Below are 115,343 nucleotides of genomic sequence, written 5' to 3'. Positions count from 1 at the left end.
GTTTTTCATGACCATCTTATATCATTTTCCACATACCGTAGACAATGCTTTTAGAGCTAAATATGATCGCATTGAGTGGCGTAATAATGAGGCTGAATTTGAAAAATGGAAAAAAGGTGAAACAGGCTATCTTCTAGTAGATGCCGGCATGCGACAATTAAATGCAACGGGATACATGCATAATCGTGTACGTATGTTAGTTGCAAGTTTTCTTTGTAAACACCTTTTAATTGATTGGCGATGGGGAGAAACTTATTTTGCCGAAAAATTATTGGATTATGAAATGAGTTCTAATGTTGGAAATTGGCAATGGGCAGCCGGAAGCGGCGTTGATGCAGCCCCATATTTTAGAATTTTCAATCCAATGACTCAAGTTGATAAATTTGATAAGGATAAAAAATATATAAAAACTTGGATTTCAGAATACGGCACTGACGACTATCCAGAAAAAATGGTAGACCATAAAATGGCTAGAGAACGATGTTTAGAAACCTATAAAGATGCGGTAAGTTAATTTTACTTAGATAATTGACGCTCTAGTTCTTTTTGGTTTACTACTCTCCTCTTAAGCATATTTACATATTGTAAAGCCTCTTTGGTTTCGTAATCTGTATATGCTCTAGATGCAAATTCTATAGCCTTAGTTAGATTCCCGTTAATTTCATTGCTAATAGCCATGTTATAATTTGCTCTACCAGCTATTTTAGCTTTGCTATTATTTAATTCTGAATTCCATAAATCTGCTGCGCCATCCCAGTCACCTGCTTGTGCTCTTCTTTTTGCAATTTCAAAATTATCACTGCCCTTAACAAAATAGTCCCTAGCGATACGTATTTTTTCCGGTCTAGTAAAAAGGGCATAGTTAGCCCCTAACTTAGAGCTAGTGCTTAAAACAGCTTCTTTTCTACCAACGACCGCTTCTAATGCCTTAACAGGGTTTATACCTTCACCCATAGAAAATAACCTATCGTTAGAAACATACTCATCAACAATAGTTCTGTTTAAAGGATCATATATTCTCCATCCATTTTTAATCGTCGTGTTCAATTTTATTCTATGCCCAGGCACGTTAGCCTTAATTCCTAAATTATTAGGAATATTAACCATTGTCAGTTCATAATCAGCAGCAGTATCCGTATCATAAAATTCAAGGGAAAAAATAACATCTACGCCATTTTCCTTGCACAAACGATCAACAATTTCCCATGAAAGTTCTGCTGGAAAAACACTTAATCCTTTAGCAACTTCTTTTTGGTTATCAATGATTTTTACCACGTCAAATTGGTTACCTCGTTCAAGTTCATACTTAAGACCGGAAATAGCATTCTGCGCTCCCTCTTTATCCAAATTAAGTCCTTCTAAAGATAAAATCTTATCGATATCATCTAACACCTTATTCTTTTCTGAAGCACTACTTCGGTTGATAACACCCACATTTACAACATCATTGGGAATAGATATTTGAGCTGGTTGTGTAATACCCATAGTCATTCTATTAGTTGAACTACAGGCTACCATTGAAAAAAATATAGCTGTCACGGATAGTTTAAACACTAAATTTTTCATAATTCTAAATTTTTAAAACGAGGTAATTTGATAATTAACGAAAAATGCGTCATTAAATTATATAATATGTATGTGAATGCTGCTTAAATAAGCATATCTAAAATATAGAAGTATAATATTATTAAACTCTTATATCATGAAATATGGTAATGAAATAGCAAATTAAAACCATGAATTTAAATTGGTATATTTACTTAGAACTTGTAATAACCAATACCAAACTAAAATGAAAAAAACGTTTTTAATGGCGCTATGCTTATGCATGAGTGCATCTGTTTTTTCTCAGAAAATGAGTAAGGACAAAAACCAACTTATTTCTTCTATAGAAAAACACAAAGAAGAACTTATTAAAATAAGTGATTCTATTTGGGCACTTGCCGAAACTGCATTTGACGAAACCGAATCTTCTAGAATTTTGGCTGATTACGCAGAAAAGAACGGTTTAACCGTAACTAGAGGCGTTGCAGATATACCAACTGCATTTACCGCTACTTATGGCTCTGGAAGTCCTGTAATAAGTATTCTAGGTGAATTTGATGCACTACCTGGTATATCGCAAAAAACATCTCCTGTGAAAGAGCCATTTAAAGAAGGTGCTGCAGGTCATGGTTGTGGACATAACATGTTTGGTACAGCAAGTCTTGGATCTGCCATTGCCATAAAAGAATTAATGGATGCCGGCAAAATTAAAGGAACAGTAAAGTTCTTAGGTACACCTGCTGAAGAAAAATATTTTGCTAAAGTATGGATGGTAAAAGCTGGACTTTGGGATGATGTTGATGTAAATGTTAGCTGGCACCCGTCTGCAGGTATAGAAGCAGATGTTCAAAGTGGTTTATCATTAATTGATTTCGTGGTAGAATTTTATGGTCAAGCGGCACATGCATCTATGGATCCATGGAACGGTCGTAGTGCATCAGATGCTTTAGAGTTATACACTACAGGCATCAACTACTACAGAGAACACATCTTACCAACTTCAAGAATACACTACCATATACAAGATGGTGGGCAAGTTGTTAATGTTGTACCAGATTATGCAAAACTTTGGGTTCGTGTTAGAGATCCTAAAAGATCAAAGATGTTACCAACATACGAGCGAGTAAAAGCAATGGCAGAAGGTGCCGCTATTATGGCAAATGTCGATTACAAAATCTCATTGGTTTCTGGTATATATGAAACTTTGGTAAACCGTTCTGGTGGAGAAATTATGCAGAACAATCTTGAGTTATTGGGACCAATCACCTATACTGAAGAGGAAACAGTTTTTGGTAAGGCTATTCAAAAAGCTACCGGTAAGCCTGAAGTTGGTTTAGATGGAACTGTTCACCCTTTAAAGGAAACAGAAGAAAATCCAGGTGGCGGTTCTACTGATGTAGGAGATGTAAGCTGGAATGTTCCTAACATAAACTTAGGTGTTTCAGTTGCACCTACAGGTACACCTTGGCATTCTTGGGCAGTTGTTGCTTGTGGCGGTATGTCTATAGGGCATAAAGGTATGATACACGCATCAAAAGCAATGGGTATGACGATGTTAGATTTATTTCAAAATCCGAAATTGGTTACCAAAGTTAAAGAAGAATTTAAAACACGTAAGGGTGATGAAGTCTATGAGCCAATGATCGAAGGTCCACCACCATTAGATGGTGAATAACTTACAATTAAAAAGAAGCTATCTTAACAGATAGCTTCTTTCATTTTTAAGTAACTTGAACACTTAAACTTATACCATTTCAATGAAAAAAATTATCGTTTTACTTCTTTTTATTTCAGGACCGTTTTTGTCTGCGCAATCTTTCGATTTTCAATACGACCATTATTCGGTCATCGTTAAAGACTTAGACAAGGTTGGTGCTTTTTACAAAGACATTTTAAATTTAAAAGAAATTCCGCATCCCTCTGCACCTTCTGGTTTTAAGTGGTTTGTTATTCAAGGAAATTCACAATTACATTTAATAGGAAAAGATAGTGTAGCCATGAAACATAGTAAAAGCGTACACTTATGTTTAGCTACACAAAAATTAGATGAACTAATTGCTTCGTTAGAAGAAAAAAAGATAACCTATTGGGACTGGCCAGGCAAAGAGAATTCAGTAACTCTGAGAGCTGACGGAGTCCGTCAGATTTACTTAAAAGACCCGGAAAACAATTGGGTTGAAATTAACAATGCAGTCCATTAAACCATCACCTAATTCAATAATCATATGAAAAGTATCATAAAAAATGTTTTTCAGTTAGGTTTCCCCTGGCAAACTCAAGATCCATTTTTATTCTGTGTATATCATTTAGATAAATATCCTAAAGGAAATGGAGAATTAGGTCCTGATGATTCTTTAGAAGGAAGAAATTTGGGAAATGATTTTACTATTAAAGATGGTTATAGAATGTACCATGGTACAACTATACCAGGATTTCCTGCACACCCACATCGTGGATTCGAAACTATCACTGTAGTAAACAAAGGATTCTGTGATCATTCAGATTCATTAGGTGCAGCAGGTCGTTTTGGAGAAGGAGATGTACAATGGATGACCGCTGGTAGCGGTGTTCAACATTCCGAAATGTTTCCGCTAGTACATACCGAAAAAGAAAATACGCTAGAACTTTTTCAAATATGGCTTAATCTACCTAGAAAAAGTAAATTCGTGGACCCACATTTTAAAATGTTATGGCATGAAGATATTCCAATAATTAAGTATGGAAATGGAACTATTAAAGTTATTGCAGGTAGTTTCAATTCAACACAGGCACCAAGTCCAGCACCCGATTCATGGGCAGCTGATGATGAAAACGATGTTGCTATTTGGAACATAAAAATTAACGCAACCGGCACTATTAATTTACCAAAAGCTCAAAAAAACACTATACGAACAATTTATTTTTATGAGGGAGAAACCATAGAAATTGCTGGTGAGTCAATACAGCCAAATCATGGAATTGAAGTTGATTCAACAAATGAGATCACTCTAAAAGCCATAGGCTCTAATGCTCATCTTATAGTTCTACAAGGAAAACCAATAAATGAACCTGTAGCTAAATATGGACCTTTCGTTATGAATACGGATGAGGAATTACAAAAGGCCATGGAAGAATTTAGATTGACACAATTTGGTGGATGGCCGTGGCGATACCCAGACCAAACACATGAAAACGAACGAGGTAGATTTGCTAAATATCCCGACGGAACAATAGTAGAAAAATAGTTTCAAAATAGAACTTAAATAAAAACTCCATAACTAGATTGGTATCTAATTATGGAGTTTTTTATATCGTGTAAATAAATACTTAAATTCTTGTAATTTTAGCACCTATGGCACGTAGTCTTTCGTCTATATTCTCGTACCCACGATCTATCTGTTCAATATTATGAATAGTGGAAGTCCCTTTCGCCGATAAAGCAGCAATTAATAATGAAACACCTGCTCTAATATCTGGTGATGTCATTGTAGTAGCTTTTAGAGTAGACTGAAAATCATGACCAATTACCGTAGCTCTGTGCGGGTCGCACAAAATTACTTTTGCTCCCATGTCCAACAACTTATCTACAAAGAACAAGCGGCTTTCAAACATCTTTTGATGAATAAGAACTTCTCCCCTAGATTGTGTTGCCACTACTAAAATAATACTCAATAAATCAGGAGTTAATCCTGGCCAAGGAGCATCTGCAATGGTCAAAATAGAACCATCTATATAATTTTGTATTTCGTATCCGTCTTTGTGAGCAGGAATATAAATATCATCACCTTTTCTTTCTAATGTGATACCTAACTTGCCGAACACTGTTGGTATTTGACCCAAGTCATCCCAACTAACGTCTTTAATCGTCAATTCACTTTTGGTCATTGCAGCTAAACCTATCCAGCTACCAATTTCAATCATATCAGGTAACATACGGTGATCCGTACCACCTAATTTATCTACACCATCAATAACTAAAAGATTAGAACCAACCCCAGAAATTTTGGCGCCCATTCTATTCAACATTTTACATAACTGTTGTAAATAAGGCTCGCATGCAGCATTGTATATTGTTGTCTGACCTTCCGCTAATACAGCCGCCATAACTATGTTGGCAGTCCCTGTTACAGAAGCCTCATCTAACAACATATAAGTACCTTTTAGCTTATCTGCCTCTACACCATAGAAATACTCTTCTCTGTTGTAACGAAATTTAGCACCAAGTTTTATAAAGCCTTCAAAATGAGTATCTAAACGTCTACGACCAATTTTATCTCCACCTGGCTTAGGTATATATCCTTTGCCAAAACGTGCCAATAAAGGTCCTACAAGCATAATTGAGCCCCGCAGACCTCTACCATCTTGTTTAAATTGATCAGACTGTAGATAATCTAAATTTATATCGTCTGCCTTAAATGTATATGAACCCTTACCTTTTTTCTGGATTTTTACGCCTAAATCCTCTAAAAGAGCTATAAGCTTATTTACATCAACAATATCAGGAATATTATTGATGGTTACCTTTTCGTCTGTAAGTAGTACTGCGCAAAGTATTTGAAGTGCTTCGTTCTTTGCTCCTTGAGGGGTTATTTCACCAGATAACTGATGCCCTCCTTCAATTTTGAATGTCCCCATCTAGAGAAGTGGAAATTTAATAGCGTTTTTTACCGCGGTTATTATTATTTCTTTGATTTTTCTTGTTCGAGTTCGAGTTTGACCTCGGAGTTTTAGCAACTCTATTTTTAAGGAACTGACCACTATCCGTCAAACTTTCTCCTTCTGCGGCTAAATCTATACGGCCATCACTCAATTCAAACAAATGCTTGAAAATTGCTGTATCATCTACAACATCTTTATTCCAATTTAAATAGCATTTCTTCATGTGGTTAGCAATAGCATACTCTAGCCCAGAGCGCTTATCACCTTTCTCCCACTCTACAGCCACATCTATCATACGTTTTATGTTATTACCATAAAATCTGTATTTTGGAAAATTCTGTGGGTATTCTAAAGCTTCTGGTCTTTGTCTTAATACCTCTTTTGAGGTAATTGGAAAAGGAGAATCTACATCCAACTTAAAATCGGACATAATAAACAACTGATCCCAAAGTTTATGTTGAAAATCTGGCACATCACGTAAATGAGGCTGTAAGTTCCCCATAACGCTAATAATGGCCTGCGCTACTTTATTTCTTTCTTCACGGTCTTCAATTGATACTGCATGGTTAACCATTTTTTGAAAATGACGACCATATTCAGGAATAATCAAATGCTCACGCTCCGTATTATATTCTAGGTTTTCTACTAATTGCAAATTGAAAATTTTAGCTTAATGTGTTTGAGAAGTATTCTTATAACGATGCCAAATTAATAAAATTATAGATGAAAAGCTATTTTACAAGGAGATAACGCCCTCTATAGCCCCTACTTCTTTATATTTTGCAATCACCTCGTCCGGACTGGCTAAATCTACTCTAATAGAAACACTGGTATATTTACCGTTCTTAGATTTCTTCAAGTCAATAACCGCACCCATATTATCAAATATGGTATTTATACGATCTATTTTATCTGTTTCTGTCTCTACAATAAATTTATATAAGTAGTTAGAAGGCCATTTTGACGTTTCTGTTAATTGCTCCTTTAATTTTTTATAAAATTCAACTGGGTTATTTTCGTCCATAACTAGTGTTTTATGCAAAGATAAGTGTAATGTACCAGTTTTTTAATACTCTTGGTTTATGTACTTTTGTATTCATAAATTTTGAGTTTGAAAAGTAAAAGAGTTGTTGTCACAGGAGGTCCAGGAACCGGTAAAACAGTATTAATATCATCACTTGAAGAAAATGGATACTATTGTTTTCATGAAGTGATACGAACAATGACATTAGATGCATTAGGCGATGTTGCATTAGATGATCAATTAGTAAACCCTATTGACTTTGTCAAGGATGCAAAAAGTTTCAATGATGAATTAATCAATGCTCGTTTACAACATTTCATTAATGGTCTAAACATAGATAAAGATCATTTATTCTATGACCGTGGGTTACCAGATGTAATAGCCTATATGGATTATTTTGGCCAGCCTAAGGAGCAGCGGTACACTGAATTATGTGTTGAACATAGATATGATGAAGTGTTGATCTTACCACCTTGGAAAAAGATTTATGTACAGGATAATGAACGAATGGAAAATTTTGAACAAGCTTGCGGAATACATGATGCCCTTGAAAAAACATACATAGATCTTGGATATTCCCCTATAGAAGTTCCATTTGGCACTATAGAAAACCGCATGCAATTTGTAGTAGATTTTATAAACAAAACGGGTGAATAACACACCAAACGAAATTTTATTTAAATATTGGGGCTTTGACAGTTTTAGAGGCTCTCAAGAAGAAATCATCAATGCCATATCCAATGGTCAAGATGTACTAGGTTTATTGCCCACTGGCGGCGGTAAATCTATATGTTTTCAAGTACCCGCTTTACTAAAAGATGGTATTTGTATTGTTATATCTCCCCTAGTAGCGCTAATTGAAAACCAAGTAGACAACCTTCAAAAACTTGGCATTAAAGCCATAGGTCTAAAAGGCGGACTTAAATTTAATGAAGTAGACAAGTTATTGGACAATTGCATTTATGGCAATTATAAATTTCTCTATTTATCTCCAGAACGTCTGCAACAAGAATTAGTTCAAGAACGCATAAAGGCTATGAACGTTTCTATGTTCGTTATAGACGAAGCACATTGTATTTCTCAATGGGGTCACGATTTTAGACCTGCATACTTAAGTTGTTCCATATTAAGAGAACTACACCCTACTCCGCCAGTTGTGGCATTGACCGCTACAGCAACCAAAAGAGTTAGTGAAGACATTATTACATCATTAGACCTTAATTATCCTTTAATAATTAAGGATTCATTTTTTAGAAAAAATATTGGTTTTGCAGTATTACTTACAGAAGATAAAAATGGTCATTTAAAGAAGTATTGTCAGCAAATAAAACATAGCGCTATTGTCTATGTTAGAAGCAGAAGAAAAGCTGAAGAATTATCAGGATTTTTAGTTAAGAATAATGTGAAGGCAACATTCTACCATGGAGGCGTTGATCAAAAAATGAAAACGGAACGCCTAAATCTATGGCTAGAGGATAAAGTAAAAGTAATGGTTGCCACCAATGCTTTTGGTATGGGTATAGACAAACCAGATGTTGAACTGGTAGTTCATTATCAAATACCCGATAGTTTAGAAAATTATTTTCAAGAGGCAGGCAGAGCTGGTAGAAACGGTGCATTGGCAAAAGCCATATTATTAACCAATACCACAGACAAGGTTTTGGTCAAGAAACAATTCATAGAAATTTTACCGGATGTTGCCTATGTAAAAATGATTTACAGAAAACTAAATACATTTTTTCAGATTGGATATGGAGAATACACAGAAGCAAAATTTCATCTTAATTTCAATGAATTCTGCAGTATTTACAAGTTGAATACTTTTTTGACCTATAATGCATTACAACTCTTAGATAGAAACTCGGTCATTTCTCTTTCAGAAAATTTTTCAAAAAAAATAACTATAAAATTTATTTCCGATAAAGATTCTCTCTACAGGTATATTGACCAAAATTCTAAATTAGCAGACTTTATAAAAGTGATATTGCGCACCTATGGTGGCCTCTTTGAATTTGATACTCCAATTAACACTTACTTATTAGCTAAAAAAACATCACTATCAGAATCAATAATTCATCATAATTTTGAACAACTTGCAAAAGATGAAATTATAGAATACAATAGTGTTTCAAGTGATTTAGAACTTTTATTCTTAGTACCAAGAGATGACGATAGAACAATAAATATGTTCGCAAGAAATATTGATGAACAAAATCAACTTAAAGTCGAGAAAGTTTCTACAATGTTGAGTTACATAGAAAACAATACTACATGCAGAAGTATTCAGCTATTACATTACTTTGGAGAAGTACAAGAAAAAGAATGTGGTATTTGTGATGTATGTATCAACCAAAAGCTTGGTAATACTGACATTGTTCACAGCAAAATAAAAATCCTTCAAATCTTAAAAGAAAAAAAAGCAAGTTCAAGAGAACTTCAAGCGCTCCTAAACACCAGTCAAAAAATAGTAATTACTGCACTGCAAGAACTCTTAGAAGAAAATTACATAACATTAAACGCTATAAACGAATACCAACTATTATAATATGGAAGCATTGAGAATTGTATTTATGGGAACTCCGGATTTTGCAGTAGGCATTTTAGATATGCTTGTAAAAAAGGAATATAATATAGTTGGTGTAATTACCGCACCAGATAGACCTGCAGGTAGAGGTAGAAAACTTAATGAGTCTGCTGTAAAAAAGTATGCTGTAGAAAATAATCTTACAGTTTTACAACCTACCAACTTAAAAGATGAGGATTTTCTAGAGACTTTAAAATCTTTAAACGCCAATTTACAAATAGTGGTAGCATTTAGAATGTTACCAAAAGTAGTTTGGAACATGCCTCAATACGGCACATTTAATTTACACGCTTCATTATTACCGCAGTATCGTGGTGCAGCTCCTATTAATTGGGCAATCATTAATGGTGAGACAAAAACTGGAGTTACAACATTCTTTATAGACGAAAAAATAGATACGGGTGCCATAATTATGCAAGATGAAGCACCTATTAATCTTACTGATAATGTAGAAGATTTACATGATAGGTTAATGCTCTTAGGTGCAGAAACTGTGGTTAAAACAGTAGAACGTATTAAAGAGGGTAATTTTGAAACTACAAAACAATCAGATTCTGACAATTTAAAGGATGCGCACAAAATATTTAAAGAAACATGTGAAATAGATTGGTGTATGCCAATAGACAAAATCTATAATTTTATTAGAGGTTTAAGTCCATACCCAGCCGCTTGGACAACGTTGAACAATGCAGATCAAACTGTAATTACAAAAATCTACAAAGCAAGCATGCAAAAAGAAGAACATAACTTACCAGCGGGTGAACTTGTTTTTAATAAAAAAGAAATGAAAGTTGCAGTGCATAAAGGCTATATAAACCTAGAGGAAATTCAACTTCAAGGAAAAAAAAGAATGCAGGTTAGAGACGTTCTTAATGGTCTAAATTTGGAAAAAAACGCTAAAATGGGGTGAGACCCCGTGGTTGTTGGGCTGCGAGAAACGTAAAAAAAAACCTACTTTATCAACAAACACGCTGAGTTATCAACAAAATAAGGGATTTCCCCCCATTTTACTTGTGTTGCTCAGAAATCCATATAAATTTGTTAGTAGGTATAAATTATTTAATCACAATTAATTATCACATTATGAACAAAACAGAATTGATCGATGCAATGGCAGCAGACGCTGGCATCACAAAAGCTGCGGCTAAAAAGTCATTGGAATCTTTCTTGGGAAATGTTGAAAATTCTCTTAAAAAAGGAGATAGAATTTCTTTAGTAGGTTTCGGTTCTTGGTCCGTGTCTAAAAGAAATGCAAGAGAAGGTAGAAATCCATCAACTGGAAAAACTATCCAAATCGCTGCTAAAAATGTAGTAAAGTTTAAAGCAGGTGCTGATTTAGGTAAAGCTGTAAACTAATTTTACACTGATAAATTTATTAAAAGCGCCTTTATTGGCGCTTTTTTTATTTCTATGTTTTTGCAATTAAGAGGATTTGTCTTACATTAGGTATATATACTTAAACTAGTTATGATTGCTTTAAAGCCAACTAAAGGAAAATTACTCATTGCCGAACCTTCGTTAACAGGAGATGTTTCTTTTAATAGATCTGTTGTATTGTTGGCTGAACATAGCAATGAAGGCTCTGTAGGTTTTATTTTAAATAAGCCATTAGAATATCAAATAAACGAGTTGGTAACTGAAATTGAAATTCCTTTTCAAGTATATAATGGCGGTCCTGTAGAGCAAGACAACTTATATTTTATACATAAAGTACCACACTTAATTGATAATAGCGTCGAAATTTCTGATGGTATCTATTGGGGCGGTAATTTTGAAACTACCGTAGAGCTTATTAATAAGGAAATTATTTCTGAAGATGACATACGTTTTTTCTTAGGTTACTCTGGCTGGTCATCGTTTCAATTAGATGAAGAGCTTACATCAAAATCATGGATTGTTGTAGAAAATGAGCACGAAAGTAGGATCATCCAAAAAGCGGCACAAGCTATTTGGAAAGAAAATATGATTCAATTAGGAGGAAACTATTTACTATGGTCCAATGCGCCTGAAAACCCTAGCTTAAACTAAACGCTTTTACTTACGGACATTCTAGCCGCTGCATTCAACTTACCAATTAAACTTTTAGCAGTTGTATTCACAAAATCCTTTTTTCTATATTTCGTAATAGAAACTAAGCCGTTGACATTATTGGCTATAAATAATTCATCTGCTTTTTGAAGTTCAAATGGAGATAAACTTTCTTCAAGAAATTCAACTTCATTAAATTTTGAAACAATATCTATTATTTTTTTCCTGATGACACTATTTACACAACCATCAGTTATTGGCGGAGTTTTTACCTGATTACCTTTTACAATAAAAACATTGCCATTTAGAGCCTCTATAACTTGTTTTCTTTCATTAAGCAACAAACAGTCTTGATAATCATTTTCTTGGGCGTAGATTGATCCTACTACGTTCAGGATTTTATTATTTGTATCTAAATTAGAAAGCATGCTAGAGTTTTTATAGAAATCTTTAAATAACTCTACTTCGTACGCTTTATCATCTAAAACAAAAAAAGGATTAATTAACGTAGTACTGGTTATGAAATAGGAAATACTATTATCGGATTTCGAGAAATTATTATCGCTAGTATTTCTATATACAGTGAATTTTATTTGCTTGGTTTCTCTTAATCCATCTTCAGAGATTAATTTCAAAATTTCTTCTTCCATAAATTCCATTGTGAAATTCATAGGAATCTCCATTCTTAGAATTCTCATAGAAGACATTAATCGTAGATAGTGATCTTCTAAAAATATAACATCACCGTTAATAACACGTAATTCTTCAAAAACAGCATCACCTAACTGTACTCCCCTATTATTTTCATTTAAAAAATCAGTATTCTTATGAAGAAGTTCACCATTAAAATTGAACATAAAAAAAGCCTTAAAAAATTAAGGCTCAAAGATACTGTAAATAAGGGTATTTCTAGGACGAACCCAAAACCTGTTTTAAATCTGACACTTGGTTGGTCCAAAGCATTTTAGACTCATCTATTTCATCATCTTCAGCAAAGTCCGTTATAAATAATGAAACATCTTTAGTTATTTCATCAACAATTATCTTCATCTCAAAGAAGCTATCATCATCAGCTTCTTCCCAAGCAAAACGTACAAATTCATCCGTTTTCCTTTTTAATAATTTAGCTTCTTCTTCAGCTCCGTCCCAAATAAATGTAAACATTTCACCTCTAGAATTAACATTATCAGCAAACCATTCTGACAGTCCAGATGGGGTTGCCAAATATTGATACAACATTTGTGGTGAAGACTGAATTACAAACTCTATTTCAAATTTTATTTTATCGCTCATGTACATGCTACTTAATTACGGGCAATATATATATTTCTAAATGATAAAAAAATAAATGATCAGTATTATTTTTTTCATCAAGTTTTGTTGAAGAACAAATAAATTACCACTATATTTGCAGCCGTTTAAAAATAATATGGCGAGGTAGCTCAGTTGGTTAGAGCGTCGGATTCATAACCCGGAGGTCGGGGGATCGTGCCCCCCTCTCGCTACAATAGGTAAAGACCAATAAAATCAACGGTTTGTGTGCGCACAAGCCGTTTTTTTATGTCCTTAAATTTCATACTTTTATCTACCGTATACGATAACGTATACGGTTTGAACATGAAACTGAACTATTCCGAACCTAAATTCTACACTGGTGGTGTCCCCATAAAAGGTTGGTCCAAGCTATCTAGCAAGCAAAAAAAAGATGCTCTTACTAAAGATTGGTATGTATATTTCTCCTATCGAAATCCCGAAACCAAAAAATTAGTTAGACAAACTCCTATTAAAGCTGGAGTAAATCGTTTTAAAACAAAACGTGAGCGTTTACTATTCATGAACGTTATTAAAAGAGCTTTAATCAAACGTTTAGAGGGTGGTTATGTACCTAATGCAGATAATTCAAACCTAATATCTAAATTAAGCTCGTCTAACGTCCTTGATAAAAAAGATACTGAAACTATCCCTAAAAAAGTTGAACCACCCACTAAGGTCATAAAAAAGGCTACTCCCGCCCCACTTACTTCTCCAATAATAGAAGAACCATACACTTCTATTCAAGAAGCCTTCGATTTTGCCCTAAAGATCAAAAAACAATCTTTAAGTCCAAACTCTTATTCAGGCTATCATGGTCCACTTAAACAATTTCAAAAATGGCTGGAGGAGAATGAAATCAATGATATAAAAGCAATTACAAAGAAAACTGTAGTTCAATATCTTAATTCGGTATTAGCAAGAACATCACCTAGAACACGGAATAATGCAAGAACAAGCTTAAGTGCTATTTTCACAACATTGGAGGATAATGAAATTATTGATGATAATTTTATACCTAAAATAAAACCGCTATCAACTAAGCCAACAAGAAATAAAACTTTTACTCCAAAACAAGAGTCCGATTTACAGACTTATATGGAGGAACATGACAAACTATTACTATCCTTTGTTCAATTCATTTCACTGTGTTTCTTGAGACCTATTGAAGTATGCAGGTTAAAAGTCAAGGATATCGATATCTCAGATAAAAAGATTTATGTAAAAGCAAAAAATAAAAAAGTAAAGATTAAAATCATACCAGAGATTTTATTGAATTTGTTACCTGACCTTTCTAGTGCCAATCCTGAACATTCTTTATTTACACCATATGAAATTGGTGGAGAATGGGATGTTCCTGAACGTGATAAAAGAAACTATTATTCAAAAAGATTTAAAAAAGTGAAGGATAATTTCAATTTAGGCGTTGAATATGGACTTTATAGCTACAGACATACCTATATAACAAAATTATATAGAGAAATGAGAAAGGAACTTAATCCTAGCGAAACCAAAAGTACCTTATTAGGTATTACTGGACATTCTACATTAACCTCACTCGAAAAATATCTACGTGATATTGATGCCGAACTACCAGAAGATTATTCTGAATTTCTACAACCATCAACAATAAATAAAGTATAAAATGGCTAAAAGGAATATGAATTATTTTGGTTGTTTAAAAGGTGAGTTACTTAATGAGTTATCATCCGAACAGAGATTGAAATTTTTTAAAACTAAAAAACTATTCGTTACAACTAGGGTACTTAATCTGCCATCTAACACTCCTATTAACTTATTGGATGCTAATAATTTCAAAGTTAGATTAGAGCCTTCAAAAGAATTATTGGATACATATTACAAGTTTTTAATACATACCTATCAAGAATATATAAATAATGTCTTCATCAATTTTTTCCATCAATTCAATAACCAAATTATTGGCTTAAAGAAAAAAGAAGCCAAAATGGTTGGTAGAGTCCTTTACGTGAGTATTATTAATAATAAAACCTCTCCCAATTTTGATTTTGTAAACATGTTAGAAAACGCTAATGGCATACCAAAATTAGAGAATACCCCAAAGCTAGATCTGTATTATGTGAAACGTGATGCATTAAAACAAAGAGCTATAAATGAACACCCTAATGGTTTAGATGAATTTTTATTGGGTAATTCCAATCACTTTGATTTAAAAATCAAAGATGATGTAGCCATATTTAAAGAAATCATTCAATTTGAAGGTGAGCTTAAAATCATTTTGGCATTGAATGATGAGTATCAGTTTGAAAAAAACAAAACTTTTCAATCTCCAACCATCGATAATACCAATATTGAAAATCCCAATCTATCTGTAAATAGCAAGGCTTTTAAAAACAAAATACCCACCGAGGAAGAAATGGATGCGTATTTAATGAAGCACGTTTTTAGTGAAAAGAAAACTTAAATTTATTCCGTAAATGAACTTGCCTCATATGTATGTACAGGTACATACTTATTTAATATATACTCTGTAATTGCCTTCAAGGTTTACCATTAACGGGATGTAAACTAGGAGCAGAAAAATATTAAATCCCATTTTTAGACTTATAGTACCAAATTAGTGGTTATTTAGTGATTTCATCAAAAAAATATTGTATTTAAATTTCTTGGTAATTCTCTGAAACTAATCGCCTATTAAAAATTATATAATCTCTTCATTAGATTTATATAAATACAACCTTTACTATTGCTTTATAATTAAAATATTTTACGTGATTACGGGAATCCTCAACAATAATTGAAATAAAAAAATGACTTTAGTATTCCCTTAATAGCTGTAACCCTAAATCATCTAAGTAATAATGAAAATTATAGTTCTTATTAAAATATCCTTAGCACTACTCTTCTTCCTATGCCTTCTAAATATGCCCTACGGCTATTTTCAATTAGTACGCTTTCTGGCCTTCGCAAGTTTTGGATTTTTAGCATATAGGGCTAATGAAAAAGATAAAAGTGAACAGGTATATATTTTTTTAGCACTTGCCCTACTCTTTCAGCCATTTTACAAAATAGCATTGGGTAGAGAAATATGGAATATGGTAGATGTGGTGGTTGGTGTAGCGTTACTTATTAGCATTTTTATTCCCAAGAAAAGATTAGCGGATTAAATTCTTTTTCATGGTTTACGGATTCCCATAAAGAAATATCAAAATAATTGTGCTTCTTTGATAAAAATCCTGGAAGATTTCTCTTATACAATAGGTATCTTTAAGGTTCATTTTTTATTAACTTAATTTTTAAAATATTATTCTTTGTTCCCCATTCTAAGAAAAGAATAAAATTGAGTTCAAAAGTGTTGTATTTGTGTTTTGACCAAACCAATATCATAATTAGATATGAAAACCAATTTTAGTTTTTTAAAAGACAACTATTTAGGGCTTTATCAGTTGGCAATATTAGGGGAACGTAATTGCTATTCCGACCCTAGTACTACGTTATCTAAATTGAGAATACTATCTGAAAAATTGACCAGTATCTTAATTGATTTTGAACAATTAGAAGAACCAAATGACAAAAGGCAAATTAGTAGACTTACCGTATTGCAAAATAATTCAGAAACTCCGTCTGAAATTATATCTATACTCCATACAATTAGAAAATCAGGAAACAAGGCATCTCATTCAGGTGAAGGTTCTCAACCAGAAGCCCGTTATATGCTTAGGCAAGCGTATTACTTAACGAAATGGTTCATTGAAGTTTATGAAGATGAAGAGGTATTTGGAGATTATACACCCCCTGAAGAATCATGGTTTACTAGTGACAACACAAAAACTACCGAGCTTGAGAAAGAATTAGAATTGCTGAAGGTTGAAGTAGCAAACTATAAAGAAAAAATAAAAGAACACACTCAAATTTCTCCTGAAGCAAAAGAAGAACGAAAGGAACGTGCGTTTGAAAAAGCTAGAAAAACCGAAGAAAAAGAAGCGGAAACTAGAGACAGAATAGATAAACAATTACGAGATGCTGGTTGGGTGTGCGACACTCAGACATTGAATTATAAATCTAACAAAACCCTACCTAAAAAAGGTAAACAAATGGCTATTGCAGAATGGAAATGCGGTACTAAATGGGCAGATTATGCTTTGTTCAATGGTTTAGAGTTAATTGGTATCGTAGAAGCTAAAAAGCACATTAAAAATGTGATGAGCGATTTGGGTCAAGCCAAAACGTATAGTGAACTGGTTACCGAAGAGAATAATATATCATTTCCACAACATCAGAACAGTTCAAATTTCAAAGTGCCATTTATGTTTTCCACCAATGGAAAACCGTATTTAGAGCAATTTAAAACGGCTTCTGGAATTTGGTTCTGGGATGGTAGAGATCAGAAAAATATAGCAAGACCATTACCTAGTTGGTTTTCTCCTAGAGATTTAGTGGAAAAACTGAACTATGATGAAAATGAGGGTGTAGAAAAACTTCAAAAAACAGGTTACGATTTACTATCTGACCCTAGTGGTTTAAGTCTACGAGAATATCAGGTGGACGCCATAAAAGCTGTAGAACATAAGATACTTACGAATACCGAAGATAGACGTGCATTATTAGCCATGGCTACCGGGACAGGTAAAACACGAACCATGATAGGTATGTGTTATCGTTTAATTGCTTCCGGTAGATTTAGACGCATTTTGTTCTTAGTGGATAGACGAATGTTGGGCGAACAAGCTTCAGATGCTTTTAAGGAAGTTCACGTAGAGGGATTGCAGACCTTTGCCCAAATTTATGACTTACGGGATTTAGAGGATAAAGCTTCTGAATTAGATACCAAAATTCATTTTGCAACAGTACAGGGTATGGTGCAACGCATCGCCTATTCTGATGATTCGCCAAGTGTTGGTGATTATGATTGTATTGTGGTTGATGAAGCGCACAGGGGCTATACTTTAGATCGCGAAATGGACCAGGAGGAAATCATACTTCGTGACCAACTCGATTTTCAAAGTAAATACCGCATGGTGCTAGATTATTTTGATGCGTATCGTATTGGCTTAACTGCTACCCCTGCCCTACATACCAAGGATATCTTTGGTGAACCTGTATTTCTTTATTCGTATCGGCAAGCAGTGATTGACGGATATCTTATAGATTTTGAACCACCTTATGTATTTCAAACTACCCTATCGAAAGACGGAATTGTTTGGGAGAAAGGCGACGAGGTAAAAATTTATGACCCTGAAGAAAATGAGATAAAAGATTTAGGTGTTACTGAAGATGAAATAAAGATTGAAATAACAGGGTTTAACCGAAAAGTTATCACTGAAAATTTTAACCGTGTTGTCTTAAATGAACTTATATCTACTTATGGTATACTGCCAGAAAAAAGAGCAAAAACATTAATTTTCGCTGCTACCAATGACCATGCTGACACTATAGTTAAGTTATTGTATGAGGAGTATGAAGAGCTAGGTGAAGATGTTGATGCTGGTGCCATTGTAAAAATCACAGGTGAAGTTTATAATAGAAAAGATTTGCTCCGTAAATATAAAAATGACCAGTACCCAAGTATAGTAGTAACGGTAGATTTATTGACCACCGGTATAGATGTACCTAGCATTTCTAATTTAGTCTTTTTACGTCGGGTAAACTCCAGAATTCTTTATGACCAAATGATAGGTCGTGCCACTAGGCGTTGCGATGAAATTGGTAAAGAGGTATTTAAAATTTATGACTGCGTTGGTGTTACCGAGATAATGTCAAAAGAACAAGTTATGAAACCTGTTGCTCCTTTGGTTTCTAAAACCTTCAATAACTTAATTGAAGAAATTGCCATCATTGAAGATGAATATTCAAAAGAGGCTAAGTTAGACCGAATAATAGCTAAAATACAGCGAAAGCTCTCTGGTTTTAATGAAAAACAGAAAGAACAATTTCAAATATTATCTAGTGAACCTACAGCTAGGGATTTCGCCAAAAAACTAAAATCCATAGATTTAGAAAACCTAAATGAAACTTTTAAAGATTACGAACATTTATGGGAATTTTTAGACCGTGAAAAAGGTAAGGCGTTAAATTATGGCACACTATATAGTGATCACGCAGACAAACTAGAAGATGTTTCTCGTGCCTATGAGAAAAACTTAAAGCCTAAAGATTATTTAGAATCTTTTACCGAGTATATAAAGAATAATAGAAATGAGATCACGGCTTTAAACATTGTTTGTACAAAACCTAGTAGCTTAACTCGTAACGACTTAAAAGAATTACGCTTAATATTAGATACGCAAGGGTTCAATAAAAACAACTTAAACACAGCCTACAAAGAAGTAACCAATACAGAAATAGTGGCTGATATCATTGCTCACATACGTACATCTGCATTAGGGGAAACATTAGTAGACCATCAAGAACGAATTACTAACTCAGTTGCTAAACTGAAAGCTTCTCATGATTGGAATCAAATTCAATTAAAGTGGCTTGATAAAATGGAAGCCCAGCTTCAAAAAGAATCAATTATCACCCTAGAAGATTTAAACAAACCCCCTTTCAGTGTAGATGGAGGATTGAAAAAATTAGATAAAGTGTTTAAAAATGACACTGCTGAAATCATTAAAGAACTTAACGAATACCTGTACGCTTAACAAATGATAGATTTAGAACCTAGAATAATTTCTATTGCAGAAGCTTTTGAAAATAAAAATTTAAATATACCAGATTATCAAAGACCTTATAAATGGACCGAGAAAAATGTAAAACAATTATTAGATGATATAAGGCTCAACAAAGAAAGCTCAGACTATCGTTTAGGTACTATTGTGGTTCATCAGGAAGATGAAATTTCTGATTTGGATATTGTTGATGGGCAACAAAGAATGTTGACCTTAAGCTTAATTTACCTAGCTATTACTGAAACATTTGTAGATGATAAATTCTATAAAAAATACGAAACCATAGAGTCATCATTATTGAATCTTGAATTTGATAATTTAATATCTCAAAAAAACCTCAAAGCTAATTATCATGTAATCTTAAGAGAAATCAGAAATTTCGATGAATCTACAATTCAGTTCTTCTACCATCATTGTAAAGTTGTTTGGGTGGTAATCTCTAATATTTCAGAAGCATTTCAATTTTTTGATTCTCAAAATTCTAGAGGAAAAGATTTATATCCTCAAGATTTGCTAAAAGCTTTTCATCTAAGAGAGATGGCAAATAATTCGGAAGAAGAGAAAAAATTATGTGTAGAATATTGGGAAAATCTAGACCAGAAAAAGTTAGATAAACTATTTAAAAACTATTTATATAGAATTAGAAATTGGAGTAAAGGTAGATCAGCAGAAGAATTCACGAAAAATGAAGTAGATGTATTTAAAGGAATTTCTTTAGATGATTCTCAAGAATTCAACTTCACCAAGACCCATAGAATTAATCATTTTTATACAGAAATGTATAATCGAGATCTGAATAGAAATATCGATGGTCATAAATTGGATTATCCTTTTCAACTAGATCAAATAATGGTGAATGGCCAGCGATTTTTTGAGTTTGTTTCTCACTATGGTAAAGAAGTTGAAAAAGTAAAAAATTTCAATGATAACCTTAATGAAATCAAATTAAAGATAAAAGACACCAAAACAAAAGCACTTGAAATCTTAAACCAATTAGATACTTATGATGCCCGTAATAGAACTGGTGATTTATATGTTAGAAATGTGTTCAACTGTTGCCTGTTATATTATTTAGATAAATTCGGTTATTACAAGATTGACGAAGTAATAGTACGCTTTTTCATATGGGTGTATACTCCTAGAATTGAACAACATTCTGTAAGGCTTAGAACTATTGATAATTTAGGGGCTGATAATAATGGATTTTTTAAAATAATGAGAGAATCTATTAACACCAAAGAGATTTTTTATAAAGAATTACATAGCGTTAAACCTTACGGAGGAAATAGTGATAACCAAAAAACAAAACCTCTTATTAAAATTTTTAATGAGTTAAAATACATAGCTAGCTAAATATGGAACCAAAGTATTTAACCATTAAACAAATCTTCAGCCAAGAAGACCGATATAATATTCCAATATACCAAAGAAACTATGCTTGGGAAGAGTCTCAAATAAGTCAATTGATTCAAGATATATATGATGTATATCCAGATGGTAATAATTACTATTTGGGTAGTTTAATAGTCTATAAAAGAGAAAATATTTATGAAACTATAGATGGTCAGCAGCGCTTGACTACATTAAACATTTTAGCCTGTATATTAAAACATGAAGCTAAGGGCAACAATTACTTTAATGATGTTGATGTTAACCTCCAGTTTGATAGCAGAGTAAAGTCTAATAGAACTTTAAGCTATTTTAATGAAAATGGTTATGCGTCAACTACTCTAGACCTGCATCCACAAATGGCACAGGCTTATGAAATTATCAACCGAAAACTTGAAGAACTATTCGATAGGGATTTTTCAGAATCAGATAAGTTCAAAGCCTTTTTAGAGTATTTTTTAACCAAGGTGAAAATTTTACGCATTCAAGTTCCAGAAGAGACTGACCTTAATCATTACTTTGAAGTAATGAACAATAGAGGTGAACAATTGGAAAAACATGAGGTACTAAAAGCTCAATTTTTAGATGTATTATCTAAATCCGAAGAAAGTGAAAAATATAGAAAAACTTTCAACCTAATATGGGAAGCTTGTTCTTATATGGACCGTTACGTACAATACGTATTTAAAATTCAACATAGAAAAGCCTTGTTTGGTGAATTTTGGAACGAGCTTGAATTTGAAGATTTTGAAGACATATGTAACAAAACCTACCATACTGAATCTACACTAATTGTAACTAATGAAAAGAACACTTTTCGCAATATCGTTTTAGGTAAGGTTGATTTAGAAAAAGATAGAGAATCTGAAATTAATGAAGAAGGTTTAGAACGTTTTACGCCTGTTACCTCTTTTCCCCATTTTTTATTACAAGTGCTAAGAATTACCGTTGATTCTAACGTTCAACTAGATGACAAAAAGTTAATTACTCAATTTAAAGAACATATTTTCGAAAAGGATAACGCCCTCGATTTAACTAAAAAATTTGCAGATAACCTTCTGTACCTTAAGTTTTTATTCGATAATTATATTCTAAAAAGAGACTATAATAATGATTCTGAGTCTTGGGCTATTCTTGAAATGAAAAAGCAACAAGGTAGAGATATAGGTTATTATGTAAATACCTTTAAAAATATTGGACAACAAAACAAGCTGGTTCACCTTCAAAGTATGTTTCATGTTTCTTTCCCCCAAACCAATTATAAGCATTGGTTGTCCGCATGTTTATTATGGTTATATGAACAAGAAGAAATAGATATTGATAAGTTTATAAACTATTTAGAATCTTTATCCGATGCCTTCTATTTCAATAGATTAAATGACACGTTAGATTATCATGAAATTATTTTTAATGACGATGAGGCTGATACAGAAATAGAACCTTCAGAGCAACAATTAATTACGCATTTAAACATTGGAACTAGTGTAAACAACTTCGTTTTTAATAGATTAGATTACCTCTTATTATATGATATTGAAAATCAGAAAGAATTAATTTCTCTAGAAAACATAGATGAAGATTATCTGAATTTTAAGCTTAATAGTTTCGAATTTTCTTTTAGAAGTTCTGTTGAACATTACTCTCCGCAACAACCTAAAAATAATGACGAACCAATTACCAATATTGACAACTTTGGCAATCTTTGTTTGATAAGTGCTTCTAGAAATTCAGAACTTAGCAATTATTCGCCTACAGCTAAGAAAGAACATTATAAAAGGGCTAATGGTATCGAAAGTCTAAAACAACGATTAATGATGTGTTATAACACCTGGAATGAAAACACGGTTAACGAACATCAAGAACACATGGTAACATTATTAAATACCAAAACAACAACAAAATAAATGGCATTATCCACACAAGAAATAGTAAATAAACTTTGGAACCTTTGTAACGTATTACGTGACGATGGTATTACCTATCACCAATACTTAAACGAACTTACCTTTATTCTGTTCCTTAAAATGGCAGAAGAAACCGACTATAACGATAAGCTACCAGAAGGCTACCGTTGGGAAGACTTAAAACAAAAAGAAGGAATAGAACTCGCTACTTTTTACCGTAAATTATTACTGCATTTAGGTACAGAGAGCACGGGGAACATCCAAAAAATATACAACAACGCACAAACCAGTATACAGGAACCTGCCAACTTGCGTAAGATTATAAAACACATCGACGAGCTCGATTGGTTTGAAGCCAAAGATGAAGGCTTAGGCGAAATGTATGAAGGCTTACTAGAAAAAAACGCAAGTGAGAAAAAATCTGGAGCGGGACAATACTTTACACCACGACCACTAATTAACGTAATGGTACGTTTAATGGACCCAAAAGTTGGTGAACGCCTTAACGATCCTGCTTGCGGAACATATGGCTTTATGATTGCAGCTCACCATTATATTCTAAAGCACAACGATATATACAACCTTACTGAAGCTGAAAATAAACATCTGCAAACGGACCAATACAGTGGTTGCGAGTTGGTTGGCGATACCCACCGTTTAGCCATGATGAATGCCTTTCTACATGGCATGGGCGGAAACATAGCTTTAGCAGACTCGTTGAGCAGTTATGGTGAAAGTGTGAAGAATATGGACTTAGTTTTGGCAAACCCACCATTTGGAACAAAAAAAGGAGGCGACAGACCAACTAGAACCGATTTAGTCTATCCAACCTCTAACAAGCAACTCAACTTTTTACAAGGTATTTACCGCAGTTTACATATACGTGGCGGTGCACGTGCAGCAGTAGTATTACCAGATAATGTATTGTTTGAAGATGGCGACGGACAAAGAGTACGCCAAGACCTTATGGATAAATGCAACCTTCATACTATTTTGCGTTTGCCAACAGGTATTTTTTATGCCGCAGGTGTAAAAACAAATGTGCTGTTTTTTGAGCGTGGTAAAACAGATAAAGGGAATACCAAAGAAGTCTGGTTTTACGATATGCGTACCAACATGCCAAAATTTGGAAAGCGTACCCCATTTACCGAAAGCTATTTTGAAAACTTTGAAAAAGCTTATACCACTAAAGACCGAAACAAAATTAAAGATGAACGCTTTAGTTGTATTACCCGGGAAACCATAGCTAAAAAGAACGATTCTTTAGATTTAGGTCTAATTGCAGACGATAGCATTACCAAAGCCGAAGATATTGGCGAACCTATAGACATTGCCAAGGAGGCTTTAACCGAATTAGCTAGCATTACCAAAGAGTTGAATGCCATAATTAAAGCATTACACTAGATGAAAAATATGCTGCCAAAAAATTGGGTCGAAACGACTATCGGTGATTTATTCACTTTAAGACAAGGTATTCAAGTATCTAAACCAGACCAAAGTTTGGAATTTAAAAAAGGTATGGTTCAATTTTTGCGAATTGTTGATTTTACTAAAACGAATGAACTACCAAGATATGTGACTGATCCTGGAGAAACATACCATATGCAAAAGGATGATATTGCATTAGTGCGATATGGAACAGTTGGATTTGTTTGTTATGGAAAAACAGGAGTCATTGCTAATAACTTATTCAGAGTTATTCCTAATATTGATATAAATAAAAAGTATGTAACCTATTACCTTAAATCAAGCGGTTTTCAACACAGTTTAGTTTCAAAAGGCGCGACAATGCAGGCGCTAAGTTTTAAAACAGTCAATCCAATATTATTCCCACTTCCACCACTAGCAGAACAACAACGCATTGTTGCCAAACTAGACGTATTGTTTAACCATTTAGACACTTTAAAAACCCGTTTAGACCACATACCACAACTGCTTAAAAACTTTAGGCAAGCGGTTTTAACACAAGCGGTAACTGGTAAGCTTACGGAAAAATGGAGAGTAACGAATCATACTTCAGTAAGTATCAAATTGATAGAAGAGCAAATAAAATTAAACAAAAAATTATATTCCAATTATACTTCTATCAATCGTTGGGAAACACCCAATAACCCATGGAAGGAACATCCGATAATTCCGAAAAATTGGGGATGGTTTACTGTTGATGAGATAAGATGTTCAAAAGCTGAGATAGTCTACGGGATTGTTCAACCTGGTCCTAAATTAACTTCAGGCGTTCCATACATTAGAGGTCTGGACATAGTAAATGGCAAAATACTTCAAGATCAGCTAATGAATACATCTGAAGAAATTGCAAAAAAATTTAACAGATCAAAACTTATTGAAGGTGACGCCATTTTAGGAATTATACGACATTCAAAAGTTGCGACGATTCCAGAGGAATTAGATGGAGTTAATATGGGAAGAGCCACAGCACGAATTCGTCCATCAATATTTATTACTCCAAAATATTTGAATTTCTGTTTGTCATCACCCTTGATGCAATTGTGGATTAAAGCTAATTCGAGAGGTATTGATATGCCTGTAATTAATTTGAAGGAGGTTCGAAAACTTCCTGTTCCTATTCCTAGTGTAGAAGAACAAACTGAAATCGTAAACCGAGTAGAACATTTATTTACCAAAGCAAATGCTATAGAAGCGCAATACCTAAGCCTAAAAGAAAAAATAGATAGTCTACCACAAGCTATTTTAGCCAAAGCCTTTAAAGGTGAGTTGGTGAGGCAGTTAGATACAGATGGTGATGCTAAGGAGCTGTTGGAAGAGATTAAGAAATTGCGTGAGATTGGGAGTAAGAAGTCTGTTAATAGGATGAGAAAAAAGTAATATTATAGTAAATATGAAGCAGTTTGTAAAAAATAATTTAGCATTTGTTATTACCTATATAATTACGATTGGTTTGTCATTAATTTTCATTGAAACTATTACTAATTTGATGCTGAAAATTGGTGGTTTAGTAAATTACCATTCAAGTGCTTTTGCGACAGGTTTCTTTGCTTTATTAATACTATCTATTATTATGTATTCAGTACTAATTTGGAAAGCATTTATTCATAATAATAGAATAACTTTCTTAGTATATTATATAGTTACTATACACTTTTTTTTAAGATATGTATTTACAGATTATATAACGTTTTTAAAGTTAGATAATTGGTTTGTTTATGCAGATTCGATATTTATAGTCGCTTCTTTACATTTTATAAATTTGGTTAGAGTTTGGGCTAAAGATGATAAGCTAAAAGTTAAAGAAAGGGAAAAAGAAATAGCATTTGAAGAATCAGGAATTTCCTCTAATTTTTTCATAGAAGATAAAGTTTTTAATAATGGAGAAATTGATAACGAAGCTATTCTGCAAAAATTAATAGAAGTTGTAACTAATTTTAAACCAGAAGAAGCTTTTAGTATTGGTATGAATGCTGTTTGGGGCTATGGTAAAAGTAGCTTTTTACATAGGTTTAAAAACGAGTATGAAAAAGTACAGCCAAAAGAAATTGTTTTTTGGTACAGAATATGGAAAAACAAAGGCTCTAATGCTATAATAGAGAATTTTTTTGAGGAATTAAAGCATCAATTAAAACCTTACTCTGCTAAAATTTCAAGTGATATTAACAACTATGTTAATTCTATTCTAAGCCTTTCTGACAGTGATTTAAATAAACTTATTTCTACTGGAAAAGAATTACTTTCTGAAAATGAAACAATTGAAAATTACTACAATAGCATAAATACTAATATTAAATCAATTGACAAGCAAATAATCATTTTGCTAGATGATTTAGACCGTTTGGAAAGTGTTGAGATTATTAATACATTAAAATTAATTAGAACATTATCTGATTTTTCTAATGTAATATTCATAGCTGGTTACGACAGAAAATATGTAGTGGATAGTATTAACAAACCAAAGGATAATTACTTGGATAAGATTTTTAATGTTGAGATTAATCTTTTACCATTTGATTCAGATTTAATATTAACCGAACTCTTTAAACATATTGATAATAGTTTCATCAATGAGAATGAAGGAAAAGATTTTAAAGGATTCAATGAAGCTTTTAAAAACTTATTTAGAGATTTAGAATTATTTAGTGAAGATATTGTAATAGAAAATTTGATGGATGCTGAAGATAATTCATGTGCAACAAATCATAAGTTAAAGTATCAAGATTTTTTAAAAACTTATAGAGATGTAAAAAGATTTGTCAATGAATTTAAATTTAATTATTCTTTTTTAATTAGTGAATATGATGTTGTTCCACAAGAATATATTTTACTAAAGCTATTAACTTATAAGTATAGAGAATTAGACAGGGTGCTATTCTCAGATAATAATTCATTTCTAAATAGAGGTATTGTAGATGAAGTAAATAATAACATACAGGTATTTGGAGGGGATAGTTTAAATAATGTATTTATTTATGAAAAAGAAAGTAAGGAAAGACTTCTGAATATAATATCCGATTATTCTGTAACAGACATTGAAATCATTGATGCTGTTATTTGTAGACTTTTTGGTAAAAAATCTACTAAGTTTTATCAAAAAAATCAAAACTCTATTTCTAAAATTTATTATTCAGATATTTATTTGAGAAATAATATTGTTGGTGGCAAACTATCAATCACTGAACTATTAAATGCATATTCTAAAAATATGCTTTTTCCTCTTGCAAAGAAACATTCACAAAACAGCAATATATCCCATTTTCATATTGTAAATGAAATTAAACAATTCATTTTTAATAATTCAGCAAGCTCAAAAGAGCAGTATTTAGATATTTTAAGAACATTACATTTTATTTTGCCAAATAGTAATACTTATGATGACCAAAATAGTATTAATATTTTAAGAAATGCTTTTCATTCATTTTACAAAAAAAATAAAGAAGAGTTTTTAGGAGATATATTAAAGATAATTAAACAGGAATCTTTAAGTTTTTTAGATTTTCTATTTAGAGATATTAATTTGGATTTGAAACGTTTAAAAAGTCAATTAGATTATAGTACTGATTACCTAAGATTTAGCAATAATGAGTTTTCTGAAGAGGATTTGAAAATGTTACTTTTAAATAAATTAAAATACCTAATTGAAAATAAATTTAGTCCAGAAATTATTAGGTCTGTATATTACTTGCATGTAGAAGCTATTGTTTATAATAAGAATATAATAAGTTCTCATGATTCAAATTACTTATTAAAAAATGATATTAGAGAAAGATTTGCAGAGTATTTTAACTCTCCTTTATTTGAATCAGTTAGAGAAAAAGTAAATGATAGTGAGTTTGATTTTAGTAATTATTCCCCAAATTTTTCTTTAGCTCAAATTTTTTCCAATCCCGAAACTTTAATTGCTTTAATTCAAGACCCTATTAATAAAGATTTATATAATAAATTCTATCAAGAAGGCTGGGATAATTTCAATGATTATTTAAAGTCAATAAAATTGACAGAGGTTGACTTAAAAATAATTGATAAGGATAAGTTTGAAGACATGAAATTATTAGTTCAAGCTTTTATCGAAAATGAATATGAATCTTTAACAAAAGATGAATATTTTAAAGCTATCAATAAGCTTCCTTTTTAAAAAATAATGCCCGAAATGAGTACTTCAACCTAGATAATTATGCTATTCAACCAAGTCACCAAAGAACATATCCTATTAGGCATCAAAGATTATCAAAATAAAGGCTTACCAAATGGCTTTGGTCCTTCCTCTACCTATGATTTAGTTTACCAAGGCAAAAGGTATCCACCTAAAGCTGTTATGGTTTACGCTAACTACCACGCAATTGGCAGAAAAATTGAACGCTATTTTAAAGGTGGTATTGGTACCGATTGTTTTCTGGCTTTTGAGCAAAATGGTTTTGATGTAATCCCTAAAAATCAAGAAATAGAAAGTGAAATTGTAAAAAAAGAATTTGCGAAATGGTTGCTCAAAAATGCCACTATTAATTATCAGCCATACTATGGTAAAACCGTTGACTCCGTAATAGAGAAATTGAATGAAATCAACGACTTTTTCGATAAGGACTTATTTTCAGTTAACAAGGACAACTTTAAGGAAATGATTTCTTATATAAGTTTTATAAATAGTAAAAAGGAGCGTATAAAACGTAAGGAATTCTATGATTATGACAAAAAACACAGTAGAGGTATTCCTATTGCCGTTCTAGGTAAAGAGAACTATTCGAAATTTTTAAATACATACTTTTCAGAAAACACTAATATGAGCCTAGAAAAAGCATTACAACCTTATTTAGTAAAGTATAAAACGTTAGTAAAAAGTTCAGAAGATTACGATGAAATTTATAAATGGGAAGCTATACAGAATTTTCAAAATCATTGGAATTTAGATGCAGATGATATAGTTTCTATGTTAGATGCTTCTTTTCCTGGAAGTCAAAATTTATGGGCGGGCAGTCATTTTCTACCTATAAATATGCTCAAAGAATTTACACGAATCAATAAAACAAAAGTTGTTGAGGCTCTAAAAAATCTATTTAATGAGAATGTAGAATTAGAGGCACGTATACCAGAATATATTTCTATAATGGATAGCCTGCTTATAGACTACAACAAATCTTCTGGTAGAGACGATAAATCTCATTACCAAGATGCAAGGGCAATTAGTTTATTACTTGGCTTTAAATACCCGGCAATACATTCTCTTTTTAAACATGGCGTACTAAAAACATTCTGCCAACAATTCGACCTTACAGCTCCAAAAACTGGTCAAGTTGCTATTCAAATACTGACCAACAACAGTATTAACCAACAAGTAAAGTCAATTTTAATAAAACATCAAGAGCTAATTGAACTGCATAAAAATAGACTAACACCAGAATCGTATAGGGAGGATGATAACAATATACTTACACAAGATTTTATCTATTCCATATTTGCATACGATACTAAAGAGCCTAAGTATTGGCTATATTCCCCAGGAAAAAATGCTTATGAATGGGACCACTTCTACTCAAAAGGTATGATGGCGTTAGGATGGGGCGAATTAGGAGATTTAACTAATTACCAGTCAAAAGAAGATGTTGTAAAAGCGCTCCAAGATTTATATGATACGGATAGCTCTAAAAAAAATGACGCTACCGCTACTTTTAATTTCATGTCTGAAATGAATATTGGTGATGTAGTATTTGTTAAAAAGGGAAATTCAAAGCTTTTGGGTTATGGCATTATTGCATCTGACTATGAGTTTGATTTTAACGCACAAGAGTTTAAGCATGTTCGTAAGGTTAACTGGAAAAAGAAGGGCATTTGGAATGCTGGTCATAATCTAGCCATAAAAACGTTAACCGACATTTCTAATTATCCTTCGCCAGATTCAAATCACAGTACTTATCATGAACGCCTTATGGCTATAATTAATGACAATCAGATTTCTACTTCAAAAACACAAACCATGAGCTATCCAATAAATTCAATTTTATATGGTCCACCGGGTACAGGTAAAACATTCAACACCGTTAACAGAGCGTTAGAAATATGTGGCGAATCAATTGATGGTTTAGACAGAAAGGAAATAAAAGAACTATATGATTTAAAAGTAGCTGAAGGTCAAATCATATTTACCACTTTTCATCAAAGCATGTCTTATGAAGATTTTATAGAAGGCATAAAACCTATAGAACCTGAAAAAGAAGGTGATCCTGTTATTTATAAAGTAATAGAAGGCATCTTTAAAAAAGCCTGTATTGAAGCTTCATTCAACTTTGCCCTAGATAATAATGATACAGATACTGATAAGGTTTTAGATTTCTCTTTAGCTTACGATAATTTCATTCAGAAATTAGAAGAGAGATTAGCTTCTGAAACTGAGGTTGAGCTTGAAATTAAAAATGGCGGTAAAGTATATGTAGACAGTATTTCTCAACAAGGCAATATTCAGATTAAACATTTAGAGGGATTAAGAACATATACCGTATCTAAAACCAGGCTTTCGAAATTGCAAAAGGCAATTACCAATTTAGATGAAATCTCTAATATAAATGATTCATTTAGAGCTATTATTGGTGGAAGTAACTCAACAGCTTACTGGTCAGTTTTAAATGCTATTCAAAAAGAAAATCATTTTGATAATATTCTGAATAACACTGAACGAAAGTACTCGCCAGAAGAAAAAAGAGAGGCAGTTAAAGAATTAGATAAAAACATTTATAAAGGTAATACCGGCAAACCTATTGTATTGATTATTGATGAAATAAACAGAGGTAATGTATCGGCAATTTTTGGTGAATTAATCACATTAATTGAAAAGGATAAAAGACTAGGCGCAGATGAAGCTCTTATGGCTCAACTACCCTACAGCAAAGAAACTTTTGGCGTACCACCCAATCTTTATATAATCGGGACTATGAATACTGCTGACAGAAGTGTAGAGGCTTTGGATTCTGCATTAAGAAGGAGGTTTAGCTTTACTGAAATGCCACCTAAGCCAAAATTCATAAAAGAAGTTGGCAGTGCTAATAATGGTATTGTAGAGGATATTAACCTAGTGAAAGTTCTGAAAACCATAAATAACCGAATTGAAAAATTATTAGATAGAGACCATGCCATAGGGCATAGTTACTTTTTGAAAGTAAAAAATCTTAAACAGTTAAAAGCTGTTTTTGCCAATAAGGTCATACCCCTTTTACAAGAATACTTTTTTGGGGACTACGGTAAGATAGGTTTAGTATTAGGCTCAGGTTTTGTAAAGTCTATTCAAGATGATAATGAAGACGGATTCTTTGCTTCTTTTGAAGATTATGATTTAGGCACATTACTAGAAAGAAAGATGTATAGAATAAAAGATGCTACAGAAATGAACAATGAAGATTTTAAAAAAGCACTTCTAAAACTTATAGGATAGAAATTTGAGCACCCAACACCACATAGTTGTATTTGAATATGAGATTCTACGAACGGATAGAGGAGCAAAAAGATTAACTATTGATCAGTTGAAATCTTTACAAGCTTTTTATGGGGAAACTGGTATACCCTACTATTCCCTTGTACATAACGGAGTTAAGTTTTGTGAATACGTAGGTGTATTACAAATTGGAAACACGTTAATAGAGGTTTTACCTAAGATTGACAAAAGTGTAACGACGTCTAAAGAAAGTTGGCGTAGAGTGCTTATAGACATGCTACATACCGTTGGTGTGCTAAAATTAAATGCGCCTACTTCTGGTAGTCTAAAATTAAAATCAAACTCTATACTTGATTTATATTTTGAAATATTCATAAATGAGGTAAAGTATCTCCTACGACAGGGCTTAGTAAAAAAATATAGAAAAACAGAAGGCAACGGAACCAGCTTAAAAGGTAATCTCAAATTCGGAAAACATATAAGTCAGAATTTAGTGCATCAAGAACGTTTTTACATTCAGCATACAACGTATGATACAGAACATAAACTTCACCTAATTCTTTATAAGGCTATAAAACTTTTAGCAAACATCAACACAAATGAGAGTTTGCAAGGTGCTATACAGTCATTACTACTTGATTTTCCAGAAATGCCCGATATTAAAATATCAGATGCAACCTTTAATACATTGGTATTAAACAGAAAGACTAATGGGTATCAAAAAGCTATAGAAATAGCTAAGCTTTTGCTCTTGAACTACCACCCTGATGTTAGTAAAGGTTCTAACAACATACTAGCTCTAATGTTTGATATGAATGCTTTGTGGGAACAGTTTGTTTATACGAGTTTAAGAAAGCATAAAAATAAAGGAATCACAATTACTGCTCAAAACACAAGAAATTTTTGGAAACCAAGTAATGGTTATAATTCTAAAATGAGACCAGATATTGTCTTAAATAAAGGAGAAATCAATTGTGTAGTTTTAGACACCAAATGGAAGAATATTAAAAACTATAATCCTTCCCCGCAAGACCTTCGCCAAATGTTTGCTTACATGAAGTATTATAATGCGAAGAAAGTTGCATTAATATACCCAGGCTCTACCATAAAGAAAACTCATGGTCACTATTATGACCATAATGAGCAAAGCCCACAAAGTATAGGTTTAGAAGAATGTAGTGTAATATCCTTACCACATAATACCAATATTAGAGATTGGCAAAAAGAAATAACCTTTGAAATTGAAAAATGGATAGGGTTATCATTTGAGTCGGAAACTAATTTTTAGAAATCCAGTGATTTTATACATTTTATCGCAGTCCATTAAGTAAATTCTATTTAATAGCGTTAATTTTTTATGCATTTATAGACTTAAAAGAACTTTAATCCGTTTTGATAGTATGTTACTAAGCTTATTAACTTTAATAAAAACATGGTTCGAAAGTATTTAAAATTTATCCCTATTTATATATTAATATTGTTTGCATTTGGAAGTTGTACTTCCTCGGATGATAATAATGCAGAAGAAGAAATGGATTATGAACTACCTGTTATTTCTACAACGCCAATTTCAAATCTAACTTCTACATCAATTAAAAGTGGAGGTGCTATTACCGACAATGGAGGTAGTCAAATTACAAGTAATGGTGTTTGCTATGGTAAAACGGAAAATCCAACTATTCAAGATAATTTTACAGAAGATGAAAGTGTCAGAAATACTTTTACCAGTTTAATTTCAAATTTGGATGAAAACACAGTTTATTATTTGCGAGCTTATGCAAAAAATGCACAAGGTATAGCCTATGGGAATGAAATTTCATTTAAAACCCTTTCCGTCGATTCAGAACAAAGCGTGTTATCCACCGATTTAAAGAAGATTACGATAAGTAATAATCCGACATATAATTCCATTATTACAGTTTATACTTTAGATTACGATTCTAACAAAAAACTAACAGGACTTGAGATAAATCAAGAAAACCAAACCTTTGGTCCTTCGTATGCATATTACCATATGGAATATAATAACGAAGGGGAATTAATAAGAGCCCTATTGGATTGTTCAGAAAGCAATTGCGGATGGAATATGGGTATTTTACCGTCTAATTATGTAGGTATAACATTTGATCGTTCTACAGAAAATGGTGTAAATATCATTTCAATAAATGAAAGCGAACTTGATGTAAACCGTGATTATGCAGGTCGAATAGCAGGGGTAGATTACCAATTATCTTCGGAAAACTTAATTTTAAAACAGAGTGAAACTGACATATTATATGAAAACAATAATATGATTGGTATCCGTAATTCTGTTTCTAACAATGATGGTCTTGAATACTTTGACTATGACGATAAATTAGGAGTTATTAATTACTCTGACGAAATAGGAGTTATACAATCTCACGACTATATCTATCGTCTAATGGTAGGACTTAAATACTCTGTCAATAATTATAAAAGGATGAAATTCGATTGGAAAAAATCAGATTATTTTATTACAATTGAATATGATGCACATAATAGACCAATAAAAAGAACTACAATAAACAAATACAATGGTGCAGATAATTTGGTTTATGAAGAAGTTCTCGAATATAGAGATCAGTAAACAATGTCTATAAGACAGTTAACAAAAACCTTAGTGTTGTATTAAGTTAAATTAACTAATGACCTTCACATTTTTAACCATTCTAGTTTTTGCTTTAGGTTTCTACTACGCCAAAAAATATGGAAACAAAGCTAAAAAAGATATTGAAAACCATTTTAAAGAAAATGTAAAGCCACCAGAGAGCGCAGCTATCCATAAAAAACCAACATCTAACAAAAGAAAAACCCTACCTAAAAATTTTAACGAGTTATTAGAAAACAGCACAATTGAAGAACTTATTTCAGTTTTAAAAAAGTGCAATATTGATGCCTACGGAGGATACTCTAAAAAAACTGCTTTAGCATTCGACAAATGCCCTCATGAATTGGCAAAGTGGCTTATTGAAAATGGAGCTGACATTAACGCTACAGATACTTATGGTAGCACTCCCCTTCATAGTAGGTCAATCGGCATATTCGGCAATATTACTAGTCTTTTAGAATTAGGCGCAGATATCAATTTAAGCGATGGTAAAATTGGAAACGCACTTCATACGGCAGCATTTTCACATAATGTTAATAATTGTAAAATATTACTTGATGCCGGAACTTCCGTAGATGCTATGAGCGAAAGTGGCTTGACTGCATTAGAACTTTCTTTAAGTATGTGCTATAACATTGACATTTTAAAGATGGTGGAAATCTCTCATATTTTCTTATCAGCCGGAGCCAAAAAAACTACAAAAATGCAGGCATCTGTAAAAAAGATTGGCAAAACGTTTGAGTTTCATAGGGAGGGGTTTAATAAAGATACTGTTGGACAATATAGCCAAGCGTTAGACAAACTATATAAATTGTTTGAAGTTACTCCAGTACAAAATAGAGTAATGCATGATGGAAAAAGCATCATTACCGTAACCAACAAATCATGGCAAAAACAACACCAAGAATTATGGGAATTATTAGTACCCTCAAGCGGACCATCTGAAACCATACAAGGTGAAGTTATTAGAATCTCAGGAAAAATATCTGATGAAATCGAAAGAAATGGCGGCGGAAATTGGAGTAGTAATCATAATAATATGAACAATGCTTTCTTAGAATTTGTTAGTACTGGCAAAAGTCTTTCGTCTTCTGAATTAGAAGAGCTAAAACTACTTATTAAAGACATAAAGCAGTACAATGAAGAAGTTGATAGCATGTGCGAATTTGCTGTGAAATGGGTTTTAAATAATCCAGTTCCTCAAAATCTTGGTTCTGTGGATTATGATATATAATAATATAGTTATTTGACTTTAACTTCAAAATATTAAATATTCAAAGTAAACCCAAAGCTTACATTAGAGGCGCGGTTGTCTTCTAAATCAGAATTAAAATTAATTACGGAGTAATTATACAACGCTGAAAAACTTATTCTTTTAGTCAATGGCATTTCAGCTTTAAATTGACTTAAAATTCTATGATTACCTATGTTGTCATACAACGGTTGAAAATAGAGTGTACCAGTAATATCAAGTCTATACTTTTTAAAGGATTGGTTTAATGATATATAACTACTATTTCTATGGTTATAGAATTTTTGGTCACTATCATCTAAAGACTCAATTTCATAAATATAAGAGTTACCAAAATAAGCAAGCGTTCCATTTTTATCTAAAATCTTTAATCGTAATCCTACACCTAATAAATTACGCTCTGAAATTGTTAATTTCTGGTTATTCTGGTTTTGTAAAAAAGCCTCTAAACGAACTAACTTTGATAATTTCTGATTAAACCGAGCATGTAGAAAATAAGAGTTTTGAAAATCTTCATCTTTAGAACGAATCAGATTTACATTCCCCAATAAAAAATAAATACTCTTTAGATTCTTCGACTTAAACTGGGTAGTTAGGTTAGAACCTATTTGAAGAATATATTCTCCATTGTTATCTGTATAATTAAAAAGCAAATCACTATTTAGAACAAACCTGATAGAATCCGTGTGCATTCTTTTAGACTCAATATTTACCAATTGCGCTTGTGCAGCGTAGCCAAAGAATGATACTAAAATGTAAATTATAGGTTTAAAATTATTCAAGGTAAGTTTCATGACAGATGATAAGAACTATTTCAGCAAAACTATTGCTTAATTTAATCTCTGAAAAGTTTTAATACGGTTTACTAAATAAAGGGTAGGCACCTACCCCTTAGCTACCCTAAATAATTAACACATAAAACACTGAATATCAATTAAAAACATTGTATCACATTAATCTAACCACCTTACTACCCTAAAATCATTTGGTTGTTACCCTAGCTCCTACCCTAGTAATAACCCTTAAGAACCATCACTAACCCTAGCACTTACCCTACAGTTACCATCGCCTACCCGAGTGCCTACCCTAGATAACCACAGCTTACCATTTGTATATCAAAAAAAATATCAGCCGTTGCCTACCCTTACCAATTACAAACACATTAATCACTGATTAAAATTCCTTCTAAATCCCACAAAAGAGGTAATAAGAAATAAATTATTAAACTGATAATTACAATTGAAATTAGGTTCATCAAAAAACCTGAACGAATCATATCAGGTATTCGTAAATAACCAGATCCAAATACAATTGCATTAGGTGGTGTAGCAACTGGTAACATAAAAGCACAAGATGCAGCTGTAGTACAAGCTATTAAAAGTAAAAAAGGATTAACATTCAATGATAATGCTAATGGAGCCATTACCGGAAGCATCATTGCCGTAGTCGCTAGATTGGAAGTTATCTCGGTAAGAAAATTGACACATGTAATAATCAACAGTAAAAGAATTAATAGAGGTAAACCCTCAAAAAACATCATTTTAGAACCTAGAAAAGTTGCTAAACCTGTTTCTTCAAATCCTTTTGCGATTGCCATTCCCCCACCAAATAACAAAATTATTCCCCAAGGTATACGAACTGCCTCATTCCATACTAATAAAGCTCTATTTTTTGAAACTGCCGGTAAAATAAATAATAATACGGCAGACCCAATTGCTATAATAGTATCATCCATATTAGGTATGAAACGTTGTAGTAGAAAAGAACGGGTTATCCAACAGAATGCGGTAAGCACAAAAACTGCCAGCACCCTTTTTTCTTCCGACTTCATAGGTCCGAGTTCTTTAATTAACCTATTAATTTCTGCTTTTCCCCCTGGAAACGATTTTTCTTTTTGCGGGTAAGCAAATCTAGTTAGGTAATACCAAGACAACATTAATAACACAGTAGCAAGAGGCAACCCGAATTGCATCCATTGCCAAAAGCTAATGTCTATACCATATGTTTTTTGAACGAACCCAGCAAAAACCAAATTAGGTGGAGTACCAATTAAAGTAGCTATCCCCCCAATTGAAGCTGCATATGCAATTGAAAGCATTAATAACTTACTAAATGAATCTTTGCTCTTGTTTTCTTTAGATTGATTTTTGCGAAATTGTGTAATAATAGAAACTGCCATAGGCAATATCATTACCGTAGTAGCTGTATTCGATATCCACATAGACAAAAAAGCCGTTGCTACCATAAAACCCAAAACAATCGTATAAATATTGGTGCCAATAATTTTTATAATATGCAGGGCTATTCTTTTGTGCAATCCCCATTTTTCAATTGCTACGGCTAGCATAAAACCACCCATAAATAAGAAGACATATTTATGACCATAACTAGCAGTAGTCTCCCCTAATGAGATCGTACCTAATAATGGAAATAGTATTATTGGCAACAATGCTGTTACTGCAATCGGTAAAACTTCTAATACCCACCAAATACCAACCCAAACTGTAGCTGCTAGAATATCTCGACCTTGGTCAGATAACCCATCACCCTCAAAATATAAATGTATGAGTACAAAAAATAATGGACCAAGTATAAGTCCAATTCTTTTGGTTAGTGTCATTTAAGCTGAATTCAAATTAATACTATAAAAAAGGAGCAGCTACAAAAAATGCAAACTGCCCCCTAACCAATTCAAAATTGTTACTCTATATTCTCTTGCTCCATTGCGTATAGCAAATAAGGAATATTATAAGCATGTGTCCATCCAAAAACTCGCAGACCTTGATTTGTTTGCCAATTGGTGAATTTCTTTTTACTGTTTGGCAGATTAGAAATTTCTAACAAATCAGCACTATACTCTTTTATATTATCATATTCATCAGATGATTTTTTCAACTCACCTATCTTCAAATATTCAGCCCGTGCCAATGCCTCGTCTAAATACCCTTTTTCTCCACTAATTTCATATCCAAGAACCAATGGATAAATAGTTGCCAAATAAGATTCCATTTCATGATTCAATGGTGGTACATCTCTAACCCATCTAGCATGTTCTAACAACGCTTTTCTGACTTTTTCGTCACCTGTTATTTGCTGGTATTTATATAAACCTTGGGCAACATATGTTTGGCTATAGCCATATCTATCTAACAACAAATTACCCCCTTGTCTTTCTTGAAACTCAAGCATTAAACTTACACGCTCATCTAATTCTTTCTTATACTTATCGAGTTTGGTGGCATCATATAATTCTACCAAATTAAGTACGGACAAATACAACCTTCTACCTCTTAAATCGTGATCTCCCCAAATTCTATTTAAATAAGTATCACCGGTCATTTTTGCAACTTCAAGTGCTCTATGATCTGCAGAAATATAATACGAAGCAATCCAACCTTGGATCCAAACATGAGCACTTAATAACGCATACCAATGTTCATTTGCATGTCTTCTACCAATACCTAAATATGGGGTAGATTCTGGTTCTTTTTGAAAATTCCAAAAATCTATTGCATCATTAATTTCACCATAGTAGGTTCTTTTTTTAGGCCAATGAACATTATCTACATCCATTGTATGCCTACTCATTGATTGTGCAAGGTTGAAGTATTTAGGATCACCCGTTCTCATAAAGTTAGTCCAAAACATAAAATCTACAGTGGGTTCATTATTTGTCCATTGTACCCAGCGATCATTGAAAAAATAACTTTTGCCATCACCATAATTAAACATACCATACCATGGTTCATGCTTTTGGTTATAAGCCCACCAATCATATCTATATTGTAAAGCATTTTCAAACTCAGGATGTTTGGTAGACTTTGGCGCCATATTGCCGTAAACTTTTGAATTTGTATACCATTCTGGTGATGCATGTGCCACAGGACTATCTAAAACATAGTCCATTTTCTGACCCACCTCATCGGTATCTACATTATCATGAAAATAATAAATGAATTCAGTTGTCTTAGTAATACCTTGAGCAAAATTGGCTAACATACCACCGTCTGGTTCTGTGTTATGTCTGGCGAAATTCATTGGTCCGTTTTCTAGCGGCCAAATACTACCTGTTAAAGACTTTGTAATAGGATCAACTTGAACCCCTTTTGGATATTCTTTTAAGAAATTTTTGATACCAACACCTACGCCTCGTTTTGTATCGGCTATATTAATCCAACCTTTTGCTCTTTGACTTTTTGCGATATTTTCATCCCCGTCAGAAATAGTGGCCTCAAAATTATAATCTTTCTTTTCTTCTTCATTTCCTTCTTTTTTAAATCCGTTGACATATAAGCTTCTTAAGCTTGTACTTTTAACTCTCTCTGGACCTTGTTGTAATAATCTTACAACGTTGTTATCATTTGATTTTATTTCTTGAATACTCAGTTTAGCATCATCATCTTGCCAACTACCTTCCATCATAGGTATAGAAATATTCACGTCATCGCTTAAGTGATATTTTAATTGAATACCACTTGCCGCTATTTCATCATTAGGTTGTGTCCACCCAATATCTTCTACAGTATCTTCTGATAGAATATTTTCATCTTGCGTTGCAATATTGTAATGTTCGCCCTCAACAATTTTATGCTTGTCAGGTATACCGGTATAGGTTAATGTGTGTAGTACTTTTACATAGCTTTTACCTGCATATACATGCAACCACATTGTAAAAGGTGAGATGTTATTATCTTTTCTACTGTAGGTATAAGTACCTTCAATTCTAAATATATTATGCATTGGTCCTGAACCCTTTTCCCTAAATACTTCATGAATTACAGCTTTTGATTTATCAATACCTGCATCATCTAAAATATCTAAAAACGACCCCCTATTTTCACCTTGAGAAGAACCTATAAGTTCCGTTTCCTCAAATTCACCATTACCGTTAGAATCTAAAAAAACTTCATCTAGAAATCCATTACCCATTTTATGTATGGCAAAAGAAAGAGGACCTGTATTTACATCGATCCCCCCTTGTGGTCTCATATTATTTGTTGATACAATTTTTTCTTTAGACCTAATAGGTATAATAGAATCTCCGTATTCTAAAGTATACTCGGTTCCTTCCTCAGAAAAGAAGAACACCCAAGCCCATTTTATACTATCATCTAAAGGACCCCAAGTAGAAACCTCGGTAGTCTGACACGGTATTTCAACCCCCTCAGAAGTTAGTAAACGAATATGATCTACAGATTTAAGTTCTCCTTTTGGAAAAGGGATTCCTAAAGTAACAGGTGCTCCTACTTTATTATTCTCAACTGTGATATTGATTTGTTTACCAATAGCAACTTCTTTATCAGAACAAGAATTCAGAAGTAATATCCCGAGTAATGTTATTATAGTTAATCTCATTTAATTAGTTATTTTATTACAGACAAAGGGCCGCAGCTCCAAGAATTGGAGAATCGACTAAATCTGAAGTTTGAATTTTTAAATTTTCAATCTGTTTTTGATATGCAAAAGATGCTAATCCGGTTTTTAGTGATTCTTCAAAAAATTGAAATGAATTACTAATAGAACCCCCAAGTATTATAGCCTCTGGTGCATACATATAAAGAATAATCTTAATAGCTTCTGCTAAGTGGGTGCCATATTCCTTAAATACCTTTAAAGCATATTCTTTTCCTTCTAATGCTTCATTATAAAGTGATAATGCCGAAGAGTTATATTCTCTTTCAAAAAAAAAGCTTCCAGTATAATGCTCAAGAATGCCATCTAAATATGGTACCATCCCAATTTCACCGGCACCACAAAGAACTCCATTATATAATTTTTCATCTATTATGATACCCATTCCCATGCCTGTACCTAATGAAAGTGCTACACAGTTTTTAAATTCCCGTAGTTTTCCAAATTGCTTTTCCCCAATTGCAAAACAATTAGCATCATTATTAATGTAAACAGGCACATTAAATTTCTCTTCCACTAAATTCTTTAAAGCTACATTAGTCCACGATGGAATATTTTGAACATCGAATATTGTTCCTAATTCTATATCAACCACAGCAGGAACACCTATACCGATTGCCTGTACTGAATCTGTCATTAAATCCTTCAACCCTTTATAAAGATTATCTAGCGTAACTTGCTCAAGATCATCTCGATTTACTGGAATTTTACACTTCTGTATAACAACACCATTGACCACTTTTCCAATTTTAATATTGGTGCCCCCAATGTCAACCCCTAAGATTTCTTTTTTTGTCATGCTCATTTATCTTTCTTTAGACTTATGGTTTTGTTATTGACCAATGGCTTGGCCCAAAAACCTATTGATAAAATAAATGCAAGCGGAATAATTAAAAAGAACATACCAGACTTAAGAGTCATCATTTCTCCTAATCCACCAACTATAAATGGAATTACCGCACCACCTGCAATACCTGTACATAAAATACCAGATAGAGAACCGTGGTGTTCCTTCACAGAATTAAGTGCAAGGGAGAAAATAACCGAATACATGACGGAAATAAAGAAGCCTATTAGTGGAAACCCTATTAAAGCCATTTCTTTAGAACCAGTTAATGAGAAAATTAAAGCTAGAATGGTAATACTAGTTGCCGCTATTAGAATTTTACGACTATCAAAGAATTTTAAAAGTAATAAGCCAAGTAAACAACCCACAGTTAGCATTGCCCAAAAATAGGATACCGTGTCTGCTCCAATAGTTTGTGGATTAAGATCATGATACTGATATAAGAATTGTGAAATCCAATTACCAACTCCCTGCTCAGCACCTACGTAACAGAATATTCCCAAAAAATATAAAATGGTCCATTTATTTTTTAGCAAATCCAAATAAGAACTTTTATTCCCAGCTTTTTCATCTTCATTTTTATCGAATTTTGGATATTTATTTAAGAAAACATAAATAAATAGAACAAATGCGATTAAGGCAAAAACGATATATAACGAAGCCCATGGTAAATTAGCAGGCACCCATCCACGTAAAGTTTCAGCTAGTGCGTCGTTACTATTACCTTCAGTATTGACTAAATACTTATAGAGGTATGGACTAAGAAAAGATGCTGCCCCAAAAACCAGTTGTGCAAGTACAGAATTAAAAGCGAAATGCTCTTCACCACCTGCAACTCTTAACATTGGATTAATAATTACTTGTAGTACTGCCATACAACAACCAAGGGTAAAAAGGGTTATGCTAAACACTCCATAACTAGGAAATATAGCAAAACCCAAAGAGGCAAGCCCCATCACCAAAAATGATATCGACAATAATGATTTTTCACTATACTTTTCTGAAAGAAATCCTGCTGGTATAGACATTATACCATATGCAATAAAAAAAGTAAAAGGTAAAAAACCTGTAGATGTAAGACTTAAATCAAAACTATCTTTTACATCTACTATTATTGAATTTAGAATATTGGTAATGAATGATATTACAAAGAATACAAGCATTACTAACCCTATTATGTGATAATATCTTTTGGTGGTAGGCTTACTTTTCTCCATGGAAGGTTGGTTGGTTATTTTAATTATTTAGTAGTTAGTTACTTCCTAACATTGGAAACATTTCTTTTATCTCCGCATCGGTTGGCTGCTTACCATATTCGCAAATTTCAAAAAACTCAACTTGCTTAACCTTTGAAACATCTACATTTGGATACCACTTCTTTACAGTTTCTAAAGTAGCCGCATCTGGTTTTCTATTCATCCACTTATCTTTTAACCAAGCCAAGCGTTCTTTTTCACCAGTAGGTATTGTAGATAAATCTGTTCCGTTAGTCCAAGGAAGCCATTCGAACATTTGAGAATCATGCGCAGCCAAACCTTTAACCTTCGTATCTATTACATCATCAATAATAACTGCAATATCTTTTTGAAAAGGATAAGGTTTCTTGAAATGATCACTCATATAAAGAAATACAGGGTTTTTTTGTAATGGAGGTGTATCTGGAGCTACATTAGGTACAATATTCATATATGCAGCATCTTGAACCACAGATCCAGCATTTCTGTGATCTGGATGGTAATCATTTGGTCTTAGTCCTAAAACGATATCTGCATCCCAGTTTCTAATTCTTCTAATAACTTCTAACCTTACATTTAAGGTTGGGAATAATTCACCATCATGATTATCTAAAACCTCATATTCAGCTATACCTAAAGCTTTCGCTGCATCTTTTGCTTCTTGTCTACGCTTCTTTGCTAATGGTCCACCTCCCATACTTTGATGACCAGCATCTCCATTAGTAAGTGCTAAAAACTTGACATTATGTCCCATTTTTGCAAATAAAGCAGCCGTGCCACCAAACTTAGAATCACAATCATCTGGGTGTGCTCCAATCGCCAGAATGTTCAATACTTTTTTCTCTTGTGCCTGGGCTGTCATAAAGACAAGACCTAAACAAATCATGGATACAATTTTTCTCATTACATTTTTTATTTAAAATTTGACATTATTGGTCTGGTCCATCTTCTTAGAAAATGAAAAAGGATATTAATTAAGTTAAACTCATTATTTAATTATGATGTCCACAGCGAACAAGTAGGCCTTTCATGGTATTGGGCAGCATCAAACAACTCAAATAATTAAACTAACAATTTTTAATTCTGCTCGAAATTTGGGTTAATATCTATTTCTCGTTGAGGGATAAAGAAAAACTCACGAGTTCCTGATATAAAAGGTTCGGCTTCTAGTATTTTACCTTGAGCATTAAATCTCTTTAAGTCTGGCCATCTATGGTTCTCAAAAGCTAGTTCCAGCCTTCTTTCATTCAATAGTTTTTCACTGAAAGAACCTGGTGTAGTACCGTCAATAGCTTCAAGACCTGCTCTTGCCCTGACTTCATTAATTAAATCATAGCTTTCGCTCGACTCTCCCAATGCTTCTGCTAACATTAACAGTACATCTGCATATCTAAAAACCACAAAATTAATATCAGAATCATTTTCGATAGCCGGGTCTGACCAATATTTTTTTACATATCTAGATTCAATAGTCTCACCCTCCAAATTAACATATGTGTCTCCCATGGAAGGATCATATCTTAAGTCGCCATCTTCATAAGCTTCCATCAAAGAAATAGTTGGTCTATTTCTAGCAAAACCAGAACCTGTTTGTAAATCAGTACTTGGAGAAAAATCATTTGTAAAAAGACTTCCTTGACCAATACCGCCGCTAATGAATTGTACTTCGAAAATAGACTCTTCATTATTCTCATTAGCTACACCCCATAATTCCGCATAATCATCAACCAATTCATAGCCATAATCTGAAACTATACGTCGCAATACGGTTACGGCTGCAGCATTATCACCCGTTGTAAGCAATACTTTTGCCAAAAGAGTAGCTGCCGCACCTTTGGTAGCCCTACCAATATCATTACCGGAATACGATACTGACAAACCTGCTTCCGCTTCTGTCAAGTCTAAAATCAATTGATTCAAAACTGTTGCCTGATCTACTTGTGTAAGTTCGTCACCAGATACAAAAGGGGTTAATTGTAGTGGAATATTACCATAGGCAATTGCTAAATGATAATACATAAGAGACCTAATAAATAAAGCCTCGCCAGTAATCATACTTTTAAGACTGGCATCCATTTCAACATCCACAATTCTAGAGAGTATGACGTTGCAATTAGATATCACTTTGTAAGATTCACTCCATACAGAAGACACTTGCTCATTCAAAGCATCTTCAGTAAATGAATTTATTTCTGTGTATTGACGGGCCAAACCTGTTGCATCTGGTCCTTGATCAGTGTTATCACTTCTCATCTCAAACATTGTCCAATAACCTCTACCATAAACACCTGTGCTTTGTAAGCCAGAGTAACTTGCATTGATAGCCACCTCAAAGTCAGCAGAGGTTTTATAAAAGTCTGCCTCGTTACGATTAGAAATTGGCGCGAGATCTGTGAAATCATCACTACATGCAGTAAAACAAGCAGTGAAAAATATTATATATAGAATTCGTTTCATTTTTTTCGTTTTTAGGTTAGAACTTTAAGTTTACTCCCATGGTAAAAGACTTTGTCAAAGGAAAAGCACCATAATCCTCTCCTGGTGTTAAACTATTGGTAGAAATATTACTAACCTCAGGATTGTATCCTAAATAATCAGTTATAGTAAAAAGGTTAGTTCCTGTGATATAAAACCTTAGTTTCTTAACTGCTCCACCAAATAGATTATCTGTTGGTAAAGTATAACCTAAGGATACATTTCTTAATCTTACATAAGATCCATCTTCAACTTGAAAAGAAGAAGGTCTACTATTATTACCATGATTTCCAGATTCTCTATCAGCTCTAGGTACATATCCATTTCCTGGATCTTCTGCAGATCTCCATCTTTCATTAAAAATGGCGTAAGAATTAAAATTAGCTTCACCATTTTTTAAATGCCTTGATGTTAAGTTTAATACTTCATTGCCCTCAACCCCTTGTATTAAAAAACTAAAGTCAATATTCTTATAACTAAAAGTATTATTTATTCCCCAAGTAAAATCTGGGAAATAACTACCCGTAACCGTTCTATCATCTGGTGTAATTTGACCATCTCCATCGATGTCTTTAAACTTTATATCACCAGGACCGGCATTTGGTGCTTGTGTATCAACTGGTGCACTATCAATCTCTTCTTGGGTTTGATAAATGCCATCGGTTACATAACCATAATAACTACCTATTGGATCACCAACTCTAGTAACATGTCTTACTCCTGCACTACCAGAAGAATATATGGGTTCGTTACCTTCATTTAGAGCCATTACTTCATTTTTATTAGTCGAGAAATTAATATCAGTATCCCAAGAAAAATCGCCTACAAAGTTTTTAGTACGTAATGCCAATTCAAAACCTTGATTTTGTACCTCACCAAGATTTCTTAATGTAGTTTCAAAACCAGATACAGAAGAAATTGCAACATTTAGTAATAAATCTCGAGTTGTAGAACTGTAATAATCAGCTAAAAAGAAAACTCTATTATCAAATAAGCCCACTTCTAAACCAACATCTACCTGTTCAGATTTCTCCCAGGTTAAGTTTGGGTTAGGTATGGTGGCTTGTACAAGACCGTTAATCTCGTTTCCTCCTAGATTATAGTTCTGTGGGGATAGTAAACCAACTGCACCATAATTTGGTATTTCAAAGTTTCCTGTTTGTCCCCAACTTGCTCTAAGCTTTAGTTCTGAAATTAATTCCGAATTAGCTAAGAATTCCTCTTGACTTAATCTCCACCCAACTGAAAAGGAAGGGAAATAACCAGTCTGGTTATTTTTACCAAATCTTGAAGATTTGTCTGCTCTAAATGTTCCTGTAAATAAGTATCTGTCTTTATAACTATAGTTTACTCTTAATAGAGATGATAATAAGGACCATTGTTCTTTTAAAGAAGTACCACCAAAAACTTGTCCTCCACTAATTGTTGGTACCAAATCATCCGGATAATTATTTGCAAGAACTTGTTTGATTGTTAAATTATCTTTTTGTGCAGTATATCCAATTACTGCATCTAGATAATGTTCTCCAAATTCTTTTTTCCAGCTTAACGTATTTTCCCAAAGCCAATTTGTCTCAGTAGAAGATGAAGCTTGACCATAAGGATTACCATCTGCCGAATCTCTATACAATAATGTATTCGCTCTGTAGAAGTCTTGATTATATAAATTGATATAAACTCCACCTAAAGACTTAAAAGTTAATTCAGGTAAAATATCATAAGTTAGACTAAGCGTTCCCCTATTTTGAAATTGAAACAATCGGTCATCTATTGCTTTGATTATTGCCAGAGGATTACTAGCTGTAGTAGTACCTCCACCCAAGTAAGATTGATTGTTTAGTTGGTTAATCGTACCATCAGCATTATAAGGACTAACTGTTGGCGAATGCACTATTGCCGAATATACAATCCCCGGAGGAGTTGCAAAATAAGGAGCTGAAGCAGGAACTCTCTGATTTTCAGTAACTGTCGGCGCCAATCTAAAATCTAAATTCAATTTTTCAGATAATTGAGAATTTAAATTTAACAGAACGGAATAACGCTCAAATTTTGACTTTTCAATAACACCTGTTTGAGAAAAATATCCCGTAGAAGCATAAAAACTGGTCTTATTTTTAACCGGAGAGGCATATGAAAAATTATAGCTTTGTACTACTCCTGTTTTAAAAATCACATCTTGCCAATCCGTATCTGTACCATCCCAATTAATAAAAGATTCCGGTAATTCATAATTTACATTACCACGATCTCCTGGTGCAATTGGATCACTTATTGAAGCTCCTGGAACAGAAGCCAGATAATTATTATTTCTAGAATCAGTAGTAAAATCTATTAATTCGCTAGCATTCATTAAATCTATTCTGTTCGCAACTGTCTGCATACTTGCATAAGAATCGAAAGAAAAAATACCTTCATCAGTATTTGAACCTTTTTTAGTAGTTATTAATAAAACACCATTTCCACCTCTTGAACCATAAATGGCAGCTGCACTTGCATCTTTCAATACTTGGATAGACTCAATATCATTTGGGTTTAATGTTGCCAATGGATTAATAGTTGGTGGTTGAAAATTACCACCCTGATTGGCAAGTCCACCTATCTGACTTGATGACGTTAAATTTCTGGTTATTGGAATTCCATCAACTACAAATAATGGATCGTTACCTGCAGATATAGAACCTGAACCTCTTACCCTAATATTAGGTGCTGCTCCCGGTTCACCAGAAACTTCTTGTACTTGAACCCCTGCTACCTGACCAATCAATGCTCCTTCCGCAGTTAATGCAGGTACTTTTACTATGGTTTGCGTATCAATAGACACCACTGAACCAGTAACTTTTGTTTTCGCCAATGTTCCATATCCTACAACGATAACTTCTTCTAAAGCAGCAGCATCTGGATCTAAGCTTATAGTAATTGTTGATTTACCTTCTACATTTACTTCTTTCGATTTATACCCTAAATAAGATACTTCAACAATTGAGACACCCACTGGTAATGTGATTTCAAAATTCCCATCAAAATCAGTAGTCGAACCAACTGTGGTTCCTTTTGCTATAACAGTTGCTCCCGGTAATGGGATACCTGTTTCATCTAAAACCTTACCACTAAGACTTGTTTGAAAACTTGAAATTTCAACGCTCTTTTCGGGTATTTTACCACTATAAACAGTCTTCCCTTTTCGTTTTACTACAATTTGATTGGAAATTATTTCATAGTCTAAATCTGTTCCCTTAAAAACTTCATCAAGTAATTCTTCAATAGGAAGAGCTTTTTTTGAAACGGTTACTTTACGACTCAAATCAACTTCGGTAGCTTCATAAAAAAATTTATGTCCTGTTGAATTGGTTATAAATTCAAAAACATCTCCTAAATTTTTATTTTTGAAATTTGCCGCCACGGTATCTTCTTGCTTACTATTATTTGCAATGGCATAGCTAAAAGATAATGACATACATAGGAGAAAGATAAATTTTCTCCGAGCCTTAGCGGCCACAGTATAAATGGTTTTCTTTTTTTTCATAATTCATTCGGTCTAGTTAGTTTAGTTTAGTTTCTTTTTACTTAGAATTGATTCAAACCATAGGCTATTCTGTTTTTTTAATAGTTATTATTTTTCCTTTTTTTATGTACTGAAAATTTGTGTGAGTTTGAATCGTCTTTAAAATAGATTCAATATTTTCTTTATCGAATGCACCAGTAAATTGACGTTCTTCTAGCGTATTATTTTCATTAATTATCTGAACATCAAACTGTCGCTCCAATTTTTTTATAATTTGAGTCATATTCGCATTTTGAAAAGAAATAACTCCCTCTACCCATGATACATATGGGGTGATATCGACATCTTCAACAATAAATGAATTATTAGAATTAGTGATTTTCTGAGAAGGTTTAAGCATCGTTAAATTCTTCTCTTTAAATCTGAGCTTATCACCTACTCCAACGGAACCTTCTACTAAAACTACTTCGATATTATCATCGTCTTCATATGATGATATATTAAATACAGTTCCATAAACTTGGGTAAATGTTTCATCTGTTTGAACAACAAATGGCTTTAAAGGATCTTTGGCTATTTCAAAAAGCGCTTCACCTTTAAGAGTAACCTTTCTTGTATTTAAATCAGCAAAACTTGAAGGATAGGATAGTTCTGAACCTGAATTTAACTTTATAACTGAACCATCATCAAGTGTTACCGATAAAGTTTTTCCGTAAGGAACTTTTAAAATATTGTTACTTGAATTAACGGTGTTTTTAACTGAACCATTTTGTTTCAATATTCCATTTTTTAATTGAATACTAGCTAATCCATTCCCTACATTAATAATGGTATCATTGTTTTGATTAAGGTTTATAGTTTCTCCATTATTTAATTGAAGAGTAATTTCATTATAATTTAAATTCGATTGAATTGATTCAGTAGACTTATTATTAAGTATATAATAGGTACTTGAAGCAATAAGTACAATAATAGCAGCAGCATATTTTAAAATATTTTTGCTTGCATTTAAAGGAATGACTTCAGATTCTTCCTTCTCTTTAATACTTTTTAGAAACTCTTGAAATGCTTCTTCTGAATCCCAGGATTCTTTTTTATACCTAACTAAATAATCGGCTTGAACCAATTTTTTGAAAGTATCTTGATTACCGTCTTTTTTTACCCATTCAAATAAAATGGCTATCTCTTCCTCAGTAGCTTCTTCTCTAAGGTATCTGGTAATAATAATTTTTATATCTAGGTTAGTCATTTAAAAAAATTAAGTGTCTTTTTACTAGAGACGCACGTTTTTTTAAATACCCTTACTTAAAACAAAAATTTTTAACATTATTATTAGGAGAAGTACACAGGTACATCTATTTACTTGAAGAAAATCAATTTTAATTACAGAAAAATAGTCAATTGAGTACGTAATCTTTTTAATGCCTTAGACATATGTACTTCAACTGTCTTTATTGATATATGAAGTTTTTCAGAAATTTCCTGATACTTTAGTCCCTCCTTTTTACCTAGAATAAAAACTCTTTTGCATTGATCAGGTAAGTTTTCTATTTCGTCTTCAATTAATTTAAGTTTTTGTTCGTATTGGCTGTTATCTATATCCACTAAATTTGAATAGGCTTCTACTTTAAGGTGCTCTAATAATTTATACTTTTTCTTCTCTTTTCGTTTGGCATCTATGAAGAGGTTATAAGCCATTCTGAAAAAGTAAGGTTTTAATGCATTATCTTGAATTGATAATGACTCTCTTTTGTACCAAAGTTTTACAAAAGCTTGTTGTGCAATTTCCTCAGTTAATTCAGAATCACCAGAAATTGCTAATAAATAATTGCAAAGATCCTTATAATAATTATTAAAAAAGTAAGCATAAGCAACTTCAGACCCTTTTATTAATCCTTCTAAAAGAAACTTCTCATTCATGTAGTTGTTATTGTCCATACTGGTAATTTTCATAAATCAAATTCTGGGAACAGATTGATTTAAATTATACAATAAACAAACAAGCCTATGATCAGCAGTAAAGGCTAAGATATTCACCTATATGAAGTAGAAACATTTAAATACAATACCGAAGAATTCTATTTAAATATTTGTACCATAAAAGCGCATCCAAACCAGTAACTATTATGCAAGTAAAATTACACAACAGTTAAAACTAATTGAAATACAATACTAAAATGTAAAAAGAAACTGTGATGAATTTAATTAAAATTTTCTTAATTATTAATATAAATATATAATAACAACTATATTTTCATTAAATCCTTATTTATAATAGTGTAACTCTAAGCATAACACAATTTACTTTACTCTTAATTATAGAAATCACTATGCGTGTTATATTAAATATGATGTATGTATTAAAAATTGCCAGTTATCTGAGATAAAAGATTGCTAGAATGACTCCATATGGATAACAATTTTGATTTTGAACCAATAAAAAACTTATACATCTAAAAGAAAATTTATAAATTCAACACAATATGTATTCTCAGAATAAACAATTATTATTAATGGTTTTCTTACCTCCTACTTTTTGTTATTTTTGAGTAAATAATTTGTTTAATCAGCGTATACGCTACCGAATACGATTTTATACAAAAAGTCTTGAAATAGTAGTAAAATAAGGGATTTTGGACAATTCATAACCCGGAGGTCGGGGGATCGTGCCCCCTCTCGCTACTAAGATTAAAATCTTTAAAAACAGCGGTTTAGTTTTCTCTAAACCGTTTTTTTATGCCTAATTTTAAGGAGTTAATTACCTTCGAATACGAAAATGAATACGAAAGTGCATACGATTTGTCTCTAAAACCAAACTTTTCCTCACCTAAAATATACTCAGCCAAAGGCGATTTAACGAAACGTTGGTATATTTATTTTTCTTTTCGGCATCCTGATAATGGAAAATTGATGCGCCAGACTCCTTTTTATGGAAACGCAAATAAATATAAGACCAAAGAAGATAGAATGTCGGTATTGGTCATTTATAGAAAAGTATTATTACGGTTATTAAAAAAGGGTTACAATCCGTATTCAGATAACTTAGAATTACACAAAAGTTTACATCGCAAAAACAGTGTTGCAGTTCCTGCTGATCTAACCAATAAGAATTTAGAGAAATCCACACCACTACCGGAGAAAACATCAATGACCGTTAAAGAAGCTTTTGAATTCGGAATTAAGCTAAAAGAAAAAGTAATAAGCCAAACTACCAAAAGAGATTATGAAAGTAAATTAAGAAACCTTCAAGAATGGCTTTCGGCAAATCAACCAGAAATAAAATATATTAACGAGCTTAATAAGAAAGTTGTCACCTCTTTTCTAAATTACGTCCTGAATAAAAACAGTGCTCGTACTAGAAACAATTACAAAAGTGATCTAAGCAGCATTATTCAAGTATTGGTAGACAATGAAATTATTCACAATAATTTTTTAAAGAAAATACCTAAATTAAAATCTACACCAGAACGGAATAAGACATATGCTCAACATACCCAAGAAGAGATTTTTGAGTATTTAAAAATCAATGATCCAATTTTATTACTCTATATTAAATTTATCTCCTATAATTTTTTACGCCCTATAGAAGTCTGCCGATTAAAAGTAAAGGATATTGATATCGAGAACAAAAGAGTACAATTTAAAGCAAAGAACAGCCCTTTAAAAACCAAAATAATACCAGAGCTATTGTGGATGGATTTGCCGGACCTTACGAAACTGGATAAAGAAGCTATACTATTTACACCGGACAAAATTGGAAGCGAATGGAACACCGAAATTCGAAATAGGAGAGACTATTTCAGCAAACGTTTTAGAAAAGTCGTTAAGGAGCATTTTAAATTAGGAAGAGATTATGGGCTATATAGTTTTAGACACACCTACATTACAAAGGTTTATAGAGCTTTAATGAAGGACTCCTCCCCTTTTGAGGCTAAAAGTAAGTTGATGTTGATCACAGGCCATTCTTCCATGACGGCCTTAGAAAAATATTTAAGAGATATAGATGCCGAACTTCCCGAAGATTACTCAACAATGTTAAAGAATGTACATGGATAATATGTCTTTGGAACAATTGTACAAGAACCTGATCTCAAAGCTGTGGGAAGAATTATTATTTTTCATCCCCGATGATGAAGTTTCAAATGAATTCTTAGAAAACCATAATGAAATAGAATTCGAAAAACTTCGTAATAAAATATTAGTGATAGATTATTACAAGGGACCTACACGCTACGAAACAGGTAGGGACAATAGCATGATAATACTTAAAGACAGCACATTAAAAAAAAGTACACGTCAATTATTAAATGCAAAAGCAAATTCCAATACACAGGAATTTAATTACATTCTAGAATTATATTACGAGCAGGCTGAGTGCTTATATTTTATTACAAATTGGCTGAATAAAAATATAACCCAAGTACTTCCTCAAGAGGACACTATTCTAGGTTTGTTTAAACTCCAATATAATTTTCACAAGTCACATTTTGAAACTATTCTAAAACAGTTTTATCCCGATATGCAATCTTTGCCTAAAGGTAATTTTAATATCGGAAAATCGTTAGCGTCATCTTTCCCTCATGTATCCAAGCTTTTTTATATTAGGGATACACAAAATGTAATACCTGGAGTTTCAAATTTACAAGAAGAGCTGCATGAAAACCTTCCCACTTCTACAAATAAGAAAACACAGCGCAGCAAAAATAAAAAACTACCTCTTATTTCTGATTCTGAGGCAGAAACGATTCTATTAAAACGTATTTTCAATATTGATTTAAAAGTATAACAGAAAATTATGCGTAAATTAAACGTTTAATTTACGCATAATTATGATAAAAGCTGAAATCTGCAAATATTGTGGTGGTGACTATCTTCCAAAAAGAAGAGGAGCGCAAAAGTTCTGTAGCAACTCTTGCCGCAGTTTAAACTGGAAAAACAACCAACACATTAAAGAATTGAAGGTGCCTGCTGTAAACTCTATAGATGAGAAACCTGTTTTAGCACAAAAGCCAAGCTTACATGAAAAAATGTCTCTTGCAGGAATTGGAAATGCTGCCGCAGGAGCTGCTTTTGTAGATATGGCAAAAGATTTTGTAACCCCTTATGCTCACAAACCTGCTACTAAAAAAGATATTGATGACTTAAAAGTTTTTTTAAAATCACGTTATCATATAGTTAAAAATATGAATAGGGATATTCATGGGAGACCTGCATACTACGATATGATAACCGGAAATATAATTCATATGTAAGATTCTGTTAACAGATAACACCTCGCAATTCCATGACATCTTAGAAAAAGTAAATCGACAAACCAAATTGCTAATTTTTCAGATTACAATTCATTGTTGAAAGATTTACTGAACAATATAAACCAGTAAAATATTGTTGAAGGTTTATACGGCAATCAATATTCAGGTCAAAGCATTGGGAAATTTGTACTTAATGCCGCTATAAAAGGAGGTATTAAGATTCCTGTAACTTCACTTATGTAAAGACATAGTTTTGCTACCCATCTATTAGAGGCAGGTGTTGATTTAAGACAAATTCAGGTTTTATTAGATCATAGTTCGAGCAGGACAACTGAAATTTATAAACATGTTGCCACTACAACTTTCAAAAAAATAAAAAATCCTCTTGACTCCTAGAATTTATAAAAGATGTATATAACATATGTTATATATATCCTATATTGGAGGTATATATAACATTAATGTTATATATACTATTGTTAGGGTGCATTTTGAAGAAACACCTGAACAAAAAATGAAATTTCGTAAATTTGTAAGATGAACACGTCAACAATATATTCAATCGGACACGGGAATAAGGAAATACAATCCTTTATCTTGGAATTACAGTCTTTTGGAATTGGCTACTTGCTTGATATTAGGTCAAAACCTTACTCTAAATGGAATCCTCAATTCAATCAAGCTCAACTTGAAATTGAGCTTAATAAAAACAATATAAAATATGTTTTCGTTGGAGAAACTTTAGGAGGACTTCCAAGTGACAGAAGTTGTTATGACTATAATGGAAAAGTAGTTTACGATTTAATCAAAGAAAAAGACTTTTTTAAGCAAGGCTTAAATAGGCTAACTACTGCAAACGAAAAAAAGGTAAACCTTGCAATAATGTGTAGTGAGTCAAAACCAGAGGAATGTCATAGAAGTAAACTTATTGGTCAAGAATTGTTAAAGCAAAATATATCAATCAAACATATTGTTTCTTCAAAGAGAGTAAAATCTCAACAAACAGTAATGAATGAATTAACCAAAGGAAAAGGAACTGTCGATTTGTTTGGCAATGAACTTGACTTTACATCAAGAAAAGAATACCAATAATGGAATTTTATACAATCGGAGTTTACAACTCGACAGAACAACAATATTTTGATAAGTTAACAAAAAATAATATTGACACTTTTTGCGATATTAGGCAAAGGAGAGGTGTTCGTGGTGCAAAATATTCGTTTGTTAATAGTCAAAGACTTCAATCCAAATTACAAGATTTAGGTATTCAATACGGTCATATTTTAGACCTTGCACCAACATCTGAAATTCGTGATTTGCAAAAAGAAGCTGATGCACAACAAGGAGAACTAAAAAGAGACAGAAACGAATTAGGTAAAGTTTTTAAAATAGCTTACAAAAACAGAATATTAAGTAACTACGATTTCGACTATTTTATAGAAAAACTCGAAGAAATTAATGCCAATCGAGTTGTTTTATTTTGCGTAGAAGAAAAGCCACAAGCTTGCCATCGTTCGCTTGTAACAGACAAGTTAGAGAGTTTAGGATATAACATTACTCATTTATGAAAGAGGTTGTTATTATACTTTCGAAAACCCATATGAATAATGGACAATGTTGCATTGGCGGACTGACTTTAGGTGGTCGCTATGTTCGGTTATTAACTGAAAACGAAGAAAACCAACCAGAAGATACAGATTTGAATCCCAAACAAGCTTGGGAAATTGAATTTAGTGAAAGACCAAATAATGTGGCACCACATATTGAGGATATTCTTGTTTCTAATAGAGTTAGTAAAGGACGTTTAAAAGATTCAATTACCGTAAAAGACTTCATCCGAAAACGCGAAATTCCAATTTGGGAAGGACATCCTGATAATTTGTTCGACAATTTAATTCAATGGACACAAGGTGGTAGTGGTTATATCGACAGAAATGGTGGAATTCCAAATCACAGCGTAGGATTTTGGATAAGTGATAGAGATTTAAGGCGTAGAGACTATAATGGAGTTCGTTATCAATACCCTCAATCTGAAGGTTGGAGAAGTCTTAAATTTAAAGGTTTTCAAGAACCAGTTGACCTAATTCCAGCAGGAACTTTGATTAGAGTTTCACTTGCAAGATGGATTGCTTTTAATGAAAATGAAAATCAGAAATGTTGGCTTCAACTTTCTGGTTGGTACGATTTAGGAAAGAACTCTGATGAAACGGATGACTTACCATTTTAGCGAAAAAAACGCACCCTAACAACGTATATAGCTCATAGCTAAGTAGTTGCTTAATTCAAAGTTAAGGCATATTTGCGAGTCCGCCAAATTTTTTAATTTGGCTTATTGAGAAAAAAAGATAATAAGAAAAATTAAAAAATTCGGCTCGTGCTTAACCGAATAGACAATTCTAATTTTCACGCTACGAGCCATATACAAGACCGTTAGCTGCAAGTTCGAAAAACATTTAGAATTGGGAAGACACAAAATGATAAAAGGGATTTGCCATTTATGCGGTCAGAATACTGATTTATCATTTGAGCATGTTCCACCAAGAACCACATTTAACAAGAATACCAAATATACTTCTGTTGATTTTGAAGACTATATAAAGATTAAAAACCCTTTAAAAGAAAAACCGAAAGGTAAAATCAAACAGGGTGGTATTGGATATAACTCGTTTTGCAAAGAATGTAATAGTTTTCTTGGAGCGAACTACGTACCAGCATATAAGAGATGGGTACAAGGTGGATTTGAAATTTTGAAGAATACAGAATTCTGTCCTCATAAATACTTGATTAAAGAAGTAGAACCCCTTAAAATATTGAAGCATATTATTTCAATGTTTCTCGCAATTAATGGCGATTGGTATCTTGAAACCTATCCGGAATTGTCGGATTTTGTAGCAAACCCAGAATCTCAAAAATTATCCGATAAATTTAGAGTTTTCACATATTTAACAAAAGCGGAGAAATTAAGATACATAAGCCATGTAGCTAAAGTAGATACAGCTTTAGGGACACATATCAAATGTTCAGAAATAGCTTTTCCTCCATACGGTGCTGTTTTGACGATAGATTTTTCTGGTCAAATAAATTTTCTAAATGATATTACAAGGTTTCGAGATTTTAATCTAAGTAAAAAAACTAACCTAACTGTAAACATGTTTCAACTACCAACTAATACAGGACTATCTCCTTTAGATTACCGAAAAAAGAGTCAATTGGAATTAGATATTGAAAAAAATATTGCTCTGTCCGATGAACTTGAAAGAAAGTTCAATAGTAAAAATGGGAGTAAAGAAACCAGCAGCTAACAATACCTAAACGTAATGCGGACTTTAGGGCAAACTCGAATGGTCTGTGTATATTTATGAAGTCGCTAAATCTTATGGATTTAGCTTTGGACAGTAAAAAATAAAACTAAACAATAAGCTTTAGCTACGTCGGCAGACGGAAACGAAAAGTTTCCTTGCCTCCGCACTACGCTTAGCCGCACCGTTGTACACAAGGCAAGAAATGAATAAAGAAACTCATATAAAACAACATTTCGTACCTGAATGTTACCTGATAAATTTTTCGCCTAATGGAAAATATGTCCACATATACGACAAAAAAGCGCATAAGTCTTTTACCAACTCATTAGACAGTATTGCTTATTCCCCTTATTTGTATGAAATACCGAAAAAATATTTATCTGAAAAATTGAACATTCCTTATGGTAGCAAATATTTTGAAAAAGCTTTTTTTGCTGAGCACATAGAGAGTTTATACGCCAAAATTTTAAATAAAATAATAGTACAAGCCGACTCTTGGAAAAACACTCAAGAAAACGAAGAAATATTAACTCAAAATGAAAAAGAGGTATTTGCGCAATTGATAGGAATACAGCATCTTAGAATGCCTAATGTTAAAAATGACACATCGGAAACATATGAAAAAGCTCTATTAGAATGCATTGACATTATCAAATCAGGTATTACCAATATGAATCCCGAATTAGATAATGACGAAAGCTCAATTGAGTATGATAAAGATTATGACACAATACTACATTCCAAACTATATGCTAATCAGGAGTTTGTTTCAGACTTTGCCTCCCAAATTCTAGATAAGCATTGGGTATTTTACAAAAGTAATAGCTTAGAGTTCTACACTTCAGATAATCCAATAATTATAAAACCCCACATTAAAAATAAACCGAATTATTATGATGGTTTTGGAATGGAGGGAACTGAAATTATTTTCCCTATTAGCAAGTCAATAATAATGACAATGTGGGATACTAATCATTTTCCTGAAAAGCAGAAAGAAGAGAACACGTTTGAATTACTTAACGAAAAAGAAATTAGAGCTTATAATTGTCATCAATACATTTGGGCAAATCAACAAGTGTATTCGTATTCTAATAATTTCACTTTAATTGAATTATTAAAATCCGATAATGACGGGAAAGAAATATTAATGAAACGTCCGAAAACCTTAGTGAATGGAAAATAAGCCCTGTGTACAACACAACCTATAAACAATACGGGCTTCGGGCTTAATCAAAAGGTTTGTGTATTTTTATGATGTCCGCAAAATCTTTTGGATTTTGCTTTTTAGCGGACAAAGAAAAAAACAAAACAAAAAGATTTTGCTATGTGCGTGGCGGAAAGTAAACGCTAATTTGCTCCCGTACTGTTCATAGCTCAAACGTTAGGTTTCATACAAAAAAATCATTGCGTAATCAAGAACTTAACGCAACAAATCTAAATTAATAGATTCAAAATTATGGAAGACATATACATTAACGGAAATAATAAAGTTTCAATTGAATACGATAATGAAATTGTCTCTAATGTATATATTGACGGGAAAAAACATGAGTTTGAGAATACTAATGATAAAGGTAAATTGGAATTTGCTCTCAAAACAAAACGTAATAAATACAAGAAATTTCTAAACTTTCAATTTGAAAATCTCCTTATACTAACAGGAGCTGGTTCATCTGTAGGTATAGGTAAAGGCGAAAAAAAAGGTAGATTACTTACTGATTTATGGGATGATACTGTGGAATTAGTGAGTGAAGAAGTTTTACATAAATTATGTGAATTAGTACATTATACAGATAAGAAAGATGATAATTATGTAAAAAACTTGGAGAAACTACTTTCTTTTGCAAATTCAGCAAAAGAATATGTAAAAGACCCTGAAGGAAAAATTGATATAACCGAACTAATTAAACAGATAGAATCCTTAATAAAATCTAAATGTGAATTAGATTTACCAAATAATTCTCCCCACAAGGAATTACTAGAGAAAATTACTAAACGAAAAGTAACTTTGCCAAGAGCTAAAGTTTTCACTTTAAATTATGATACCCTTTTTGAGCAAGCTGGAATACAAGGGAATTTTACTATGATTGATGGATTTTCATTCTCTTTTCCAAGAATATTTAGTGGTAGAAATTTTAATTATGACATTGTCCAAAGGGATAATAGCAGAGTAAAAGAAGAAGACAACTTTGTAAGTAAAGTATTTCATTTATATAAACCACACGGTTCCGTAGATTGGGAAAGATTAGAAAACGGAAGTATTAAACAATCAGAAAAGGTTAACAAAGCTTTAATGATTTATCCGAAAGAAAGTAAATATGAGAGTTCTTATGAACAACCTTTTTTTGAGATGATGTCTAGGCTTCAACAAAATTTACGAAAGGATAATGTTTTACTAATTTGTATTGGTTTTAGTTTCAATGATAAACATATAGTAACAGCTATTCAAGAAGCTCTTGAACAAAACCCTAGTTTTCAATTAATGGTTGTTAATAAAGGAATAAGTCAAGCTGGTAATTTCAACAAAGAACTTTATAGAATTGCTCAAGAAAATTCAAGTATTGTACTTATTGATGAATTGTTTTCTAATTTCTCTAACTATTACCCTGACTTAAAGACATATAATCAAGACAATAATGATAAAATAGTAGTCAATTTAAATAATAGTGGAGATGATTAGAAATCCATTTGACCATAATTATTTCTTAGGATATATTAATAATGTAACTCCTCAATATATTAATGTTCATTTTCCTTCAAGTGTATTATTAAAATCATTTATTCATAAAGGAGAGCAATTAAATGGAGGCTTAGTAGGAAACTTTGTTGTCATTGAAGGTCACCAGTATGGTTTTTTAGGTAAAATATTAGAATTATCTCTTCCAGAAAAAGAAAGATTAGGTCTAAGCGAAAGGTCATTTAATAATAATGATTTCCATCCAACTGGAAAGATTGAAATATTACTATCTTTTGATTTATTTGAACCTAGCAAAATCGAAAAAGGATTAAATTCTCTACCTACAATTGGAGCAAAAGTGTTTGTATGCCCTACAGAGTTTATAAAACAGTATTTTAAAGGATTTGGTTTAAAAGAAGAACAGAAAAATAACGCACCTTTAATTAATGTAGGATGTCTGACATATGACAAATCTGCTAAAATTGAATTATCACAACAAGCTATATTTAGTCGTCATTGTGCAGTTGTTGGAACTACTGGAGGTGGTAAAAGCTATACAGTTAGTAAACTCATTGAAGGTTTAGTTTTTAATAAAAATAAAGCTGTATTAATAGATGCTACTGGAGAATATCATAAACATGACGAAAAAGAATATTCAGAAAAAGCCTCAATTTTATCATCTAAATCATTTCTTCATTATTCAAATCTTACAATAGGTGATTTATTTGTTTTACTAAGACCTTCTGGTCAAGTTCAAGCTCCAAAACTTATGGAAGCTATAAAATCACTTAAAGTACTAAAGGTTCTTGAAGAAAATATTGATGATGATTTTATTCAAAAGATAGATAATGAGACTTATTCCATAAAAATTGCTAATAATCGTAGAGAGAATATAATACTAAAGCGCTCTTGTATTTTTAAAGAGAAACAGTTAATGCTTCCATTCAATAAAGTCTACAATAAATTTATCTCCGAAATAGAAAGTATTTCTTCTGATTTTAATATTAATTTACTGGCAAATCAAATAGTTAATGAATGTGTAAGAGATGTTGATTGGGATAATTCTAATAAATGGGGTGCAAAATTTGATATACATCTAAATAATTGTATCAGTTTAATATTGAGAATTAATAACCTTACTCATAATCCTCAATTTATTTCAATTTTTGGTTTTGATAAATTGAAATCTGATGATAATGAATTAATAATACAATTAAATAATTTTATTCAAAGTGATAAAAAACTTTTACGAATTGGATTTGAAGATGTCGGTTATGACTTTCAAGCTAGAGAAATACTAGCAAACGCAATCGGTAAATATCTTTTAGAAATTTCAAGAAAAGGTGTTTTCAAAAAATCACCAATCGTTTTATTTGTAGATGAGGCTCATCAATATCTTAATAAAGAAGTAAAAGATGAATATTTTGAACTTACTAAACTGAACGCATTTGATTCAATAGCTAAAGAGTGTCGAAAATTTGGCTTGTTTTTATGTTTAGCTACACAAATGCCAAGAGATATACCTACAGGAACATTAAGTCAAGTCGGTACTTTTATCGTTCACCGATTAATAAATCATTTTGACAAAGAATCTATTGCTAATGCAAGTTCTTCCGCTAACAAAAGTTCCTTAGATTTTTTACCTGTTCTAGGTGCTGGAGAAGCTATATTAATGGGAGTTGATTTCCCTATGCCTTTAATGATGAAATTTGACAAACCAATAATAACGCCTGATTCTTCAACTCCAGAATTCTAATCAATATGAATATAAAAGTACGAAAACCTAATCGAGTGGATGGCTCCGCCATCAAATGACGGAGTGCACCCCTCACACCACCGTACGTACGGGTCTCGTATACGGCGGTTCGTTATATCAGAACTTTACAACGTGGTAGTACGTTAGTATACTTTCATAACCTCTTTTTCTTAAGCGCTTTTCAGTAACAGTAGTTCTAAGTATAGGGCTTTGAGCTACTGCCCAGCCTCCCATTCTTGTTCTACTCCAAGCATACGCTTGGTCCTGTTTTATGCCTAACCCAATGAGGTTCTTGCGTTTGCGCTCTGGTTTCTTCCAATCGTGCCATATGCAGTAGCGTAGTCGGTTACGTAACCATTCATCCAGCTTTTTAAGTTTGGTCTCTATATTTCCTAATCGGAAATTGTTCAACCACCCTCTATAGATGAGTTTTAAGCGTTGTAGCCTTTCTGCTAATGACAATGGTAGCGTTTTCTTGGTAAGGTACCTGAGCTTGCGTTTGAGTGTTCGCCAAGCCGATTCACTTACTATTAACTGATAATGCCCCTTTACGCCTTTCTTATAGACTGGCGTAAACCTATAACCCAAAACCTTGAAAGTAGAAGGTCTGCGTATACCGCTCTTTGCTCGGTTGACAGGTAAATCCAGTTTCTCCTTTAAAAACAGATAAACCTCATTCCCTATCGCTCGTGCCGCTGCTTTTGATTTTGTGTAAATACTGAAATCATCGGCATAGCGAATAAACCTGAACCCTCGTACTTTTAGATGTTTGTCCAATTGGTCTAACATAATGTTGGACAATAACGGACTTAATGGGCTGCCTTGTGGTAATCCTTTTCTGCGCTTACACAGTTGCCCATTCTTTAAAATAGGCGCTCGTAACCATTTGCGGATCAACCATAAGGTGGTCGGACATTTAACCTTGTTATAAATAAGCTGAAGTAGTTTATAGTGCTGTGGTACGTTCAAGGGACATCCTTTACAAAGTTAAAGTCACATAGTTTACACTTTTAAGGTTATAATTTGAGATGAAAATCAAATTATTATGCCCTGGAAAGAAACAACAGCTATGGAATCGTAAAATTAAATTTATCGTCCTTTACATTAATGACTGAGATTGGTCTTGGGTAACCTCCTGTATGTAAAAATCTACCAACTTTTGTAAATCCCCAAGGTTTTATTTCTAACCAAGATGCAGCTTCTTTGCCATCATGATCTATGGTAATACCCCAACTACCTTCTATTGGGCTTACCTCACGTTGTGATTTTATTACCACTGGAATTAATGCTATGGATATCATCAATATTCCTTTAAAATAATTCATAACTAATTATATTTATGTTAGTTTGAGCATGGCCCCTATCATATCTAGCCCTACAGACTGACAAACCCCATATTTATTTTTTTCAATCATAGTATCAATATCCCATTTATGAACATCATCTGCTATTCCCCATAATGCTCTAAACTGTTCAACATATACCTTATCATTTTCAAGACTTGTAAACTCAGGTTGTACTTGGTTGGTAGATTTATCTCGTGTAATCCAAATCGCATTTACCGTCTTTTCTATATTCTCAGATAAATCAACATCTAGTAAATCTCTTTCTTCTTTGCTTCCTAAATAACGCATTAAAATTCCACGACCAGATAAATAATCTCTACCATGTTCAGGTCCGAAACTTGAATAGCAAGGAGCTTCACGAATAATACCATCAATATCAGATACCATTGCATTTTTTACACCTAAAGCAATTAACTTTATTAAGTCTCGTAATCTAGATTCATAAGTTTGCACATCAAAACTTGTATCTATTCCACTAGAGATGAGATATTCAGCCAATTCAGATTTAATAGCTAACATATCGGTCAAAGCTGCTACTAACATTCCTTGATCTCCGGCCCAAACCCAACCTTCTGCCCATGGTGGATGTATTTTTTCTTGATATGTGGACCCCTCAACAAATGCCATTGGTCGTTCTTGAACCAATGCACCTGAACTAGATAATAGTTTTAAAAACTGGTATTCTTCTAACTCGAACCACTTATTAAACCAGACCCATTGTTGGTAGGCCATATCTAGATACTTCTCATTATCACCAATATTTTCGGTCAATGATAAACGGTAAATACGAGAAGAAAGTAAAAAGAGTAACACGTTTGTAACCGTATTTTTCACCCCTAAACTATCTCCATTGGCATCACCATTTCTGCAACCATGTAAAACGGGGTTGCCATTTTCTGAATGATCATAGGCCGTATTCTTTTTGTATTCCCAACAGAGATCAGTTGAAAGTTTTAAATATTTATCAGCAAGAACATTATTTCCAATTTTAAATAAATGCTTTCTCGCATTAAGCGCCATAAGTCCCCACCAGCCAAAATCATCGGCCCATAAAGTACCTGGGTCGTAACTATTAAAAAAGTCGAGATTTGCTTCTAGCATGACACCAACCTTTTCTTGAATTTCAATAACCTTTTCATCATTTGGCCAACGCTGTTGTAAAGCGTCAACAAACACTAAGCAAGCATCAAACGTATTACCTCTCTTCCAGAAATCCTGAAAATCCCATACTTCCTCAAATCTTTTAAAAGCGAGTAATGCTTGCTCCTTTAACAAAGAATCACTAAGGTTATTTTCATTACAAGCCCATGATAACAATGGTGATACTCCTGTAACTACCACTGCAGATTTACTTGTTAGAGAAATAAATTTTCTTCTTTTCATGTTATAAAATTTATTTTATTGGAATTTTATAGTCTCAATGGAAAAATGGTTAATATTTAGTTTAATATTTTGACCATCATTATTAATCTCTTTAATGGGCTCTTCAATTAAACTAGTCGAAAATGACTTTGTTATAGGCTTGAATATGGAAAATATTACAGGTACGTCATCGCCATTTGTCTCATACGCCCTTATAATTACACCTTGATCATCTTCAGCCTTCTTCACAGTAGATATGACTACGTTCTGTTTATCTACACTAAAAAAACTTAACTTTTCAGGTAATGAAGTTTTACTATAAGATTCTGGATAAACCACAACATTTGGTTTTTCATTTGCTTGTTTACCAAATCTTTGTCCATTTTTCCATCCACTAGAATGTGAGGTTATGCTAAAATTAAAATGATGATCCCCAGTTTGATGATAATCATTACCCTCCCAATGACAGCTTTTACGCGAAGCCAACAGTATGGGTTGTAAAATAGTCTGTGTACTTAAAGAATCTATAGGATTAATCCAATCAGCGGTTACAACACTAGAACTCAATGTTACCCCAAATTCTGAGTTACTTGCAGATATCCAGTTTTCAATTTCTCTTGGATGAATTTCTCTAACCGGCGTATTATAAAATTCTCCACCAGTACCTTTCAATTCATCTTTCCCGACGGTTACTGCCCCAAAGGGAACTTCATAGGTAACTTCACCATTGTTAATATTTAAAGGCATTGCCATTCTAAATTCCCTAAACATAACCCCGTCCCAGTTTAGCAGGTCAACATCAAAATCTATTTTCTTTATAGTGTTATGGAATGTAATTTTCATTTCAACTACAGCTTCCTTCATTTTCTGACGCATTTTATAGCTAGTATATAAAAGACCTTTATCCACTAACTGCCACTCTGTTTTACCTGTACCCAATCTATCAAAAAAACTATCATCAGGTTGTTGAACTTCAGCAAACTCACCAGCACCGTTACCGTCTGAGTTCATTGAGAAAATTTCACCTGCTTTAAAGCTTTTAGAATTAATCAACTCTTTTTGCAAAGCCTTATCGTAAATACTTTCCAAACCGCCGTCTCCGAACTTTACTTTGTAATACACATTTTCAAAAATGCCTGTATTATTTTCATATGTCCGTTTTTCTAATTCATTCGATGATTTCAAGTAATATGTTCTATACCCAATTGAAGGAAGATTTTCAGCAACAAAATGTACATCTACAGATTGAATGTATCCATTAGGATAATATTTAGATTCTGATAACTGAATGGGTACACTATCGCCCTTTTCCGTAATCAATTGAATATTCTTTACCTCACCTGGCTCAAAATTTATTTTAAAATTTACCGGATCAGACAGTTCCCAACTTAAGCTGTTAAAAACCACAATTGGATTACCTTTCTCTTTATCAAAAGAAATTTTTCCTGAAATTGATTTCAGGGATTCATCCAATAGTTTTTCTGCTTCAGATTTTGCAAAAAGGAATTTTTGCAAAAATAAATTATCGGTAACATCTCCGCCTTTACCACCCCAACCGTGGTCTGGGTAAATTTTGGATTCCCATGCATTGTATAATTCTTGATTTGGGTATTTCTTAAAAGAATCATCTATTAAAGCATTTGCAGTCGCAAATTTTTCTGCCTTAGTCATTAAAATATCCCCTTCACGGCTAGCTTTCAGCGCTTTTTGATGACTAGCACCATGAATATAGACCCATGTATTAGGACGCTCACCTTTAATTGTTTTTTCTACCGTGGTCTTTTTAAGAACTTCTTTGAAAAAATTCGCTGCTGTTGCGTACTCAAATTCGGGCAAGTTTACCTTTATTCGTTTTTTGCCTTCTGCAGTAATATGTGAAATTGAATTCCACATATTGGTAAAAGGGACTTGATTATAAACTGGTTTTTGATCCCAAATAAACTCATAGTTAAGCATTGCTGGCATAACACCATTCTCAGTAACCTTATCATTATATTCTGAATACCAATCTATTGCATCAGTAGCCATTCTTTTTACAGCAATTGAATCTGGCTGACCCAATAAATTATAAAATTCCATATAATGGTTTCCCGGGCTATAGCATACAACTTTTGAACCGTCTGGAGATTCCCAATTAAAAAGTCCCTTAATATGTCTGGCAAATACAAAATTATTTACACCTGCCTTACTTGCTAATTGGGGCATTTGTAATGTACGTGAAGGAACATCATTGTTAAAGTATACATTGGAGTTGTACCCATCTAGATTATCTTTCATCCACTTTTTACCAAAGTAAAATTGGCGGGCTAAGGATTCCCCAGAATACATACCTTCATATGTTTGTACAAAAGCTCCACCTATCGTAATTCTTCCAGCTTTTAAAAAAGATATAAATATTTCTTTTTCTTCTGGATGGCGATGTAGGTACTCCATAACGATAGAAGATTGCTCTATGTCCATTTTAAAATCAGGTTCTGATTTTAACCGATCCATATATGGAGTTAACCATAATTTATCCCTATCTATTTTGCATATCTCAGGTTCATTTAGCCAAGCAATATCTTCATGAGTTGTTGTAAACAATAAAACTCTTCCATCAGTTAACTTAGAGTTTGACAAACTTTTAAGTAAATCATATGTTTTGGGTGTAGTATCAAAAGTTTCTTGCCCTTTTAATTGGTTTATTAAAAGAAAACAAACTACAATTGTTAGTCTATTTATGTGTTTGTTCATTTTTAAAGTTTAATAATCAATACTTATTTTTATTTATGTTTTTATATGCTATTGAAACTGCAGCGTATAAATCCTACATTATGAAGATTTATCAAGTAAAGCCAATGCCGCTTTCATATAACCCATAGCGTAAGCCATACCTGCATACCAAGGAGCATCGCAAGTCATTTGTGGGGTATGGTCTGGTATTAAAACTCCTTCAAAACCATTTTTCTTCAAAATTTTGAGGATCTTAAACATATCTATATCTCCCTCATCTACAAAGACTTCTTTATAATTGGGTACTTTACCTACAATATTCCTAAAATGTATATAACTTATTTTTCCTTGTTTACTATAAGAATCAGTTGCTTCATAAACATCTCCTTCAGTCATTTCTGCTATAGAACCTAAACAGAATTCTAGATTATTAGATGAACTTAGTTTCAGGTCTATTAATTTTTGATACATATCAGGTTGATAAACCAATCTTGGCGTATCCCTAACGTAAGGCATTGGTGGATCATCTGGATGTGCTGCTAATTTTACACCAGCTTCTTCAGCTACTGGCAAAAGCTCATTTAGAAAGTACTGAAGACGGCTCCAAAGTTCTTCATGATTTATTTTTGGCAAACTTCCTTCAGGAGCATTTTCATCATAAATCATATTCCAAACCATACCATTAGGTATAGGTGTATCATCACCCCCATTCATACCAACAGAAATTGCTTCTCCACGCGCATACGGCGCAATCGTACGTGACGACACGCCTGCCAACGAAAAATTATAACCGAATACAGGAATACCCGCCTTACCAACATTTCTGATAAGTTCTTTTAGATTGGCGATTTGCGCTTCTTTTTTAGGACCGTCGAGCAAAATATCATGCCAATGGGCAGGGTCAAAATTTTCTATGGCCTCTAATTCTAATCCATGATCATTAATTTCTTTTTTTATGCTTACCAATTCCTCGTAAGACCACAATTTATCTGGGTCTCCTGCCTTGCCCCAACCTTGCTTGCCGCCAATGGGCTGATCGGCCTTATCTTTATTATGTCCAAAATAATCCACCAAGTGAATCACCAAATGGGTCGCGCCACATTGCTTTGCAAAGTTAAAATGTGACGTATTAAGCATGTGCCTATATAAACCAAATCCTAGTTTCATTGTTTTGTTTTTATTATATTATCTGTCAACTTTTTAAAAAAACTCCTTTAGTATTTCATCTTCATGTTCATTAAGCAATGGTGCCGGTTTATATACTTTTTGTGGTGTATCGCTAAACCATACAGGGAAACCAGTAGTTTTTATTTTACCAATGGTTGGGTGTTCAATTTCAATAATCATCTCATTATGCTGAATCTGCGGATCTTTGACCATGTCATCAAATGAATTCACCTGTGAGCACCACACATCTTGTTCTAAAAGGATTGTCAACCAGTCTTCAGTTGATTTAGTCCGAAATATGGCATCAAAATCAAACCTTATTTCATCTCTACTTTCAATAATATTATTGGAAACATATGCATCAGTTGCATATTTTTTCAAGCCAATAATTTGAGCCAATTTTTGAACTGAATTCATTCCAATAGCTATATACCCATTACTTGTATTATAGAGTCCATAAGGCGCACCTAACCAGGGATTGGGAATACCACTTTCACTACGTTCAGGGTTTTCACCTTTATGAAGAAAAGCAGTGATTTCTTGTATATGAAAACCTACTACGGAGTTCAAAAGATTTGCTTCTATTTTTTGTCCTTTACCTGATTTAGATCTTGAAAAGATAGCCGCCAATATTGACTGATTAATGAACAAACTAGTTAACAAATCTGCTTGCCCTACAGCGGTTACCACCGGCATTTCTCCTTTTTTACCATTTAAAGCAGCCCCACCTGCAATTGACTGTGCCAATAAATCTTGACCAGCCCTATGCAGATATGGCCCAGATGAACCATAACCAGAACTGGAGCAATAGATAAGTTTTGGGTTTGTTTCCTTAATTTCATCATATCCAAGACCTAATCTTTCCATTACACCTGGACGAAAATTTTCCACAAGAATATCAGACTTCGCAATAATTTTTTTAGCAACTTCTATTCCTTCAGGGTCTTTTAGATTTAAGGCTATACTACGTTTGTTTCTATTGAAACTCAAAAATGAAATGCTTTCGCCGTTTGGGTATAGGTTACCGTAAGCGTAATGCCTCATCCAATCACCTTTTAAAGGTTCTATCTTAATAATATCGGCTCCCATATCACCCAACATTTGGGTAGCCCATGGCCCCTGTGCCAACTGTGTAAAATCAGCAACTACTAAACCGGACAATGGTCCTTGTTCTAAATTTTTATCTATCATATCTTATAACTAAATCGATTTAGTTTTTATTCATTTTTTTTAATGTTATACAGGATGGAGACAGAATTTCTTTGGTTCTATTAATTTCCAATAATCTTCCATCTTTTTTTATCGCATAAATAACTGTGTCATGAGAATTTTGATGACATGCAATTAACCAATTACCTTCTGGTGTAATATTAAACTCCCTTAACTCTTCGCCTTTTGTATACTGAATGTCAACAAGTTTTAATTTTCTATCATTAATTTTGAAAACGGTGATGCTTTCCACCTTTCTATTTGCTACATATAGAAATTTACCATTTGGGTGTATTCTAATTGCAGAAGAACTAGGAGTTCCTAAATACTCTTTCGGTAAAGATGTATAGCTATGAACCTCTTTAAACCAATCTTCGTGAAATTTTAAAACCGATACTGTACCAGTTAATTCATTGATTACGTAAGCTAAATCACCTTTTACATTAAAGACTAAATGTCTTGGCCCACTTCCTTCCGGGAGTTTACAATCCTTAATTGGATTAGGAATTAATACATTTTCTTCTAACTGGTAGGCTTTAATCATATCCGTACCTAAATCGCAAACAAAAACATCTTTTCCGTTTGGATGAACTACAACTTGATGTGCGTGTGGGCCTTCTTGTCTATCGGCATTTACACTTAAACCTTGATGTTTAAATTCAGTCATATTGTAATTCAATTCTCCATTTACCGTAGTGCTATATTGAATTATATTCCCTGAAACATAACAGGCAACAATGACGTTTTTTTCATGTGATATAATATGACATGGATACCCTCCCGGAATTAGTTGTTCATTTAAAAACGAAAGAGAAGAATCAGTATTTATTGCAAAACTTTTTACCATTGGATAATTTGATTCATCCAACTCAGATACAGCATATAAAAACCGATTATCATCGCTAATTGCCAAGTAACTCGGATTACGAGTTTTTATAGTATGCCGGACGGACAACTCTCCCGTATCCGTGTTCATTTCAACCGAATAAATACCATGGCCAATACCTCCAAAATCAGGTATTGGATACTCAGTATAGCTACCGATAAAAAATGTAATGTTCTTCATTATATTTTAAGTTTTATCTATAAATTTCTGAATAGCTTCTTTGGCTTCTTCCCCATAAAATAAATTTGTTACCGCAACTCCCTCTTCTGCCAATTTTTTTTCAAATGCAACAGGCTCTAAACTTAACTGAGCCAATCTTTTTAATTCTTTTACAGCGCTTGGAGATCGTCTTGCTAGTTTTTCTGCAAACTTCATTACTTCATCATCAAATTCATTTTGAATGTAAATTTCATTGACTATTCCCCATTTATATAATTTATCTGCTTCGTATTGGTTACCAAAAAATAACATCTCTTTAGCGCGGTTTAATCCTATCTTTTGAATTAAACGTTGTGTACCCCCACCACCAGGCACTAAACTTAAAAACACTTCTGGCAGACCCATTTTTGCATTTTCACTAGCCAATATCATATCACACGAAAGTGCTATTTCAAAACCTCCTCCTAACGCAAATCCATTTACCGCTGCTATCCAAGGTTTAGTTGCTTTTTCTATGCTTTTATAGAGTTGAATGCCACAATCTTGAAATGATTTAAACTGTTCTGGAGTTTGACCGCCATACTCCTTTATATCTGCACCAGCCATAAAAGCACGACCCTCACCGCGTATGATTGCAACAAATACAGAATCATCTTCATTAATAATATTAATACCATCAATAATCTCATTCATCATGTCACGATTCATTGCATTTAATTGTTCAGGACGATTAAAGCTCAATACTGCTACATTATTATGTATAGTGACCTTAATATTTTTATAGGTGGTTTTCATTTCTTTATAGATTGATAAAGGTGATTTAGCTCCTTCATAAGTTTTAAGGATGAGATGTTTTTCATTAAACCGTTGTGCAATAGCTCTGCCCCTTGTTCTTGAAATCCATTCCATCCCATATGTTGAGGTCGTACATATGCTTGCTGCATTGTATATAAAGTATTTGTGAAAAAATTACTACACAAAACATTGTTTACTTCATTTTTCCAAGCTTTTAAATTACCAGGCTGTCCGCCATTTAAAGTATACACACCGCTTTGAGTTTCTGATTTGGCTACATAGGAAATATATTCTACAGCTAATTCTTTGTTATTACAGCGTGCTGAAATTGCAAGTCCCACTCCGCCCAAAATAGTCGAAACATTCGTCTCTGGATTTTTAGGACTATTCCCAAAATCTATACTATATTTGGTGTAGTCAGCTCTCGAATAATTAGTATATCCAAATAAGAAAGGAGAATAAATTATTTCATTATTTTCCCCCATGTAATCTAAAATTTGAATAGGATTCCAATTCAAAGATTCAGGATGTAAATTTTCTATATGTCTTTTTAATTCATCTAATACCTGAGTACCTATGACGATATCTATACTTTGGTTTTTTATGAAATTACCATTCGAATCCTGAGCGCATAAGCTTAAAAAAGTACACCAAAGATCCGTTGCACATAATGCCCATGCTACTTTGTATGCACTTGGAACTTTCTTATAAAAATTAAGCAACTCATTTCTTGAATTTGGTAAGTCTAGATTTAATGACTCTATCAAATCCTTTCTATTGGCTGATACTAGAGCTGCCGCATCTACAGGTAGTGCATATTGATGACCATTGAATTCATAAGATTCAAAACTTGGCCCAACCGACTCATTTCTTAGTGTAGCTAAAGTATCTTTTGGCATATACTCTTCTAAAGGTAACAGCAAATTATTAGAATGCGCTTGCCCCATGTAGGGATGATCAATAGTAATTAAATCATAAGATTCTATAAGATCTTCTATAGGCATATCTCCAAATTCTTTTAATGAACGAATATCCCATTCAATAAGAACATCTGGATTCATTTTATTAAATGAATCTGACGTAGCCCTTAGAGGCTCATACCCTCTGGGGTGATCCCAAGCGATACCTTTTAATGTTATAATTTTAGACATACTATAGTAACATTATTTATTTTTTCTTTCAGGTCTAGGATCATATTGTATGGTATTGTTCATGTAAGCTCCATCAATATAAATATCTGTACCATTAATATAGCTAGCTAAATCACTTGCCATAAAAACAACAGTATTTGCTACATCAGAAACTTCACCTAATCGACCTTGAGGAATCCAGTTTTCAAATTTTTCTTTACCAAACTTTTTAATTTCCGCTCTATTCATATTAGTTTCGATTGCACCTGGCGCAATCGAAACCACCCTTATGTTTTTATCTGCCAATTCAATAGATAAACATTTTGAAAACATTTTTAGACCTGCCTTAGCTGAACAATAATGTATTAATCCTTTCCTAGGTACAACATCATGTATAGATGATATATTAATGATTACGCCACCTCCATTATTTTCCATTCTTAAAGCTGCCTGTTTTGAGCATAGAAAAGGGCCTTTAAGATTAATATTCAAAACCCTATCCCATTCTGCCTCCTCTAAATCCAATACATGCGAAATACTTTCGCTTCCTGCATTATTAATTAGAATGTCTATGCCACCAAAGACTTTATCAATGCTTTTGAACATATCAGCAACTTGTTTAGAATCTGCGACATTGGCAAAAGCACAAGCTGCTTTAACACCATACTCTTGTTCTATATTTTCAACTAATTTCTCAGCAATTTCCTTATTACTGAAATAGTTTATAAAAACATCTGCTCCACAACTGGCAAGCTGTTTACAAATTTCTGCACCAATACCCACACTCCCGCCAGTTACCAGAGCTCTTTTACCTTTTAAATCTATTGTCTTCATTAAATTATCTTTCATTTACAATCGACAATTTCAATTGTGTATTAACTAGATTATGTAACTCTTCCTTCTTTGAATTGGATAATGCCAAATGTTTAAAATCTGAAATATGTGTATTCGACTTCTCTGCAATAAATATTTCGCTACCTTCTTCCATGGCTATATTATGCCATACTCCTTTTGGTATATTATAGATAATGTTCAACATTAATTTTTCTACTTCAAAATGTGGTTCGTTATCAATAATCGTAGCCGCAATCAAAACTGCTTTTCCAGCAATGAGTATAAAAAGTTCATCAGTTTCTAGATGAACATCCAATTGCGTTATATTATCAATATGTTGTTCTTTCGTATAATTAAGTTTTGCTAATTGCCATCCTTCTTTAATAACAAAAGGGTGATATCCTTTTTCCTTAATATTATAATTTTCAACCATAAGCTGTGTAACCTAAATCCGTATTTAATTTTAAAATCTATCGGATTTCAATTCGTATTTCTAATTTTAGCCTTTAATTTTTCGCCAGTACATTTCTATTTCTTCCAAGGTCTTACCTTTAGTTTCAGGTACAACTTTCCAGATGAACCAAATTGCAGGTAATGTCAGTGAAGCATAAAGAAAAAATGTTCCTGAAACGTTAATCGTTTCTATTAAAATAGGATTAGTAAGTGTAATTATGAACCCTGTAACCATTAAGGAGAAACTACCTAAAGAAACTGCTAGACCTCGTATCCGAGTTGGAAAAATTTCACTGATAATTACCCAAACGATAGGTCCGAAAGAGAATGCGAAACTTGCTACATACATTAATAATGGTATTAGTACATATTGTGACCCCATAGCAAATAAAATACCTACACCCATTAAAGATAAAAAAGCTCCTATTACACCTATTAACAATAGTTTACGTCTTCCAAATTTTTCAATGTTTAGAATTGCCACAAAAGTAAAAGCACTATTCACCACACCAACTAAAACTGCACCTAGAAAAGAGCTTTCTACACTTTCAACAGATTCATTAATAATATTTGGGGCGAAATACATGATTGCTGCTATGCCGCTCAAATGAGAGAACATTGGAAGTAAAACGCCAATTATAAGAGGTACTCTTAAAAATGGTTTTAATAACTCTTTAAAACCTTTGCTTTCATCTGCTACTATTTTTTGTATTTCTAACATTTGAGCTTGTGCATATTCCTCACCATTGATTTTAATCATTATGGCCTCTGCCTCATCAAATCGTTCTTTAGTTATTAACCATCTTGGAGTTTCTGGTACTATAAAAAGTAATATTAAGAATAGTAATGCAATTGGAATTTCAGTACCAAACATACCTCGCCATAGCTCATCTACAAACAACCAATTCCAAAATCCATAAGATTCATTTGAAATGACACCGGCACTTTTTCCTGCATTAGTTAAAACAACCCAATCTATCAAAAAAGCTAAAAGAATTCCTAGCGTTATGGAAAGTTGGTACATTGAAACCATTCTTCCTCGATTTTTAGGCAAAGAAAGCTCTGAAATATATATGGGTGCAACTACTGAAGTAACACCTACTCCTATACCTCCTATTATACGGACAACTATTAAAAAGTTAAATGATGAATCAGCATCTGCTGTTATCCAAAATGCATCATCTAAATTCCCTAAAAATTGCGGTGGCAACATCGAGCCAAATGCAGATATTGTTAAACAAATAGCAGCTAATATCAATGTTTTTTTTCTACCTAATCTATCTGTGATTGATCCTGCAACAATGCACCCTAAAATAGTACCTAACAACGCCGATGATACTAGCCACCCAAGCTCTGCCGCAGATAGGTTAAAGTGTTGCTCTAAAAAAGTGTTACACCCAGATATTACAGCTGTATCATAACCAAAAAGGAAGCCCCCAATGGTAGAAACAAAGCTTATTCCCAACAAATAGTTAGATTTTTTAGTTTTCATATAACAATTTTGAGTTAGTTATTATGGTTACAAAAGATTACATTATTCCAAACTTTTTGAAAGCGTCTACCGTGCTCATACCTTCTTCTAAAGCTTTCTTTACTAATTGTTCACCTCTAGCTTTTTCTATCGCACCTATAAAAGCTTCAACTTCTACTTCCTTTGGAACTATTAAAACACCGTCTCTATCACCATAGATAATATCTCCTGGATTTATTCTTGTTCCGTTTATTTCTATAGGGACTCTATAGTCAATAACTTTACCTCTAGGTCCTTGGTCTTGGGCATAACCTCCGAAAGAAAATGTAGGAAAATTCAAATTTAAAACCTCATTTGTATCTCTTGAATAACCATTCATTATAGCCCCCGCAGCTTTTAATTTCATTGCCCTTGTGCTCATTAAACCTCCCCATAAAGCATATCGTGGTGAAGAACCTGTGCAGATATACACTTCATCTTTTTTTAGGCTATCCAATGCTTCGAACATAATGCCAAATGGTTTACTCATTAAAGGATTATTAGTATTCTTAACAGACTCTTCAAAAACGTCTGCTTCTAATACTGGCATAGCTCTACCAATAACAACAAAATCTGAATTTAACGGTTTAATGTTTGGTGGTAAAAATTGATGTTGAAAACCCAGTGTATCTAAAATATCACCCACCAATGCTACAAATAGCTCTGTTTTAGCTATTTTAAAAAGTTCGTCGTCGTTTTTCCAAATAGGCGTAATTGCTTCCATATTTATTTATTAAATTCCTTGTTAACTGCTTTATTTAAAAAATCTATTTCAATTTTCGTAAACATTCTTTTTTCTACTTTTAAAGGCTGTTCTTCGGGACTTTCAACACTAAAAAGTTCACAGCCATAATTCATAATAATTGTGTAGCCCAAATTTTCGTTGATGTAATATGACGACCCCGTTGCCATCGTTACTGTACTTATAGAACAAGATGCGCTATCTAGATTTTCCGTCACCAATATTGCCCGACCTTTTAATAATGTGATAGCCAGACCGCAATTTTGATTTACATACAAATGTTTGCTATTGTAAAGGTTATAATCTTCAGAATAATTGATTTTCACAACTCCCCATTCATCCTTATGCAATATGCTACTACAACCTAAGCTATTACTTGAAATTTTCTCAATGAGTCCCATAAATCAAATTAATTAGAAAAAAATAGTTTGTAGGTGTCTATGGCGTTATGACCTATATTCAATTTAAAATCAGTTCCAGATGCCGGCACCTTACCCTCTTCCTCTTCAATAAGGTTTGTTTTTACTAATTGTTTAATTGGCAACGCAAGTTCAACTTTAGGTTGCTTATCCTTACCTTCCATTTCAACCAATCTTAAAATAACATCATTACCCTTTTCGCTTTTTTTAATAGTACTTATACGCACCATCGGGTCGGAGACATTAAAGAAGCTCATTTCACTTGACAATTGCCCATTTGCATTTGCATTTCTTTTATAAATTGTTCTTAATGGATGATTAGACCCTGTGCCAAATTGAAAAGAAGAGCTATTATCTATTTCATGGGAAGACATAGAAAACTTAAAATGATGATTACCGGTTTGGTGATACCAGTTGCCTTCACCGTGACAGCTTTTATGAGAAGCCATTAAAATACCTTGTAATACGGTATAATCCACAGCTTCCCTCGTAGGGTCTATCCAATCTGCCAAAGCTACATCTGTTGCCATGGTCACTGTAAACTCATCATTTTCAGCAGCAATGAAGTTCATGACTTCACGAGGATGTATTGTTACAGGTTTTTGATCATATGTACCGCCCCATGCCCATCCACCTGGCGCATTTTTCATTTCAGTTTCTCCGACCTCGGCAATAGCCAACGGCACTTCATATTTAATTTTTGAATCTTCCATATTCAAAGGAAGTGCAAATCTAAACTCTCTATTATGCGTACCATCCCAGTCTAGTAAATCCACAAAAAAGTCAATTTTTTTTTCTTGATGAAATACTCTAATTCGCTGTTCTACCTTAGTATGCTTAAATTTTGCAGTATTCTTAAAATCGGTATAAATGGTACCATCGGCTACTATTTCCCAATTTGAATCGTGGTTGCTCATTTTATCATAATCTTCCATGTTTGGCTCGGTCATTTGAGTAAATTCTCCTGCACCGTTTCCATTATATCCCATAGACAATACATCTCCCCCAGAAAAACGTGTAGTGTTCATAATTTCTTTCCCCAAGGTTTCATCAAATAAATAACTGATACCACCTTTATTAAGATATAAAGTGTAAAAATCATTGGATAAAGAATTTGGGGTCACATTCTTATCTACCTTGGTATTCTTCTTTCCTTTTCTTAAATAATAAGTTTTATACCCAAGTGATGGGATATTAGATGCATAGAACTCAAGCTCATTTTTGTTTTGCTTGCTTTTTTGAGAAGGCACAACATTACCGTCTTCATCAATAACATAATAAGTATCTGCATTTTCGATACTAACAGTAGCAAGACCATTTCTTACCCACGATAAATCATTATAAACAACAACTCCGTTAGATTTACTAGTATTAATTTTATCAGATATTGAGTTTAGCGAAATTTGCAACATTTCGTCAGCTTCGTTTGCTGCAAATTCTAATTTATCTCTAAAAATACTATCGGTAATATGTCCGTTTTTACCTCCCCATCCATGATCAGGGTAAATAGATTCTTCAAAAGCTTTAGATAAACGACTAGCAGGGTAATCATCAAAATTTTTATTTAATAATGCATCTACAGTTCCAAAAATTTCAGCTGAAGGTAAAATTCTGCCTGCCTTTCTTGATGCCGTAATAGCCTTTTCATGACCTGGTCCATGTATATATGCCCAAATATTTGGACGATCACCCTCTAGTTTTTCAAATGAAGCTCCAGGTTTTTTAATTTCGGAAAGAAAACTAGTAACTGTTGAATGTCTTAGAGATGGTATTTTAAGACCTGTTTCTTCAACTATTTTATTCCATTCTTTAACAACATTACCATAATCTACTGGACCAGCAGCATCGTTACTAAGTACTATTGCAAAATGAGGTGGTAAATTATGTTTTCTATAATACTCGCCCCACATTTTAACCCTATTCTGAATTTTTTGTAAAGCAGTAATAGCATCATCATCAAATAATTTATAAAACATAGCTGCCCAGCCATAATTACCAGGAGTATAAGTTAATACAGAGGAACCATCTGGTGAATGCCAGTCGTAAAATCCTTCTCTCATTCTAGAAACAAAAAGATTTTCTACTCCTGATTTTGCTAAAATTTGAGGAAATTGTAAAGTTCTGCCAGGAACATCAGTATTAAAAGCGGTTTCTTCAATTACTCCATCAAAATTATCTTTTATCCAAAGTTTCCCAAAATACATTTCTCTTATAAGTTGCTCCCCCATCTGCATTCCCTCATACGGTTGATTATATGTTGCCCCCCAAGTAAAACGACCTTCTTTATATCGCTCTAAGACTTCACTCTTTCTTTCTGGATGTGCTTCTATAAATTCTTTTAGATTTAGGGACTGTTCCATTCCGAAATAATAATCCTTGTCTGACTTCATAATATCCAATGCTGGAGCAATTATATCGTTAACACGTTCGTGCATGCAATATTCTGGGGTATCCATCCATGCTATATCTTGATGTGACGAAGAAATGATATGAAATGTACCCTCATTGAAATATCCCCAATCAGAGGTAACCAATGGCGTAAATAATTGTTTTGCATCTAATTTTCTGTTAGTGCCTTTAATTTCTATTATTTCCGGTTCACCAATCACCGGAAGCCAAACCCAAGACTTTCCATTGCTATGCTCAACATCAATTCTCTTTCCATCTTTGAACTCGATTTTTTTAAACAACCTAGTATTCTCTCCAGATAAAGAAGCCTTAGCCAAAAGATTATTCCCTGCTCTTACATATTCATAAGGTTTGATATAGTCAAAAATAACAGTGCTTTGTTCCTGGGCAAATAGCGATCCATAAACGCATAACATGCTCAGCAATAATAATTTTATGTTCTTTTTCATTTTGTTTGAAATTTTTAAATAATATGTAGAATTCAATATTTTGATTTAGAAAAACAAGGGTGATTGAATCAAAAAAATCACCCCTGCTAACAAAAACTAAACTAACTCAACATTTTTAATTCATTATTCAACTTTATTAATCACCAAGATTTGGGTTAAGTATAACTTCATTCTGAGGTATTGGGAAATAGACATTATCACTTGTTATAATTTTTCCATTAGTCAAAGCAGTACCAACCAAATCACTAAAATTATTACCATTAAATATTTTATTGGTTCTTCTTTGATCAAACCAAAGTATACCAGCTTCTGCAGGAAATTCCCAATAACGTTGTCTCCATACTTCTTCTCTAAAATCCTCTTTACTCAAACCAGAAACATTTGGCAGCCCTGCCCTTGAACGAATTGCATTTAAAGAACTATATGCCAATGCATTTGCAGAAGCAGATTCATTTTGAGCTTCAGCATAAGTTAAGAGTACATCTGCATAACGTAATAAAGGAACATTTTTGCCGGACAATCCATTACCGTTTCTATATTCCTCGTAAAAATATTTAAATACAGAATTATTAAATGTTATGCCATCTACTTCATTGAAAAAGAAGCCTTGGTTCTGGGCTCTTAAATCATTGCTTTCGTAGGAATTAATAAAATCCATTTCTGGCTCCATACCACCAAAATGTAATGAAAGAGGGCTAATTGCCTCACCTCCTATTGGAGTAAAATAACTAGTGATTGACGATCCAATAGCTTCGTTATTATATTGAACCATAAAAATATTCTCCTCAATATTATCATATGCAGGGTTGTTCAATTTATTGAACCATGTTGTAGAACCATCGGATTGAAACAAATTATACCATTCCGCACTTATTACCTCATTTGCCTTATCCCTTGCAGCAATAAATTTATCAGTTTGATTTAAAGGACTACCTGCCATACTTAGGTATACTTTAGCCAATAAAGACTTAACTGCCCCCATTGTAATACGACCGCTTGATGATGTGTTTGGAAGACCAGAACCTTCAGCCGTCATCAAATCGGGAACTATAACAGTTTCATAAACCTCCTGTACAGTCGATTTTGGTAGTTGACCATCTTCAAAAGATGAAGATGGTGATATGTTCAATGGTATATCCCCAAAAATTTGAACCAATTGATAATAGTAATAAGCTCTTAAAAAATAAGCTTCACCTAATAAAGCCCTTCTATTATCTTCAGTTAACTCTGTATCAGTAATCGTCGGTATAGATGCTATGGCAACATTAGCAGCTTCTATTCCTCCATAATAAGTACTCCAAAAACTTGAAGCACTACCATTACTCGAACTATATATTAAATTATAAGCATCTTCCATATCGGTATCTTGAGTTCCAATCGCTGGTTTTAATGCCCCTGTACTTGCCTCAAGTATAGAATACACCATTTTGGCATAACCAGTTCTATTATATGGTGCTCTTAGGTAAGCATATATTCCATTTACTGACTCTTGAGCATCTAATAATGATGTACCTATAATGGTTTTCTCTGATTTTGGAACTTCATCCAAAAAATCTTCACATGAGAAAAACAGGCAACAAACAATTAATAATAAATTATATTTTTTCATGACTTTATATTTTGCGTTATAATGTTAATTTGAATCCTAGATTCATATTCATGGGTCTTGGATATCCATTAAGTTCAATACCCTCGGTAAATTGTCCACCAAAAGAACTTACTTCAGGATCGTAACCATGGTAATCAGTGCTTAAGAAAAAGTTTTGAAGATTCATGTAAACCTTTGCTGATTGTAGTCCGAGTTTGTCTAGTAAAGAATTATCAAAATTATACGTTAAACTTAGGTTCTGCCCTCTAATAAAACTGCCATCAAATACTTGACCAGAATCTACCCCATCGAATTTGTTAATATTCTTACGAACTCTAGGATACATTGTATTTTGGTTCTCAGGAGTCCACATTTGGTTAAAGAATTTTGTGTAAGTATTACCATACCCAACCCTGTCAACGTTTAAAATTATAGAATGGTCAAGAATATCATTCCCCTGATTAATTAATATATCCACACTCAAATCCCAATTTTTATATGAGAATGTATTTCCAATATTCATAGTGTAATCTGGTAAACCACTACCGATGATTTGTTGATCTTCAAAATTCAATATACCATCGTCATTTTTATCTTCTAATTTAATATCGCCTGGTATTCTATTATAACGAGCTGCCTCTGAAACTTCATTAGTTCCCCACGTTCCTAAACGGTTATAACCCCAAAATGAACCTGCAGCCTCACCAACTCTAAACACTTGTTGATTAAACCAAATTGGAGCTGTAAAAATATCAGCGTCCTCATTACCTAGAGAAAGTATTTCATTATTGTTTTTGGTGAAATTTACTGATGAACTCCAAGAAAAATTAGATGTTTCAATGTTTAAACTATTTACCAATAATTCGATACCAGTGTTTCGAATAGATCCTGCATTTGAAAGAATAGATGAATAGCCTGTGAACGATGCTAATGGTACATTGAATAATAAATCATTAGTTGTTCTTTCGTAATAATCTGCAGTTACATTCACTCTATTCGCAATTCCTAAATCTAAACCAATATTAAACTCTTCAGTAGTTTCCCATTTAAGATTGTCATTACCAATAGAACCTTGAGAAGAACCTATAGCTCTTTCATTATTAAAAATAACAGTTTGCACACCAGGACTAGCAATTCTTGCATAATTACCAATAGCATCATTACCAGTTTCACCATAACTGGCTCTTAATTTCAAATTAGAAACAATTTTAGAATTTTCCAGAAAGGACTCATTTGACATATTCCACCCTAAGGCTGCCGAAGGAAAGAATGAGTATTTATTATTGTCCCCAAATCGTGATGAACCGTCGTAACGACCAGTTACAGTTAACAAATATTTACTCTTATAATTATAATCAAAACGACCGAAGTAAGAATCAATAGAATACTTACCATAGTTACTGTTTACTTGTGGATCGGCAATACCCTGACCTACATTATAAAAACTATAAAAATCATCGAAGTCCTGCGCATTTAAATCAAAAGAAAAAGCTTCATTCTCTTGCCTTGTTGCTCCTATAATTACACCAAGATTATGATTATCATCTAAATATGGATTATAATTTAATGTATTTTCAAGAATAGTTTGTTGTCCATTTGAAGTACTTAAAGACGCAGAGTTTCTATTTACAAAAGTATCTAGCCTTCGGGCCGCAAAAATATTACCCTCTTGATTATTATCTTGTATAGAGTACGAGGTTCTTAATTTTAATTCATTCGTAAAATTAATTTCTGTATAAATATTACGAACAAACTGTCTATTCTTAACTACCCTGTCCAATAAATCTAATCTATCCTTTGGAGTTGCCCCATACCATACGTCCCAACCTCCACTAGAATTTTTTAAATCATCAGCATTTACTGCTGAACCATCTGGATATGCAGTAGGATAAATTGGTAGGTAAAATAACATTGCATAGGTAAGAGCATCAGCTCCAATTCTATAATCATCTACAATATTAGTTTCCGTGTCACTGTAAGCTAGGCTTCCTCCGATTTTCAACCAATCATTAATTTTAAAATCGCCATTAAATCGCATCGTGTTCTTCATAAAAAAAGTATTGTTCAATATTCCATCATCATCTTGAGTACCTGCTGAAAATGAAACATTAAAGTTTTCGCCCCCACCTCTTACATTTGCAAAATATTGCTGTGAATAGGTAGTTCTTGTAGATTCTTCGAACCAATCTGTATCATAAATTGGCTGCCCTGATTGAGTGCCATTATCTGTAAAAAATTCTGGATAATCTGCTGCATAGTTATTAACAAAAGCACCATCACCTGCTCCTAATGCCCTTTGATCAGCATCCAATCTGACTTTTAGGTCATTCCAGTATTGATCACTATTTAATACATCCGGTTTATTTGCAGCCCTACCTATTTGAAGGTTGGAGACAATATCAACCGTAAACTTGCCAGATTTCCCTTTTTTAGTAGATACTAAAATTACACCGTTTGCACCTCTTGCTCCATAAATTGCCGTAGCCGATGCATCTTTAAGTACAGATATGGATGCGATATCATTTGTATTTATTAAATCAATATCGACGCCAATAATACCATCAACAACATATAGAGGTTCATTATTTGCATTTAAAGAACCTTTACCACGAATTGTTACTCTAAACCCACCGCCAGGTCGACCAGAACTATTAAAAACGTTTAGACCGGCCACCTTACCTTGGAGGTTATCTAAGGGGTTAAGAGACACCCTGTCTTCAATTTTATCAGCACTTACAGTTGCTACAGAACCTGTTAAATCTGCTTTTTTCTGTGAGCCGTAACCAACGACTACAACTTCATCTAACTCTGAAGTATTTTGTATTAAATTAATATCAATATTTGTTTTTTGACCAACATTAATTTCCTGAGAATCATACCCTATATAAGAAACCAATAATATTGCATTAGCCTCTTCCAACTGTATAGAAAAATTACCATCAAAATCTGCCTGTACACCATTTGCAGTTCCCTTTTCAATAATATTTGCTCCTGGAAGTGGGGTACCATTTTCGTCCCTTACGGTTCCCTGTACCATTTGTTGTACTGAAAAATCATTTACAAGAAGTTCTTCTCTTGTATTTGAGATGTCAAGTTCCTTTGTTGTTTTCCTTGCATTCACCTGATTGATTGAGCAGATCAATGCTAATGAAAAGAAGATAGAAAACTCTCTTCTCAAGATTTGTTTCTTTTTTCTCATAATTCACATGTTTTTAAGTTGATTTTGATTAAACTAAATTGATTGTTTGGTCAGTATTTATTAAGTTAATACCCGAGTGCGACCTTTAAAACTAAAATATTCATATTACAACTAAACCGTTTTAGCTAAAATTTAAATTTTTGAACTTTATTTTTCATTTATTTCCAAGCTAAAAGTTTCTATAGCATACTCTCCAACATTTAATTCTGGTAGTATCTCTATAGGATTCTCTTCTATTATATTAGTTTTATTATACTTTAGGATTTTAAAATAAGACGATAAATTAATCGTTTCCTGAGTATCTTTAACATTATACATGCGTGCAATTATGTTATCACCATCTTCAGCTTTTTTAATTGTTGTAATAATTACATTGTCTGAATCAATTTCATAAAAACTGGTGGTTTCGGGTAAAGATGCATCTTCAACTGTATCAGGATTCAACACAACGAACAATGGTTCATTTTTCTGTTTTGCAATTCTTTGCCCTTCTACACTACCCGCTATATTAGATGTAAGAACATTGGTAAAATCATGATTACCTGCTTGTGAATACTCATTGCCCTCCCAATGACAAGAAGTTCTACTTGCCAATAATAAATGTTGTAGTACCGCTTGGTGAGATTCGTGGTCGGTTGGATCTACCCAATCTGCCGCGGCTACCGAAGAACTTATTGTAATAGAAAGTTCATCATCTGAAGCCGATATCCAATCTATTATTGCTCTTGGGTGTACATCTTTACACAATGGCGTATAACGTTCACCTGCTGTTTTAATTTCATCTTTCCCGACTCGTACACTACCAAACGGCACTTCGTGGGCAATTTCCGGGTTATTCATATTTATAGGAAAGGCAGTTCTAAATTCTCTATATAATTCACCTGACCAGTTGCGTAAACTTGTATCAAAATAGATTCGTTTTAGGTTGTGATATAACGTTACATCTTGCCGAACAATAGAATGTAATATTTGCTGTTCCAGTCTATATTTTATGTAAACCGGTCCAGACTCGATTACTTGCCATTTGGTATTATGTAAGCTAACCTTATCAAAATCCATCATGCTAGGTTGTTGTACATCACCAAATTCACCGGCACCATTACCTATAGACTCCATAGTAAAGACATCACCTACTTTAAAATTATCATTTAAAAATAGTTCTCTTTTAAATTCCTTATCATATACTTGAGACAGTCCCCCATCCTCAAAATTGATTTTATAATATGAATTTTCATATTGTAAATTCTTCTCTATTTCAACACTTGTGTCATTTTTGTTCTCCTTAACATCTTGAACATAATAAGTCGCGTAGCCTATAGATGGTATATCTTCAGCTATGAAAGTGACATCAGTACTTTGTATACTACCATCATCGAAATAAGTTGTGTTACTTGTTTGTACTTGAATATTATCTTTATTGGAGCTCTTAATACCTAAATTTTTGATAGCTCCCTGAACAAATTTCATTGTTGTAGTTACAGGGTCTGAACGTTTCCATGAAAGGCTATTGAATAGAACTATTGGAATACCTTGTTTCTCTTGCTTTTTTATTCTCCGTGAAATAAAGCTAGTACCAACATTTAAGAGGCTCTGCCCTATTGTACGTGACTTAACTAAATTTTCTCTGAACAAATCATCGGTTATATCTCCGTCATGACCACCCCAACCATGGTCTGGATAAATTTTAGCTTGCCATGCTTCATCAAATTTTTCAAACGGATATTGAATTTTATGTGGCTCTAAAATATTTGCGACCGAAAGAAATTTTTCTGCAGCTGGCAATAATTTTGAAGCTTCTCTACTTGCTGTAAGAGCATCATGATGCCCTGGTCCATGAATGTAAACCCAAACATTTGGACGTTCACCCATAATTGTATCAACATTTACAGCGTTTTTTTCCGCTAAAGGCATAAACTCATCAACCGTTTTAAGCTCCATTTTAGGGAGAAATAATTTTTTGTTTTGTCCGTCCGTATCCACGATTGAATCGAAATTATTCCAATTTTCTATATAATCGGAGTAATCAATTGCGGGTAACATATCTTGACTTGATAATAAAGGCGTCTGTATTTCTCCTCCTGAAAAAGTATCTTTCCAATACAAGGTTTGATCTGCAGCATATTTCTTCTTATTGGTCATATCTCTAGATAGGTATAGCAGATCATTTCCATAATGTCCTGGTGAATATGTGAATACAGAACTACCATCTGGGCTCGCCCAATGAAACATGCCTTTTGCATGTCTACTTATTATCATATAATCAACACCAGCTTTTTTCAATATTTGCGGGGTTTGCAACGATCTACCAGGTACATCAACGTTCCAATACACTTTGGAATCGTACCCTCCAAAATTTTTCTTCACCCATTTTTTACCTAAATACAATTGTCTTACCTGATCTTCTGCATCATACATATCTTCATATGGGCAATTATATGTAGCTCCTACCGAAATCAACTTTTTATCCAACAAGGTAGTTATCTGTTCTTTAGATTCCGGATGACGATTTAAATACTCGCGTAGCATTAGACCATCTTCAATATCAAACCCATAATCATCTCTTATAAATGCATCTTTTAGAACAGGAGCTAGTAATAGTGTATCTCTTAATATAATACAAACCTCTGGTCTGTCTACCCAAGCAATATCTTGATGACTAGAGTTCATAACAGAAATCAATCCATTTTCATATCTCTTTTCAAAGAAATCATCGTAAGTCTCATTAAATTCGGGTTTGTATAATTTTGTCAACGAAGCATACCAATTACCCCCTTTATTCTTTGCTTGATGATGTAGTAAATAATTACCTATAATTTCAGTTTTTGAAATAGTTCCATCATCATTTTTGAATACGATATTTAGTTCTACTCCATCATAAACTAGAGTAAAATCTTTTTTAGGAGATTGTATATTGAAAGACACTTTAGAAAGTTCTCCCTGTGTCTTAAAAGATTTTATCTTGCTTTTTTTACCGTCGCTAATAGCGTATACTTTTTTTCCATTAAAAAAAGCAGGCGCATCCACATACAAAACACCACTTTGTTCTTTTATTACGAAAGCTGCTTCGCTTTTAATAGACTCTTTAATTCTAGAAACCGCATCATCTGCTTTAAAAATCATGACCCAACAGTTGGAGTTCTTTTTATGCCCATTAAATTTAATTTTCGCACTTTCTCCTTTTTTAACCCAATTGGTCGGTACAGTTAATCGGAACCCTCCTATTCCATCACCATTTGCATCCCTACTTACTAAAATATATTCTGCATTGCCTTTAGCAGGATTTTCAGTTATGGACAATGAACCATCATCATTGGTATTGAATGTTAATACATGCTTATTATTTACATGAATATCAAATGACTGATGTAAATTCAAATCTATATCACTTAACATAAAAAAAGTAACCGTGTCTTCATTATAATCAGAAGGAACCATACCGGTAAGAAACTCAAATCCCATTTTACCTGTAGTGGCTCGTGCAATCATGGAAACGTTAATATCTTCGCGTATAGATGGATACAAAAAGAATTCTGAACCTGAAATCATTTCTTTATAGCCTTCAATATCATTTTTTATATAACTCCATAGCTTATGATTTGTATTCAGTTCTTGAATATGACCATTACCATTCCCTTCATGAAAAAAGACATTAGTAGAATTATCTACTAAAACATTTCTCTCATTATCCCAGTTTGCATTAATATTATTTAACGCCACAGTTAAGTTTAAAAAACAAAGTATTCTTAATATAGGTTTAATTCGATGTTTCATTATTTTCCTTTTTATAGACTCTATGTTTTTTATTAATATTTGGTGAAACACAGCTATTTTCTTATTTAAAATTTTATTTTATTTAATTAACTAAACCGGTTTAGTTATGGCTTATTAAAAAATAATTTAGAAGGTTCCACATGATTTTCTTACCACCAGTTTAGAATCCAGTACCGTTTTTCGTACCATAATTTTATCTTTACCTTCTATCCTATTCACTAACATTTCAACAGATAAATTAGCTATATCCCTTACTGGTTGAATAACAGAGGTGATTGGCGGATCCACCAAATCGAATGCAGTTAATTCATCAAAACTTACTATCGCAACTTCTTGTGGAACTTTAACTTGTCTCCGTTTTAATTCCCTAAGTCCAACAGAAGTTAGATAATGGGTTACAAATACTACTGAGTCAACAGAATTAGGAAACTTCAACAAATCACCTATAGCTTTTGAAATTTCATCTTCATAATTTAAAGGGCTTAATTCTTTAACCAAATCTTTATTAAAATCAATTCCTGCCTCTATTAATGCACTTTTATAACCTAGATATCTTTGGTGTATTGCTTCTAATTTAGGCTCTAATGTTATAAAACCAATTTTTAGTCTACCTAGTTCAATTAAATGCTCTGTTACAATTTTTAAACCATTAAAATTATCAACCACTACTGCATTGGTTTCCATTTCAGGATAGTGCCTATCAATTAATACAAATGGAAATCCATCATCCTGTAATGCCTTAATCTCCTTTAAATTATTCTGCGTAGAGGCTATTATCAACCCCTCTACTTGTCTATTTAACATAGCCCTTATCAGCTCTGCTTCCTTTTTATTATCTTCATTAGAACTACTAAACAAAACAGAATATCCTAATTCCTTCGCCTTTAGTTCAACATATCCAGCAATCTTAGAATAAAAAGTATCTGAGATATTGGGGATTATTAATCCAATTGTTTCACTTTTACCCCTACTTAATCCACGAGCAAGTTGATTTGGTACATAATTATGTTTTTTAGCAAAACTAATTATCTTGTCTTGTGTATCCTTACTGATTTTATTCTCATCACCCTTTCCATTCAAAACTAATGAAACAGCAGTTTTAGAAATATTTAGACTTCTTGCAATATCTTTTAAAAATACTTTCTTCATTTAAATCAACTAAAACGGTTTAGCAATATTAAATAAAATTTTAGTAATACAAAATAATAATATGCATTTTTTGTTGAATCGACATTATTTACACACCAAAAAAATGGTATTAATAATTTTTAACTAATATGATTAATATATAATAAAAGAATAAACGGAAGCTACAAGAGTCATTAAGTCACTTAGTTAATTGATATTATTTATCAGTTAAATTGTTTTATCAGTGAATTCAAAATTTAGATTTATATTTTATAAATTGCTAACAAATAATTAATGATCAGAAAATTTAAACTGCATACGTTTTTGCATACGATTTCATAATTTAATAGCAGCTGAGGTCAATAAAACCATTGGTGATTTTACAAACCAAGAGTTCATAACCCGGAGGTCGGGGGATCGTGCCCCCCTCTCGCTACAGAAATAAAAGGCAGAATATAAACGGTTTAGCAAAAGCTAGACCGTTTTTTTATGCTCTAATTTCACCTAGGATTACTTTTTCTCACGAAAATGGACACGTTTTAGAACATGATTTGTCAACAAAAAGTAATTTCTCGGCTCCTAAAATCTAAACCGCAAAGGGTGATCTCTCCAAAAGATGGTACGTCTATTTTTCATTTAGAGACCCAATTACCAAAAAATTGGTGCGGATGAAGAATATTTATGGCAAAGCAAATAATTATAAGACCAAAGCTGATACACTTACTATTTTAACATCTTACAGAAAAAATTTACTGAAATTGCTCAAAGAGGGATATAGTCCTTTTGAAAAAAACGAAGAATTAAAAAAATCCAGTAGATTAGTAATCCTAAAAAAGAATGAACAAAATTCCAGTTGAAAAAAACGAAGAAGATGAACTTCCAATACCGCATATATGGAGACCAATCTTTAAAGCAATTGTAAATGCTTTTGTAAAGCAGGATTACAACCTAAATGGCGGAATAAAAAATGTAAGCTCTGTTTCAAACGAAACCGCCGAACAAATAAAGGAATATATTGAGGATTATGGAGAGGAACTAATTGAGCTTCCTGAAGGAACTTGGGACACATCTGTGTACATCTGTAACGGTGATTATTGGAATGTACTTATCGATTTATACACTAAAAATGAAGGACTAAGTGATTTAATACTTAACGCGGAAGTAAGGGAAAGTGAGGATGGTTATGTTGTCGATATTAATCTGGTTAATGTACCCTAAATTGGAATATAAAACGTGTGCTAACAAGGTGTATAATTTCCTAAAAATAAATTTTAAAATTATAATCTTATAAGTATTAGCAAGCATCTGAATATATTATTTAAGTATTTATCAGCCATTTCTTTCTACTATCTTTATAAAATAAATTATCTGAAACATCCCAAATAAAAATGAGATATAATTTATTTTCTATAATTATCATATTTATAATCCCGCAATGGATTTTAGGGCAAAACTTATTATCTCCTATTCAGAATTATAGTAGTTATGAATATAATGCTGCTAGCAAAAACTGGGGACTTGCTATAGATAATAATGGTGAATTATATGCTGCCAATAATAATGGATTGCTACATTTTAATGGTGAAAGTTGGAGTCTAAATAAATTACCTAATAAAACAATTGTTCGTTCCGTAGCATTTGTAAATGGAAAAATTTTTACTGGCTCTTATGAAGAATTCGGGTTCTGGGAGATGAATGAATACGGATCTTTAGCGTATACGTCATTAACCCATTTAATTAAAAATCATGAGTTTACAAATGAAGAGTTTTGGCAAATCATTCAACTTAATGATGCAATTATTTTTAGATCTTTTTCAACAGTTTACATTTATAAGGATAATGAAATAAAAATAGTAGATGCCCCATTTGTTGTTACCAATATAGCCAAGTATAAGGATCAAATTATAGTTGCAGGTGAACATCGAAGATTATATTGGATTAAAAACAATGCTCTAACATCTTTAAATTCACAAGAAATTTTAGAAGGTAAGACCATTGTTGATATGGTCCCTTTTGGAGATAACTTAATCATTGGCACTAAACTGAATGGATGTTTTTTACTTATTGATGGACAAGTAAAACTATTAGACGATTCCATTAACAACGAGTTAAAAGAACATCAATTAAATAAAGTTTTATCGCTAGATAAAAATACCATTGCATTTGGAACCATAAAAAACGGAGTCTACACTTATAATATTAAATCCAATTCTTTTAAAAATCTCAACAAGGCACTAGGGCTACAAAACAATACGGTCTTAGCTATGCTACAATATAAAGAACAACTATGGCTAGGTCTAGATAATGGTATAGATAAGATTCAACTAAATAATCCTATTACCTATTATACTGATTATACTGGAGTCCTAGGTACAGTGTATGACCTTGTGGATCATAAAGGTAATTTATACTTGGGAAGCAATACTGGTATTTATTATTTCAAAGATAACGTACTACACTTTGTACCTGGCTCACAAGGTCATGTTTGGGATTTGGCGGTTATTGGCGGTGATCTCTTTATTGGACATAATACTGGTACGTTCATATTGAAAAATGGTAAACTCAAAAAGCTATCTGATATTTCTGGAGGATACCAAATAGTCAAAGTCCCTGAAACCCAATCTTCTTATATTCAAGGTACATATACAGGTTTAGCCAATTTTGAGAAAGATGCTAACGGCAATTGGCTAACAAGTCGTGTTATTGGTATTGACTTTCCCGTTAAGCAATTATGCTTTGAAAATTCAAATACAATATGGGTGGCACATCCATACAAGGGTCTGTTCAAAATTAAAATGAATGAATTACACACCAAAGTACTGGACATAAAAGAAATAGAAACAGATGTAATTCCAAATACCTACAATATAAAGTTGTATAATATTAAAAATCAAATAATATTATCAAGTGAAGGTAATTGGTATAAATATGACCCGATTTCAGATGTAATTTCGAAATTTAAAGAATTCGAAGATTATAAAAATATGGACTTGGTAAATTACAATTCCACAAATTATTGGTTTTTCGATAATGATAATCAAAAGAAAATCATTCACACAGATCTTGGTGCTAATCAATTTACATTAGACGATGAGCAACTTAGAAAAAGATTAGCCATTGAAACAGAAACAATAGTAAATTACAATGATTCCATATATTATTTTACCCTTACCGATGGCTTTGGAAAACTTAACCTTAAAAGATTTGAGAAAGAGCTGCAAAATGTAGAATTACCCGCACCAAGAATAAGTTCTTTTGTTGATGAAAATGAAACCCATTCATTAAATGAAAATCTATTTAAAATACCATTTAATAAATCCAAAAACATTAAAATAGCAGTTTCTGCTGGTAGCTTTAAGCAGTATACTTATTATTATGAACTATCTGGTACCGTAAAACAAGCTAGTTATTTGGATTATGGCATTATTAATCTTCAAAATTTGCCTTTTGGATCTTATACTTTAAAAATATACACAGTAAGCATAGGTAATGAATTATCAAATCCTAAAATTATTGAATTTGAAATATTAAGACCATGGTACTTTTCTAATTGGAGTTTATTAGGATACTTATTTTTATTTATTGCAAGTATTCTTTTAGTGCGTTGGTATAACAGACAAAAATTAGCTAAAAAGCACAACCTTCTAAAAATTAAATTGCAAAGGGAGCAAGAAGAGCGTTTAGCTCTAATAGAGAAAGAGAAACTAGAGAAAGAAATTAAAAGAAAACAGACCGAACTTGCGAGAACAACCATGAGTGTAGCTAAGAAAAATGAATTAATTATTGAATTAAAAGAGCTTATCTCTTTAAACCAAGATGCATTTTCTAACAAACAACGTTACAGATCTTTATCTAAAAAACTTGATAATTCAATGAACGAAGATCAAGATTGGAAGCATTTTGAATTAAGTTTTAAAGAATTACATGAAGATTTCTTTGAAAACCTCCTAAAGAAATACCCAAAACTAAGTCCTAAGGATCTTAGATTATGTGCCTATTTGAAAATGAATCATACAACCAAAGAAATAGCTCCTTTAATGGGTATTTCTATTAGGGGTGTGGAAATACATCGATACCGTCTTCGTAAAAAATTAAACATTGATAGCTCTCAAAATCTGTCGAATTACCTAATTAAGTTCAAATAGTAGGTCTTATTGATTACTCTAAAACTCCCTCACATATTAATATCACGTTAATACTATACATCATTACTACATCAAAACGTTAAAAATTACTTTTTAATTAACACATCTACTACTGCAAAACCCTGTTTTTAAAGGTTTACAGGGTACTCATACCGTTGATGTACTTTTTATGTAGTTCAATAGATTTTAACGCGTAGTTGTTTTGATAACTTGCTATTAAAATTAACAACTTGATAATTTTACAACTCAATTTTTAAACAATTATGAAAATAGGAATCAAATTTTTAACATTCTGCATTTTACTAAGCCATTTGACGGTTTTTGCGCAAAATGGAATTTCGGTTTCGGGAACTGTCACCGACGATAGTGGGCAACCATTACCAGGTGCTAGTATTATCGTAAATGGTACTACTACAGGAACCCAAACTGATTTTGACGGTTTATATGCATTAAACGATGTACCCAACAATGGTACACTAGTAATTAGTTACATCGGTTACTCTACTCAAGAAATCGCGGTGAACGGCCAAACAACTATAGATGTATCTTTATCTGAAGATTCTCAAGCTTTAGACGAGGTTGTAGTCGTTGGTTATGGTACCCAGAAAAAAGCTGATCTTACGGGATCAATTACTACAATTAAAACTGAGGATATCACTAGAACTCCAACTAGTGCCGCAATGCAATCATTGCAAGGTAAAGTAGCGGGACTTCAAGTAGTAAGTAGCGGTGCACCAGGTACGGGACCAACAATTCGTGTTCGTGGTATCGGTTCTTATGTGGGTGGTGCCTCTGATCCTCTATATGTGGTCGACGGAACTTTCTTCGATGATATCGATTTTTTAAATACGGAAGACATTGAAACTATTTCCGTACTTAAAGATGCATCAGCTTCGGCAATTTACGGTGTTCGTGCCGCAAACGGGGTGGTGCTGATAGAAACCAAATCTGGTAAAATAAACCAGAAACCAGAAATCACCTATAATGGATACCAAGGTGTGCAGATTGCGCAAAACATTGTTAAACTATCTAACTCAGAACAGTTTGCAACCCTTGCAAGAGAATCTGGTTCTGATGCAGAAGCACAGTCTATAGATAATGCTATTCAACGTTATGGTAGAAGCAGAATTAACCCTAATGTACCCGATGTAAATACAGATTGGTACGATCTTATTTTACGTCACGCATTACAGCAGAACCATAGTATAGGTGTTGCCGGTGGTACAGAATCTGTAACTTATTCTTTAGGATTAAACTACTTTGAACAAGAAGGTATTTTGAAAATGAAGAATGATTACGAAAGATTCAATATTCGTTCTAAAATCAATGTTGATATTACTGATCGCTTAGATATTGGTATTTCAACTCTTTTTAGTAATGCAACAAGATACAGACCTGAAAGTACCGCATTTGCATTGGCATACTATGCCTCCCCTACCATGCCTGTTCTTGACCCTTCAAAAACAGATGCATATCCAAGACCTTATGCAAACGCACAAGATTTAGGTTACAGAGGTACCCAGAATCCGTTTCCAGTAATGGAAAATACAGAAAATCGAGACAAAATCAGAAATACGCTGACTACAGTTGATCTTAACTACCAGTTGGTGCCCGATAAATTGACTTTAAAAACTGCTTTTTATCACAACTTTGAAACTACCGAAACGAGAGAAGTACGTTTACCTTACTTTTTTGGAAACGGTAACGCATTTAGGGAAAATGCAGAATTGGTAAAAAGAAATGCAACGTTCTCAGAGCAAACTTGGGATAACACTTTAACCTATAATGACAGTTATGGCAAACACAATCTAACTGCATTGGTCGGTACTTCTTACAGGGATCGTTCTTATGAGCAATTAGAAGCTAAAGGTCTTAATTTTCCTAACGGACCAGGGATTGGAGATGAATCTTATTACCTGGACCTTGCCAACTCAATAGATATTGATGGTGTAGGTGATGACGGTGTTAGACAATACTTTTTCTCTTATTTTGGTCGTGTTGCTTATAACTATGACAGTAAATATCTTCTTTATGGTACGTTTAGAGCAGATGGTACTAGTAAATACCAAGAGAAATGGGGTTATTTCCCAACTGTTGGTGTCGGCTGGGTAGTTTCTGAGGAATCATTCTTAGAGAACAGCAACGTTATAAACTTTTTAAAGCTTAGAGCTAGTTGGGGTGAATTGGGTAATGCCAATGTAGACTCTAGTACTGGCGGGATTACGTCTGATGCGGTAGATGGTGCATTTGGTGATGTTCGCTACCCTGGTCTTGTAACTAGTAGTGATTTTGAAGCCCTAAAATGGGAAGTTACTGCCGAAACCAACGTAGGTTTAACTGCCAGATTATTCGATAATAAATTAACGATCGATTCTGACTACTACGTTAGAGAAACACGTGACGCAGTTATACCAGTGTCAAGATTATTAGTTCCTGGGGAAACCAGACAAAATGTTGGTATTATTAGAAACTCAGGTTTTGAAATTGTTGCCAACTGGAACCAAAAAGTATCAGATAATTTTAGCTTTAGCGTAGGCGGAAACTTCTCTACTTTAGATAATGAGGTACTTGATTTAGCGGGACAAGAGAATCTAACCTCTGGCGGTGACACTGCACAACGTACAGTTGTAGGTGGTACTATTAGTCCGTTCTTCGGGTTAAAAGTTGACGGAGTATATCAAACTGATGAGGAAATTCAATCTGACCCTGCTGCACAAGCAGCCATTGCAGACGGATTAACCGTTGCCCCTGGAGATTTAAAGTTTGTAGATCAAAATGGAGATATGGTGATTGATGCACAAGATAGAGTGGATCTTGGATCATACCTACCCACCTATTCTTTCGGATTCAATTTTGGAATGAATTACAAGGCATGGGATTTTAACCTGAATGTTATTGGGCAAGGTGGTAATGTTATAGCCAACCAAAAACGCTTTGCTATTCGCCAAACTCCTGATGCCAATATTGATAGGGATTTCGCAGTAAATAGATGGAACGGTGCCGGTAGCACCAATAGCTACCCATCGGCAAGGGGAATTAGAAACCCTTGGAGTAACCAGTTCTTGAACAGTTTCTTCGTAGAAAAAGGAGATTTTGTAAGACTACAGAATGTAACCTTGGGATATACGCTACCTAAGTTAAATGGAAAGTTCAATCCTGATATTAGATTCTACATCACTGCAGAACGTCCGTTGACATTTTTCAACTACAACGGTTTTACTCCTGAGGTTTCTGATGGTAGAGATACCCAAACCTATCCAATACCAGGTGTGTATACAGTTGGTGTAAATATTAAAATATAAAAATACAGCTATGAAATATATAAAAGTTAACAAATTAACAGTGCTTTTAGCCTTTCTAGGTACTGTACTTATTGGTTGTTCAGACGAACTAGACCAACCTGAATTAAACAATAATTTTGCCGGCGGAACAGATTTCTCTCAGACCGATGATATGATTTTATCACTAATAGGGGTTTACCAATCCGTTGCAGATAGAGGTTGGGAACAGCCATTGGTAGTTGCTACAAGAGGTGATGATGTTAATGCCGCAGGAGACCAACAAGGCCTAAAAAATCAAGATCGCTATGTGTATGACAATTCCTTCTTTGGTTCTAGAACCTTATGGGAAACGTATTATGGAGATATCATAGGTGCCCATACGGGTATGGAACAGATAGAAAGATATATGGAGTTTGCCGATGATGAAGGTATCGCCTTGGGCAATCAATATATCGCAGAAGCTAAAGTTTTAAGAGCCGTGCTTCTATTTCAATTATCACAGGTATATGGATCGGTATTTATTCCAACTTCATCGAATCTTAACGATTTTGCAGATGTAACATCGGTACCAAGTAAAGATGAAGTAATGCAACACATTTCTGATCAAATGGACGAAGCAATACCTTTCTTACTTGACCTAAGACCAAACGAACGTACAGATTTACCTGGTGGAGTAACTAAATACACTGCTTTAATGATAAAGGCGGAAGCAAATCAAGAACTGGAGAATTACCAAGCCGTTGCAGATGCTGCAGGTGAGATTATAGCTTCGGGAAAATTCACATTGTTTCCTGATTATTATGAGCTATTCAAAACTCCGGGTAAACTTAGTGATGAAAATTTATTCGAATTTCAATATTCTGATTTTGGAAATGGTGAAGGCGATAGAGTAAGTCATTTATATGCTCCTTATGGTCCAAACTCATGGAATCCAGAAGTTGATGGCTCAAGTAACGGATGGGGATTTTTTGAGCCTAGCTTAAAATATGTTGAATTTATGCTTGACAGAGGCGAAACCGAACGATTAGAAACTTCTGTTTTCTTTAGCCAAAAGGGTATTGATAGTTTAATTGCTTCTACACCTTACACCATAGAAACTTTACCCTCATTTGTTTCTCCAATTACAAGAGATGGGGATGAAAATACATCAACCGTGCGGTCCATATTTTCTAGCGGTAAACACTACTTACCCACCAATCAATTAATACCTGGCCGTACGGCTTATGGCAGTAACAAGAACAACATTGTTTTCCGTTACTCTGAAACATTGTTAATGTATGCCGAAGCTCTAGTTCAAGGTGCCAATAATTCTGTAATGACTGCAGATGAGGCGGTAAACCAAGTTAGAGCAAGAGCAAATATGGCACCTTTAAGCGGAGTAACACTTGACCAGATCGTAGATGAAAAGTATGCCGAACTTTCAATGGAATGGGGAAAACGCTTTTTTGATATGGTTAGATTGGGTAGATACGATGAACTAAGTTTTGATGGTAGAACATTTACTGAAGACAAGGCTTTTGTAACCTATCATCAAGATCAAATCGACGAGTTTCCAATATTAGGTGAAATAGCTAACTAAAAACGAACAACAATGAAACATTTTAAAAACATAATTACTTTTTTGTTGGCTACCTTTCTTTTGGTTGCCTGCGAAGATGGTATCGATTCACTTACCGAAGTTGATCCTGGTGCAGACGAAACGGCTCCTAGTATCACCATTACTTCACCTACAGAAGGATTAGCGGTAAAAGTGAACGAAGAACTAGCAACCATTACCATAAAATTTGAAGCTAAGGATGATATTGAGTTGGCTTCGGTCAATGTTGCTTTAGATGGAACTACTATTAAAAGCTATTCTAATTTTCTGGATTACAGAAGATTGGTTGTAGATGATTTGGTTTACGACCAACTAGCGGACGGTGATCATGTTCTTACCGTAACCGCAACTGACCTAGATGGTAAAACAACAAACGGCATGGTCAACTTTACAAAAGAACCTGCCTATGTTTCCAAATATCCAGGTGAAATTTTATACATGCCTTTTGATGGTTCCTATGTTGATTTAATCAGTTTTGAAGAAGCTGAAGAATTTGGAAGTCCATCCATAAGTGAAGATAATATTGCAGGCGATGGTTCATACCAAGGTGCTACGGATACTTATTTAACATTAGATTCCGAGCGTTTCAAAAATGCCGAATTCAGTGCTATTTTCTGGATGAAAATAAATAGCACCCCAGACCGTGCCGGTGTATTGACCTTGAGTCCGCCATTAATTAACGGCGCAGACAATGACCTTTCTAAAGGTTTTAGATTTTTCCGCGAAAATGCAAACGGCATGCAACGCTTTAAACTAAATGCAGGTACAGGTACAGATGGTACTTGGTTTGATGGCGGCGAGGCTGCAGATGTAGATCCTACTACTGGAGAATGGGTAAACTTCGCATTTACCATTTCAGGTTCTGAAGCTGTAGTTTATATAGACGGTCAAATTGCTAAAGAAGGAGCTTTCGCCGGTATTGACTGGACAGATGTTAATGTACTTTCCATTATGTCTGGCGCACCTAACTTTACAGCGTGGGGTCACTTGTCAGATGAAAGCTTATTGGACGAACTTCGTATTTTCAACAGAGCAATTTCTCAAGAAGAAGTTCAACAAATAATGGCTGACGATTCAGGTGAATTTGTTTCTTCCTACCCTCCTACTTTCGACGGTGAAATGTTCTATATGCCTTTTGATGGCACTTACAACGAACGTTTTAGAGACATTGACGCTACCGTTGTAGGTACACCTGGTTATGCCGGTGAAAGTGTAGAAGGTGATAATGCCTATGCCGGTGCAACAGATTCTTATTTAATGTTTCCAACGAATGAATCCGGAGCGCTTACTACAGAGGAATTTAGTGCCACTTTATGGTATAAATTGAATGCAGACCCAACAAGAGGTTCCATTTTAGTTATGGGTCCTGAGGATGTAGATAATGCTGGGTATCCTGATGTACAGAACAAACGCACAAACGGATTCAGATTCTTTAGGGAAGGTGATGAAACCAGACAGGTATTCAAATTGAATGTAGGTAATGGTGGCGGTGAATCTTGGTTTGACGGTGGCGATGCAGCTGCGTTAGACCCTACCGCTACAGAATGGGTTCACTTGGCATTTACTATCTCCGGTACCGAATGTGTAGTCTATTTTGACGGTGAAATAGTATCACAAGGTGATTTCACGGGCGTAGATTGGACAGGATGCGATATTTTATCCATCGGTTCAGGTGCACCACGTTTTACGGAATGGGGTCACGGCTTTGACCTAAGCTTCATCGATGAGCTTAGATTATATAACAAAGCGTTGAGCCAACAAGAAATTCAAGATATAAGACAAGCAGGTCTTTAAGCACAATAGTAGTTTAGTTTAATTCAGTTAATGCAGTTGATTTTTATGAGGTTATTTTTAATTTCAATGACCATTGCAACTTTGTTAGTGGGTTGTAATGGTCAATCCTCTAAGTCCAAACTTAGAGATCAAGACAAGCAAAAAGAAGATATAAAATTAACGGATGAACAATTATTAGATTCCGTTCAAAAACAGACGTTTAATTATTTTTGGGAAGGTGCCGAACCAACATCAGGGCTGGCAAGAGAAAGAATTCATTTAGATGATATTTACCCAACTCATGACAAGGATATTATCACCATTGGTGGTTCAGGTTTTGGTGTCATGGCAATTTTAGTAGGAATTGAAAGAGAATTCATAACGCGTGAAATGGGTCTTGAACGACTTGAAAAAGCGGTAGATTTTCTTGACAATGCCGATCGTTTTCATGGTGCTTGGCCACACTGGCTCACCCCAGATGGTAAAATGACGCCATTCAGTAAAAAAGATAACGGTGGTGATTTAGTTGAAACCGCATTCCTCATTGAAGGATTATTGACCGTGAAAGAATATTTCAAGGACGGAAATGATCGAGAGCAAGCATTGGCGCAACGTATACAAATACTATGGGAAGAAGTAGAATGGGATTGGTATACAAAAGGTGAAAATGTACTGTATTGGCACTGGTCTCCAGATTATGAGTGGGATATGAACTTTCCTGTTGGTGGTTACAACGAAGCATTGATTATGTACATTCTGGCAGCGGCATCTCCAACACATCCTATTTCCAAAGAAGTTTATGACCAAGGTTGGGCTAGAGATGGAGCAATCACAAAAGACACTACTTTTTATGGGTTACCAACTGTTCTAGACCATTATGAAAGTGATGCTTCACCCGTAGGTCCTATGTTCTGGGCTCACTATTCTTATACAGGTTTAAATCCGAAAGGATTAAAAGACCAATATGCAGATTATTGGGAGTTGAACTACAACCATACTATGATACAATACAAGTATGCCGTTGATAACCCTAAGAATTTCAAAGGATACGGAGAAGACCTTTGGGGGCTTACATCCAGCTATTCTATTAAAGGATATGACGGACATAGACCAGATAGGGATATCAGCGTTATTTCGCCAACTGCAGCTCTTTCTTCCATGCCATATGCACCTAAAGAGAGCATGGCATTTTTAAGAAACCTGTATACGAATCACGACACGCTGATTGGTAAATACGGTCCATATGATGCTTTCAGTTTAGAAGAAAATTGGGTATTGCCAAGGTATTTGGCTATCGACCAAGGTCCTATACCGGTAATGATTGAAAACCATAGAAGCGGACTATTCTGGATGCTATTTATGACCAATAAAGATGTAGTTAAGGGGTTAGATAAATTAGGATTTTCTGTAGCATCAACAAAATGAAGGGCATAAATCGACATAGGCATCAAAAGCAAATACTCCAAAAAGTGTTCGTAGTATTCTTAGGAATCTTAATGATGACGGTAATGGCGTGTTCCTCATCTGAACCCGATGCCCCAACGGGCGAATCTGAACTTCCGGAAACTCCGAACGTACCAGAACCTGAAGTACCAGAAATTTCAGATGAAGAACTTTTAGACCTTACACAACAAGAAACCTTCAAATACTTTTGGGATTATGCAGAAGCTAATTCGGGTGCAGCTCGTGAACGTTTTCATCCTAACGAACCATCAAACGACCCTAACACCGTAAGTATTGGTGGTACCGGTTTTGGTTTAATGGCTTTGATTGTAGGAGTAGAAAGAGGTTTTATAAGCAGAAACGAATCAGTAGAACGTATTGATCAAATCTTAAATTTTTTGGCATCTGCCGATCGTTTTCACGGTGCGTGGCCACACTGGTTAGATGGCACCAATGGTACCGTTAGACCTTTTAGCGAAATGGATAATGGTGGCGACCTTGTAGAAACCGCATTTTTGGCACAAGGCTTGATTTGTATTAAAGAATATTTTAAAGATGGTGACGAAACTGAAAAGTCATTAGCGAATAAAGCTGACACCCTTTGGAAAGGTGTTGAGTGGAACTGGTACACGCAAAATAAAAATAGCCTGTATTGGCATTGGAGTCCTAATTTTGGTTTTGATATCAATCTAGAATTGAAAGGATATAATGAAGTAATGATTACTTACGTAATGGCTGCCGCTTCACCAGATTTTTCTATTGAAAAAGAGGTATATACCAATGGCTGGGCATCTAACGGAGCTATTACAGATGCTACTAGTGCCTATACTATTCCGTTAATTGTGGATCATGCAGGAAACTCCCCTAATGGCGGACCATTATTTTTTTCGCACTACTCTTATTTAGGACTCAAGCCACAAAACTTGAACGATGAATTCGTCGATTATGGTGCTGCGGCCATCAACCATGCTAAAATCAATTATCTGTACTGCGTAGATAATCCTAAAAATTTCATCGATTATGGCGAAAATTGCTGGGGATTAACAGCCAGTTATTCTAGAAATACTGATGGTACCTTAGGGTATAACGCACATAGCCCAAGTAATGACATAGGTGTAATATCACCAACAGCGGCTATAAGTTCCATTCCTTACACTCCTGAAGAATCTCTAAAAGCGCTACGCTATTTTTATCAGCATAAAGATAAATTATTAGGTCCGGCAGGATTTTATGATGCTTTTAGTCCGCAAAACAACTTTTGGGTTGCTAAAGCTTATTTGGCGATTGACCAAGGACCTGAAATCATAATGATAGAAAATTACAGAAGTGGTCTACTTTGGAATCTTTTCATGCAGAATGAAGACATTCAAAACGGTCTTGACAAACTAGGTTTTACGTATGAAAAATAAACACTTACTTCTCGCCTTTATTTTTATATGCAGCTTTACAGCTTTCGCACAGGATACCAATTTATTTGAAAAGAAAGCATTGATTGTAAAAGGTGATACGTTGCCATATCGAATGCTATATCCTGAAAATTTTGACGCGCAAAAAACATATCCGTTAATCTTATTTTTACATGGTGCGGGTGAAAGAGGCAATGATAACGAAAAGCAATTAACACATGGTAGTTCCCTATTTCTTGACCAAAACAATAGAACCAAATTTCCTGCAATTGTGATTATGCCACAATGTCCTACAGATGATTATTGGGCACAGGTAAACGTAGATCGTAGTAACTACCCTATTCAATTAGATTTTCAATTTAAAAAAGGATCGACCACGGCAATGGATCTTGTGCTGCAATTATTGAGCAATTTTGAAAATGAAGACTTTGTAGATAAAAGCAAAACTTATGTCATGGGGCTTTCTATGGGCGGTATGGGCACCTATGAACTTTTGGCAAGGCAACCAGACCGTTTTGCTGCCGCAATAGCCATATGTGGCGCGGGCGATCCAACTTACGCAACAAATTACGCGAAGAATATTCCTCTATGGGCATTTCATGGTGCTCATGATAACGTTGTTGCCCCATTACAAACAATGGAAATGGTTAGTGCTTTACTACATGAGGGAGCGTTCCCCCGGCTTACCTTATATGACTTTGCCAACCATAATAGTTGGGACCCTGCTTTTGCAGAACCAGATTTATTACCATGGCTTTTCTCTAACTCTTTGAACAAAGAATAAAAGGTCACTAAACCCGATATTTATGACTCACACGTATAAATTACTACCATTACTACTATTGTCGTTTGCCATTTTTAAAATGTCTGCGCAAGAAACCATACCTGAAGTTGAAGCATTATTGAGCGAAATGACTTTAGATGAAAAAATAGGACAACTAAATCTATTGACACCTGGTGGCGGTATCGCCACAGGCTCTGTAGTAAGCGAAAATGTTGAGGCAAAAATTAAAGCCGGACAAGTAGGTGGTTTGTTTGGTGTATCAGGCCCAGAGAAAGTTAGGCAGGCTCAAGAAATAGCCATAAAAAATTCGAGATTAAAAATTCCGTTATTAATAGGTTCCGATATTATTCATGGTTATAAGACCACCTATCCTATTCCACTTGGTGTGGCTTCTAGTTGGAATATGGAGTTAATTGAAAGTGCCGCAAAAATGGCAGCAAAAGAAGCTACCGCAGATGGTATTAACTGGAATTTTTCGCCAATGGTAGATATATCCCGTGATGCCAGATGGGGAAGAATTTCTGAAGGCTCAGGTGAAGACCCATATTTAGGATCAGCTATTGCAACAGCAATGGTGAAAGGATACCAAGGTGACGATTTAAGTAAGTCGCACACCATGATGGCCACGGTAAAACACTTGGCTCTTTACGGTGCCGTAGAAGCTGGTCGCGATTATAATTCTGTTGATATGAGCAAGGTGAAAATGTACAATCAGTACCTACCACCGTACCAAGCGGCAGTAGATGCAGGTGTTGGTAGTGCCATGACATCGTTTAACGATATTGATGGTATACCCGCAACGGGAAACAAATGGTTGATTACAGACTTATTAAGAAAGCAATGGGGCTTTAAAGGTTTTGTTGTATCAGATTATACTTCTGTAAATGAAATGATGGCTCACGGATTGGGAGATTTACAAGCCGTTTCAGCTCAATCGCTGAATGCAGGACTAGATATGGATATGGTAGGCGAAGGTTTTTTGACCACACTCAAGAAATCTGTACAAGAAGGAAAAGTAACCGAAGAAGCCATCACCATTGCCTCTAGAAGGATTTTAACCGCAAAGCATCAATTGGGACTGTTTGATGACCCTTATAAATATTCGGATACCTCTAGACCGGAAAAAGACATTCTTACTGCTGAAAATAGATTAGCAGCGAGAAAAATTGCAACGCAATCTTTTGTACTGTTAAAGAACGAAAACAATGTTCTTCCATTACAAAAGGATGCCAAAATTGCATTAGTTGGTCCATTGGCGAACGACAAAAATAATATGTTGGGTACATGGGCTCCTACGGGTGACCCTCAATTATCAATTCCTGTGTTGGAAGGTTTAAAAAATGTAGCTCCTAATGCTCAAATAAGTTACGCCAAAGGCGCAAATATCACCAATGATACGGAGCTCGCCAAGCGTGCCAATGTTTTCGGATTACGAGTAGACATCGATACAAGAACTCCTGATACAATGCTTTCAGAAGTTTTGAGAAATAGTAAAGATGCAGATGTAATCGTTGCAGTCGTCGGGGAAGCTTCAGAATTTGCAGGGGAAGCTGCAAGCAGAACAGATATATCAATACCACAAAGCCAAAAGAAATTGATACATGCTTTAGTGGAAACCGGAAAACCGGTAATTCTAGTTTTATTTAGCGGTAGACCATTAACCATTTCCGAAGAATTTAACTTGCCAGTTAGCATTCTCCAGGTTTGGAACCCCGGTGTTGAAGCTGGAAATGCCATTGCCGATGTGCTTTTTGGAGATTACAATCCGTCAGGGAAACTTACGGCAAGTTGGCCTAGGAATGTTGGTCAAATTCCCATTTACCATAGTATGAAAAATACAGGTAGACCAGCACCCACACATCAATTCGAAAAATTTAAATCCAATTATCTCGATAGTGAAATTTCTCCTTTATTCCCATTTGGTTATGGTTTAAGCTATACCTCTTTTGAATACAGTGAAATTACTTTAGATAAGAACATCCTAAAACAAGGTGAGTCAATAAATGTTTCAGTTAAAGTGAAAAATACGGGAGACTTTGATGGAGAAGAAGTGGTACAACTATACCTAAAAGATGAGGTTCGTAGTATTACTGCACCCGTAAGACAACTAAAGGGATTCCAAAAAATATTTCTAAAAAAAGGAGCATCAAAAACTGTTACCATTACCTTATCGGCAAATGATTTAAAATTCTACAACAGCGAATTAAAATTTGTGGCTGAACCAGGGAAATTTAAGGTGTTCGTTGGTGGAAATTCCAATGCTGAGATGTCTGCTGAATTTGAACTGGAATAAATCTTCGATCCATCATTTAAAATGAAATTGAAATCAACTATGCGAATAGGTATTCTAACGCTTATAGGGTTATTGACCATTGCTTGTAACACCAAAATAAATACGAGTAAAAAGACTGCACAAAAACCCAATATCGTGTTTATTATGGCAGATGATCATGCCGTACAGGCAATTAGTGCCTATGGTCATCCCATCAGTAAATTAGCACCTACACCGAATATTGATAGACTTGCTAAAAATGGGGTACTATTCAATAATAGTTTCGTTACCAACTCAATTTGTGGTCCTAGTAGAGCAGTTATCCTAACTGGAAAACATAGCCATATAAACGGGTTTAGACAAAACGGAGATCACTTTAATGGCAGTCAGCCTACATTACCTAAAATGCTGCAGCAATCTGGTTATAACACCGCAGTGTTCGGTAAGTGGCATTTGCATGGTTACCCAGAAGGATTCGATCACTGGAAAATTATCGTTGACCAAGGAAACTATTATAATCCCGACTTTATTGAAAATGGAGATACTACACGTATAGAGGGTTATGCGACTGATATTATTACTGAAGATGCCTTGAATTGGTTAAAATATAATAGAACCGATTCTCTTCCTTTTTTCTTAATGGTACAGCATAAAGCTCCTCATAGAAATTGGATGCCAGCCTTACGTCATGTCAAATTGTATGATTCTGTACAATTTCCACTACCTGATAGTTATTTCCCTGAATTCAACAAACAATGGGCTGCGAAAGAACAACTTCAGACCATTTATAAAGATATGTATGAAGGTCATGATTTAAAAATGTCGACAGCTTATGGACAGACAGAACTTGCCAATAACCCATGGACAACTGACTTTGATAGAATGACATCTGAGCAACGATTGACTTGGGATGCAGCTTACTTAACGAAAAACAATGCTTTTCATAAAGCAAAATTAACTGGTAAAGAATTGGCTATTTGGAAAGGCCAACGCTATATACAGGACTACATGGCAACAATTGCTGCTGTTGATGAAGGAGTAGGTGAAATTCTTGATTATTTAGAAAAGAGTGGCTTAGATAAAAATACATTGGTTGTATATACTTCTGATCAAGGTTTTTGGATGGGCGAAAATGGCTGGTTTGATAAGCGTTTTATGTACGAAGAATCTTTTAAAACTCCTTTATTAATGCAACTACCTGGAACCATATTGCCTAGTACCAAAATTGATGCGATGGTTCAAAACTTAGATTTTGCACCAACCTTTTTAGACCTTACTGGGTTTGCAAATTTGAACTCAGAAATGCAAGGAGAATCTTTTTTAGGATTATTAAACGGCACTTTAAACGAACAAGATTTCAGAGACGTTGTTTATTATCATTACTATGACTACCCTGCTTTCCATATGGTAAAGAAACATTATGGAATTAGAACAAAACGCTACAAATTGATTCATTTTTATGATGATATAGATACTTGGGAACTATATGATTTGGAGAAAGACCCGAATGAAAAAAACAATGTAATTATCAACCCCAATTATAAAAATACACTATCGGTTATGCAGCATAAATTAGATAGTGTCCAAAAAGGATATGGCGTCACCAAAACTGAATTTATGAAAACATCTAAGGAAGAGGTGAATAAAGCATACAATCAATTTAAGAGATTAAGGGGTGTCCCTGCATTTCACTAAATATTCTATGATAATATCTATAAACCGGTATTCTTTAATCTTGCTTATAGTGTCATTAATTAATTGTTTCGTTTATAAGGCTAGAATAGATAGGTCATATTAGAATTTATTTCTTTAAAATATCATTTAAAACAGAACCTGGAATTCTAACCTCCAATAGTTAAAAGCTCTCCCCATTGTGTAGTAAATCTAGGGCTTCTATGTTCTTTTATCAATGCCCATTCTTTGCTACGATTACCCACGGTTGCTGTCTTAATTTTATTCTTACCGTACTTCCCGTTTAAATTATCCATTAGTTTTGTAATAGCATCGCTCTCACTTTTATGAGGATTATAGAATAGGTTTGTTTGCACCTCATTTTTATGAACCAAATGAGCTAGGTTCACCCCTACTTTCTTATAACGGTATCCCGGTTTAAATATCTGCTGTAAACCTTTTAAAGCTTCCTTCGTCAGCTTAATGGTACTATCGGTAGGCGTATCTAAATTTAAGATAATTTTGTTTCTGTATTGCTTATCAATAGCACTGTGTTGGTTAGTTTCCAATGAAATTTCAATTTGAGAAGCAAGACTTTGTTGTTGCCTTAATAAGTCCGCAACTTCAGCTACATAAAAACTGCAGGCTTCCTCAATAAGTGAATATTCGGTAAGTTTAAATCCAAATGATTTAGCAGTTCCAATACCTTTTTTAGCATTGGTAACGGTTTCCAATTCTAAACAGGGCACATTATTCAATTCTCTCCAAAGTCGCTCTCCTATTACCGTCATTTCTTTTCTTACCCAAGCAACGGGCATATTAGCAAAATCTAGAGCCGTATTTACATTTTTGTCTTGAAGACGAATAGCATGCTTCTTCCCTATTCCCCATATATCTTTCACTTTAAGATTTTTTAAAAGATACTGTCTCTTTTGTTCTGTATCTACCACGTAAACATTATTATTGGCTGCTATTTTTTTAGCGTACTTGTTCGCTAACTTAGAAAGTGATTTGGTCTTTGCTATACCTACACCTACCGGAATTCCTGTATTCTTTTCTACCGTATTTTTTATAGTATGTGCAATGGTATCATAGTTTGCGTTGTGCATACTACTTAAATCTACAAAGCTTTCATCTATGCTATATTCTTCAACTCTTGGAGAAAACATCATTAAGGTATCCATAACCCTCCTAGACATATCACTATACAAAGTATAATTAGACGAGAAATAGCTTACATTATTATCATCCAACAATTTTTTGATTTTAAATACGGGTTGGAACATGGGTATATCTGCCAATGCCTTGGCTTGTTTATTTGCTGCTATTATACAACCATCATTATTACTTAGAACTACTACCGGTTTGTTTATTAAATCTGGTCTAAATACTTGTTCGCAAGAAGCGTAAAAACTATTGCAATCTACTAGTGCTATCATAATACAGGTTTTATAATATAAGTTATTACTCCCCAAATATTCAGTTCAGTATTAGAAGCGCTATCTATTTTAATTATCTTAAAACTATCATCAACTGTAGCTACAACAAGTTGTCCGATTTTTGGCGACAAAGATTTATCTACAATCAGCACATCGTTGGTTAAAACATTATTCTCTTTAAAGGAATCATCAATAACCCTAATAAAGAATGTGGAAGATGAATTTGAAACAAGTACTTCATTCAAATCTATTCTTGGTTCACTATAATGTGTTGCAGGGCTAGAAAAACCCGTTTGAGTAGGTCTTTGTACCCTATGGTTATTTTCAGGTTTTTTTATTAAATGCTTATCTAATTCTATCATCAATTAGTTTTCTTTCTAAATTTATTTTCTTTCCCTTACCCAGTTATCAATTGGCACGTTCCAAAATCCAAGGACTGGCATTATATAGCAAATAATGCGCGATGGATATTTGTAATACAGGTTTACATCATGTGTGTCTGTTTCATATTCCACAAAAAAACCATCCATTGAAAGAGGTTTGCTTTCAAATAAGCCTACATCTTTTAAAGCACAATTATAGCGCTCTTTACCAATCTCTTTTAAGAGAGCCTTTATAACCTTAATATCATAATTTCTAAATACAGTTTTGGACATTTTCCAAATTTCAGGATATAATCCAAATAATATATGCTATTTTTGATAATATTATTAACAACTAATAATTTTAATAAAAAAAGCCATCTCGAGGTGAGATGGCTAACCAAACTTAATCAGTAAACCCTTCAATAAATACGAAGAGTAATCAGAAACTGACGTAATATCTACAATTTTAATTATTGCAATTAATGATAATGGATAAAATATTAACTGAAATAGGTTAAAGCTGAGATAGCTGGGATTGATTTAAAACATCATCATTACTCTTTACAGTCAATTTTAAAACAGTTTAGACAATTTATATTAGCAGATAGATTATAAATTACCGAAGCCCACTAAATTGGGTAAATGAACATAACTTCTTAATCCATGCAAAAGAATACAACCACCATTACAGAATCTGTAACACTATTTTACAATGATTTCATTGAACAATTACCAGGTATTGGAATGGGAATACTACTTGTAATTTTAGGACTACTTCTTGGGACTTGGATTGGCGGTTTCGTTAAAAGAAAACTATCAGCAAGGACCGGTGACCCATTAATGAGTAAATTTTTAGGACAAGCCATTAAATACATACTCGTTATTATTGCTGTAATGTTGGCATTGGAAGCTGCCGGTCTTGGTGCCATAGCTACTGGAATATTAACTGCTGCTGGTGCTAGCGCAGTAGTATTGGGATTTGCATTTAAAGATATTGGTCAAAACTTTATTGCAGGAATCATTATGGCATTTAGCAGACCTTTTGACGTTGATGATACCGTTCAAATAGATGACAATTTTGGAAAAGTAAAAGCTTTAGAATTCAGATATACTAAACTTAAATCTTTCGATGGTAAAGATGTTTATATACCTAATAGTGATGTATTGACAAAACCCGTTACAAATTACACAGAAGATGGTTTTTTTAGATGGGATTTTACAATTGGCATTGCTTATGAAGACAATATAGAAGGCGCAAAACAGACTATTTTAAAGGCTTTGAAGAAAGAACCAAATGTAATTGAAGATGAAGAACATGAAAATTTTGTGATTGAAGATGAGCTTGCTACTAGCACGGTTAATTTGAAAGTATTTTTTTGGGTAGATACCAAAGACTTTAGGAGAATGGCACTTATAACTAAAGGTAATGTTGTTCGTAATGTAAAAGAAGAATTAGAAGCAGCAGGTTATTACATGCCTGCAGATATTCAAGAGATAAAATTATATGGAAAAGAATCTGAATTTCCTCTTAGAATTAACTCCCAAAAGAATAAATCTTAATTCTCTTTATCAACGAGCTCAACTCTTTAAATAATGAAATTTTAAGTGCCTTTATGAATTTAGCTTTGTAATCCAAATCCAATTTAGTAATATATAATAACTATATTTAATAACACCCACCTATATTCCAATTAACTATGCTCGTAAGTTTTGACCAAAATATCAAAGATGTTCAATCAATAACCATATTACCTACAATTCTTGATGTAATTAGCCAAACTACAGGTTTAGGTTTTGTGGCAGTTGCAAGGGTAACTGCAGAAAGATGGATTACTTGTGGTGTGCTCGATAAATTAAACTTCGGATTGAAACCGGGCGACGAGTTACAAATTGAAACTACTTTTTGTAGGGAAGTTAGACAAAACGACAAATTAGTTGTTATTGATCATGTGGAACAAAGCCCTGAATATGTTAATCATCCCATACCTAAGCAATACGGGTTTCAAAGTTACATTTCTGTACCTATAATAACCAAAAGCGGTGAATTTTTTGGAACTTTATGTGCACTAGATCCACAACCTAATAAATTGAACAATTCCAAGATCATAGGAATGTTTACCATTTATGCAGAGCTAATATCCTTTCATTTAGATACGATTGAAAAATTACGCTTAAAGGATTTAGAAATTGAAAAAAAAGATTTTCAGTTAGAATCTTTTGATTTTGTATCCAGTCATGATCTTCAAGAACCTTTAAGAAAAATTCAAATGTTCACTAGTGTAATATTAGAAAAGAACAATTCTAGTCTCACAACTGATGTAACAAAATATTTAAAGAGTATTAAAAATGAATCGCAACGTATGCGCAACATACTAAATGATTTATTGGTGTTTTCTGAATTCAAGAAATCATCACAAAAATTCAAGAAAGTAAACTTAAACACTCTAGTTGAGAATATTCGTCAAAGACTTTTAAAAGAGTTCTCTAAATGTAATGGTACAATTATCGTAGAAGATTTACCTACAGTCTCGGTTATGCCTGATCAAATTGAACAACTTCTATACAACCTAATTATTAATGCTATAACTTTCAAATCCGACGATTGTAGTCTTAAAATATCCATTAGCAGTAGAATCGAGAAAAGCAAAAATCTAAAATTCGATAAACTAGATTTAAATACTTCATATTGCGAATTGACTATTTCTGATAATGGAACCGGCTTTGACCCAAGGTATAATGAAAAAATCTTTGGTATATTCAAACGCCTTGATTCAGAAAGGTATTCTGAATCAACAGGGATTGGATTAGCCATAGCAAGGAGAATTACAGAGAATCACAAGGGATTTATAATTGCAAATGGTATTGTGGGTAAGGGAGCTACTTTTAAGGTCTATTTGCCCATGAAGCAATAAGTAAACGTTTCATATATAACACTTTATGGGCAATTGCGATGATATCGTAAAATCAACTTCCTTATTTTTTTATGTAATTATTCAAGTTTAATATCCTCAACGAATGAATGCTACCAAAATTAATATTAACCCTATGTTTTGCCTTTATTTGGTCTAATTCATAGTTTTTTTAACAATATTAAATGCACATAAAAGAAGAACTTAATAAACAACAGTTGAAAGCGGTTGAATTTGCCGGTAAGCATCTTCTGGTACTTGCAGGTGCCGGTACTGGTAAAACACGTACAATTATAGCTAGAGCTGCATATTTGATAGAGAACGGTGCAAACCCATCAAAAATTCAAATACTTACGTTTACCAAGAAAGCTGCCAATGAAATAGTAGAACGCGTAAAAGCAAGTTTACCACAATCTAATGGGCGTTCATTGAGCGGCGCCACCTTTCACTCTTGGTGCAATCAATTGATTATTAAATACCCTAATTTATTTGGTGCTGCCAGCTATACTGTTATAGACCCAGATGACCAGTTAGGCTTAATGAAGATGGTTTCAGGAAGTCATAGTGATGTCTATAGTAAACTTAGAATAAAACCACAGCAACTATTAGATGTATATTCTTATGCGAGAAATACAAAAAAGAACTTGACCGAATCTATTCGTATTTTAATATATAAAGGCAAAGAAGATAAGGATACCGAATATGAGATAACGGCTATGAAACCTAGTGTAGAAATTTTACTTAGGGCATATCAAAAGAAAAAAATGGAACAACGCTATTTAGATTATGATGATCTGTTATTAGTGGTATCCACACAGTTGAAAACAAATCCCGAAGCTAGAAAACTATTATCTCAAGATCTAGATTATCTTTTGGTTGATGAAATGCAAGATACCAACCCTTTACAGTGGGAATTACTATCGCCCTTTATAGATATATGTAACTTATTCTGTGTTGGTGACGATGCACAATCAATCTATTCTTTTAGAGGAGCAGATTTTAAAAATGTTCATCAGTTTAAGGAACGTGTACCAAATTCTGAAGTATTTAAACTTGAAAAAAATTACCGCTCTACACAAGAGATATTAGACATTTCTAATTGGTTATTAGAAAAATCGCCAATAGATTATAAAAAAGAATTACAGTCCGTAAGAGGCGATGGTGAAATTCCTTTACTACTGAATGTAAGTGATGAGTGGCAAGAGGCGAATTGGGTTGCTGATGAGATTTTAAAAAATTATACAGATGAAGACCGTCGCTTTTCAGACCACCTTATTTTATCTCGTTCTCAATATTATACAAAGACATTACAGGCAGTTTTCATAAGAAGAAAAATACCCTATGTCACTTATGGTGGACGTAAATTTTTGCAAGCTGCACACATTAAAGATTTAGTGTCTTTACTTAGAATTGTCAATAACCCATATGATGAAATAGCTTGGGTAAGATTCCTGACTTTTTGGGAAGGTATAGGCGAAGTTAGAGCATCAAGAATTATGGCGGTTATAATTGCTGATGAAGGTAAAACGGATATCCCTACCCTTTTACAAGGAGCTATACCTGGTAAAGACGGAATCAAAATTGCCGAACTCTACAATGCTGTGCAAAAAGAAAAAGGAAAGGTTGGCAAAATGGTCGACATCGCTTATGATGCCATGTCATTAGGACTTGCGTTTAGATACCGAAAAGATTGGATTGAAAAGCGTAAAGGTGATTTCCCTGTTTTAAAACTTTTAGCGAATAGCTATTCAAGCTTAGGTGAATTTATTGGTGAAGGATTATTGGATAATGCAGAAAAAATGAACGGTGCACCTGTTCTAAGCGAGTCTCAATTAGAGACTGACGAAGAAAAAGATCATGTAATTATATCTACCATCCACTCCGCCAAAGGCTTGGAAGCTGATGTTTGTATCGTTTTGAATGTTTCTCCAAAATCATTTCCTTCTGCTTGGTCATTAGATGATGTAGATGCTATTGAAGAAGACCGTAGAGTTTTATATGTAGCATTAACGAGGGCAAAAAACAGATTGATTATCACTAGGAATACAGCTTCTATTGCGGCTATTCATAAAAAATCTATACCATCAAATAATGGTCAACAATCAGATGATGCAGAAACTTATTTTTTGACAGCCATACCCGACGGATTAGTAAAACAAGAAACTATAGGGCATGATTTCAAAACTGTAAAAGACGCACCAGAACCCAATAAAATAGACCTGTCTTCAGGAATGGACTTTAGCTAAAGGTTAGACATGCCAGAAAGAAAATTTGCCATAATCTCAATGACCACATTCGGTTATAAGCCAAATCCTTTAAGAATAGTACAATTAACTATTAGTAAGCTTAAAGGAAATTATTATGAACCTGTATTTAGCACCAACATAAATCCTGAAGAACGTATTCCTAATTACATTCAGCAAAAAACAGGTTTATCCGATAGCATTCTATTACAAGAACCTACATTCTCGGAAATCGCCAATACTATTCTTAAAGAACTAGAAGACCATATATTAGTGGGTCATAATGCATCATTTTTACATCATGCCCTACAGTCTGAGTTTAAATACTTGGGCTATTCATTTAAAATTCCTCAGCTATGCACATTACGCCTAGCTAAGAAGTTAATTCCTAATATGACCAATTATGAATTACCATATTTAACTAGTGTTTTAAACATTCCCTTTTTAGCTTCAA

84 protein-coding genes, 1 tRNA gene and 1 pseudogene (2 of these 86 only partly in view) are annotated in these 115,343 nt (G+C 33.5%); 48 read left to right on the top strand and 38 right to left on the bottom strand.

Going from position 1 to position 115,343, the window contains the following annotated elements:
* A protein-coding gene (locus tag P178_RS0114290; RefSeq protein WP_027066846.1) for a cryptochrome/photolyase family protein crosses the window boundary here: on the top strand, nt 1-514 show its end. The gene continues 797 nt to the left of window position 1, outside the view; the window shows 514 of its 1,311 coding nt (coding positions 798-1,311); its start codon lies beyond the left edge, outside the window; it ends in the stop codon at nt 512-514.
* A 2-nt stretch (nt 515-516) separates the two neighbouring features.
* Here P178_RS0114290 and P178_RS0114285 read toward each other — a convergent pair whose 3' ends face one another.
* On the bottom strand, nt 517-1,566 hold the full coding sequence (locus tag P178_RS0114285) for a DUF6340 family protein (RefSeq protein ID WP_027066845.1): 1,050 nt from the start codon (nt 1,564-1,566) through the stop codon (nt 517-519).
* 226 nt (nt 1,567-1,792) lie between these two features.
* Here P178_RS0114285 and P178_RS0114280 point away from each other — a divergent pair, with 226 nt between their 5' ends.
* From P178_RS0114280 to P178_RS0114270, 3 genes are all read left to right on the top strand, one after another.
* A complete protein-coding gene (locus P178_RS0114280; protein ID WP_027066844.1) occupies nt 1,793-3,220 on the top strand; it encodes an amidohydrolase in 1,428 nt (475 codons plus the stop codon).
* An 82-nt stretch (nt 3,221-3,302) separates the two neighbouring features.
* Entirely contained in the window at nt 3,303-3,746 is a 444-nt protein-coding gene (locus P178_RS0114275; RefSeq protein ID WP_027066843.1) for a VOC family protein, read from the top strand.
* Between the two features lie 24 nt (nt 3,747-3,770).
* On the top strand, nt 3,771-4,769 hold the full coding sequence (locus P178_RS0114270; RefSeq protein ID WP_027066842.1) for a pirin family protein: 999 nt from the start codon (nt 3,771-3,773) through the stop codon (nt 4,767-4,769).
* Nucleotides 4,770-4,851: 82 nt separating this feature from the next.
* On the opposite strand, the gene murA is transcribed toward P178_RS0114270, so the two are convergent.
* The 3 genes from murA to P178_RS0114255 form a co-directional block, all read right to left on the bottom strand.
* On the bottom strand, nt 4,852-6,159 hold the full coding sequence (murA, locus tag P178_RS0114265; protein ID WP_027066841.1) for a UDP-N-acetylglucosamine 1-carboxyvinyltransferase: 1,308 nt from the start codon (nt 6,157-6,159) through the stop codon (nt 4,852-4,854).
* A gap of 16 nt (nt 6,160-6,175) precedes the next feature.
* A complete protein-coding gene (locus tag P178_RS0114260) occupies nt 6,176-6,838 on the bottom strand; it encodes a DUF4290 domain-containing protein (protein ID WP_027066840.1) in 663 nt (220 codons plus the stop codon).
* Nucleotides 6,839-6,919: 81 nt separating this feature from the next.
* Nucleotides 6,920-7,207 carry a DUF493 family protein gene (locus P178_RS0114255; RefSeq protein WP_027066839.1) on the bottom strand — a complete coding sequence of 96 codons (288 nt, stop codon included), beginning with the start codon at nt 7,205-7,207 and terminating at the stop codon, nt 6,920-6,922.
* A gap of 87 nt (nt 7,208-7,294) precedes the next feature.
* Here P178_RS0114255 and P178_RS0114250 point away from each other — a divergent pair, with 87 nt between their 5' ends.
* The 5 genes from P178_RS0114250 (at nt 7,295) to P178_RS0114230 (ending at nt 11,819) form a co-directional block, all read left to right on the top strand.
* A complete protein-coding gene (locus P178_RS0114250; protein WP_027066838.1) occupies nt 7,295-7,864 on the top strand; it encodes an AAA family ATPase in 570 nt (189 codons plus the stop codon).
* A complete protein-coding gene (locus P178_RS0114245) occupies nt 7,857-9,752 on the top strand; it encodes an ATP-dependent DNA helicase RecQ (protein WP_027066837.1) in 1,896 nt (631 codons plus the stop codon). Before P178_RS0114250 ends, P178_RS0114245 begins: the two co-directional genes overlap by 8 nt.
* 1 nt (nt 9,753) lies before the next feature.
* Nucleotides 9,754-10,701 carry a methionyl-tRNA formyltransferase gene (fmt, locus tag P178_RS0114240; RefSeq protein WP_027066836.1) on the top strand — a complete coding sequence of 316 codons (948 nt, stop codon included), beginning with the start codon at nt 9,754-9,756 and terminating at the stop codon, nt 10,699-10,701.
* A 173-nt stretch (nt 10,702-10,874) separates the two neighbouring features.
* On the top strand, nt 10,875-11,147 hold the full coding sequence (locus P178_RS0114235) for an HU family DNA-binding protein (protein ID WP_027066835.1): 273 nt from the start codon (nt 10,875-10,877) through the stop codon (nt 11,145-11,147).
* A gap of 111 nt (nt 11,148-11,258) precedes the next feature.
* On the top strand, nt 11,259-11,819 hold the full coding sequence (locus P178_RS0114230; protein WP_027066834.1) for a YqgE/AlgH family protein: 561 nt from the start codon (nt 11,259-11,261) through the stop codon (nt 11,817-11,819).
* Here the strand turns inward: P178_RS0114230 and P178_RS0114225 are convergent.
* Both P178_RS0114225 and P178_RS0114220 read right to left on the bottom strand, forming a co-directional pair.
* Nucleotides 11,816-12,676 carry an aminotransferase class IV gene (locus P178_RS0114225; protein WP_027066833.1) on the bottom strand — a complete coding sequence of 287 codons (861 nt, stop codon included), beginning with the start codon at nt 12,674-12,676 and terminating at the stop codon, nt 11,816-11,818. The genes P178_RS0114230 and P178_RS0114225 overlap by 4 nt on opposite strands.
* 52 nt (nt 12,677-12,728) lie before the next feature.
* Nucleotides 12,729-13,112 carry an START-like domain-containing protein gene (locus tag P178_RS0114220; protein ID WP_027066832.1) on the bottom strand — a complete coding sequence of 128 codons (384 nt, stop codon included), beginning with the start codon at nt 13,110-13,112 and terminating at the stop codon, nt 12,729-12,731.
* 138 nt (nt 13,113-13,250) lie between these two features.
* On the opposite strand from P178_RS0114220, the gene P178_RS0114215 reads away from it, so the two are divergent.
* From P178_RS0114215 to P178_RS0114150, 14 genes are all read left to right on the top strand, one after another.
* A tRNA-Met gene (locus P178_RS0114215) sits at nt 13,251-13,324 on the top strand.
* Between the two features lie 55 nt (nt 13,325-13,379).
* Complete coding sequence (locus tag P178_RS22140; protein WP_036146901.1) at nt 13,380-14,774, top strand: tyrosine-type recombinase/integrase; 1,395 nt, start codon at nt 13,380-13,382, stop codon at nt 14,772-14,774.
* Between the two features lies 1 nt (nt 14,775).
* Entirely contained in the window at nt 14,776-15,573 is a 798-nt protein-coding gene (locus P178_RS0114205) for a hypothetical protein (RefSeq protein WP_027066831.1), read from the top strand.
* Nucleotides 15,574-15,970: 397 nt separating this feature from the next.
* On the top strand, nt 15,971-16,276 hold the full coding sequence (locus P178_RS0114200) for a DUF6804 family protein (protein ID WP_027066830.1): 306 nt from the start codon (nt 15,971-15,973) through the stop codon (nt 16,274-16,276).
* 228 nt (nt 16,277-16,504) lie between these two features.
* Nucleotides 16,505-19,750 (top strand): type I restriction-modification system endonuclease, encoded by a 3,246-nt coding sequence (gene hsdR, locus P178_RS0114195; RefSeq protein ID WP_027066829.1) that lies wholly within the window; start codon nt 16,505-16,507, stop codon nt 19,748-19,750.
* Nucleotides 19,751-19,753: 3 nt separating this feature from the next.
* Nucleotides 19,754-21,130, top strand: coding sequence for a DUF262 domain-containing protein (locus P178_RS0114190; protein ID WP_027066828.1), 1,377 nt, complete (start codon nt 19,754-19,756; stop codon nt 21,128-21,130).
* 2 nt (nt 21,131-21,132) lie between these two features.
* Entirely contained in the window at nt 21,133-23,070 is a 1,938-nt protein-coding gene (locus P178_RS0114185; RefSeq protein WP_027066827.1) for a DUF262 domain-containing protein, read from the top strand.
* The gene (locus P178_RS0114180) at nt 23,071-24,474 is read left to right on the top strand and encodes an N-6 DNA methylase (RefSeq protein WP_027066826.1); all 1,404 of its coding nucleotides are present in this window, start codon (nt 23,071-23,073) and stop codon (nt 24,472-24,474) included. It abuts the gene before it with no gap.
* Nucleotides 24,475-25,914 (top strand): restriction endonuclease subunit S, encoded by a 1,440-nt coding sequence (locus tag P178_RS22135; RefSeq protein WP_051638320.1) that lies wholly within the window; start codon nt 24,475-24,477, stop codon nt 25,912-25,914. It abuts the gene before it with no gap.
* 13 nt (nt 25,915-25,927) lie between these two features.
* Entirely contained in the window at nt 25,928-28,672 is a 2,745-nt protein-coding gene (locus P178_RS0114170; protein ID WP_027066825.1) for a P-loop NTPase fold protein, read from the top strand.
* 39 nt (nt 28,673-28,711) lie between these two features.
* Nucleotides 28,712-31,954 carry an AAA family ATPase gene (locus P178_RS23290; RefSeq protein WP_027066824.1) on the top strand — a complete coding sequence of 1,081 codons (3,243 nt, stop codon included), beginning with the start codon at nt 28,712-28,714 and terminating at the stop codon, nt 31,952-31,954.
* A gap of 4 nt (nt 31,955-31,958) precedes the next feature.
* Nucleotides 31,959-33,242, top strand: coding sequence for an McrC family protein (locus P178_RS0114160; RefSeq protein WP_027066823.1), 1,284 nt, complete (start codon nt 31,959-31,961; stop codon nt 33,240-33,242).
* A gap of 144 nt (nt 33,243-33,386) precedes the next feature.
* Complete coding sequence (locus P178_RS0114155) at nt 33,387-34,562, top strand: hypothetical protein (RefSeq protein WP_027066822.1); 1,176 nt, start codon at nt 33,387-33,389, stop codon at nt 34,560-34,562.
* Between the two features lie 58 nt (nt 34,563-34,620).
* Nucleotides 34,621-35,817, top strand: a complete 1,197-nt coding sequence (locus P178_RS0114150) for an ankyrin repeat domain-containing protein (RefSeq protein ID WP_051638319.1) — start codon at nt 34,621-34,623, stop codon at nt 35,815-35,817.
* Between the two features lie 32 nt (nt 35,818-35,849).
* On the opposite strand, the gene P178_RS0114145 is transcribed toward P178_RS0114150, so the two are convergent.
* The 10 genes from P178_RS0114145 to P178_RS0114100 form a co-directional block, all read right to left on the bottom strand.
* A complete protein-coding gene (locus P178_RS0114145) occupies nt 35,850-36,629 on the bottom strand; it encodes a DUF481 domain-containing protein (protein WP_027066820.1) in 780 nt (259 codons plus the stop codon).
* A 368-nt stretch (nt 36,630-36,997) separates the two neighbouring features.
* Nucleotides 36,998-38,455, bottom strand: coding sequence for an SLC13 family permease (locus P178_RS0114140; RefSeq protein WP_027066819.1), 1,458 nt, complete (start codon nt 38,453-38,455; stop codon nt 36,998-37,000).
* A gap of 80 nt (nt 38,456-38,535) precedes the next feature.
* Nucleotides 38,536-41,190, bottom strand: coding sequence for a hypothetical protein (locus P178_RS0114135; RefSeq protein WP_027066818.1), 2,655 nt, complete (start codon nt 41,188-41,190; stop codon nt 38,536-38,538).
* A 16-nt stretch (nt 41,191-41,206) separates the two neighbouring features.
* A complete protein-coding gene (locus tag P178_RS0114130; RefSeq protein WP_027066817.1) occupies nt 41,207-42,052 on the bottom strand; it encodes an ROK family protein in 846 nt (281 codons plus the stop codon).
* Nucleotides 42,049-43,311 (bottom strand): MFS transporter, encoded by a 1,263-nt coding sequence (locus tag P178_RS0114125; RefSeq protein WP_027066816.1) that lies wholly within the window; start codon nt 43,309-43,311, stop codon nt 42,049-42,051. The genes P178_RS0114130 and P178_RS0114125 overlap by 4 nt, the downstream gene beginning before the upstream one ends.
* Nucleotides 43,312-43,345: 34 nt before the next feature.
* Entirely contained in the window at nt 43,346-44,233 is an 888-nt protein-coding gene (locus P178_RS0114120; protein WP_027066815.1) for a PIG-L deacetylase family protein, read from the bottom strand.
* 173 nt (nt 44,234-44,406) lie between these two features.
* Nucleotides 44,407-45,786: a RagB/SusD family nutrient uptake outer membrane protein gene (locus P178_RS0114115; RefSeq protein ID WP_027066814.1), complete on the bottom strand. Its 1,380-nt coding sequence runs from the start codon at nt 45,784-45,786 to the stop codon at nt 44,407-44,409.
* 16 nt (nt 45,787-45,802) lie between these two features.
* Nucleotides 45,803-49,327 carry a TonB-dependent receptor gene (locus P178_RS0114110; RefSeq protein WP_051638318.1) on the bottom strand — a complete coding sequence of 1,175 codons (3,525 nt, stop codon included), beginning with the start codon at nt 49,325-49,327 and terminating at the stop codon, nt 45,803-45,805.
* Nucleotides 49,328-49,391: 64 nt separating this feature from the next.
* Complete coding sequence (locus P178_RS22130) at nt 49,392-50,555, bottom strand: FecR family protein (RefSeq protein WP_051638317.1); 1,164 nt, start codon at nt 50,553-50,555, stop codon at nt 49,392-49,394.
* A gap of 134 nt (nt 50,556-50,689) precedes the next feature.
* Nucleotides 50,690-51,259 (bottom strand): RNA polymerase sigma factor, encoded by a 570-nt coding sequence (locus tag P178_RS0114100; RefSeq protein WP_027066812.1) that lies wholly within the window; start codon nt 51,257-51,259, stop codon nt 50,690-50,692.
* Between the two features lie 783 nt (nt 51,260-52,042).
* Between P178_RS0114100 and P178_RS0114095 the strand changes: the two genes are divergently transcribed.
* The 11 genes from P178_RS0114095 (at nt 52,043) to P178_RS0114045 (ending at nt 62,293) form a co-directional block, all read left to right on the top strand.
* The gene (locus P178_RS0114095) at nt 52,043-53,362 is read left to right on the top strand and encodes a tyrosine-type recombinase/integrase (RefSeq protein ID WP_027066811.1); all 1,320 of its coding nucleotides are present in this window, start codon (nt 52,043-52,045) and stop codon (nt 53,360-53,362) included.
* Complete coding sequence (locus P178_RS0114090) at nt 53,355-54,092, top strand: hypothetical protein (RefSeq protein ID WP_027066810.1); 738 nt, start codon at nt 53,355-53,357, stop codon at nt 54,090-54,092. The genes P178_RS0114095 and P178_RS0114090 overlap by 8 nt, the downstream gene beginning before the upstream one ends.
* A gap of 43 nt (nt 54,093-54,135) precedes the next feature.
* Nucleotides 54,136-54,558, top strand: a complete 423-nt coding sequence (locus P178_RS0114085; protein ID WP_027066809.1) for a hypothetical protein — start codon at nt 54,136-54,138, stop codon at nt 54,556-54,558.
* Nucleotides 54,559-54,852: 294 nt separating this feature from the next.
* Nucleotides 54,853-54,954 (top strand): hypothetical protein, encoded by a 102-nt coding sequence (locus tag P178_RS23585; protein ID WP_410477213.1) that lies wholly within the window; start codon nt 54,853-54,855, stop codon nt 54,952-54,954.
* A 141-nt stretch (nt 54,955-55,095) separates the two neighbouring features.
* Entirely contained in the window at nt 55,096-55,650 is a 555-nt protein-coding gene (locus P178_RS0114075; RefSeq protein WP_036146895.1) for a DUF488 family protein, read from the top strand.
* The gene (locus P178_RS0114070; protein WP_036146893.1) at nt 55,650-56,126 is read left to right on the top strand and encodes a DUF488 family protein; all 477 of its coding nucleotides are present in this window, start codon (nt 55,650-55,652) and stop codon (nt 56,124-56,126) included. The genes P178_RS0114075 and P178_RS0114070 overlap by 1 nt, the downstream gene beginning before the upstream one ends.
* Entirely contained in the window at nt 56,123-56,785 is a 663-nt protein-coding gene (locus P178_RS0114065) for a dual OB domain-containing protein (RefSeq protein WP_027066806.1), read from the top strand. The genes P178_RS0114070 and P178_RS0114065 overlap by 4 nt, the downstream gene beginning before the upstream one ends.
* A 232-nt stretch (nt 56,786-57,017) precedes the next feature.
* Entirely contained in the window at nt 57,018-57,860 is an 843-nt protein-coding gene (locus P178_RS0114060; protein ID WP_155941650.1) for a hypothetical protein, read from the top strand.
* Between the two features lie 202 nt (nt 57,861-58,062).
* Nucleotides 58,063-59,043: a DUF4238 domain-containing protein gene (locus tag P178_RS0114055; protein ID WP_027066804.1), complete on the top strand. Its 981-nt coding sequence runs from the start codon at nt 58,063-58,065 to the stop codon at nt 59,041-59,043.
* 273 nt (nt 59,044-59,316) lie between these two features.
* Nucleotides 59,317-60,540, top strand: coding sequence for an SIR2 family protein (locus P178_RS0114050; RefSeq protein WP_027066803.1), 1,224 nt, complete (start codon nt 59,317-59,319; stop codon nt 60,538-60,540).
* The gene (locus P178_RS0114045) at nt 60,533-62,293 is read left to right on the top strand and encodes an ATP-binding protein (protein ID WP_027066802.1); all 1,761 of its coding nucleotides are present in this window, start codon (nt 60,533-60,535) and stop codon (nt 62,291-62,293) included. The genes P178_RS0114050 and P178_RS0114045 overlap by 8 nt, the downstream gene beginning before the upstream one ends.
* Before the next feature lie 117 nt (nt 62,294-62,410).
* Here the strand turns inward: P178_RS0114045 and P178_RS22125 are convergent.
* The 19 genes and pseudogenes from P178_RS22125 to P178_RS22095 form a co-directional block, all read right to left on the bottom strand.
* Nucleotides 62,411-63,247: pseudogene (locus P178_RS22125) on the bottom strand (reverse transcriptase domain-containing protein); the annotation flags it as partial.
* Between the two features lie 113 nt (nt 63,248-63,360).
* The gene (locus tag P178_RS0114035) at nt 63,361-63,618 is read right to left on the bottom strand and encodes a hypothetical protein (RefSeq protein ID WP_155941649.1); all 258 of its coding nucleotides are present in this window, start codon (nt 63,616-63,618) and stop codon (nt 63,361-63,363) included.
* Nucleotides 63,619-63,630: 12 nt separating this feature from the next.
* Nucleotides 63,631-65,022, bottom strand: coding sequence for a glycoside hydrolase family 76 protein (locus P178_RS0114030; protein ID WP_027066800.1), 1,392 nt, complete (start codon nt 65,020-65,022; stop codon nt 63,631-63,633).
* 15 nt (nt 65,023-65,037) lie between these two features.
* Nucleotides 65,038-67,734, bottom strand: a complete 2,697-nt coding sequence (locus P178_RS0114025; RefSeq protein ID WP_027066799.1) for a glycosyl hydrolase-related protein — start codon at nt 67,732-67,734, stop codon at nt 65,038-65,040.
* 78 nt (nt 67,735-67,812) lie between these two features.
* Nucleotides 67,813-68,880, bottom strand: a complete 1,068-nt coding sequence (locus P178_RS0114020) for a mannonate dehydratase (RefSeq protein WP_027066798.1) — start codon at nt 68,878-68,880, stop codon at nt 67,813-67,815.
* 33 nt (nt 68,881-68,913) lie between these two features.
* The gene (locus P178_RS22120) at nt 68,914-70,071 is read right to left on the bottom strand and encodes a CaiB/BaiF CoA transferase family protein (RefSeq protein ID WP_051638316.1); all 1,158 of its coding nucleotides are present in this window, start codon (nt 70,069-70,071) and stop codon (nt 68,914-68,916) included.
* 19 nt (nt 70,072-70,090) lie between these two features.
* Nucleotides 70,091-71,155 carry a lactonase family protein gene (locus tag P178_RS0114010; RefSeq protein ID WP_027066797.1) on the bottom strand — a complete coding sequence of 355 codons (1,065 nt, stop codon included), beginning with the start codon at nt 71,153-71,155 and terminating at the stop codon, nt 70,091-70,093.
* Between the two features lie 6 nt (nt 71,156-71,161).
* The gene (locus tag P178_RS0114005; RefSeq protein WP_036146889.1) at nt 71,162-71,929 is read right to left on the bottom strand and encodes an enoyl-CoA hydratase/isomerase family protein; all 768 of its coding nucleotides are present in this window, start codon (nt 71,927-71,929) and stop codon (nt 71,162-71,164) included.
* Nucleotides 71,926-73,080 carry an extracellular solute-binding protein gene (locus tag P178_RS0114000; RefSeq protein WP_027066795.1) on the bottom strand — a complete coding sequence of 385 codons (1,155 nt, stop codon included), beginning with the start codon at nt 73,078-73,080 and terminating at the stop codon, nt 71,926-71,928. Before P178_RS0114000 ends, P178_RS0114005 begins: the two co-directional genes overlap by 4 nt.
* Before the next feature lie 12 nt (nt 73,081-73,092).
* Complete coding sequence (locus tag P178_RS22115) at nt 73,093-73,893, bottom strand: SDR family NAD(P)-dependent oxidoreductase (RefSeq protein ID WP_231500552.1); 801 nt, start codon at nt 73,891-73,893, stop codon at nt 73,093-73,095.
* Between the two features lie 4 nt (nt 73,894-73,897).
* Nucleotides 73,898-74,326 (bottom strand): hypothetical protein, encoded by a 429-nt coding sequence (locus tag P178_RS22110; RefSeq protein WP_051638314.1) that lies wholly within the window; start codon nt 74,324-74,326, stop codon nt 73,898-73,900.
* Between the two features lie 66 nt (nt 74,327-74,392).
* Nucleotides 74,393-75,838, bottom strand: coding sequence for a sugar porter family MFS transporter (locus P178_RS0113985; protein WP_027066794.1), 1,446 nt, complete (start codon nt 75,836-75,838; stop codon nt 74,393-74,395).
* Nucleotides 75,839-75,875: 37 nt separating this feature from the next.
* Complete coding sequence (locus P178_RS0113980) at nt 75,876-76,580, bottom strand: RraA family protein (RefSeq protein ID WP_036146885.1); 705 nt, start codon at nt 76,578-76,580, stop codon at nt 75,876-75,878.
* 2 nt (nt 76,581-76,582) lie between these two features.
* The gene (locus P178_RS0113975; RefSeq protein WP_027066792.1) at nt 76,583-76,999 is read right to left on the bottom strand and encodes a hypothetical protein; all 417 of its coding nucleotides are present in this window, start codon (nt 76,997-76,999) and stop codon (nt 76,583-76,585) included.
* 8 nt (nt 77,000-77,007) lie between these two features.
* Nucleotides 77,008-79,875: a glycosyl hydrolase-related protein gene (locus P178_RS0113970; protein WP_027066791.1), complete on the bottom strand. Its 2,868-nt coding sequence runs from the start codon at nt 79,873-79,875 to the stop codon at nt 77,008-77,010.
* A 136-nt stretch (nt 79,876-80,011) separates the two neighbouring features.
* Complete coding sequence (locus P178_RS0113965) at nt 80,012-81,484, bottom strand: RagB/SusD family nutrient uptake outer membrane protein (RefSeq protein WP_027066790.1); 1,473 nt, start codon at nt 81,482-81,484, stop codon at nt 80,012-80,014.
* A gap of 16 nt (nt 81,485-81,500) precedes the next feature.
* Nucleotides 81,501-84,662, bottom strand: coding sequence for a SusC/RagA family TonB-linked outer membrane protein (locus P178_RS22105; protein ID WP_051638312.1), 3,162 nt, complete (start codon nt 84,660-84,662; stop codon nt 81,501-81,503).
* Nucleotides 84,663-84,809: 147 nt separating this feature from the next.
* Nucleotides 84,810-88,433 carry a glycosyl hydrolase-related protein gene (locus P178_RS22100; RefSeq protein ID WP_081819451.1) on the bottom strand — a complete coding sequence of 1,208 codons (3,624 nt, stop codon included), beginning with the start codon at nt 88,431-88,433 and terminating at the stop codon, nt 84,810-84,812.
* A 126-nt stretch (nt 88,434-88,559) separates the two neighbouring features.
* Nucleotides 88,560-89,582 (bottom strand): LacI family DNA-binding transcriptional regulator, encoded by a 1,023-nt coding sequence (locus P178_RS22095; RefSeq protein WP_051638310.1) that lies wholly within the window; start codon nt 89,580-89,582, stop codon nt 88,560-88,562.
* Between the two features lie 816 nt (nt 89,583-90,398).
* On the opposite strand from P178_RS22095, the gene P178_RS0113940 reads away from it, so the two are divergent.
* The 10 genes from P178_RS0113940 (at nt 90,399) to P178_RS0113895 (ending at nt 107,957) form a co-directional block, all read left to right on the top strand.
* Complete coding sequence (locus P178_RS0113940; protein WP_027066788.1) at nt 90,399-90,779, top strand: hypothetical protein; 381 nt, start codon at nt 90,399-90,401, stop codon at nt 90,777-90,779.
* A 170-nt stretch (nt 90,780-90,949) separates the two neighbouring features.
* Nucleotides 90,950-93,706, top strand: a complete 2,757-nt coding sequence (locus P178_RS0113935) for a LuxR C-terminal-related transcriptional regulator (RefSeq protein ID WP_027066787.1) — start codon at nt 90,950-90,952, stop codon at nt 93,704-93,706.
* A gap of 263 nt (nt 93,707-93,969) precedes the next feature.
* Complete coding sequence (locus tag P178_RS0113930; RefSeq protein WP_027066786.1) at nt 93,970-97,008, top strand: SusC/RagA family TonB-linked outer membrane protein; 3,039 nt, start codon at nt 93,970-93,972, stop codon at nt 97,006-97,008.
* Nucleotides 97,009-97,018: 10 nt separating this feature from the next.
* Entirely contained in the window at nt 97,019-98,566 is a 1,548-nt protein-coding gene (locus P178_RS0113925) for a RagB/SusD family nutrient uptake outer membrane protein (protein ID WP_027066785.1), read from the top strand.
* Between the two features lie 12 nt (nt 98,567-98,578).
* Complete coding sequence (locus P178_RS0113920; RefSeq protein WP_027066784.1) at nt 98,579-100,378, top strand: LamG-like jellyroll fold domain-containing protein; 1,800 nt, start codon at nt 98,579-98,581, stop codon at nt 100,376-100,378.
* A gap of 45 nt (nt 100,379-100,423) precedes the next feature.
* Entirely contained in the window at nt 100,424-101,782 is a 1,359-nt protein-coding gene (locus P178_RS0113915) for a glucoamylase family protein (protein ID WP_027066783.1), read from the top strand.
* A complete protein-coding gene (locus P178_RS0113910) occupies nt 101,779-103,209 on the top strand; it encodes a glucoamylase family protein (protein ID WP_051638309.1) in 1,431 nt (476 codons plus the stop codon). Before P178_RS0113915 ends, P178_RS0113910 begins: the two co-directional genes overlap by 4 nt.
* Entirely contained in the window at nt 103,199-103,990 is a 792-nt protein-coding gene (locus P178_RS0113905; RefSeq protein WP_027066781.1) for a prolyl oligopeptidase family serine peptidase, read from the top strand. Before P178_RS0113910 ends, P178_RS0113905 begins: the two co-directional genes overlap by 11 nt.
* 22 nt (nt 103,991-104,012) lie before the next feature.
* Complete coding sequence (bglX, locus tag P178_RS0113900; RefSeq protein ID WP_027066780.1) at nt 104,013-106,283, top strand: beta-glucosidase BglX; 2,271 nt, start codon at nt 104,013-104,015, stop codon at nt 106,281-106,283.
* A 21-nt stretch (nt 106,284-106,304) separates the two neighbouring features.
* The gene (locus P178_RS0113895) at nt 106,305-107,957 is read left to right on the top strand and encodes a sulfatase (protein WP_027066779.1); all 1,653 of its coding nucleotides are present in this window, start codon (nt 106,305-106,307) and stop codon (nt 107,955-107,957) included.
* Nucleotides 107,958-108,103: 146 nt separating this feature from the next.
* Here the strand turns inward: P178_RS0113895 and P178_RS0113890 are convergent, their stop codons facing one another.
* Genes P178_RS0113890 through P178_RS0113880 form a run of 3 tightly spaced genes read right to left on the bottom strand, consistent with a single transcriptional unit; the run spans nt 108,104 to nt 110,028 of the window.
* Nucleotides 108,104-109,372: a Y-family DNA polymerase gene (locus P178_RS0113890; protein WP_027066778.1), complete on the bottom strand. Its 1,269-nt coding sequence runs from the start codon at nt 109,370-109,372 to the stop codon at nt 108,104-108,106.
* Nucleotides 109,369-109,734, bottom strand: a complete 366-nt coding sequence (locus P178_RS0113885) for a S24 family peptidase (RefSeq protein ID WP_036146880.1) — start codon at nt 109,732-109,734, stop codon at nt 109,369-109,371. Before P178_RS0113885 ends, P178_RS0113890 begins: the two co-directional genes overlap by 4 nt.
* Before the next feature lie 21 nt (nt 109,735-109,755).
* On the bottom strand, nt 109,756-110,028 hold the full coding sequence (locus tag P178_RS0113880; protein ID WP_027066776.1) for a hypothetical protein: 273 nt from the start codon (nt 110,026-110,028) through the stop codon (nt 109,756-109,758).
* A 372-nt stretch (nt 110,029-110,400) separates the two neighbouring features.
* Here P178_RS0113880 and P178_RS0113875 point away from each other — a divergent pair, with 372 nt between their 5' ends.
* The 4 genes from P178_RS0113875 to P178_RS22090 form a co-directional block, all read left to right on the top strand.
* On the top strand, nt 110,401-111,297 hold the full coding sequence (locus tag P178_RS0113875; protein WP_027066775.1) for a mechanosensitive ion channel family protein: 897 nt from the start codon (nt 110,401-110,403) through the stop codon (nt 111,295-111,297).
* Nucleotides 111,298-111,434: 137 nt separating this feature from the next.
* Entirely contained in the window at nt 111,435-112,649 is a 1,215-nt protein-coding gene (locus P178_RS0113870) for a sensor histidine kinase (RefSeq protein WP_027066774.1), read from the top strand.
* Between the two features lie 182 nt (nt 112,650-112,831).
* Nucleotides 112,832-114,892, top strand: a complete 2,061-nt coding sequence (locus P178_RS0113865; RefSeq protein WP_027066773.1) for an ATP-dependent helicase — start codon at nt 112,832-112,834, stop codon at nt 114,890-114,892.
* A gap of 9 nt (nt 114,893-114,901) precedes the next feature.
* Nucleotides 114,902-115,343: the 5' portion of an exonuclease domain-containing protein gene (locus P178_RS22090; protein WP_051638308.1), read on the top strand. It continues 944 nt past the right edge of the window; 442 of the gene's 1,386 nt are visible here — the first part of the coding sequence; the start codon lies at nt 114,902-114,904; its stop codon lies off the right edge, out of view.

Source organism: Maribacter sp. Hel_I_7 (assembly GCF_000688315.1).
GTDB lineage: Bacteria > Bacteroidota > Bacteroidia > Flavobacteriales > Flavobacteriaceae > Maribacter > Maribacter stanieri.
Note: the sequence above shows the minus strand (reverse complement) of the source record. Positions and strands in the feature narration are given on the sequence as shown.

Excerpts from the sequence above, each read along its gene's own strand:
- P178_RS0114095 (WP_027066811.1), top strand. The coding sequence starts at position 52,043 with ATGCCTAATTTTAAGGAGTTAATTACCTTCGAATACGAAAATGAATAC.
- P178_RS0113895 (WP_027066779.1), top strand. The coding sequence starts at position 106,305 with ATGAAATTGAAATCAACTATGCGAATAGGTATTCTAACGCTTATAGGG.
- P178_RS22110 (WP_051638314.1), bottom strand. The coding sequence starts at position 74,326 with ATGGTTGAAAATTATAATATTAAGGAAAAAGGATATCACCCTTTTGTT.
- P178_RS0114050 (WP_027066803.1), top strand. The coding sequence starts at position 59,317 with ATGGAAGACATATACATTAACGGAAATAATAAAGTTTCAATTGAATAC.
- P178_RS0114030 (WP_027066800.1), bottom strand. The coding sequence starts at position 65,022 with ATGAAAAGAAGAAAATTTATTTCTCTAACAAGTAAATCTGCAGTGGTA.
- hsdR (WP_027066829.1), top strand. The coding sequence starts at position 16,505 with ATGAAAACCAATTTTAGTTTTTTAAAAGACAACTATTTAGGGCTTTAT.
- P178_RS0114070 (WP_036146893.1), top strand. The coding sequence starts at position 55,650 with ATGGAATTTTATACAATCGGAGTTTACAACTCGACAGAACAACAATAT.
- P178_RS0114140 (WP_027066819.1), bottom strand. The coding sequence starts at position 38,455 with ATGACACTAACCAAAAGAATTGGACTTATACTTGGTCCATTATTTTTT.
- bglX (WP_027066780.1), top strand. The coding sequence starts at position 104,013 with ATGACTCACACGTATAAATTACTACCATTACTACTATTGTCGTTTGCC.
- P178_RS0114150 (WP_051638319.1), top strand. The coding sequence starts at position 34,621 with ATGACCTTCACATTTTTAACCATTCTAGTTTTTGCTTTAGGTTTCTAC.
- P178_RS0114120 (WP_027066815.1), bottom strand. The coding sequence starts at position 44,233 with ATGAGAAAAATTGTATCCATGATTTGTTTAGGTCTTGTCTTTATGACA.
- P178_RS0113920 (WP_027066784.1), top strand. The coding sequence starts at position 98,579 with ATGAAACATTTTAAAAACATAATTACTTTTTTGTTGGCTACCTTTCTT.
- P178_RS0113985 (WP_027066794.1), bottom strand. The coding sequence starts at position 75,838 with ATGAAAACTAAAAAATCTAACTATTTGTTGGGAATAAGCTTTGTTTCT.
- P178_RS0114000 (WP_027066795.1), bottom strand. The coding sequence starts at position 73,080 with ATGTCTAAAATTATAACATTAAAAGGTATCGCTTGGGATCACCCCAGA.
- fmt (WP_027066836.1), top strand. The coding sequence starts at position 9,754 with ATGGAAGCATTGAGAATTGTATTTATGGGAACTCCGGATTTTGCAGTA.
- P178_RS0114200 (WP_027066830.1), top strand. The coding sequence starts at position 15,971 with ATGAAAATTATAGTTCTTATTAAAATATCCTTAGCACTACTCTTCTTC.
- P178_RS22100 (WP_081819451.1), bottom strand. The coding sequence starts at position 88,433 with ATGAAACATCGAATTAAACCTATATTAAGAATACTTTGTTTTTTAAAC.
- P178_RS0114085 (WP_027066809.1), top strand. The coding sequence starts at position 54,136 with ATGATAAAAGCTGAAATCTGCAAATATTGTGGTGGTGACTATCTTCCA.
- P178_RS0113905 (WP_027066781.1), top strand. The coding sequence starts at position 103,199 with ATGAAAAATAAACACTTACTTCTCGCCTTTATTTTTATATGCAGCTTT.
- P178_RS0114130 (WP_027066817.1), bottom strand. The coding sequence starts at position 42,052 with ATGAGCATGACAAAAAAAGAAATCTTAGGGGTTGACATTGGGGGCACC.
- P178_RS0114090 (WP_027066810.1), top strand. The coding sequence starts at position 53,355 with ATGGATAATATGTCTTTGGAACAATTGTACAAGAACCTGATCTCAAAG.
- P178_RS0114235 (WP_027066835.1), top strand. The coding sequence starts at position 10,875 with ATGAACAAAACAGAATTGATCGATGCAATGGCAGCAGACGCTGGCATC.
- P178_RS0114125 (WP_027066816.1), bottom strand. The coding sequence starts at position 43,311 with ATGGAGAAAAGTAAGCCTACCACCAAAAGATATTATCACATAATAGGG.
- P178_RS0114010 (WP_027066797.1), bottom strand. The coding sequence starts at position 71,155 with ATGAAGAACATTACATTTTTTATCGGTAGCTATACTGAGTATCCAATA.
- P178_RS0113880 (WP_027066776.1), bottom strand. The coding sequence starts at position 110,028 with ATGTCCAAAACTGTATTTAGAAATTATGATATTAAGGTTATAAAGGCT.
- P178_RS0114135 (WP_027066818.1), bottom strand. The coding sequence starts at position 41,190 with ATGAGATTAACTATAATAACATTACTCGGGATATTACTTCTGAATTCT.
- P178_RS0113940 (WP_027066788.1), top strand. The coding sequence starts at position 90,399 with ATGAACAAAATTCCAGTTGAAAAAAACGAAGAAGATGAACTTCCAATA.
- P178_RS0114225 (WP_027066833.1), bottom strand. The coding sequence starts at position 12,676 with ATGTTCAATTTTAATGGTGAACTTCTTCATAAGAATACTGATTTTTTA.
- P178_RS22140 (WP_036146901.1), top strand. The coding sequence starts at position 13,380 with ATGTCCTTAAATTTCATACTTTTATCTACCGTATACGATAACGTATAC.
- P178_RS0114100 (WP_027066812.1), bottom strand. The coding sequence starts at position 51,259 with ATGAAAATTACCAGTATGGACAATAACAACTACATGAATGAGAAGTTT.
- P178_RS0114230 (WP_027066834.1), top strand. The coding sequence starts at position 11,259 with ATGATTGCTTTAAAGCCAACTAAAGGAAAATTACTCATTGCCGAACCT.
- murA (WP_027066841.1), bottom strand. The coding sequence starts at position 6,159 with ATGGGGACATTCAAAATTGAAGGAGGGCATCAGTTATCTGGTGAAATA.
- P178_RS0114205 (WP_027066831.1), top strand. The coding sequence starts at position 14,776 with ATGGCTAAAAGGAATATGAATTATTTTGGTTGTTTAAAAGGTGAGTTA.
- P178_RS22115 (WP_231500552.1), bottom strand. The coding sequence starts at position 73,893 with ATGAAGACAATAGATTTAAAAGGTAAAAGAGCTCTGGTAACTGGCGGG.
- P178_RS0114110 (WP_051638318.1), bottom strand. The coding sequence starts at position 49,327 with ATGAAAAAAAAGAAAACCATTTATACTGTGGCCGCTAAGGCTCGGAGA.
- P178_RS22120 (WP_051638316.1), bottom strand. The coding sequence starts at position 70,071 with ATGATAGATAAAAATTTAGAACAAGGACCATTGTCCGGTTTAGTAGTT.
- P178_RS0114255 (WP_027066839.1), bottom strand. The coding sequence starts at position 7,207 with ATGGACGAAAATAACCCAGTTGAATTTTATAAAAAATTAAAGGAGCAA.
- P178_RS0114285 (WP_027066845.1), bottom strand. The coding sequence starts at position 1,566 with ATGAAAAATTTAGTGTTTAAACTATCCGTGACAGCTATATTTTTTTCA.
- P178_RS0113915 (WP_027066783.1), top strand. The coding sequence starts at position 100,424 with ATGAGGTTATTTTTAATTTCAATGACCATTGCAACTTTGTTAGTGGGT.
- P178_RS22135 (WP_051638320.1), top strand. The coding sequence starts at position 24,475 with ATGAAAAATATGCTGCCAAAAAATTGGGTCGAAACGACTATCGGTGAT.
- P178_RS0113935 (WP_027066787.1), top strand. The coding sequence starts at position 90,950 with ATGAGATATAATTTATTTTCTATAATTATCATATTTATAATCCCGCAA.
- P178_RS0114055 (WP_027066804.1), top strand. The coding sequence starts at position 58,063 with ATGAATAAAGAAACTCATATAAAACAACATTTCGTACCTGAATGTTAC.
- P178_RS22105 (WP_051638312.1), bottom strand. The coding sequence starts at position 84,662 with ATGAGAAAAAAGAAACAAATCTTGAGAAGAGAGTTTTCTATCTTCTTT.
- P178_RS0114145 (WP_027066820.1), bottom strand. The coding sequence starts at position 36,629 with ATGAAACTTACCTTGAATAATTTTAAACCTATAATTTACATTTTAGTA.
- P178_RS0114220 (WP_027066832.1), bottom strand. The coding sequence starts at position 13,112 with ATGAGCGATAAAATAAAATTTGAAATAGAGTTTGTAATTCAGTCTTCA.
- P178_RS0114185 (WP_027066827.1), top strand. The coding sequence starts at position 21,133 with ATGGAACCAAAGTATTTAACCATTAAACAAATCTTCAGCCAAGAAGAC.
- P178_RS0113865 (WP_027066773.1), top strand. The coding sequence starts at position 112,832 with ATGCACATAAAAGAAGAACTTAATAAACAACAGTTGAAAGCGGTTGAA.
- P178_RS0113875 (WP_027066775.1), top strand. The coding sequence starts at position 110,401 with ATGCAAAAGAATACAACCACCATTACAGAATCTGTAACACTATTTTAC.
- P178_RS22095 (WP_051638310.1), bottom strand. The coding sequence starts at position 89,582 with ATGAAGAAAGTATTTTTAAAAGATATTGCAAGAAGTCTAAATATTTCT.
- P178_RS0113925 (WP_027066785.1), top strand. The coding sequence starts at position 97,019 with ATGAAATATATAAAAGTTAACAAATTAACAGTGCTTTTAGCCTTTCTA.
- P178_RS0114045 (WP_027066802.1), top strand. The coding sequence starts at position 60,533 with ATGATTAGAAATCCATTTGACCATAATTATTTCTTAGGATATATTAAT.
- P178_RS0114280 (WP_027066844.1), top strand. The coding sequence starts at position 1,793 with ATGAAAAAAACGTTTTTAATGGCGCTATGCTTATGCATGAGTGCATCT.
- P178_RS0113930 (WP_027066786.1), top strand. The coding sequence starts at position 93,970 with ATGAAAATAGGAATCAAATTTTTAACATTCTGCATTTTACTAAGCCAT.
- P178_RS0114035 (WP_155941649.1), bottom strand. The coding sequence starts at position 63,618 with ATGAATTATTTTAAAGGAATATTGATGATATCCATAGCATTAATTCCA.
- P178_RS0113965 (WP_027066790.1), bottom strand. The coding sequence starts at position 81,484 with ATGAAAAAATATAATTTATTATTAATTGTTTGTTGCCTGTTTTTCTCA.
- P178_RS0113980 (WP_036146885.1), bottom strand. The coding sequence starts at position 76,580 with ATGGAAGCAATTACGCCTATTTGGAAAAACGACGACGAACTTTTTAAA.
- P178_RS0114270 (WP_027066842.1), top strand. The coding sequence starts at position 3,771 with ATGAAAAGTATCATAAAAAATGTTTTTCAGTTAGGTTTCCCCTGGCAA.
- P178_RS0114190 (WP_027066828.1), top strand. The coding sequence starts at position 19,754 with ATGATAGATTTAGAACCTAGAATAATTTCTATTGCAGAAGCTTTTGAA.
- P178_RS0113870 (WP_027066774.1), top strand. The coding sequence starts at position 111,435 with ATGCTCGTAAGTTTTGACCAAAATATCAAAGATGTTCAATCAATAACC.
- P178_RS0114020 (WP_027066798.1), bottom strand. The coding sequence starts at position 68,880 with ATGAAACTAGGATTTGGTTTATATAGGCACATGCTTAATACGTCACAT.
- P178_RS0114275 (WP_027066843.1), top strand. The coding sequence starts at position 3,303 with ATGAAAAAAATTATCGTTTTACTTCTTTTTATTTCAGGACCGTTTTTG.
- P178_RS0114170 (WP_027066825.1), top strand. The coding sequence starts at position 25,928 with ATGAAGCAGTTTGTAAAAAATAATTTAGCATTTGTTATTACCTATATA.
- P178_RS0114065 (WP_027066806.1), top strand. The coding sequence starts at position 56,123 with ATGAAAGAGGTTGTTATTATACTTTCGAAAACCCATATGAATAATGGA.
- P178_RS0114005 (WP_036146889.1), bottom strand. The coding sequence starts at position 71,929 with ATGAAAACCACCTATAAAAATATTAAGGTCACTATACATAATAATGTA.
- P178_RS0113970 (WP_027066791.1), bottom strand. The coding sequence starts at position 79,875 with ATGAAAAAGAACATAAAATTATTATTGCTGAGCATGTTATGCGTTTAT.
- P178_RS0114155 (WP_027066822.1), top strand. The coding sequence starts at position 33,387 with ATGGTTCGAAAGTATTTAAAATTTATCCCTATTTATATATTAATATTG.
- P178_RS0114075 (WP_036146895.1), top strand. The coding sequence starts at position 55,096 with ATGAACACGTCAACAATATATTCAATCGGACACGGGAATAAGGAAATA.
- P178_RS0114115 (WP_027066814.1), bottom strand. The coding sequence starts at position 45,786 with ATGAAACGAATTCTATATATAATATTTTTCACTGCTTGTTTTACTGCA.
- P178_RS0114180 (WP_027066826.1), top strand. The coding sequence starts at position 23,071 with ATGGCATTATCCACACAAGAAATAGTAAATAAACTTTGGAACCTTTGT.
- P178_RS0114025 (WP_027066799.1), bottom strand. The coding sequence starts at position 67,734 with ATGAACAAACACATAAATAGACTAACAATTGTAGTTTGTTTTCTTTTA.
- P178_RS23290 (WP_027066824.1), top strand. The coding sequence starts at position 28,712 with ATGCTATTCAACCAAGTCACCAAAGAACATATCCTATTAGGCATCAAA.
- P178_RS0113910 (WP_051638309.1), top strand. The coding sequence starts at position 101,779 with ATGAAGGGCATAAATCGACATAGGCATCAAAAGCAAATACTCCAAAAA.
- P178_RS0113890 (WP_027066778.1), bottom strand. The coding sequence starts at position 109,372 with ATGATAGCACTAGTAGATTGCAATAGTTTTTACGCTTCTTGCGAACAA.
- P178_RS0113975 (WP_027066792.1), bottom strand. The coding sequence starts at position 76,999 with ATGGGACTCATTGAGAAAATTTCAAGTAATAGCTTAGGTTGTAGTAGC.
- P178_RS22130 (WP_051638317.1), bottom strand. The coding sequence starts at position 50,555 with ATGACTAACCTAGATATAAAAATTATTATTACCAGATACCTTAGAGAA.
- P178_RS0113885 (WP_036146880.1), bottom strand. The coding sequence starts at position 109,734 with ATGATAGAATTAGATAAGCATTTAATAAAAAAACCTGAAAATAACCAT.